Origin of the sequence: Lacticaseibacillus thailandensis DSM 22698 = JCM 13996 (assembly GCF_001436135.1) — a bacterium.
GTDB classification, from domain to species: Bacteria; Bacillota; Bacilli; order Lactobacillales; family Lactobacillaceae; genus Lacticaseibacillus; species Lacticaseibacillus thailandensis.
The window spans coordinates 57,672-173,014 of the sequence record NZ_AYZK01000001.1 but is presented as its reverse complement, the minus strand read 5'-3'; the positions used below and the strand labels follow the sequence as shown (position 1 = coordinate 173,014).

At 50.9% G+C, this 115,343-nt stretch carries 106 protein-coding genes, 1 tRNA gene, 1 other RNA gene and 1 pseudogene (2 of these 109 cut by a window edge); 20 read left to right on the top strand and 89 right to left on the bottom strand.

Annotation, left to right across the window (positions count from 1 at the left end):
• Nucleotides 1–370, bottom strand: partial view of a GGDEF domain-containing protein gene (locus FD19_RS00820; protein ID WP_054749257.1) — the start only. The gene continues 710 nt to the left of window position 1, outside the view; 370 of the gene's 1,080 nt are visible here — the first part of the coding sequence; its start codon is at nt 368–370; its stop codon lies beyond the left edge, outside the window.
• 323 nt (nt 371–693) lie between these two features.
• On the opposite strand from FD19_RS00820, the gene FD19_RS00815 reads away from it, so the two are divergent.
• The gene (locus tag FD19_RS00815) at nt 694–1,635 is read left to right on the top strand and encodes an ADP-ribosylglycohydrolase family protein (protein WP_056968900.1); all 942 of its coding nucleotides are present in this window, start codon (nt 694–696) and stop codon (nt 1,633–1,635) included.
• A 49-nt stretch (nt 1,636–1,684) separates the two neighbouring features.
• Here FD19_RS00815 and FD19_RS00810 read toward each other — a convergent pair whose 3' ends face one another.
• Entirely contained in the window at nt 1,685–2,263 is a 579-nt protein-coding gene (locus FD19_RS00810; RefSeq protein WP_056968899.1) for a TetR/AcrR family transcriptional regulator C-terminal domain-containing protein, read from the bottom strand.
• A 126-nt stretch (nt 2,264–2,389) separates the two neighbouring features.
• Here FD19_RS00810 and FD19_RS00805 point away from each other — a divergent pair, with 126 nt between their 5' ends.
• The 5 genes from FD19_RS00805 (at nt 2,390) to FD19_RS00785 (ending at nt 6,376) form a co-directional block, all read left to right on the top strand.
• Nucleotides 2,390–3,031, top strand: a complete 642-nt coding sequence (locus tag FD19_RS00805) for an SDR family oxidoreductase (protein ID WP_054749253.1) — start codon at nt 2,390–2,392, stop codon at nt 3,029–3,031.
• 177 nt (nt 3,032–3,208) lie between these two features.
• Nucleotides 3,209–4,372, top strand: coding sequence for a DUF998 domain-containing protein (locus FD19_RS00800; RefSeq protein ID WP_056968898.1), 1,164 nt, complete (start codon nt 3,209–3,211; stop codon nt 4,370–4,372).
• Between the two features lie 709 nt (nt 4,373–5,081).
• Entirely contained in the window at nt 5,082–5,393 is a 312-nt protein-coding gene (locus FD19_RS00795) for a hypothetical protein (RefSeq protein WP_156639579.1), read from the top strand.
• Nucleotides 5,394–5,459: 66 nt separating this feature from the next.
• Nucleotides 5,460–5,915 (top strand): hypothetical protein, encoded by a 456-nt coding sequence (locus tag FD19_RS00790; protein WP_156639577.1) that lies wholly within the window; start codon nt 5,460–5,462, stop codon nt 5,913–5,915.
• Between the two features lie 23 nt (nt 5,916–5,938).
• A complete protein-coding gene (locus tag FD19_RS00785) occupies nt 5,939–6,376 on the top strand; it encodes a YueI family protein (protein WP_054749247.1) in 438 nt (145 codons plus the stop codon).
• A gap of 77 nt (nt 6,377–6,453) precedes the next feature.
• Here the strand turns inward: FD19_RS00785 and FD19_RS00780 are convergent, their stop codons facing one another.
• Nucleotides 6,454–8,214 carry a hypothetical protein gene (locus FD19_RS00780; RefSeq protein WP_056968896.1) on the bottom strand — a complete coding sequence of 587 codons (1,761 nt, stop codon included), beginning with the start codon at nt 8,212–8,214 and terminating at the stop codon, nt 6,454–6,456.
• Nucleotides 8,215–8,724: 510 nt separating this feature from the next.
• Here FD19_RS00780 and FD19_RS00775 point away from each other — a divergent pair.
• On the top strand, nt 8,725–8,997 hold the full coding sequence (locus FD19_RS00775) for a hypothetical protein (RefSeq protein WP_156321794.1): 273 nt from the start codon (nt 8,725–8,727) through the stop codon (nt 8,995–8,997).
• Between the two features lie 81 nt (nt 8,998–9,078).
• Complete coding sequence (locus FD19_RS00770; RefSeq protein WP_054749243.1) at nt 9,079–9,576, top strand: universal stress protein; 498 nt, start codon at nt 9,079–9,081, stop codon at nt 9,574–9,576.
• A 143-nt stretch (nt 9,577–9,719) separates the two neighbouring features.
• On the opposite strand, the gene FD19_RS00765 is transcribed toward FD19_RS00770, so the two are convergent.
• The 25 genes from FD19_RS00765 to FD19_RS00650 form a co-directional block, all read right to left on the bottom strand.
• Complete coding sequence (locus FD19_RS00765) at nt 9,720–10,586, bottom strand: helix-turn-helix domain-containing protein (RefSeq protein WP_054749242.1); 867 nt, start codon at nt 10,584–10,586, stop codon at nt 9,720–9,722.
• Between the two features lie 242 nt (nt 10,587–10,828).
• Entirely contained in the window at nt 10,829–11,518 is a 690-nt protein-coding gene (locus tag FD19_RS00760) for a methionine ABC transporter permease (protein WP_056968895.1), read from the bottom strand.
• Nucleotides 11,518–12,582, bottom strand: coding sequence for a methionine ABC transporter ATP-binding protein (locus tag FD19_RS00755; protein WP_054749241.1), 1,065 nt, complete (start codon nt 12,580–12,582; stop codon nt 11,518–11,520). The genes FD19_RS00760 and FD19_RS00755 overlap by 1 nt, the downstream gene beginning before the upstream one ends.
• Before the next feature lie 82 nt (nt 12,583–12,664).
• Entirely contained in the window at nt 12,665–13,489 is an 825-nt protein-coding gene (locus tag FD19_RS00750; protein ID WP_056968894.1) for a MetQ/NlpA family ABC transporter substrate-binding protein, read from the bottom strand.
• 476 nt (nt 13,490–13,965) lie between these two features.
• Nucleotides 13,966–15,201 carry an FtsW/RodA/SpoVE family cell cycle protein gene (locus FD19_RS00745; RefSeq protein ID WP_056968893.1) on the bottom strand — a complete coding sequence of 412 codons (1,236 nt, stop codon included), beginning with the start codon at nt 15,199–15,201 and terminating at the stop codon, nt 13,966–13,968.
• 24 nt (nt 15,202–15,225) lie between these two features.
• The gene (locus FD19_RS00740; RefSeq protein WP_054749240.1) at nt 15,226–15,447 is read right to left on the bottom strand and encodes a DUF2969 family protein; all 222 of its coding nucleotides are present in this window, start codon (nt 15,445–15,447) and stop codon (nt 15,226–15,228) included.
• Entirely contained in the window at nt 15,447–15,716 is a 270-nt protein-coding gene (gene yidD / locus FD19_RS00735) for a membrane protein insertion efficiency factor YidD (protein ID WP_054749654.1), read from the bottom strand. The genes FD19_RS00740 and yidD overlap by 1 nt, the downstream gene beginning before the upstream one ends.
• A gap of 10 nt (nt 15,717–15,726) precedes the next feature.
• The gene (locus tag FD19_RS09520; RefSeq protein WP_420836018.1) at nt 15,727–15,861 is read right to left on the bottom strand and encodes a DNA-directed RNA polymerase subunit beta; all 135 of its coding nucleotides are present in this window, start codon (nt 15,859–15,861) and stop codon (nt 15,727–15,729) included.
• Between the two features lie 54 nt (nt 15,862–15,915).
• Nucleotides 15,916–16,905: a rod shape-determining protein gene (mreB, locus tag FD19_RS00730; protein WP_054749239.1), complete on the bottom strand. Its 990-nt coding sequence runs from the start codon at nt 16,903–16,905 to the stop codon at nt 15,916–15,918.
• Nucleotides 16,906–16,967: 62 nt separating this feature from the next.
• The gene (locus tag FD19_RS00725) at nt 16,968–17,201 is read right to left on the bottom strand and encodes a DUF1146 family protein (RefSeq protein ID WP_056968892.1); all 234 of its coding nucleotides are present in this window, start codon (nt 17,199–17,201) and stop codon (nt 16,968–16,970) included.
• Nucleotides 17,202–17,447: 246 nt separating this feature from the next.
• Complete coding sequence (locus tag FD19_RS00720; protein WP_054749238.1) at nt 17,448–17,888, bottom strand: F0F1 ATP synthase subunit epsilon; 441 nt, start codon at nt 17,886–17,888, stop codon at nt 17,448–17,450.
• A gap of 11 nt (nt 17,889–17,899) precedes the next feature.
• Entirely contained in the window at nt 17,900–19,324 is a 1,425-nt protein-coding gene (atpD, locus tag FD19_RS00715; RefSeq protein ID WP_054749237.1) for a F0F1 ATP synthase subunit beta, read from the bottom strand.
• A gap of 33 nt (nt 19,325–19,357) precedes the next feature.
• Nucleotides 19,358–20,275 carry a F0F1 ATP synthase subunit gamma gene (locus tag FD19_RS00710; RefSeq protein ID WP_056968891.1) on the bottom strand — a complete coding sequence of 306 codons (918 nt, stop codon included), beginning with the start codon at nt 20,273–20,275 and terminating at the stop codon, nt 19,358–19,360.
• 11 nt (nt 20,276–20,286) lie between these two features.
• The gene (gene atpA, locus FD19_RS00705) at nt 20,287–21,819 is read right to left on the bottom strand and encodes a F0F1 ATP synthase subunit alpha (RefSeq protein WP_056968890.1); all 1,533 of its coding nucleotides are present in this window, start codon (nt 21,817–21,819) and stop codon (nt 20,287–20,289) included.
• A 21-nt stretch (nt 21,820–21,840) separates the two neighbouring features.
• The gene (gene atpH / locus FD19_RS00700) at nt 21,841–22,386 is read right to left on the bottom strand and encodes an ATP synthase F1 subunit delta (RefSeq protein WP_054749236.1); all 546 of its coding nucleotides are present in this window, start codon (nt 22,384–22,386) and stop codon (nt 21,841–21,843) included.
• Nucleotides 22,387–22,893: a F0F1 ATP synthase subunit B gene (gene atpF / locus FD19_RS00695; RefSeq protein ID WP_056968889.1), complete on the bottom strand. Its 507-nt coding sequence runs from the start codon at nt 22,891–22,893 to the stop codon at nt 22,387–22,389. It lies immediately after the preceding gene.
• A 36-nt stretch (nt 22,894–22,929) separates the two neighbouring features.
• On the bottom strand, nt 22,930–23,142 hold the full coding sequence (atpE, locus tag FD19_RS00690) for a F0F1 ATP synthase subunit C (protein ID WP_054648787.1): 213 nt from the start codon (nt 23,140–23,142) through the stop codon (nt 22,930–22,932).
• Nucleotides 23,143–23,163: 21 nt separating this feature from the next.
• Nucleotides 23,164–23,883: a F0F1 ATP synthase subunit A gene (gene atpB / locus FD19_RS00685; RefSeq protein WP_054749235.1), complete on the bottom strand. Its 720-nt coding sequence runs from the start codon at nt 23,881–23,883 to the stop codon at nt 23,164–23,166.
• Between the two features lie 396 nt (nt 23,884–24,279).
• Nucleotides 24,280–24,909, bottom strand: coding sequence for a uracil phosphoribosyltransferase (gene upp / locus FD19_RS00680; RefSeq protein WP_054749234.1), 630 nt, complete (start codon nt 24,907–24,909; stop codon nt 24,280–24,282).
• Between the two features lie 90 nt (nt 24,910–24,999).
• Complete coding sequence (locus FD19_RS00675) at nt 25,000–26,016, bottom strand: L-threonylcarbamoyladenylate synthase (protein WP_054749233.1); 1,017 nt, start codon at nt 26,014–26,016, stop codon at nt 25,000–25,002.
• A gap of 27 nt (nt 26,017–26,043) precedes the next feature.
• A complete protein-coding gene (gene prmC / locus FD19_RS00670; RefSeq protein ID WP_056968888.1) occupies nt 26,044–26,874 on the bottom strand; it encodes a peptide chain release factor N(5)-glutamine methyltransferase in 831 nt (276 codons plus the stop codon).
• The gene (gene prfA / locus FD19_RS00665) at nt 26,867–27,946 is read right to left on the bottom strand and encodes a peptide chain release factor 1 (protein WP_054749232.1); all 1,080 of its coding nucleotides are present in this window, start codon (nt 27,944–27,946) and stop codon (nt 26,867–26,869) included. The genes prmC and prfA overlap by 8 nt, the downstream gene beginning before the upstream one ends.
• 2 nt (nt 27,947–27,948) lie before the next feature.
• Nucleotides 27,949–28,536: a thymidine kinase gene (locus FD19_RS00660; protein WP_054749231.1), complete on the bottom strand. Its 588-nt coding sequence runs from the start codon at nt 28,534–28,536 to the stop codon at nt 27,949–27,951.
• A gap of 351 nt (nt 28,537–28,887) precedes the next feature.
• A complete protein-coding gene (locus tag FD19_RS00655) occupies nt 28,888–29,553 on the bottom strand; it encodes an ABC transporter ATP-binding protein (RefSeq protein ID WP_054749230.1) in 666 nt (221 codons plus the stop codon).
• 12 nt (nt 29,554–29,565) lie between these two features.
• A complete protein-coding gene (locus tag FD19_RS00650; protein WP_056968887.1) occupies nt 29,566–31,023 on the bottom strand; it encodes an ABC transporter permease in 1,458 nt (485 codons plus the stop codon).
• A 504-nt stretch (nt 31,024–31,527) separates the two neighbouring features.
• Here FD19_RS00650 and FD19_RS00645 point away from each other — a divergent pair.
• Nucleotides 31,528–32,508, top strand: a complete 981-nt coding sequence (locus FD19_RS00645; RefSeq protein ID WP_054749229.1) for a choloylglycine hydrolase family protein — start codon at nt 31,528–31,530, stop codon at nt 32,506–32,508.
• 78 nt (nt 32,509–32,586) lie between these two features.
• On the opposite strand, the gene FD19_RS00640 is transcribed toward FD19_RS00645, so the two are convergent.
• Together FD19_RS00640 and ssrA are read right to left on the bottom strand one after the other, a co-directional pair.
• Nucleotides 32,587–34,125 (bottom strand): glycosyltransferase family protein, encoded by a 1,539-nt coding sequence (locus FD19_RS00640; protein ID WP_056968886.1) that lies wholly within the window; start codon nt 34,123–34,125, stop codon nt 32,587–32,589.
• Between the two features lie 365 nt (nt 34,126–34,490).
• Nucleotides 34,491–34,856: a transfer-messenger RNA gene (gene ssrA / locus FD19_RS09515) on the bottom strand.
• Nucleotides 34,857–35,051: 195 nt separating this feature from the next.
• Here ssrA and FD19_RS00635 point away from each other — a divergent pair.
• Together FD19_RS00635 and FD19_RS00630 are read left to right on the top strand one after the other, a co-directional pair.
• On the top strand, nt 35,052–35,771 hold the full coding sequence (locus FD19_RS00635; RefSeq protein WP_056968885.1) for a response regulator transcription factor: 720 nt from the start codon (nt 35,052–35,054) through the stop codon (nt 35,769–35,771).
• Complete coding sequence (locus FD19_RS00630; protein WP_054749227.1) at nt 35,768–37,213, top strand: sensor histidine kinase; 1,446 nt, start codon at nt 35,768–35,770, stop codon at nt 37,211–37,213. Before FD19_RS00635 ends, FD19_RS00630 begins: the two co-directional genes overlap by 4 nt.
• Before the next feature lie 88 nt (nt 37,214–37,301).
• On the opposite strand, the gene FD19_RS00625 is transcribed toward FD19_RS00630, so the two are convergent.
• From FD19_RS00625 to FD19_RS00515, 23 genes and pseudogenes are all read right to left on the bottom strand, one after another.
• Nucleotides 37,302–38,033, bottom strand: coding sequence for a GH25 family lysozyme (locus tag FD19_RS00625; RefSeq protein WP_082383735.1), 732 nt, complete (start codon nt 38,031–38,033; stop codon nt 37,302–37,304).
• 12 nt (nt 38,034–38,045) lie between these two features.
• Nucleotides 38,046–38,414 carry an N-acetyltransferase gene (locus tag FD19_RS00620; RefSeq protein ID WP_054749226.1) on the bottom strand — a complete coding sequence of 123 codons (369 nt, stop codon included), beginning with the start codon at nt 38,412–38,414 and terminating at the stop codon, nt 38,046–38,048.
• A gap of 167 nt (nt 38,415–38,581) precedes the next feature.
• Nucleotides 38,582–39,733, bottom strand: coding sequence for a DUF2325 domain-containing protein (locus FD19_RS00615; protein WP_056968884.1), 1,152 nt, complete (start codon nt 39,731–39,733; stop codon nt 38,582–38,584).
• A 116-nt stretch (nt 39,734–39,849) separates the two neighbouring features.
• Nucleotides 39,850–40,740 (bottom strand): PfkB family carbohydrate kinase, encoded by an 891-nt coding sequence (locus FD19_RS00610; protein WP_054749224.1) that lies wholly within the window; start codon nt 40,738–40,740, stop codon nt 39,850–39,852.
• Between the two features lie 201 nt (nt 40,741–40,941).
• On the bottom strand, nt 40,942–41,286 hold the full coding sequence (locus FD19_RS00605; RefSeq protein ID WP_156321789.1) for a DUF1648 domain-containing protein: 345 nt from the start codon (nt 41,284–41,286) through the stop codon (nt 40,942–40,944).
• A 76-nt stretch (nt 41,287–41,362) separates the two neighbouring features.
• The gene (gene rlmD / locus FD19_RS00600) at nt 41,363–42,721 is read right to left on the bottom strand and encodes a 23S rRNA (uracil(1939)-C(5))-methyltransferase RlmD (protein ID WP_056968883.1); all 1,359 of its coding nucleotides are present in this window, start codon (nt 42,719–42,721) and stop codon (nt 41,363–41,365) included.
• Nucleotides 42,722–42,885: 164 nt separating this feature from the next.
• Nucleotides 42,886–43,926, bottom strand: coding sequence for a diacylglycerol kinase (locus FD19_RS00595; protein ID WP_056968882.1), 1,041 nt, complete (start codon nt 43,924–43,926; stop codon nt 42,886–42,888).
• Between the two features lie 61 nt (nt 43,927–43,987).
• On the bottom strand, nt 43,988–45,418 hold the full coding sequence (gene gatB / locus FD19_RS00590; protein ID WP_054749222.1) for an Asp-tRNA(Asn)/Glu-tRNA(Gln) amidotransferase subunit GatB: 1,431 nt from the start codon (nt 45,416–45,418) through the stop codon (nt 43,988–43,990).
• Nucleotides 45,418–46,875 carry an Asp-tRNA(Asn)/Glu-tRNA(Gln) amidotransferase subunit GatA gene (gene gatA, locus FD19_RS00585; protein ID WP_054749221.1) on the bottom strand — a complete coding sequence of 486 codons (1,458 nt, stop codon included), beginning with the start codon at nt 46,873–46,875 and terminating at the stop codon, nt 45,418–45,420. Before gatA ends, gatB begins: the two co-directional genes overlap by 1 nt.
• Nucleotides 46,876–46,878: 3 nt before the next feature.
• Entirely contained in the window at nt 46,879–47,175 is a 297-nt protein-coding gene (gene gatC / locus FD19_RS00580) for an Asp-tRNA(Asn)/Glu-tRNA(Gln) amidotransferase subunit GatC (RefSeq protein ID WP_054749220.1), read from the bottom strand.
• A 349-nt stretch (nt 47,176–47,524) separates the two neighbouring features.
• Nucleotides 47,525–48,679: a CamS family sex pheromone protein gene (locus FD19_RS00575; RefSeq protein WP_056968881.1), complete on the bottom strand. Its 1,155-nt coding sequence runs from the start codon at nt 48,677–48,679 to the stop codon at nt 47,525–47,527.
• Between the two features lie 19 nt (nt 48,680–48,698).
• A complete protein-coding gene (gene ligA, locus FD19_RS00570; RefSeq protein ID WP_056968880.1) occupies nt 48,699–50,729 on the bottom strand; it encodes an NAD-dependent DNA ligase LigA in 2,031 nt (676 codons plus the stop codon).
• Nucleotides 50,730–50,785: 56 nt separating this feature from the next.
• Complete coding sequence (pcrA, locus tag FD19_RS00565; protein WP_056968879.1) at nt 50,786–53,089, bottom strand: DNA helicase PcrA; 2,304 nt, start codon at nt 53,087–53,089, stop codon at nt 50,786–50,788.
• A 242-nt stretch (nt 53,090–53,331) separates the two neighbouring features.
• On the bottom strand, nt 53,332–54,630 hold the full coding sequence (gene purB, locus FD19_RS00560; protein ID WP_054749219.1) for an adenylosuccinate lyase: 1,299 nt from the start codon (nt 54,628–54,630) through the stop codon (nt 53,332–53,334).
• A 132-nt stretch (nt 54,631–54,762) separates the two neighbouring features.
• On the bottom strand, nt 54,763–55,887 hold the full coding sequence (locus tag FD19_RS00555; RefSeq protein ID WP_056968878.1) for an ATP-grasp domain-containing protein: 1,125 nt from the start codon (nt 55,885–55,887) through the stop codon (nt 54,763–54,765).
• An 85-nt stretch (nt 55,888–55,972) separates the two neighbouring features.
• Nucleotides 55,973–57,264 (bottom strand): annotated as a pseudogene (locus FD19_RS00550) (nucleobase:cation symporter-2 family protein).
• A 25-nt stretch (nt 57,265–57,289) separates the two neighbouring features.
• Complete coding sequence (locus FD19_RS00545; RefSeq protein WP_056968877.1) at nt 57,290–57,877, bottom strand: xanthine phosphoribosyltransferase; 588 nt, start codon at nt 57,875–57,877, stop codon at nt 57,290–57,292.
• A 190-nt stretch (nt 57,878–58,067) separates the two neighbouring features.
• Nucleotides 58,068–58,733, bottom strand: coding sequence for a glycoside hydrolase family 73 protein (locus FD19_RS00540; protein ID WP_056968876.1), 666 nt, complete (start codon nt 58,731–58,733; stop codon nt 58,068–58,070).
• A 194-nt stretch (nt 58,734–58,927) separates the two neighbouring features.
• A complete protein-coding gene (locus tag FD19_RS00535; protein WP_056968875.1) occupies nt 58,928–61,684 on the bottom strand; it encodes a YfhO family protein in 2,757 nt (918 codons plus the stop codon).
• Between the two features lie 284 nt (nt 61,685–61,968).
• Nucleotides 61,969–62,169: a cold-shock protein gene (locus FD19_RS00530; RefSeq protein ID WP_054749213.1), complete on the bottom strand. Its 201-nt coding sequence runs from the start codon at nt 62,167–62,169 to the stop codon at nt 61,969–61,971.
• A 175-nt stretch (nt 62,170–62,344) separates the two neighbouring features.
• Nucleotides 62,345–63,325 carry an aromatic acid exporter family protein gene (locus FD19_RS00525; protein WP_054749212.1) on the bottom strand — a complete coding sequence of 327 codons (981 nt, stop codon included), beginning with the start codon at nt 63,323–63,325 and terminating at the stop codon, nt 62,345–62,347.
• 63 nt (nt 63,326–63,388) lie between these two features.
• The gene (locus tag FD19_RS00520; RefSeq protein ID WP_054749211.1) at nt 63,389–63,994 is read right to left on the bottom strand and encodes an ECF transporter S component; all 606 of its coding nucleotides are present in this window, start codon (nt 63,992–63,994) and stop codon (nt 63,389–63,391) included.
• Between the two features lie 236 nt (nt 63,995–64,230).
• Nucleotides 64,231–64,314, bottom strand: a tRNA-Leu gene (locus FD19_RS00515).
• A 135-nt stretch (nt 64,315–64,449) separates the two neighbouring features.
• Here FD19_RS00515 and FD19_RS00510 point away from each other — a divergent pair.
• Nucleotides 64,450–64,917 (top strand): GNAT family N-acetyltransferase, encoded by a 468-nt coding sequence (locus FD19_RS00510; protein WP_054749210.1) that lies wholly within the window; start codon nt 64,450–64,452, stop codon nt 64,915–64,917.
• Here the strand turns inward: FD19_RS00510 and FD19_RS00505 are convergent.
• From FD19_RS00505 to FD19_RS00470, 8 genes are all read right to left on the bottom strand, one after another.
• Entirely contained in the window at nt 64,914–65,369 is a 456-nt protein-coding gene (locus FD19_RS00505; protein WP_054749209.1) for a SprT family protein, read from the bottom strand. The genes FD19_RS00510 and FD19_RS00505 overlap by 4 nt on opposite strands.
• 92 nt (nt 65,370–65,461) lie before the next feature.
• Nucleotides 65,462–66,220: an ABC transporter ATP-binding protein gene (locus FD19_RS00500; RefSeq protein WP_054749208.1), complete on the bottom strand. Its 759-nt coding sequence runs from the start codon at nt 66,218–66,220 to the stop codon at nt 65,462–65,464.
• On the bottom strand, nt 66,213–67,112 hold the full coding sequence (locus FD19_RS00495) for an ABC transporter permease (protein WP_054749207.1): 900 nt from the start codon (nt 67,110–67,112) through the stop codon (nt 66,213–66,215). Before FD19_RS00495 ends, FD19_RS00500 begins: the two co-directional genes overlap by 8 nt.
• Complete coding sequence (gene trpX / locus FD19_RS00490) at nt 67,113–68,129, bottom strand: tryptophan ABC transporter substrate-binding protein (protein WP_056968874.1); 1,017 nt, start codon at nt 68,127–68,129, stop codon at nt 67,113–67,115.
• A 317-nt stretch (nt 68,130–68,446) separates the two neighbouring features.
• Nucleotides 68,447–68,881 (bottom strand): hypothetical protein, encoded by a 435-nt coding sequence (locus FD19_RS00485; protein WP_054749206.1) that lies wholly within the window; start codon nt 68,879–68,881, stop codon nt 68,447–68,449.
• Nucleotides 68,882–68,952: 71 nt separating this feature from the next.
• Entirely contained in the window at nt 68,953–71,610 is a 2,658-nt protein-coding gene (locus FD19_RS00480) for a cation-translocating P-type ATPase (protein ID WP_056968873.1), read from the bottom strand.
• A 216-nt stretch (nt 71,611–71,826) separates the two neighbouring features.
• Nucleotides 71,827–74,496 carry a GW dipeptide domain-containing protein gene (locus FD19_RS00475; RefSeq protein ID WP_082619458.1) on the bottom strand — a complete coding sequence of 890 codons (2,670 nt, stop codon included), beginning with the start codon at nt 74,494–74,496 and terminating at the stop codon, nt 71,827–71,829.
• 96 nt (nt 74,497–74,592) lie between these two features.
• On the bottom strand, nt 74,593–76,872 hold the full coding sequence (locus FD19_RS00470; RefSeq protein ID WP_056968872.1) for a GW dipeptide domain-containing protein: 2,280 nt from the start codon (nt 76,870–76,872) through the stop codon (nt 74,593–74,595).
• Nucleotides 76,873–77,043: 171 nt separating this feature from the next.
• Between FD19_RS00470 and FD19_RS00465 the strand changes: the two genes are divergently transcribed.
• On the top strand, nt 77,044–77,895 hold the full coding sequence (locus tag FD19_RS00465; RefSeq protein WP_056968871.1) for a hypothetical protein: 852 nt from the start codon (nt 77,044–77,046) through the stop codon (nt 77,893–77,895).
• 163 nt (nt 77,896–78,058) lie between these two features.
• Here FD19_RS00465 and FD19_RS00460 read toward each other — a convergent pair whose 3' ends face one another.
• From FD19_RS00460 to FD19_RS00440, 5 genes are all read right to left on the bottom strand, one after another.
• Nucleotides 78,059–79,573, bottom strand: coding sequence for a glycosyltransferase family protein (locus tag FD19_RS00460; RefSeq protein WP_082619457.1), 1,515 nt, complete (start codon nt 79,571–79,573; stop codon nt 78,059–78,061).
• Nucleotides 79,574–79,664: 91 nt separating this feature from the next.
• Complete coding sequence (nadE, locus tag FD19_RS00455) at nt 79,665–80,492, bottom strand: ammonia-dependent NAD(+) synthetase (RefSeq protein WP_056968869.1); 828 nt, start codon at nt 80,490–80,492, stop codon at nt 79,665–79,667.
• A 13-nt stretch (nt 80,493–80,505) separates the two neighbouring features.
• Nucleotides 80,506–81,981, bottom strand: coding sequence for a nicotinate phosphoribosyltransferase (locus tag FD19_RS00450; RefSeq protein ID WP_056968868.1), 1,476 nt, complete (start codon nt 81,979–81,981; stop codon nt 80,506–80,508).
• Nucleotides 81,982–82,124: 143 nt separating this feature from the next.
• Nucleotides 82,125–82,523: a glycerol-3-phosphate cytidylyltransferase gene (gene tagD, locus FD19_RS00445; protein WP_054749198.1), complete on the bottom strand. Its 399-nt coding sequence runs from the start codon at nt 82,521–82,523 to the stop codon at nt 82,125–82,127.
• A gap of 33 nt (nt 82,524–82,556) precedes the next feature.
• A complete protein-coding gene (locus tag FD19_RS00440) occupies nt 82,557–83,219 on the bottom strand; it encodes a sugar transferase (RefSeq protein WP_054749197.1) in 663 nt (220 codons plus the stop codon).
• 321 nt (nt 83,220–83,540) lie between these two features.
• Here FD19_RS00440 and galE point away from each other — a divergent pair, with 321 nt between their 5' ends.
• Nucleotides 83,541–84,533 (top strand): UDP-glucose 4-epimerase GalE, encoded by a 993-nt coding sequence (galE, locus tag FD19_RS00435; RefSeq protein ID WP_054749196.1) that lies wholly within the window; start codon nt 83,541–83,543, stop codon nt 84,531–84,533.
• 98 nt (nt 84,534–84,631) lie between these two features.
• Here galE and FD19_RS00430 read toward each other — a convergent pair whose 3' ends face one another.
• From FD19_RS00430 to FD19_RS00370, 13 genes are all read right to left on the bottom strand, one after another.
• Nucleotides 84,632–85,555: a glycosyltransferase family 2 protein gene (locus FD19_RS00430; protein ID WP_056968867.1), complete on the bottom strand. Its 924-nt coding sequence runs from the start codon at nt 85,553–85,555 to the stop codon at nt 84,632–84,634.
• A 2-nt stretch (nt 85,556–85,557) separates the two neighbouring features.
• Nucleotides 85,558–88,221: a YfhO family protein gene (locus FD19_RS00425; RefSeq protein ID WP_056968866.1), complete on the bottom strand. Its 2,664-nt coding sequence runs from the start codon at nt 88,219–88,221 to the stop codon at nt 85,558–85,560.
• A gap of 235 nt (nt 88,222–88,456) precedes the next feature.
• On the bottom strand, nt 88,457–88,870 hold the full coding sequence (locus FD19_RS00420; protein ID WP_056968865.1) for a GtrA family protein: 414 nt from the start codon (nt 88,868–88,870) through the stop codon (nt 88,457–88,459).
• Between the two features lie 12 nt (nt 88,871–88,882).
• Entirely contained in the window at nt 88,883–90,307 is a 1,425-nt protein-coding gene (locus FD19_RS00415; protein WP_056968864.1) for a flippase, read from the bottom strand.
• Entirely contained in the window at nt 90,308–91,411 is a 1,104-nt protein-coding gene (gene glf, locus FD19_RS00410; RefSeq protein ID WP_056968863.1) for a UDP-galactopyranose mutase, read from the bottom strand.
• 26 nt (nt 91,412–91,437) lie between these two features.
• Nucleotides 91,438–92,520: a glycosyltransferase gene (locus FD19_RS00405; RefSeq protein ID WP_056968862.1), complete on the bottom strand. Its 1,083-nt coding sequence runs from the start codon at nt 92,518–92,520 to the stop codon at nt 91,438–91,440.
• A 23-nt stretch (nt 92,521–92,543) separates the two neighbouring features.
• A complete protein-coding gene (locus FD19_RS00400; protein WP_054749189.1) occupies nt 92,544–93,506 on the bottom strand; it encodes a glycosyltransferase family 2 protein in 963 nt (320 codons plus the stop codon).
• 30 nt (nt 93,507–93,536) lie between these two features.
• Nucleotides 93,537–94,712: a CDP-glycerol glycerophosphotransferase family protein gene (locus FD19_RS00395; RefSeq protein ID WP_056968861.1), complete on the bottom strand. Its 1,176-nt coding sequence runs from the start codon at nt 94,710–94,712 to the stop codon at nt 93,537–93,539.
• Between the two features lie 16 nt (nt 94,713–94,728).
• Complete coding sequence (locus FD19_RS00390; RefSeq protein ID WP_054749187.1) at nt 94,729–95,526, bottom strand: DUF4422 domain-containing protein; 798 nt, start codon at nt 95,524–95,526, stop codon at nt 94,729–94,731.
• A gap of 27 nt (nt 95,527–95,553) precedes the next feature.
• The gene (locus FD19_RS00385) at nt 95,554–96,822 is read right to left on the bottom strand and encodes a hypothetical protein (RefSeq protein ID WP_056968860.1); all 1,269 of its coding nucleotides are present in this window, start codon (nt 96,820–96,822) and stop codon (nt 95,554–95,556) included.
• Between the two features lie 67 nt (nt 96,823–96,889).
• The gene (locus FD19_RS00380) at nt 96,890–97,525 is read right to left on the bottom strand and encodes a YveK family protein (protein WP_056968859.1); all 636 of its coding nucleotides are present in this window, start codon (nt 97,523–97,525) and stop codon (nt 96,890–96,892) included.
• 31 nt (nt 97,526–97,556) lie between these two features.
• Nucleotides 97,557–99,134 carry a peptide chain release factor 3 gene (locus FD19_RS00375; protein WP_056968858.1) on the bottom strand — a complete coding sequence of 526 codons (1,578 nt, stop codon included), beginning with the start codon at nt 99,132–99,134 and terminating at the stop codon, nt 97,557–97,559.
• A 3-nt stretch (nt 99,135–99,137) separates the two neighbouring features.
• Entirely contained in the window at nt 99,138–100,286 is a 1,149-nt protein-coding gene (locus tag FD19_RS00370) for an AI-2E family transporter (RefSeq protein ID WP_056968857.1), read from the bottom strand.
• A 346-nt stretch (nt 100,287–100,632) separates the two neighbouring features.
• On the opposite strand from FD19_RS00370, the gene FD19_RS00365 reads away from it, so the two are divergent.
• Entirely contained in the window at nt 100,633–101,526 is an 894-nt protein-coding gene (locus FD19_RS00365) for an LCP family protein (RefSeq protein ID WP_056968856.1), read from the top strand.
• A 271-nt stretch (nt 101,527–101,797) separates the two neighbouring features.
• Here the strand turns inward: FD19_RS00365 and FD19_RS00360 are convergent, their stop codons facing one another.
• Together FD19_RS00360 and FD19_RS00355 are read right to left on the bottom strand one after the other, a co-directional pair.
• Nucleotides 101,798–102,916: a hypothetical protein gene (locus FD19_RS00360; protein WP_056968855.1), complete on the bottom strand. Its 1,119-nt coding sequence runs from the start codon at nt 102,914–102,916 to the stop codon at nt 101,798–101,800.
• A 296-nt stretch (nt 102,917–103,212) separates the two neighbouring features.
• On the bottom strand, nt 103,213–103,980 hold the full coding sequence (locus FD19_RS00355) for a tyrosine-protein phosphatase (RefSeq protein ID WP_056968854.1): 768 nt from the start codon (nt 103,978–103,980) through the stop codon (nt 103,213–103,215).
• 109 nt (nt 103,981–104,089) lie between these two features.
• Here FD19_RS00355 and FD19_RS00350 point away from each other — a divergent pair, with 109 nt between their 5' ends.
• Nucleotides 104,090–104,527, top strand: coding sequence for a GNAT family N-acetyltransferase (locus FD19_RS00350; RefSeq protein WP_054749180.1), 438 nt, complete (start codon nt 104,090–104,092; stop codon nt 104,525–104,527).
• Nucleotides 104,528–104,650: 123 nt separating this feature from the next.
• On the opposite strand, the gene rfbB is transcribed toward FD19_RS00350, so the two are convergent.
• From rfbB to recX, 4 genes are all read right to left on the bottom strand, one after another.
• On the bottom strand, nt 104,651–105,664 hold the full coding sequence (gene rfbB / locus FD19_RS00345; RefSeq protein WP_056968853.1) for a dTDP-glucose 4,6-dehydratase: 1,014 nt from the start codon (nt 105,662–105,664) through the stop codon (nt 104,651–104,653).
• Between the two features lie 128 nt (nt 105,665–105,792).
• On the bottom strand, nt 105,793–106,311 hold the full coding sequence (locus tag FD19_RS00340) for a GyrI-like domain-containing protein (protein WP_054749179.1): 519 nt from the start codon (nt 106,309–106,311) through the stop codon (nt 105,793–105,795).
• A 91-nt stretch (nt 106,312–106,402) separates the two neighbouring features.
• A complete protein-coding gene (ntdP, locus tag FD19_RS00335) occupies nt 106,403–106,939 on the bottom strand; it encodes a nucleoside tri-diphosphate phosphatase (protein WP_054749178.1) in 537 nt (178 codons plus the stop codon).
• A gap of 112 nt (nt 106,940–107,051) precedes the next feature.
• On the bottom strand, nt 107,052–107,855 hold the full coding sequence (recX, locus tag FD19_RS00330; RefSeq protein ID WP_056968852.1) for a recombination regulator RecX: 804 nt from the start codon (nt 107,853–107,855) through the stop codon (nt 107,052–107,054).
• Nucleotides 107,856–107,933: 78 nt separating this feature from the next.
• Here recX and FD19_RS00325 point away from each other — a divergent pair, with 78 nt between their 5' ends.
• Nucleotides 107,934–108,806 carry a helix-turn-helix domain-containing protein gene (locus FD19_RS00325; protein WP_056968851.1) on the top strand — a complete coding sequence of 291 codons (873 nt, stop codon included), beginning with the start codon at nt 107,934–107,936 and terminating at the stop codon, nt 108,804–108,806.
• Nucleotides 108,707–109,480 (top strand): hypothetical protein, encoded by a 774-nt coding sequence (locus tag FD19_RS00320; RefSeq protein WP_054749173.1) that lies wholly within the window; start codon nt 108,707–108,709, stop codon nt 109,478–109,480. Before FD19_RS00325 ends, FD19_RS00320 begins: the two co-directional genes overlap by 100 nt.
• Nucleotides 109,481–109,539: 59 nt before the next feature.
• Here FD19_RS00320 and FD19_RS00315 read toward each other — a convergent pair whose 3' ends face one another.
• Nucleotides 109,540–109,917 (bottom strand): hypothetical protein, encoded by a 378-nt coding sequence (locus FD19_RS00315; protein WP_054749172.1) that lies wholly within the window; start codon nt 109,915–109,917, stop codon nt 109,540–109,542.
• Between the two features lie 149 nt (nt 109,918–110,066).
• Between FD19_RS00315 and rlmD (FD19_RS00310) the strand changes: the two genes are divergently transcribed.
• Both rlmD (FD19_RS00310) and FD19_RS00305 read left to right on the top strand, forming a co-directional pair.
• The gene (gene rlmD, locus FD19_RS00310) at nt 110,067–111,449 is read left to right on the top strand and encodes a 23S rRNA (uracil(1939)-C(5))-methyltransferase RlmD (protein WP_054749171.1); all 1,383 of its coding nucleotides are present in this window, start codon (nt 110,067–110,069) and stop codon (nt 111,447–111,449) included.
• 58 nt (nt 111,450–111,507) lie between these two features.
• Nucleotides 111,508–111,981, top strand: a complete 474-nt coding sequence (locus FD19_RS00305) for a nucleoside 2-deoxyribosyltransferase (protein WP_054749170.1) — start codon at nt 111,508–111,510, stop codon at nt 111,979–111,981.
• A gap of 86 nt (nt 111,982–112,067) precedes the next feature.
• On the opposite strand, the gene FD19_RS00300 is transcribed toward FD19_RS00305, so the two are convergent.
• From FD19_RS00300 to FD19_RS00290, 3 genes are all read right to left on the bottom strand, one after another.
• Nucleotides 112,068–113,288: an MFS transporter gene (locus FD19_RS00300; RefSeq protein ID WP_056968849.1), complete on the bottom strand. Its 1,221-nt coding sequence runs from the start codon at nt 113,286–113,288 to the stop codon at nt 112,068–112,070.
• Between the two features lie 154 nt (nt 113,289–113,442).
• The gene (locus FD19_RS00295) at nt 113,443–114,612 is read right to left on the bottom strand and encodes a hydroxymethylglutaryl-CoA synthase (protein ID WP_056968848.1); all 1,170 of its coding nucleotides are present in this window, start codon (nt 114,610–114,612) and stop codon (nt 113,443–113,445) included.
• 38 nt (nt 114,613–114,650) lie between these two features.
• Nucleotides 114,651–115,343, bottom strand: the 3' portion of a protein-coding gene (locus tag FD19_RS00290; protein WP_056968847.1) for a hypothetical protein. The gene runs 558 nt beyond the window's last position; only the last 693 of its 1,251 coding nucleotides appear in the window; the start codon falls outside the window, past its right edge; its stop codon occupies nt 114,651–114,653.

Below are 115,343 nucleotides of genomic sequence, written 5' to 3'. Positions count from 1 at the left end.
AGTCCCACGTATGGTCGTTAAACCAGTCGGCGAACGAGTTGACCACCATCAAAATGACCAACGGTACCAAACTCCCCGGATGCGTGCCCCACAGCGTCCAGTTAATGATTCCGGTCAACGTCAGCAAGGCAATATAAAGCGCCCGTTCATGCAAACGGGTGCTCAAGTATAGCAACGTGCCAAACAAAGCCGCATCAGCGATCCACGCGTCAATTGCATCCAGCGGTGCTAACCACCGCAGACACAGCAAAACCAGGATGGTAAACACCGCTTCCGGAATCTCTGGTCGTAGCTCACGGGTGGTGATGTGCGCATAAAACCTGGGAAAGACATCTTCCAACGCGTCCAGGATGCCAATTAGCCCCGCCATATAAAAAACTAAACAAAAACCCACTGTCCCAATCAATGCCATTTTTCAAGTCCCCACACTTGTCGTTAACGCCAATTACACTGTTAGGCATAAGAGTACACTAAATTTGAATGCGACTCAAACATTACAACTGTTTTTATAAAATTATCTGTTTTTTGGGTCAACACCAATGCTCCGGCCGAGAAGGAATAACGGCACGTGTCTTGTTCCCGTCACCGCTACGCGCGATAATGGAAGCGCAAAGATACGTTTTCTTGTTATCCGTTGCCACGATGATATAACATTCGTGGTCACGACGGAGCGACCAATTAAGGAGGGCAACTGTGCGGACAATTACCAGCCAACAAATTCATCGTTTCTTCATTAATGCCATGGTCGCCGACGCGTTGGGGGTCCCGGTCGAGTTCAACGTCCGGGATACCTACCACGTGCACGGTATGACCGGACATGGCACCTATGATCAGCCCGTGGGGTGCTGGTCAGACGACAGTTCACTCACCTTGGTGCTCGCGGAAAATCTGGTCCACCATGGTAATCCCACCACGCTCATGCAACGCTTTGTGGCTTACCTCCAGGAGGGCGACTACACTCCCCTCGGCACCACCTTTGACGTCGGCTCCAGTACCAGCCGCGCGATTATGAACTTTATCAAGGGTAAACCAGCGGAGCAAAGTGGCGATCGCAGTGAGTACGACAACGGCAACGGCGCCCTCATGCGTTTGGCCCCACTAGCATTCGCGCTGGTCAACGAACCGACGTTAACGGCGCGGTTACGCCAAGAGCGGGATTACACTACTACCACCCATGGCCATCAACGGAGCGTGATTGCCAGTACCATCTACGTAGAGCTATTGCGATGCTTATTACGGGGTGTCACCTTATCCGCCGCCCTCGACACGGTTCACCGGTTAATGGCCCAGTGCGACTTTGACCGCGACGAGTACGATTACTTTGACCGCATCTGGGATCCGCACTTTGTGCAAACACCGGTCACCATGATTCGCTCAACGGGCTACGTGGTGGACACCCTGGAAGCAGCTACGTGGTTAAACCTTACCGCCACTAGCCTCCAGGAGCTGATTTTACGAGCTGCCAACCTGGGCGAGGATACCGACACCGTGGCGCAAATCGCCACCTGCCTGTACTCTGCTGGCCACCCCGACGCCCAAGTACCCGGTGAGTGGTCAGACCAACTGATCCACACCGACGAGATGGACCGCATTATTACTGAATTTGCGGACCATTTTGCCACCACCATTGAATAAACAAAAAAAGCGGCTGGACCCTCGAATGACGGGGGCCAGCCGCTTTTGCCTATTTAATTAACGTTACACGTGTTGCCCGTGCGCTGTGCGCCAAACCGTTCAGCCCGTCTTGTAAGTAACGGTATAAACGCGCGTTTTCCACGGCCAACGTCACCGGCTCAGCCGCGCCGATCCACTCCTGCAGGGCAGCCAGTAGCGCCACGCTTTGCACCGATTGGATGAACTGCACGTACGCAGGAGCTAAGTGGATGTGCTCCGTACTTTGCATGTCTGCCAATACATCACCAATGGTGGTGCGCAGGTGCGCCTGAATGACGTTGGCTGGGGCGTTTTGCATGTCCAGCGTCAGCACCCGTTGATAGAAGGCCCGGTTAGCGTCAAAGTAGCGCAACATGCTGCGCAACGTCTGGGGCCAGTATGCATAGTGCCGACAATACGTCGCCGCGGCTGCCACCTCCTCCCGGTAGATGAAGCCCAACACATCGTACTTATCCCGAAAATAGTCGTAAAAGGTTTGCCGACGCAGCCCTGCAGCGGCCATAATCGCTGACACGTTCACTTGGTTAAACGGGTGCGCCACTACTACGAGCTTGGTGGCAGTACAAATTTTTTGTTGTGTGCGGTTCATGGTTCCACCTACCTTCTCTTCCCTATCTTAACACCCGGACACACGGGAGCCCGTGTCCGTTACGCGGATAATTAACCAGTGTTAGGATGAAGGCGTAAGCCAACGGAAAGGGGATAACAAGACACTATGAGTAACGTGTTAATTTTGGGGGCGCACGGGCAAATCGCCCGCCTAGCCCGGACGCAGCTATTACAGGAGACTGACCACCACTTGACCCTGTTTCTACGCAACGCCAAGCGAATCCAGGATGCCAATCCGCAGCGGGAGCAGGTCGTCGATGGGGATGCAACCAATGTTGCCCAACTCACTGCCGCCATGCAGGACATTGATGTTGTGTATGCTAACTTAGGCAACGCGCACATTGAGGACCAGGCCCAAGCCGTGGTCACCGCGATGAATCAGGCCGGCATAAAGCGCCTAATCTGGATTTCCACCTTGGGTATTTACGACGAAGTTCCGGGCGCCTTTGGCAAGTGGAACCACCAGATGTTGGATGGGGGCTACCTGGAGCACTACGCCGCGGCAGCGAAAATCATTGAAGCCTCGGACCTGGATTACACCATCATCCGGCCCGCATGGTTATCGAACCGTGACGTCGTGAACTACGAGACCACAGAAAAGGGTGAACCGTTTAAAGGGACCGAAGTTTCGCGGAAGAGTATCGCCGCTTACGTCGTCAAGTTGATCAACGATCCGACCCAGGAAGTTCGGCATTCGGTTGGCGTCAACCAGCCGCACACTGACGGCAGCAAGCCGTCCTTCTACTAAAGAATCAATAAACTAATCAATTCAACGGGCTGCCGTGTTGACGAACGCGGTGGCCCGTCGTGCTGTTTGGGCACACTTTTCGCGCGTACAATCACCCTGGACGGGACAATTGCCACATACCACCTCCGGCCATTCTCTGATATCATGTGGGTGATTGTTACGAAGAGGAAGGATATCATGTCCAATCACAAAACCAAGTTGACCGTCACCTTACCCGCTGCGGTTGCACAACAACTCGGGGTCACGGATGACACCCCGGTGCGGGTCGCCGTCAAAAATGACCGCCTGATCATCCGGCCACAACCACGTGATCGTGTGGAACGGCTTAACTTGCACTGGCCGCTACTCGTTACCGCCATACTCACCATTGGGGTCTACATCTACTGGCTCACGCAGCACACGACGGCAATCCCGCTCTCCGGAGACTTCTCGCTCGCCAGTATGGTCATTGGTTGCGCGTTGGTCGCGGGGATGGTCCTATTCACCTGCAACCTAATTGTGGCCCGGCGCCACCATGAAGTACCCCGTATTTACTGGCGCAACCTCCCCGTCATCATTGGCTCATTTGCCATTATGCTGGCGCTCGCGCTGGTTGGTGGCTTTTGGTTGCTGGGCCAGTTGTTTCCTGGCGCCAGCTTTGACCTAGTCACGGCAGCCATTATTTTCTTCATTTTGACCGTAAGCAGCAACACCCTGATGGTCCGAGCTGCGCGCCACGTGGACGCGAACACGCTGAGCGCACTCCTGGGGGTGGTGATTATCACCGGGGTGATTATCGCCATGGCTTCCAACAATCAACGGCGCTGGTGGCAGCATAACCTCAGCTTTTTAGGGACCGACATGGCTAATAACGCCTGGCAGTTCAACGCGACGCTCATGCTGGCAGCCCTCCTGATGGTGGCATTGATTGACACGCTCTTCGTCGCCATCAGCCAGCGCTACCCGGGTAATCGTCGTATCAACATCATGCGCGCGCTGCTGACGCTGGTCGCGCTCGACGTAGCGTGCATTGGTATTTTCCCCAACAACGCCGCCTCACACCTACTGCATGACCAGGCGGCCGGTATGCTGATCATTTTGCTGGCGGTGCTTATCGTCGGCATTCGCTGGCTGCTACCCCAGGTCAGCCGCGAATTTCTGTGGGTTTCGTACCTAGTCGCCATCATTCTCCTCACACTCAACTTTGGTTTCCGCCTGTTTGGCTACCCATCCCTGACCTCCTTTGAAATTCAAGCCTTCACCGTGGCGTTTGGCTGGTTACTACTACTATTCAGCCGGCTGCGCGCCTTGGCCATCCAGGACCGCTGGCAGTGGGACGTTCATATCAAAGTCACGCGGTAAGGGCACCGCGGCTTGGCTCTAGTCAGCCAAACTGTCTATACATCAAAACTCCGGTTCATCGTCGCCTAAGCACGCATACAAGGGGTTGCTTAGTGCCCACGATGAACCGGAGTTCTTTGTTTGTAATCTATGCACGCACAGCCGCAACTTGTTGTAGCGCCGTGACTGGTAAGAATAATACCGACCATCGACATTACCTCCCTTTCAAATCACTAAAATTAAGTATTTTAATAAAGACCTTTACTAAACGGCTATAATTAAAGGCCTTAACGGACATTTTGCCAATGGGTTTTATAAACCGTTTTCAGCAATGACTACCAGTCGCACAAGTAAATTTCAAGAATTGCTGATTAAAGTGGTGTTTGCAGACATGTTCAGGGTGACAAAAGTGTGACGACAAAATTACCCCTCATAACGCCGGTTTACCTAAGTTACTTTATCAACTACAATTATTTAGTAATTTAATAATGACTGGTTCAACCAAGTCGCAGATGCACTTCATTATTCGATTCGCGAAAGAAAGGTCGCTCCATGACACCAAAGAAGAACCCCCAACGACAACAAAACCTCAATTTCAATTGCTGGTGCTATCTTTAGCGCGGGCAGTGCCTTTGCCTCTGATTTGGGCAACTCACTACACTTGAGCGTGGTCACCGTCAATTCACTGATCAAGCCGTTAATTAATCAAAATCTCGTGACTGCTAAAAACATGGTGCAACGGGAAGTTGGGCGCCCGGCAACTAAATATTTCTTCAACTATGATGCCGAACGTTACCTACTATGCACCATCCAGGAAGAACTCAATCCCCAACTGGGGCACAACGACCTGGTAATCAAACCACACGTGGTCAACATGGCGGGGACAATTTTGAGCACTGGTGTCACCACCGACTTTAGCGATTATACCCGGTCAACACCGGCTGACGCCCTGCGCCAGGCGTTGCAACTGGACCCCACGGTAGTTGCGGTCGGCCTCGCATTTCCCGGCAAAATTGACCATGGTGTGGTCCAATCCAGTTAGAACGAAAAATTCGACGGCTGGGACTTAAATGATGTTGTCCGTAACGTCACCACGTTGCCGTTCTACATGGAAAATGATGTTCACCTGATGACGGTTGGGTACACGCGCCAAAACGGAATTCCAGACACTGCGCTCACCGTGGGTATTTACTTCCCGCAACGAATCATGCCGGGTATCAGCATTTTCACTAACAACCAACTCATTGAAGGACACCACGCCCTCGCTGGGGAGGCCAAGTACACCCCCGCCCTGCAAGAACATGGGGCTCCCAAAACTGACGCCGAAACCGCCACGGTGCTCACCGACTTGATGGTGAGTTACAACATTGCTTTAGCCCCAGATTACTTTGTCCTGGCTTCAAACGGTGTACCGCAGGCTACCTTCGAGGCCGCAATCAAGGAAAATGCGGCGTTGCACTACCACCCGAACCAATTCAAAACCCAGTACGTCCACGACTTTGAGGGGGCCATGCTGGTGGGTCTAAGGTGGTTGATCCTACGCGCTACCCCTTACACCCTGTAATTATCCTCAAGGAGGTTTCCAAAATGGCTGACGACCAAATGCAAGATCACCTCAATAACGCTATGTACGGCCCCCGCCAAACCAATCCGGATGAGCGCCGGCAATACTTAGGCTCCCTGCGTGAACGCGTACTGCTACGCGTGGACAATGCCACCATGCGTCAAGCGGCAACGTTGCCCGCATTGCGCGAACAACTGCCCGCATTAGTTGGGGGTGACCACCACGCTTTGATCAACGGCAAACTAGACGCCAGCGTGACCGGGCCAGTGATGAAGCTGCTGGGTCAGCTGAACATGTCCCTCACCATGGTGAATGATGCCAGCGCGCAAACTGCCGACTCCGCAACCGGCCTACTGGTGGTCAGCAACCAGGCCGTTAACCAGGAAGACATCACGTTGCATGTCAATGCAGCACACCCAGAAGCACCCAAAAAGAAGGGGCTATTCGGCTTTTTCCACTAAAAAGGAGCAAAATAAAGACGCGGATCAGGCACCCATATGGTATGGGTGCCTGATCCGCATCTTTGCTTGATTACCCTTTACTGGGCCGCCGCCTGCAGGACTTGCCTACTCAAGTCAACGCCCGTCCCAATAGTTGGTCGCAGCCAGCTGACCAAATTCGGTGCGGGGTCGACAGCGACCACCTGCGCCAGTTCTGGTTGGTCGTCAGTATACGGCATGAAGCCGTTGATTACCGCTAAATCCACGCTGCAGTACCGGAGCCCGACCGCTTGGGCCGCGCGGATGGCCACCGCGTCATAACTGCTATCCAAGCTATCGCGGTCGTCCCAATACTCACCGGCAGCAAATGCTGCTGGGTTACGTCCCAGATACACCTGGCTACCCCGTGCCACAACGGTTTCCGGGGTGACGTTTTGGCGGGCCAAAGCAGCCTGCACATCCGCATCTAGGTTCAACGTTGCCTGTCCCGCGGCCGTACGGCGTGCACGTTTAACCGCTAATAATGTTTGCACATCATGCCGACCATCCCCCACAACGTACGCATAATCATGGGCCTGAACGGCCAGCACTTGCCCATCCAGCACGAGGCACCGCTCGATGGTTCCCGGTGCGAGGAGTTGCACCATGATTTCGTGACCGAGCGAGCGCACGACCTCGGCAAACCGCTCCGGGGTCGGTGGTACGGGCATCGCGGTTCCCCGGCCCGTCTGAGTACTGCCCACGAAGATGCTCTTGTGCCCAAAGCTGCGAGCAAAGTCGGACTCAGCCGCCGCCGCACTACGGTAAGTGTTGCCCCGCGGTACTACCAGTCCGTGCACACCCAGGTAGTGTAACAACGCATCGCGGTTACTGGTCAACGTTACGGCCGCATCCGGGTTCAACCCCAACTGATTCCCAGTCAAAAGTACGTGGTGTGGTTCGCGGCCCAACGACCATAAACCATCACCTAACGGCTCAATACTCATCCCCGCCACGAAAGCGGCGCGCAGGAAAAGTTGTTGCTGCGGTGCAGCACCACTGAACCCCCGCAGGATAGTTTTGCTTGCTGGTGGGGCAACGCGTCCAAGACCCTGCAACCGCGCCAGCACGGCTGGCTGCGCGTCTTCACCAGTGAAGAAAGTCGTCGCGGAGGCATTCAAATCGGCATCAGCACCATCTGGCAACCCTAACGTCAACCAACCGAGGTCCCGTAGCGCTGCCAGGTGCGCAGCGTCAGGTAAGCAACTGGCTGGTAGATCCACATCCACCGTCAGGATGCCCCGCTGCGCCAACTGCACCCCCGCCAAGGTCACCGTACCCGCCGTCGCACCAATTGCAGGCTCTGGAGCGGTCCGCTGGTACCGTTTGAGGCTAGCAAAATCGACCTGCCCGGCCGTCACGGGCGGCGCCGCGGGTGACAATAACTGAATCATGGCGGGCAACCGCTGTTGTAACCGTTGCGCCCACCGCAAATACCAACCGTTCCGGTAAGCCACGTACCCGGCCGCCTGCACAGCTTTGCCAGCAGCCGCAAACGCATCGCTCAGTAATGTCTCCGGCAACGCCAACTGAACCCGGACACCGTCATTAACCGCCGTCAACCCATCAACATGCGCAATGGCAGGGGCCGTCGCCGCGACGGCCTGCCAAGTGGACCATGCTTGATCCGTATCCGCCGTTTGGGTACCCATAACGATCGCCGTGGTCGCGCTCACTGGGTAAAGGTACGGACTAGCGTGCCGATCCAGTTGCACCCGACGCTGCCACCGTCCCAGCTGCAAAATACGTACCGGCATTGCAGTGCGCAACAGGGCCATCCCCTGCTGGAGCACCCGCTGCATATCTTCAGTTACTTGCATCACTCGCAACCTCCCATTCCAGTAACTACAATACCACGGCTGCCCGCCACGAGGCGAGTGCTGGAGCCAGCCTAACGGAGTAACCACGTTATTAGTGGCCGTTGGCTTGAAACTACCAGCATTGCTGTAACCGTTGTCAATGCCAACATGACGCGCTTTAAACAAATTTTACCTTGCTGAAACTGTTGTATCTAGTACGTGTTAATGCTATATTATTGATGAAGCCACTAAGGTGTTCGCTCTTCCCTCTAATCAGTTGACCGAACATTCTCATTACATTGGGAATATGGGACTAGCACGACAATTGGGCTATATCACTTAGCCCACAAGAGCGCGCTGCATATATTCCCACCTGCTTTATCGCGGGTTCACAAGAATTGGGAAGCCACAACGGCACCACTAGTCCTTCAAATCAAAAGACAACTTTTGGCTGGCCTCGCGCCAGTTTTTTTGTGGCCAGAACTATTCTGGCTCGGCCCAGACCCCCACCACATCCCGAAGGAGCGTATCGTGTTACTAATATTGATGTTACTTTATGCCGTTATTCTCGTCCTCATTGCGTGGTACTTATTGAGCCACCGCCACAAGCCCTTCTTGGTATTCACCGAACCCAGTACGCAGTTGGCTCAAACAATGGGGCTGGCGGGCTACGGTCTCCTAGTTGCCGCCGTTTTGTCCCTGGTCGCTGCCTTTGTGAATATTGTGAACCTCGCCCTCGTAGCACTCGTATTAGGCGCTGCCGTCATGGGACTGTTTGGTCTGTCCTGCACCCGCTTCTTGTAATTGTAATCGCATTCTCATTGGGATTGAAAAAGCTTTCACAACATTGTATGCTAAAGGTAACCTAATGAAGGAGGTGGGCTTATGTTACAACAATACAAACACATTTTGGTTGCCGTCGACGGGTCATACGAGGCGGAGATTGCGTTCAAAAAGGCCATCGCCGTCGCCCAGCGGAACGATGCCGAACTGTTATTGGTACACATTGTTGACACACGGGCGTTCCAGAACGTTTCTAGCTTTGACTCCGCGATGGTGGAGCAGGTCACCGCGGCTGCTAAGAAGACCATGGCCGACTACGTACAGACCGCCGAAGATGCTGGTCTGAAGAACGTGAGCTACACCATTGAGTACGGCGCACCCAAGACGGTGATTGCCCGCGATATCCCGAAGGAGCGTAACATCGACCTGATCATGATCGGTGCTACCGGTCTGAATGCGGTTGAGCGCCTGCTGATTGGGTCAGTGACCGCGTACGTCACCCGTGAAGCTCCATGCGACGTGCTCGTCGTCCGGACTGATTTGGAAAACAAGCCGGTTCTGGCTACCACCAAGAAACCGTCACCAGATAATGAGCAATAGTGAACAAGCATTGCAAACATGATTGTTAATTAGCTTATCGCTAACAAAAAATAACACCAACCAGGAAACAATTATTGTTGTCTCCGGTTGGTGCTTTTTTTATTCAGTAGCATTTTGTGAAAAATAACATAGCAACTTTTGCTTTAGCTGGCCATTTCTGCTTGCAGGGTCGCGGCCAGAGCATGATTCTGATTGACCCCCGCCAGGGAAATAGCAACCGTAAACGCCTCATTAGTACCCTCAGCCCGGAGTTGGACTAAACACCGCGCCCGCAACGCGTAAAACTCGTCCAGCAGGAACAAACGTTCATTGTGGACGGCTAGTTCGATGGCCGCATCCGCCCGGTGCAATACTTCCTGGTAGTCCCCCAACCGGTACAGGGCGCTGCAAATGTACCAGCGAATCAACAGGTCGCTATCCAGAAAGGCTTCCCCCTGCCGGTGCACATCCTGCAGTAAGGTCAACGCCTCATTGACGTAGAGTCGCGTACGGCCCAAGTTGTCCATGTCGGCGTACGCGAGGGCGAGCCCCAAAATGGCCATCACGGCATACACGTCGGCATCCTCACCCGTGAATAGCTGCAGTACCCGGTTAAAGTAGTACACCGCCTCTTCCGGTTTACGTTCCCCCGTCAATTGGATCATCCCCTGCACGTAGTAAAAGCGCTTCTGATCATCCACGGTGTGTAAATCGTGCTCTTCGTCCAGGGTGGCTAGCGCGGCAGCAGCCGTGTCCGGTTGCCGGTGGCGCATGGCTGCCACCGCCTGATCCAGCGTAATCTGAATCTGGTCCTGGGGCTCCACCACCACGTCCGTCATTTGGACGCCCAGACGGCGCACGATTTGCACCAAAATTTTCATGCTGGGGACTTTATTGCGTTTTTCGACTAGGCTGATCGTAGCCTGGGTACAAATACCGTCGGCGAGCTTGCTTTGCGACAGCCCCCGTAGCTTCCGAAAATAACGCACGCGGTCCCCTAAAATCCGTACTTCATGATCGTTCTTCACCATATACTTACACCCCTTTGGTGGCGATAACAGCCCACCAGTTAATTCGGTACAAATACTGCCATACCAAGCAACAAACAACTGTAGGTTAATTATATCCAGAAAAGGAAAGCCCCTGCACTAAAAGTTTTTTAGTGCGGGGGCTAATAGTAGCATTAAATTACACGTTTAATAAGTGGTGACCTTGCTCAACCATTACACAAAGTAACGGTTAATCTGATTTACCGTCGCCAACACCAGCTAGCTTAGTGGTGAGTCTTGCGGGCCAGCAAGTCGCCGATGAACTGCACGATGAACACCAGAATCAGGATGAAGATTAGGCTGACCCAAATGACGTCGTTTTCGTAACGTAGGTACCCAGTGTTGATGGCCAAGTTACCCAAGCCACCACCACCAATGGCACCAGCCATGGCGGTCAGACCAATGATACTGATAATGGTCAGGACCGATACGCGAATAAGCTCCGACAGCCCCTCGCGCAAGTACACGCGGAAGATAATGCCTAGAGGGGAAATGCCCATGGCCTGGGCCGCTTCTACCACCCCCGCATCGACGGTCAGCAGCGCATTTTGTACCTGTCGCGCATAGAACGGTGCTGAACCAACAATTAATGGCACGAGCGCTGCCGTGGAGCCGATTCCAGTGCCAACGATCAAACGGGTCACGCCGTTCAAGATTGCCAGCAGGATCACGAACGGAATGGACCGGAACACGTTGACTACTTTGTCCAGTACCGAATAAAACGGCCGGTTTTCCAAAATGCCGTGCTCATCAGTCACTAGTAGCAAAATGCCCAGCAACAACCCGATGATCCCAGCCACCAAACTGGTCCAAAACGTCATGTACAGGGTCTGATTAATGGCGTCGAGCACCCCGTCATCGCCGTGCCACAACGGCACTACGTTCGGAAAAAACTTTTCAAAAAACTGCATCATTAGTCAGCACCCCCTACTTGACTCAAATCAACATCGGTGACGGTGACGTCGTTCTGTTTGAGGTAAGTCAACGCGGCATCTACCTGGTCCGGTGCGCCGGTGAGGACCACGATCAGGTTACCAAACGGCGTGTTCTGCAAACTTTGAATATCGCCAAAGAGGATGTTGGCACTCACCCCGTACTCCGCATAGAGTGTCGCCACCAACGGCTGGTCGGTCGTGTCACCCACGTAGGTTAACCGCACCAACCGGTTACCTGGACCCAGATCCTGAACCGCTGGCTGCAGCTTGAGGGCCTCCAGTGTAGCGTCCAGCTGGATAGTCGTATTGATAAAGTCCTTGGTCAGTTGTTGTTGCGGGTGGGCAAAGATGTCCACCAGGGACCCCCGCTCGATAATTTTTCCAGCATCCATGACGGCCACCCGCGTACATACTTGCTTCACGGCCTCCATTTGATGGGTTATCAGAACGATGGTCAAGCCCAGCTTTTGGTTCAAGCTCTTCAGCAGGGACAAAATAGAGGACGTCGTCTTGGGGTCCAACGCACTCGTGGCTTCGTCAGAAATCAAAATTTCTGGATCCGAGGCCAGCGCCCGGGCAATCCCCACGCGCTGCTTTTGCCCCCCGGACAACTCAGCCGGATACGCGCTCGACCGTTCGGCCAAACCAACCAGCTTGAGCAATTGGTCCACCTTGGCCTTGATCTGACTTTTCGGCATCGTCCCCCGTAGCGGGAACGCCACGTTGTCGGCAATGGTGCGACTGGCCATCAGGTTAAAGTGCTGGAAGATCATGCCGATTTTGTGCCGCTTCGCCCGCAATTCCTTAGCAGACAGTTGCGCCATATCATCGCCCAACACGGTGACGGTTCCACTGGTAGGCCGCTGCAGGCGGTTGATCAACCGCACCAGCGTGGACTTACCGGCACCGGAATAACCCACGATACCGTAAATATCGCCGCGGTTAACTTTCAGGTCGACGTGGTCCACCGCATGGACCTCCTGCTTCTTTTCTTTAAATAACACGTCGACATCCTGCAACGTGATGACTGGTGCTTCACTCATCTGTGTTCCTCCTAGCATCCTGCTGAACAAAGATGGTCCTAACACGGCGGCTAGGACCATCCCCAATCGTTACGACTGCTGGTTACTTAAAGGACAAGTCCCATGCAGCCTCGGTAGAACCATTGTACACCTTCTTGATGACCTTCTTGGTTGCCTGAGTCTGGTAGGCCTTCACAACCTTCTTGTATACCTTGTTGTTGCGATTCTTCTTCGTGGACGCAACCACATTCACGAACGGCTTGCTGGCCTTAGTAATCTTTTCCACGTAGATGGCGCTGCTTGGCTTGAGCTTAGCGTTCAAAGCAATATCGTTGTTGACCACGGCGGCATCCACGGAAGTCAGTGAACGGGCGGTCTGGGCAGCATCCACTGGCGTAATCTTGAGGCCTAACTTGTTGCTGGTGATGTCACGCACCGTGGGGAAGGTGACGTTACCCTTGAGCTTGATCAAACCCGCCTGCTGCAAGAGTTCCAGCGCACGCGCCTCGTTGGTTTGGTCGTTGGCAATCGCAACCTTAGCCCCCTTCTTCAGCTGACTAAGCTTCTTCACCTTCTGCGAGTACAGGCGTACCGGGCCGATGTAGGTCTTCCCCACGCTGACGATGTTAGTCTTGTGGGCCTTGTTCCAGTTGTTCAGGAACTGGACCGTCTGGAAGGCGTTCAAATCAATGTCGCCATCTTGCAGTGCCTGGTTAGGCTTGTTGTAGTCGGTGAACTCAACCAGCTTGAGGTTGATGTGCTGCTTCTTCAAACGCTTAGCAACGGGCTTCCACACGTCAGCATCTGAACCAATGACCCCCAACTTGACGGTCGTGGTCTTTGTGCTTGAGCTACTGCTCCCACAGGCAGCCAGAAATACGGGCAACGCAGCAACTAATGCGGTTAACGCAACAAATTTCTTCTTCATGAATGTTTCCTCCAAAAATTCAATAATGGCATATTTATAAATGCTTGAATAATGGTGCGGACCACCAAACGTAAAAAAACCGCCCCTAACTTACGTTAGAAGCGGAATTCCGCGGTGCCATTCTAATTCGCCCACGCTGCAGTCGTGAACCTCACTAACGGGTCAAACAACCCGTGTGCAAGATAATGGATGCCGGCCATTGCCACCTAACTCCCCGGGGAAGCTCGGCGCACCGATCAGTGAGCCATTCTCAGGGCACCGTACCTCCCCGCTCGCACCATCCGGGGTCTCTGTTAGGTCGTATGCACCATCTCTCTCACGTCACTCGTTTACGTTTGATGATTTAAACCTAGGGTACCCGGTCAGCTTGCCGATGTCAACCCCAAAAATGAGTTCATTGTGAATTTTTGGTGTGAAGGCATTACAGGCCTCATGACACAAACGCGCCACGCTAACTCGGCGTGGCGCGGAAGTGCTTATTCATTACGTTTAGGCGTCAACTGCACCTGGCTAAAGTCTTCACGGTCCCGGCTAAACATATAGCTTTGGTAGTGATACCGCATTGACAGCACCATCCCGACGGACAACATGTTGGCCAGCAAGAACGAGCCCCCGGAACTAATGAACGGTAGCGGAATCCCTGTCAGTGGCAGTAGCCCAATGTTCATCCCAATATTTTCAAAGACGTGGAAAATGATCATCATAATCACGCCAGTCGAAATGTAGGCATAAAATTCATTCTTCGTGTCAAAGGTAACGCGAATCATTTGGTAAACGAGCAGGAAGTATAGCAGAATGAGTACACCGGAACCAATAAAGCCAGTAGTCTCCCCAATCACCGAGAAAATCATGTCAGACGTCTGCACTGGCACCGTTACCTGCAGGTTGCCCAGGCCACTACCGGACAGTTGCCCTGAACCAATGGCTTTCATTGCCTGCCACAACTGGTAACTATTCCCTGAGGTCGCACCAGACGGATCTAACCAAGAATCGATTCGAGCAAACTGGTAGGCTTCAAAACCCACTTTTTCAAGAATGGCCCGGCCCCAGGACTGGGTAACCAGTAAAATGGTACCGCCGCCGACAACCACCGCCACGATGGCGACCGGCAGAATGATCTTCCAACTAATGCCCGAGATCAGCACCACCCCGGCGAAAATGGCCAGGAAGACTAAGGTACTCCCAAAGTCGTGTTGCAAAATCATCAAGGCGACGACGGGCAGGGTCCAAATCAACATCTGCCCCAGCAGCCGAAAGTCATTACGTATGGTGTGGCTCATTTCCGCGTTGTGTAGCGTCACTACGCGGGCCAACATCAGAATATAGGCGGGCTTCATCACCTCGCTGGGCTGAAAGGTAATGGGACCAAACTTGAACCATGACTTGGCCCCGTTAGCCAACGCAGTCTGACGGTCATACAGAAACAGTACCGCAATCAGTAAAAATATCCCGATCCAGTACAGTACCGGAGCGATACGCCACAATTGCTCGGTATCGAACCGCATAACGATGGCCACCCCGGCTGAACCGATGCCGTACCAGACTACCTGCATAACTACCGCCTTAATGGCGGCACTAGTACTGCTGGCATTGGCGGTCGCCATGAAGATGGCTACGCACCCAATCAATGCTAGTAGCATAATTGTGAGGATGATACCGTAGTCAATGCGATCACCCTGCTGTTGTTGCTCTTTGTCGTTATCAGTGGCCACGCACTGACCCCCTTTAACTAAATACTAGTGTTGGTGGAGGTGAAACGTTGCAATCAAAAAGTTAACAGCGTCATCTTCATTCCGAAAACGGTCGGTCTCCGCCCCTGCACTCACTACCGCAACGAAGCGGTCACCATCAGGACGGACGTACCCCAATTCCTGTTGGCCCATACTCAGGACCGACACGGACTGACCATCACGTTGCTCATCAGTCATGGTCAGTTTCACCTTTGTTTCTTTACTCATTACTTAACCCCACTTGCCTGATTGTCCATCGTCGCCCGGTTACGCCGCAAGCTAAAGTGCGCTGGGACATAATCAATCCCCCCCGGCACCAGCGGGTTACAGCGCAAGATTCGCGCTGCAGCCATTAACGAACCCCGTAGCGCCCCAAAGCGGCCGATTGCGGTGATGGCATAGTGGCTACAGGTCGGGTAATACCGGCACGACGCCGGCAACAGGGGCGAAATAAACCGCTGGTAGCCCCGAATTAACTTGGTTAGTAACCACCGCAAAACCAACACCTCACTCCAAAAACTTACCAATATGCGTCCAGGTGCTCGGCACAAACACGGCGAACGGGTTACCGCCGCCAATTGCGTAACCAATCATGGATCCTACTATCAGCAAAATAATGCAAATACCGGCCCCAATGAGCAACCGGGCACCGAACCGCTTAATAGCATCTGTTTTCAACAAAGTTTATCACCTAGTTTAATACTGCTTGTGGTGCTGAATGTTGTCTAACAGCACCCCCGTGCCCAAGGCCACCGCATCCAAAGGGTCCTCGGCAGTCAAAACGGGCACGTGTAATTCGGACGCGAACAGTTGCGAAATACCGTTCAGGAGCGCTCCACCACCGGTCAACATCACACCACGGTCAATAATGTCCGCGGACAGCTCTGGGGGCGTCATTTCGAGAACTTCCTTAGCGGCGGCAATGATCGAAGCCATCACGTCACTGAGGGCTTCTTGGAGCTCCACAGACGTCACTTCGACCTCACGGGGTAACCCGGTGGCGATATCACGCCCACGCACCTGCATCGTCTGCTTCTCGTCCGCCTGGTATACGGCACCGATGTTGATCTTCAACTGTTCGGCAGTGTGTTCACCAATCAACAACTTGTGCTTATTCTTCACGTAGCTGACGATGGAAGCATCCATCTTGTCCCCCGCCAAGCGTAGAGACCGGCTGGTGACAATTTCGCCCATGGAGAGAACGGCGACATCTGAGGTCCCACCACCGATATCAATAATCATGTTGCCTTGAGGCTGGAAAATATCCAGGCCAGCACCCACGGCCGCAACTTTGGGTTCAAATTCCAGGTACACCTTACCGCCGCCGGACTTTTCAGCCGCTTCGATAATGGCCTTCTGCTCGATGGACGTGATGTTGGTTGGTGCACAAATCAAAATATTCGGCTTGCTCATAAAGCCCTTGACGTTCAGTTTGTTGATGAAGTACTCCAGCATTGCCTCAGTAATATCAAAGTCGGCAATGACACCGTCCTTCAACGGCCGAATGGACCGAATGTTACCGGGTGTCCGGCCGACCATTTTATAGGCTTCCGTTCCCACCGCAACTACCTTCCCTGATTGCGTGTCGACGGCAACCACGGACGGTTCATTCAGGACGATGCCCTTTCCTTTGACGTTGATCAGGACGTTCGCCGTCCCTAAATCAATCCCAATGTCTCTAGCCATGAAAAATGTTCTCCCCTCAGATGTTTACTCGTCACATTATAACATACGTTGCGTGGCGACTTTTATAGTAAGTAAAACAGGTTACGCGCTGCCTGGACCAGTGACAAAAAGCATGATGACACGAGGTAACCCAAGGCAACAGCGATAAAAAACAACAATAACCGCGACTCATTTACACGGTTGGGTTTGAGGATTTTATCAAAACGCAACACGATCAGCAGTCGCCAAGACATAATGATAAATACCAAGTGTGACATAAAGGTGAAAGCGGCGTTGAGACCTAAAGAAGTATCCATTATAAAATCCTCCGCGTACCATAATACCAAAAACGCACCCAACACTAAAGCGCTGGCGGGCGCGTTTGCATAAATATTCCCTTAAGTTAGGTGCCGGTGGCAGCAAAACTCCCCGTAGCACAAAATAAACCCGGATCAGTGGTCAAAGATGACTACTGGTCCGGGTCGATTAGTGCTTATACTGTCAATACGGTCCGGGACCACACCATGCAGGCGCAGCCTCAGCTAACCGTCGTTGACGTTGTGCTAGTGCTGAGCATCACGCTTAACGTTGATCCGGTTGATTGCCCGCCGCAAAGCCACTTGAGCCCGCGCCAGGTCATCCGTATTGTGCGCCTGCTTGGCGGTTTCAATCTTGTGCTCCGCACGTTCACGGGCAGCCTCAGCACGACTGAGGTCAATGTCCCGCGCACGTTCCGCGGAGTCAGCGACGATGGACGCAACGTTATCAGCTACTTCCATGAAACCACCGTTAACGGCGATTCGGTTTTCATGATTAGGTTCATCGACCCGCTGCACGCGGACCTCCCCAATCTGTAGTGGCGCCACGATTGGTTCGTGGTTCGCCATGATCCCTAAATCACCATCAACAGCACGCACAACCACCAGTTTGGCCCGGTGATCATACACAACGCCATCTGGGGTCACGATGTTAACGGTCAACACATCCTGTTGCTCGTCAGCCATACGAATCCCCCCTAATCCTTGCTATCTGGGTCGTAGCCCATTTCCTTGGCCTTCGCCTTCATGTCGTCAATGTTACCCACCAGACGGAATGCATCTTCTGGGTAATCGTCGTAACGGCCTTCAAGGATTTCCTTGAAGCCCTCGACGGTTTCCTTAACCGGCACGTACTTCCCTGGCAAGCCAGTGAAACGTTCGGCCACGGAGAAGCTTTGGCTCAAGAAGAACTGGATCCGACGTGCACGGGCAACGATCGTCTTTTCTTCGTCGGACAGTTCGTCCATACCCAGAATTGAGATGATGTCCTGCAATTCGTTGTACCGTTGCAGTACCTGCTGTACCTGCATGGCCACATCGTAGTGCTCCTGACCGACAATTTCAGGGGTCAAGGCACTAGAAGTGGAAGCCAGTGGGTCCACGGCTGGGTAGATACCCATTTGCGTCAGGCGCCGTTCCAGGTTGGTGGTAGCGTCCAAGTGAGCAAAAATCGTGGCAGGTGCAGGGTCGGTGTAGTCATCGGCAGGCACGTAAACGGCCTGGATGGAGGTAACGGAGCCCTTCTTAGTGGATGTAATCCGTTCCTGCAACTGACCCATTTCGGTAGCCAGCGTTGGCTGATAACCAACGGCACTAGGCAACCGCCCGAGCAGCGCAGAAACTTCGGACCCGGCTTGGGTAAAGCGGAAGATGTTGTCGATAAATAGCAACACGTCCTGGCCCTTCACGTCACGGAAGTATTCGGCGATGGTCAAACCCGTTAAAGCCACACGCATACGTGCACCAGGGGACTCGTTCATCTGCCCGAAGACCATGGCGGTGTTCTTCAAGACACCAGATTCCTTCATTTCAAAGTAAAGGTCGTTACCTTCACGCGTCCGTTCACCGACACCAGTGAACACGGACAAACCACCGTGCTCTTCGGCAATGTTGTGAATCAGTTCCTGAATCAGAACGGTCTTCCCAACACCGGCACCACCGAACAGACCAACTTTACCACCCCGCAAGTATGGTTCGAGCAGGTCAATAACTTTGATCCCCGTTTCCAGAATTTCAGAACTCGTACTCAAGTCCTCAAAGGCTGGCGCATCCCGGTGGATACTGTTGCGTTCGTGGTCAGGGCCGAACTTCGGTCCATCATCAATTGGTTCGCCGAGCACGTTGAACACGCGGCCCAAAGTATCATCACCAACGGGTACGGAAATCGATGCCCCGGTGTCGCGAACCTCCATGCCTCGCTGCAAACCGTCCGTGCTGGCCATCGCAATGGCCCGCATCACGCCGTCACCTAACTCAACGGCAACTTCGACGACGACCGTCTGCCCCTGGTTGTTAGTGACTTCGAGTGCGTTGTTGATCTTTGGCAAGTCGCCATCGATGGGAAAGGCCACGTCGACGACAGGTCCGATCACTTGCACGATTTTACCTGTAGTATTACTCAATTATGCTGTCCTCCCCGCAATTATTTGTGGTTGTTACTCAATCGCGGCAGTTGCACCGGTAATTTCGGTCAACTCCGTGGTGATGGCTGCTTGTCGTGCACGGTTATACTGCAGCGACAAACCATCAATCAAATCTTTAGCATTATCTGAAGCACTCTTCATCGCCGTCGTCGACGCAGCATGTTCCGCCGTCTTGGCGTCAATAATGGCACCAAAAATTAAGCTTTCCGCATACTGTGGCAACACGACATCAAGGACGGCGTCCACACTCGGCTCAGCGTCATACTGAATCGGGCTGTCCGCCACTTCAGACGGATCAAGATCGCTGATTGGTAACATTTTTTCCACCCGGAAGGCCGAAGTCAAAGAGTTCACATGGTGGTTGTAGCAAACGTACAACTCATCAAAGACCTCGTTATCAAACATTGTTACCGCAGTCTTGACGATTTCGCGCACCTCATTGAAGGTGGGAATATCAGAAACGCCCCGATATTCGTAGGCGACATTCATGCCACGTGCCTTAAAGAAGTCGGCGCCCACACCACCAATCGCCATAATGGCGTAGTGGTCCTTGTCCTTGTGGTCCTGTTCGATCACCTGCATCATGGCCTTGAGGGCGTTACTGTTGTAGCCACCCACCAGGCCACGGTCACTGGTGATAACCAAGTAACCAGTCTTCTTCACTTCACGCCGTTGTAACAGGTCAGCGACGCGCACTTTTTGCCCGTCACCCTTGCCCGCGTCCTGATTGGCCTCCATGCTCAGTAATTGAGCTTGCGCCAAATGGGTCACGGTTGCGCGAATCTTGTTCGCGTAGACCTGGTAAGCAACCGCCTTTTTCTCAATTTTGGATAACTTGGCCCCACTGACCATTTGCATGGCCACGGTGATTTGCCGAGTTTTCTTCGTTGAGGAAATGCGCCGCTTAATATCAATTAAAGATTCAGCCATCTGCTCACCCCCTAGTTAGTGGAAGTTGCAGTTTCAGCCTGCGATGCGGTAAAGCCGGCAGCAAAAGCCTTCATCACCGCATCCATCTTGTCAGTATCCGGTAACTTGCCGGTTTCCTTGATGGACTGTTCCAAATCGGCCGCATTCGTGTCGAAGTAATCGAACAGTTCACTCTGGAACCGACTAATATCATCGACCGGTACGTCGTCCATGAAGCCGTGAGTCAAGGCATACAGTACCAAGACCTGCTTTTCTACGGACAATGGCGCGTGAACAGGCTGCTTCAAGACTTCAACCGTCCGGCGACCACGATTCAACTTGGCCTGCGTCGCCGCATCCAGGTCAGACCCGAACTGACTAAAGGCTTCCAGTTCACGGAAACTAGCCAAGTCCAGACGTAACGTACCGGAAACCTTCTTCATCGCTTTCAACTGGGCGTCACCACCAACACGGGAAACTGAAGTCCCGGCATCAATGGCTGGACGCGTACCAGCGTAGAACAAATCACTCTGTAAGAAGATTTGTCCGTCGGTGATACTGATAACGTTAGTAGGAATGTACGCCGAAACGTCACCAGCCTGGGTTTCGATAATTGGCAAAGCAGTCATTGAACCACCACCCAATTCGTCACTCAGCTTGGCACTACGCTCCAACAGACGGGAGTGCGTGTAGAAAATGTCACCAGGGTAGGCTTCACGTGCTGGTGGCCGACGGAGCAGCAAGGAAATTTCACGGTAGGCGGCGGCCTGCTTAGTCAGGTCATCGTACACGATCAATACTTGCTTCCCGTTGTACATGAACTCTTCACCCATAGCAGTACCGGCATATGGTGCCAAGTACAGCATCGGTGCAGGTTCAGAAGGACCAGCTGTTAGCACGATGGTGTAATCCATCGCACCGTACTTGCGCAGCGTTTCAACCTGGGCACGGACGGTGGAGTCCTTTTGCCCGATCGCAACGTAGATACAAATCATATCCTGGCCCTTTTGGTTGATGATGGTATCGATGGCGATACTGGTTTTACCAGTTTTACGGTCACCGATAATCAATTCACGTTGGCCACGACCAATTGGGACCAAGGCGTCAACGGCCTTGAGCCCAGTTTGCAGTGGTTCCGTAACGGACTGCCGCTGCATAACCCCGGGAGCTTTGACTTCCACCGGCCGGGTCTTGTCGGTCTTGATGTCGCCTTGGCCATCGACTGGCTGACCCAGAGTGTTCACGACACGCCCAATGAGTTGTTCACCCACGGATACTTCCATGATGCGACCAGTCCGCTTGACCGTGTCGCCTTCACGAATACCGTCAAAATCACCCAGGATGATAATCCCGACATCATTTGTTTCAAGGTTCTGCGCCATACCATATGAACCATTCTCAAATTCCAACAGTTCACTGGCCATGGCGTTATCGAGCCCGTGTGCACGGGCGATACCATCACCAACGTAGGTGACAGTCCCGACCTCAGCAACATCGAGGTCGTCTTTGTAGTTTGCTAGCTGCTGTTTGATCAGCGTGCTAATTTCTTCTGCTTTGATAGCCATGACTTCACCTCTTCACTATTTCTAATGGGTGAGCAACGTTGCGCGAATCTGATCGATCCGGTGTTGTACCGTTCCGTCAATCACGTAGTTTGCTGCCTGCACCCGGACACCACCAATTACGTTAGCGTCCACAACATTGTTCAATTCGGCGTGCGCAACCCCTAAACGGTGAGCCACCGCGGCGGCCAAGCGTTCAGTTTGTGCAGCTGACAACGGCACAGCCGTAGTCGCCGTCCCCGTAATCTGACCGGCGTCCGCACTAATGCGTTCGTCAAAGTCAGCCACGATGGCCGGCAATGCGGCAATGCGACCATAGTTAAAGGCCATTTGTACGAGGCGCGCAACCACCGGTAATGCACCAGTGGTGAGTTCCCCCACGATGTCCTGCTTGACGTTCAACTTCAACTCGGGCCCAATCAGGGCATCCATCAGGCCGGGGTTCTCGTTAAAGACCTGGTCTAAGGCGTGCAGCTCAGTCTGCACCTCCTGAGTCGTGCCGTCAGCAGCCGTCAGTTCAAACAATGCTGCCCCATAACGGGGTGCCACAATCGCATTTGTCAGTGCCATCTAATCACCCAGCCCTTTGATGTAATCGTCAATAAGCGTCTGCTGATCTTCAGCCTTCAGCTCCTTGCCGATAATCTTGCTGGCGATAGTGATGGAGAGGTCCGCCACCTGATCACGGGCACCGTTAAGGGCGTCCTGCTTGGACTGCGCAATCTCTGCAGCAGCCTTCGTCTTCAGGTCGGCAGCGTCCTTGTGTGCTGCTTCGACAATGGCCTTGCTTTGCTTCTGACCATTGGCCTTAGCGGTGTTCACGATGCTAACGGCTTCTGCCTGCGTGTTTTGCAGTTCAGATTGACGTTGAGCGAGCAGTTTATCTGCATCACTCTTCGCCTTATCCGCGTAATCCAAATCGCCGGTAATCTTGTCCTGACGCTTAGCCATCATCTTAGTGACGGGGCCCCAGGCAAACTTACCCACGAGAATCATCAGCACAATGAACGTGGCCAGGTCGAACAGCATGTCGCCCACTTCAAGTCCAGCGGCGGCAAAAATCATTCCATGCAACATCTGTGCCACTTCCTTTCGTCTGCGTGCTTAAAAATCCTATTGGAACAGCAGCAGGAAAGAAATAGCGATAGCGATGATCGGCACGGCTTCGATCAGACCAACACCGATAAACATCGTACTACGGAACTGACCGGACAATTCAGGCTGACGTGCCATACTTTCAATAGTCTTGCTAATAACGTGGCCGTTACCATAAGATGCGGCCAAAGCGGCGAGGCCGGCGGCGATTGATGCAGCGATGTAGTTCATGTGAAAATTCCTCCTAAAATCCTATTCTTCAGACAAAACCTTGTTGGAAATGTATACGGATCCGAGCGTAACAAAAATATATGCTTGGATACTACCAATGAATACTGAGAACCCTTGCCAAGCCATTTCGGCCAAGAAGCCAAGTGGGAATGACAAGATTGCAAACTTACCAGATAGCGCCATGTTCCGAATCAGCATGATCAGCACTTCGCCGGCAAAGATATTCCCATACAGACGTAAGGCCAGAGTCATGAAGTTCGTGAACTCTTCTAGTAAGTTGATGGGAGCAAGCATCGGCATCGGGCTAACATAGCCCTTCAGGTAACCCTTAAAGCCGTGGCGAGCAACCCCAAAGTAGTGGGCCAGTACCAACACCATCATGGCCAGCGTCATGGTGATCAGTGGACTGGCAGTTGGGGAATGGAACCAGGTCACGTCATGGACGTTCACATCAATGAAGAGTCCCAACTGGTTAGCCATGAATACAAATAAGAACATGACAAAGATAAACAATTGGAACGTTGAACCCTCTTCACCAGGCATCGCGCTACGCACAATCCCGTTCGTGAAGTCGATGAGCCATTCCAGCACGTTCTGCCGACCCTTTGGACGCAGAGTCGGTTTACGCGACAGGTAGAACACCAACGCAAAAACCACAATGGCAGCAATGAGCACCGGAATGTCGTTCGCGAGGTTGAAGCGCAAACCGCCAATCGATAGGTACGGATACTTATCGTTCACAGAATTCACCTCCTCCTTCTTTATTTAATTAACTGGCACACGTTGTCACAGGGGTACAGCGTATGTATCTACATTGTATTTGACAGCGCACAAGCACTCAAAATACAATGCTTACTCTATCACCTTCAGATGGAAAAGACAAAAGGAATTCCTTATCATGTCGGCTTTCACTCCAATTTGGAATGAAAGCGTCACCGGCCGCATAATGACGGCTTTCATAAAGTTTGCAGACCGTGAAAATCAACAATTGCGGGGCAAGTGGGTATTAAAAAGTTGTTTACGCAACGTTACGTCACCCTCATATGCGGGGGCTTTACGTTCCCTGGCGATGCCCACCTAAAGGCAAAAAGCAAGGTGAGCTCACTGTAGGTCAGCTCACCTTGCTCTGCATGTAAATTATTTGGTACCAAACAACCGGTCACCAGCGTCGCCCAAACCAGGGAAGATGTAGCCAGTATCAGTTAGGTGGTCATCCAACGCAGCTGCGTAGATCTCAACGTCAGGATGCTTTTCCTGAACGGCTTTGACCCCTTCAGGTGCGGCCACCAGTACGACCAACTTCATTGCCTTCGCGCCGCGTTTCTTCAACGCATCAATGGCCATGATGGCCGAACCACCAGTAGCGAGCATTGGGTCCACGATCAAGAGCTCTCGCTGATCAATGTCGGTCGGCATCTTCACGAAGTATTCGTGTGGCTTCAGGGTCTGTTCGTCACGGTACATCCCGATGTGACCGACTTTGGCCGCCGGAATCAGTTCCAGCACCCCGTCGACCATCCCCAGGCCGGCCCGTAAAATCGGCACCACAGCCAACTTCTTGCCGGCCAATTGCTTCTGGGTCGTCTTGCCCATCGGGGTCTCGACCTCAACGTCCTCAAGCGGGAGGTCCCGCGTGATTTCGTAAACCATCAACTCGGCAATCTCGTTAGCAACCTCACGAAATTCCTTGGTGCCAACGTGCTTGTCGCGAATCAACGTTAATTTGTGTTGAATTAGTGGATGATTTAAAACCGTAAACTTGGCCATGGTTATGTTTTCTCCTTTGCTTGTCGTGGCCCCACTCAGGCCATTATTCCGCTCACCAGTATAGCATACAAACCGCTTCTCCCGAAAAAGTTATGGTGCGGTAACCGGGAAGTGTTCCCCACCGGCGGACTTGTTGATGCGGTTCATGTACGCCGCACCCAGACCCTCAGGATCAAAACCCTGCGCCAGAACCAGCGAGATGTCTGGGTGTAAATCAAAGTAACGCAGGCCGGCAAACAGGTCGCGGGTAGCGCTGGCCAGGTCGGTGCCCAACGAATAGGTTTCCACCCCCGCGGGCACCGTCGCCAACACCTGGTCTGTCGCCAGCACCCCAAATGCGCGGGGATCGGCTTGCGCCCACTTAATGGCTGCCGGGAAGTCCACCTGGTGATCCACAATCACCACTTGGGCATCCGGGGCGTAATGCTTGTACTTCATCCCCGGTGCCTTGGGTGTTTCGTTGGCGCCCACGTGGTGCTGGTCGGTGTTGACCGTCTGCAGGTCCGCCGCCAACATGCTCTCATCAACGTAGCCCGGCCGTAAAATGGCCGGCGTGTCACCACTCAGATCCAGGATGGTCGATTCCACCCCGACCCGCGCTGGACCGTCATCCAGAATTCCGGCAATCCGTCCATCCATATCGTGCAGGACATGCTGAGCAGTCGTCGGACTTGGCTTACCGGATAGGTTGGCAGACGGCCCTACGATCGGGTTGCCAGACAACTTGATCAGTTCCCGCGTCGCCGCATTATCCGGACAACGAAATGCCGCGGTCGGCAAGCCACCCGTTACGGCAGCATCCAGTGCCCCCGGGATAATATTCAAAATGATGGTCAGTGGTCCCGGCCAGTACTTACGCATGAGTCGCTCGGCCACCGGCGTGACGTCAGCAAAGCGGCGCACCGTATCAATATCCGCCACGGTCACGATCAACGGGTTGTCACTGGGGCGACCCTTAGCGGCGTAAACCTTCTTGACGGCCGTCACGTTCGTCGCGTCCGCGCCTAGTCCGTAAACCGTCTCGGTCGGAAACGCCACTAACTCACCGTTACGTAATAACTGGGCGGCATCAGCCACCGTTGCGCGCGTAAACATCGTCGTCTTCATTGCCAATTACCTCCATAAAGTACAGCTTTAAAACTGCAATTTAAGCATGCGCGGCAAACCCGCCATGTCGTGCCGAAATTCGGCCGTCGCACTGGGTAGCATCACACTGACCATGCGGGCTAGTGCGGGCTGCTGGTGGTACCCGAATTCTAGGTAAGCCGCCCCACCCCGCCGTACATGGTCGGTGATGGCGCCAAAAAAGTGCTGAAACAGCGCCAACCCGTGGTTGTCCGCAAATAATGCTAGGTGCGGTTCATACGCCAGCGTGCTGGCGTCCATCACCTTTTCCTCATCGTGACTGATATACGGCAAGTTGGCCACCACAAAGTCGAACCGTGCCGGAATATCCGTAAACATATCGCTTTGCACCAGCTGCACATCTGCTCCCAGCGTCCGGGCATTTTCCCGGGAAACTGCTAAAGCATCCACCGACACGTCACTGAGGGTCATCCGCACCCGCGGCAACCGCTTCGCTAACGTGATACCGATGGCCCCACTGCCCGTACCCAGATCCAACCCACTTTGCGCATCCCGCTGGTCACTGAGGACCCACGAGACCAGTTCCTCGGTTTCAAAGCGCGGAATCAACACCGCCGGGGTGACGTGAAACCAGTGATCAAAGAACGGGGCCCGACCCACAACGTACTGTGGCGGCACATTATCTAGCAACTGCGCCAGGTCGCGTTGTAACTGGTCATCCACTGCTTGTGGGATCACGTCGCGTGCATGTAAAATCAACCGACTCCGCGTCCAGTTAAGTCGCGTTGTCAAGACGTACGTTGCACCGTCTGGTTCCACTTGATGACTCGATAAAAGGCGCTCCGCTGCGCGCAACGCCTCTCCGTAACTTCTAGACATCCAACTGCTCCAACTTCTTAGCCTGATCTTGAACGACCAACGCCGCAATGATTTCGTCGAGATCACCGTTCATGATCTTATCCAACTTATTCAGCGTTAAACCGATACGGTGGTCCGTCACCCGGTTTTGCGGGTAATTATACGTCCGAATCCGTTCCGACCGGTCCCCAGAACCAATGGCCGTCCGCCGCTTCGCCGCGTACTCCTCTTCGTTCTGGCTTTCGTAATAATCGTACACCCGACTCGTCAAAATCTGCATGGCTTTGACGCGGTTTTGCTGCTGCGAACGCTGGTCTTGCATGGCCACCACGATCCCGGTAGGAATGTGGGTCATCCGCACCGCAGAACTGGTTTTGTTAATGTGCTGCCCACCAGCACCACTAGAACGGTAAACATCCGTCCGGATATCCTTGGGATCAAGTTTGAAATCGACCTCTTCGTACTCCGGCATTACCGCCACCGTAGCCGTACTGGTGTGCACACGCCCGGCACTTTCAGTGACTGGCACCCGCTGAACACGGTGCGCTCCGTTTTCGTACTTCAACTTGGAGTACACGTTGTTCCCGGTGATCATAATGACCACTTCTTTGTACCCGCCCACTTCAGTTGGGGTAGAATCGATTACTTCGGTATTCCACCCCTGGTTTTCGGCGTAACGCGTGTACATATTTAACAGGTCACCAGCAAAGAGGCTGGCCTCATCCCCACCAGCAGCGCCACGGATTTCCATAATGATGTTCTTATCATCGTTAGGGTCCTTCGGCAACATCATGACCTTGATCTGGTCTTCCAGCTTGGCCTTCTGCTCGCGGTCAGCTGCCAGTTCTTCCTTGGCCATATCCGCTAGCTCCGGATCATCACTGTCACGCATGATCTCATCGTTTTCGTCGATGTCCTTGAGTACCTTTTTGTACTTCTTGTAGGCGGCGACCACGTCACGCATGGAACCCTCCTCCTTGGAGATTTCCATAAAGCGCTTGGTGTCAGCGATGACTTCTGGATCGGCCATCATCTCTTCAATTTCTTCGTAACGGGCTAACACCCCGTCAAGTTGTTCAAAAATCTTATCCATAACTATTCCTCTCCCCGCGCGCTCAACGGCGGGTGAAAATAATGCTTCCGGCAAACAGGGTAGTACGATTCGTTACCACCCATCATGATCTGCTCCCCCTCATATACGGGGTGCCCATCGTTGACCCGCAAGTTCATCGTGGCCTTCTTGGCACAGAACCAGCAAATGGTCTTCATTTCTTCAATTTTATCCGCATAGATCAGCAAGGCTTCACTACCCTCAAACAGGTGGTTTTGAAAGTCGTTCTTCAACCCAAAAGCCATTACGGGAATGTGCAACTCATCCACCACGCGCGCACAGTCATACACCTGCTGTTTGGTCATAAATTGCGCTTCGTCAATCAGCACGCAACTGGCGTCCGCGTCGATGTCCTTGACCATTTGAAACACGTCGCTATCCGGGTAAACCGCGTGGGCGTCACGCTCCAGCCCAATACGACTGGCAATATGGCCAACCCCTGAACGTGTATCAATACTGCTATTCATAAGGATGACCCGCTTACCCTGTTCCTCGTAGTTGTGGGCCACCTTCAAAATCTCAATACTTTTACCGCTGTTCATGGAGCCATAGCGGAAGAAAAGCTGTGCCATCTTGTGGCCTCCCATCAAATTTCACTCCGTCTAGTATACAAAACTATCGGCTACATTTAAATAGGGGGCGTCGTTGCAGGTCGCCGGTGTCTGTGACAACTATGGCTCTGGAGACGGCGGCTTCAATCCCCAACCATCATGCAGCTGTTGCAGAACTATGCCGAGAATGAACAGCAGCAAAACTGGTTGCCTTGCTGGATCAGTTAGTAAGATCAACACCGGTTTGTGAAAATTCCCCAAATTTAACCGCTATGTTGATCGCTACCAGTAATAATTATCACACCAGTACTTCCAGAATGAAGCAACATAAAAAGGACGACATCACATTGATGCCGCCCCATTGCGTATACATTATGCTGGCTGTTCAACCCGGAATGTCCGCTCCGCTAACCGAATGGTGACATCACACCGCGCTGCTACCTCCACTTCGTGCGTGACGATAATGACGCATTTATGCTGTTCGTGAGCGATCTGTTGCAAGAGGTCAATCACCTCAACCGTATTTCGTTCGTCCAAGTTACCGGTTGGTTCATCCGCCACTACCAACGGGGCATCACAACACATGGTTCGCGCTATCGCCACACGCTGTTGCTGCCCCCCGGATAGCTTTTGCACGTTCTTCACCATCTGCTCGTCTGTCAGTCCTAACTTTGCCAACACCTGCCGCGCAAATTCCTTATCACCCTTGTGCTGGGCCCCCGTGATGGCCATCGCTACCATCAGGTTTTCCAATGCGGACATGTAGTTAAATAAGTTGTATGACTGGAAGACAATTGCAACGTCATGCCGCCGGTATTTTGTTAGCCCCACTGTGCTAATGTCCTGGCCATTGAATTCAACCACGCCAGCCTTGGGTATATCCAATCCAGAAATCAGCGCCAGGAACGTCGTCTTCCCCGAACCCGACTGGCCAACAATCGCATATGACATGCCAGCATCAAAGCTGAGGGTGACATTCTTAAAGAGTGCGTCGTCCTCATGACCATACCAATAACCTAACTTCTTGGTTTCTAGCATTCCATCACCTTCCTACTCAATCAAAACCTTCTTCGGCTGTAGTCGTAAGATACCACCGGCCGCTAGCAGAATGGCCACCAGGATAATCATCAACCCCATACCGAAAAGCTGTAACAAGCTCCAAACGGAAACCTGCGTCGAAATTTTGGCCTGTTGCCGCTTGGCTGTTGACATCATGTTGCCTGAACGCCCCGGCATCTGCCCGCCGCTGTGACTCGGGCCACCGCTACCCATTTGGCCGCCTTGACCACCAGACTGGGCAGTGATTGCCATGGTGCTCGTACTTTGCGACTCCTGGCTAATCAGTTGCTGGCCAAGTTTATCACCGACAAATTTACCACCAACGGCAGCAAGCCCGACCGCCACAATCAGCACGGCGACCATTTCAGTGAAGAACTGAGCAATAACCTTCCAGCGGCGTTCACCGAGTGATAGCAGCACACCAATTTCGTACCGCCGCTCCCGAATCATCAAGATCACAATCAACGCGAGGATGAGGGTACCGGCGATGGCAACCAACCAGACAATCTTGTTGGCAAAGCTGGTGACGCTACTCATTGACGCCTTCACCTGCTGGTAACTACTGTCATCGATGCTCAAGCTAAACTTGCTGGTATTAATCAGCTTCTTGCCCGCCGACTTCACCGCACTCACTTTGGCCGGTTTGCCGACCGTGAAGACTACAGAATCAGCGGTACCTGCATACTTAGTCCCCTTAATCTTGTTGGCAAGCTGGTAGCTCGTAAAGATGGTATTCGCCGGATCAGATTGTCCAGGACTAGCGCTGGCTGTCGAACTGCTCTTGGCCCTGTAAATACCGACGACCTTCAGTGTGTATGTCTGCTTGGCACCAGTTGTCGCCTTCACCTTGATTGTCGAACCAACTTTGAGGTTATTCTCACTAGCCAGCTCGCTTTCAATCACGACGTTGTTTGAACCCACGTCTTTGCTCGTCAGGCCACGGCCAGACTTAATCTTATACGTGCCGTCGCTAAAGCTACTGTTACTGCTGGTACTCGAAACCCCACTCACGGTGACGCTATTCTGACTGTTGGAGCTATTCATCCCCGGACCACCGGAACCGCTAGCGGTCTGGATGGTATCAAATCCAGAAGCCTTCGCGGTTGTGGACACGCTAACAGCATAGCTCTCGACGTTGTTCAGCCGAGCAATTTTTTTGGCCACCTTTAGTGACACTGGCGTCGTTGTAATGGTCGGTCTGCCTGAAGGCTTGCCACTGTTACTACTCATACTCCGCCGCATCTTTTTAAAGGCCGCCGACCGGTTAGCGGTCAGTGTCACCGTCGCCCCGACGCTATCCTTGGCGTTCTCTGTGGCGGCGTTGGCGGCGTTGCGAATCAGTAACCCCGCCATGACGAACAACATAATGGCTGTAGTCACGAGAATTAATAATAATGTTCGGCCCTTCCTCGCAATGAGGTTGAGCCACGCTCGTTTAACGAAGTTCATTATTGCATCTCCTTGCTCTACATTTGGACAACGGCTGCACGCCCTTGTGCCATAGCTAAGAAGATACTGAACAAAGTTGACCAAAATATGAACGATGTCAGACTAAACACTGCAGTTTTTACGCCCGTTTAGCGTTGGCCACATACAAAGATGGTTCACAACCCTTCAGGCCCGACACATTTTCCTTTGGAGGATCAGGCTACTCGGGTCACAATTACCAATCCCGGGTGTCCTCAGAATTATATTGGCCGTACCTGCCACTAACAGCGGTAACGTTACTGCCCAAACTTCGTGCTATGCCATTAGTCGACGCTATTCATCATCAAAAATGGGCAACGTTCACTGAAATGCTGTATCACGAACACCACCACTAAACCTTATGTTCCTAACCGCATGACACGCACGCATTTACGGCCTAGCTGGTACCCAACGGCCAAGCATAACGTGTTAGAATGTGGTCAATGACGCCTTTGTTAGCGCCATCAACCAAAGGAGGAACCCAACATGTGTACTAGTATGACTTACCCAACCAGTGACGGACAATACTGGCTGGCACGCACCATGGACTTTGGCTTTGAACTGGGTGGTAACCCCGTCGTCGTTCCCCGGGATTACCCCTTCCACAGCGTGACCGGTGCCACCTTTACCACGCGGCTTGGTTTTGTCGGTGCGGGCGCCAAAATGAACGACTACATTCTCGTTGACGGGGTCAATGAAGCTGGCCTGAGCGCCGCCACCCTCTATTTTAGTGATGAAGCGCACTACGCCGATACACCAAGTGACGACCGCCTCAATTTGGCCTCCTTTGAGTTGGTAAACTGGATTTTGGGCACAAACCGGACCACTGCAGAAGTGCAGGCGCACCTGGATCAGGTGCAGATCGTCAACTTTGCCCTGCCCCAAATGGACGGTAACATTCCACTGCACTGGATCATCGCGGACCGGGACGGCCACTGCAAAGTCCTCGAAATCCAGGCGGACGGCGTGCACTGGTACGACGACCAAGTGGGGGTGATGACTAACAGCCCTGACTTTGCCTGGCACCGCCAAAACCTGGGCAACTACGTACAACTTAGCAATGGTAGTGCCCCCGACCGGCAGTTCAGCGACTACACCGCCCGCGAAATTGGCCCCGGTTCCGGTGCCCTCGGCCTCCCCGGTGACTACACCTCCACGTCGCGTTTTGTCCGTGCCGCCTTCATGCGTGCAAACGCACCCCGGGTGCCCGACGCCGACGCGGCCAACACCGTTAACCACTTGCTCGAGCCCTTCGATATTCCGCGCAACATCAAGGGCCAGGCCAACGGTGAGTTTGACTACACGCAATACCGTGGTTACATGCAGATGAGCAACGGTACGTACTACTTCCAGCCGTACCAAAATAGCAACCTGAGTGCGGTACGCTTGACCGAGGCGTTGCTTAACAAAGACGCCGTTACTACGTTCCCGGTCGCACGGAAGCAAGACGTAACGGTATTGAATTAGGACAAGCACTCAACGAAAAAGCCGACACACTTGAAAATTGTGCGTCGACTTTTTGATATCATCTCTTAAAATAGGATTCTATAAATGAAAAGTACCGTTCATTCGAACCAATCGAAAGCGTCTAGAAAAAGCTAAAATTATTGCTAGTAACACCCAACTTGCTATTGAAACAAGCAATGTGCAGTAGTCTAAAATCCCGTTTCGACGTCGCACTATAATTGATCTGACCGACTTGGTGGCTCGCGTCTGAACTGTTCCCCTGTCACTCTTCGTAATCTTGAAACCATCAGAAATTTTAAAACCATCTCCGTAATTTAAAAATGGTAGGTCAATAACGTCACCCTTGCGTAGTGCAACTTTATACCGAATCCCATCGGTAATGGATCTCGGCTCCATTCTTTGTTTATGACCATTAATTTTTCCAATATGGTCAACAATGTCATTGCTAAACTTCATGCTTTGCTTTGGCCAATAGTCATATTCACCAGCCATTGCAAACTTTTCGTTAAAAATATATTTTGCCGCATGCGCATCAAACTTATTCCACGAAGTAGCTAGTACGTTCTGAGATGGGGTCCTTAACTGATTCTTTGTGTTTAGATAATTAGCAAGTTCGGTCGACGATGATGTTACCATCATCAACACAACAAAACCAAATCCTACAATGATAATTGCACGGTGGATACCACCAACCTTAACTAAATAAGAATTAATATAGTCCGCAGCCACAAAGGCAAAACCAACCATTGCTAAGCTTAATAGACGAACTGGATACTGAATCACTCCACCCAAGTATTTTTGAACGTGTATCCAAGGAAAGAGGCTACTAGACAAAAAGGCGCAAATCAAGGCACCATAGAGAACATAATTATCTAATTTTGCCAGTCCCCCTTTGCTAGCCAATAGGCATAAACCAACAATGAGTATAATCAAACCAACATTACTAGTAATGGAGGTATTATTGAGCGAATCTATGACCACATTGCTTGGCTTTAAGGCATAAAGAGAAGAATCCAGTTTGACCACACCATTGATATTATTACTGAAATAAACTTGCACGAACTTAACCCAAAAGAAAGCCGTGCACCCCATACCTAAAATGCCACTAATTAATAATTTACGAAAATGGGGCCAAAAAGTCCTTTGAAACATACTAATGATTAGTACAGCAAACACAAACGACAACATAACAAGCAAAAAGCTGATTATGTGACTCAACAGCAAGGCAACTATTCCGAGGGTAAAATCTACTCCTGAGGAATGATCGTAATAAAAAATCTGGATAAACCCAGAATAGACGAGTGGAATTAGTATAAATGCCCACAGCCATCCCATATCAAACCAAACGAAGCAAACTTGCATAAACATTGTCGAGCCAATGTACAGGCTCCCAAACAATAACGCATTTAAATTGCTCCGATGAAGCCGTCTAATTGAATAGTGGCTGATCAACAAGCCTAAAAACACAGTTAATGCTGTCGCCAGATATGTACTTACGACTAAATGACCATTAAACAACTGAAAAAATGCCAAAACGGCGACGCTTAGACTAGGATAAAACACACCAATTGCTTGACCAACTTTGTTAAATCCGTTAATGGCGTATCCATACGTCAAGTGTCCCTACTTCAACGCGGACGCAAGCTCATGGGCTCTGGACAAATGGAAAACTTGGTCATAGCCATCAAATAGCAATCCCGTCCTGTACAACGGATAAACAATTGCCACGGCGAGTGCAAGATAATAAATCAAGATGATTGGTAATTTAAACCTTCTCTTCATCCAACAAGTACCCTCCCCAAAAATAGTCAACGCGTACTGCTACGCGGACAATTGTATAATACCGTAATTCAAACTAACACATGCAAAATAACTGTCACTGAAAAGAAAAAAATTATTCACAATTTACTGTCATCATCAACATAACAGCAATCACGTAAAAAATAAAAAAGGAGCCGACGACGTTGCCAGCTCCTAACACGCTATGGAGGTGAGGAGAATCGAACTCCTGTCCATCAACCCCGCCAACACATGGCTCTACACTCATAGTCGACCTATTTAAATCTCGCGCACGTGGCGCGCCGGCCAACCTGGCTAACCCACGAACGCATGCTCACTATCTCTTGCGACAAGCTCGAGTCGCACCGGTCGCCGTAACCCAATGATTTTGAGACCCGTATCTAGCCCTTGGGTGAGACTGGGCGGATCACGCTTAAGCTACTTTAGGCAGCGAGAGCGTAAGAATTTTCGTTTTTAGCAGTTATATTAACTGTGCCGTTGATGACGGAGCCGAGCCCTCCGGAGTGCACCACATGCGCGAATGCCAATGTCGAGACCATTACACCCCCGTTAATGCCCTATTATTCTAGCATCTCCGGGGGTCAAAATCAAAGTCACGTCCACTGGCCCGCAAACGTATTCAGCCCCACTACACACAACTGCGCGTCTGACTACGGTTCCTTAACAAGTGTATACTATGAGATAGTTATGCCATTACAATCGTAAAATGATGTTTGTGCCTAATTGAGAAAGGTTTACCGCTCATGAAAATTTTGATGATTGAAGATAACCAGTCAGTGTCCGAAATGATGGACATGTTTTTCCAGAAGGAGGGCTGGGAGTACGTTAACGCTTACGATGGTGAGGACGGCCTCGACCAGTTTAAGAACGCTCCTGACGACTTTGACCTCATTACTCTGGACCTCAACCTACCCAAACTGGACGGCATGGCTGTGGCCAAAGAGATTCGCAAAATCAGTACCACTGTACCGTTAATTATGCTCACCGCCCGTGACACCGAAAGCGACCAGGTCTTGGGCTTAGACATTGGCGCTGACGACTACGTTACCAAACCATTTTCCCCCATCACGTTGATTGCCCGCATTAAGGCCCTGCACCGGCGTGCCGAAATGGGCGGCGAGACCGATACCAATAACGATAATGGTGATTTCGACGTCACCACCAATCACTTTAAGCTCAGCACCAAAACCCGTGAAGCCTACCTGGACAACGTTGCCATCGAGGGCCTCACACCCAAAGAGTTTGACCTCCTGCGCACCCTGGCCAGCAACCCTAAACAGGTCTTCTCCCGTGACCAGTTGCTACAGCTCGTGTGGGAGTACGAATACTTTGGGGACGAACGGACCGTCGACGCCCACATCAAGAAGTTACGGCAAAAAATTGAAAAGGTCGGCCCCCAGGTCATCCAAACTGTTTGGGGAGTGGGCTATAAGTTTGATGACTCGGGTCTGGATAATCAATGAAATTAATCTACCAACAAATGATTGGCATGTTGACGACCATCATCGTTTCCTTACTGGTAGTGGCCGCCCTGTTTATCCACGCGACCACGGCGGCCGCCTGGGAAAACAACTTTCGTCAGTTGTCGAACTATACCAGTAACCTGGAGCAAAACGCGCTGCTCAATAAATCCACCATCAACGGCGATTTTATCCAAACCAGTGAGCGCGTGCTGAGCGGACAACACGTCAACTTTGTCATTTATAACGCTAACAACCAGATGCGTTACCCCGCAGTTGCCGGCGGCCGCATTCAAAGTAAATACTGGCGCCAACTTAAGCGCGGTGACAGCGTGGCCGTCAAAGCCGCCACCACCAACCCCCGGAACGGACGCACCCAAAGCATCACCATCTTTTACCGTCCGGTTTTCTACTCCGGCAAATTACTGTACGTCATTGCGGCGTACGAGCCGGTGGAAGCCATTCAGTCGACCATCAGTAAAACCAAACGTAGTGTCCTCATTGGCTTTATCATTTCCGCCGCCGTCGCCCTCATCCTTAGTTACATCATTGCGCGCTACACCAACCGCCGCATTGACCGGCTACGGACTGCGACCCACGAAGTCGCCCAGGGGAACTACGACGTCAAACTAGAAACGACGGGACGCGATGAAATCAGCGAACTGGCCAGCGACTTTAGTAACATGACCGACTCACTCAAGGCCAGTGAAAAGGAGATCCAGCGTCAGGAAGATCGGCGCCGTCAGTTCATGGCTGACGCCGCGCACGAGATGCGGACGCCGCTGACCACCATCAACGGGCTGCTCGAAGGCTTGGCGTACGACGCCATTCCGGAAGAATCCAAAGCCAAGAGTATCGAGTTAATGCAGAACGAGACCAAACGCCTCATTCGCATCGTCAACGAGAACCTCGACTACGAGAAGATCCGCACTAACCAGATCATCCTGCAACGGCAAACGTTCAATGCTAAGCACGATATTGATAACGTTGCCCTGCAACTTCACCAAAAGGCGGTGGACGCTGGCGATGAAATCAGCGTCGACGTACCCGATGACCTCATGGTCTACGCGGACCACGACCGGTTTGTCCAGATTATCTTTAACATCATGCAAAACGCCATTCAGTTTACCCAGAACGGACACATCCGGGTAACGGGACAACATGGTTACCAACAAGCTGAATTTAGCATCAGCGACGATGGTATCGGTATGAGTCCTGACCAGGTACAAAATATCTGGGAACGTTATTACAAGGCCGATCCATCCCGGAAAAACACTAAATATGGCGAATCCGGCCTGGGTCTAGCCATTGTCCATCAGCTCGTGGCCCAGCACGGTGGTACCATCGACGTGCAGTCAGAGTTGGGAGCCGGGACTACCTTCCACATTACCTTCCCGGATGAACAGACACCCGATGACGACCAGTCTCACGACCAGACCGCGTAACCCAGTGATTCATCATTAAGAATACAATAACGGCCGGTTGCCCAAGTTTGCGGGCAACCGGCCGTTTTAATTTGCACTGATTTTACGCTTATTGTAGTAGCTTCTGGTACTGAGCCCGGGACCCGTTGTAGACGATGGCCACGTACTTGGTCGCGCTACCCCCGGGCAAAGGTGCACCAGTGGTGTACTCCCAGAATGCCCGGCTACCCACATCACGATGTCGGGTGCTGATCACCATCCGCGGCGCGGTCGGCGTCACCTTGGCCAACTCCCGCAACACGGTCGGCGTCCCTATCAAGACTACCTGCCGCCCCGCGTAATGCGTTGTCAATAACGTCACAAAGCGTTGCACGTGGCGAACCAACGTAGCACGTGCGGGTAGTTGGGTGTAGGCCGTTACGTAGACACCAATGGGCAACGTCCCGGTATTACTACCAACATGCTTAATAAAGGCCGCCGCTTGGGCGTCGGGGGTGCTGTCAAAGCTAAAGTAGTGGTACACACCTACGTCAACACTCGACGCACTTGCCGCATCATAGTTGGTGTTGAAGTCATCATCAAAGTAACTGCTCCCCTGCGTGGCCTTCAGGTAGGCAAAGGTCACCCCCAACTGATGCAGGTGCCCAAAATTTTGCACGCCATCACTCTGGGTCAGTTGCACGCCTAGCACGGGATAACGCCGCGTACTCGGCCGCGGGTTACGTAGAGCAAAATAGCTGAATATCGCCACTACAGCAATGACAACCGCCACGATGGTACCTGTGACCGCCCAACGCCGCCGTTTAGCAAACGTATCCGCATAAATTGGTCGTCGTCGCATACCCTCACCTCGTCATGATTGAATCAGCGGATCATAAAATGCATGGTACTCCCGCGCCCCAATGTCCGCACCACTCAGCATCACCACGAATGGTACGCCGTACGCACGGTACTCAATGTCTGTCAGCCGGTAACCATTACGCTGGTAAAAATTGCGCCGGCGTAACCGTTGGGCGTAGTTTGCAGCAGCTAGATCCAACACTTCGATTTCGAGTGCCAACCGCTGCTGGGGTAAGCGTTGCCGCATAAGTTGAAGCGCCACACTGCCAAAACCATGGCCCCGCAATGCGGCCACCATGGCAAAGTAACCAATCAGGGTAATATCCCCCGCGTAATAGTCGTCATAAAACCGCAAAATTGGCCGTTGTGCGTAAACGCCCACAGGCCATCAGTGTACCCCGGTAGTGGGTGCTGCAGTAAACGTGGAAACGGCACCCGCTCTGCCGGTGGAAACGCCGCGTGGTAGAGTGCCGCGATTTTCTCGACAACCGGATCACCCGGAGTAACCCCGGCTACTTGGACTATTGCCGTCATGGCGAACCTCCCCCGTTATTCGGCCACCGTCGGGTAATCAAACGCGCCCGCAGTGGGTTCATACGCCGGCATGCCCGTGACCGCACGGTACAGTGCCCGCTCAATACTAAAGGGCGCGTCGCTACTGGACACGGCGTACGGAACCTTTTGGCTCTTGGCGATCTTCACGCTGGTATTAGTGGTAACGTGGTGCACCTCGTCGGTAATCAGCACCATCACGTCACTGTGGGTCACTTTGGTCTTCAACTGGCTTCCCTTCGTGGCGTCGGTCGCCGTCACTTGACCACCATTATGGGCCGCCACGACCAGCGCCATTTCGTTACTGTGCGCGGCGTTGCCCACGAACAGGACCCGCTTACCGGCCAAATCAAAGGGAATCTTAACCGTGTAGCCCTTGGGCGTCGAGTCATCACCAGCACCGGATTGCTTGGCTCCGCGTTTTTGCGCCACCTCCGCCAGCTTCTGGTCATCATCACCGTGCACCCAAGACACGACGGCCCGCTGGGGGCCTTCGCTGTTGTACCAGGCCAAGTCGACAATGTCACCAGGCCGTAATTGGAGCCGCTCCACATCAGCGGGCCGAATCAAAAACTTGAACGGTACGTCATCGTCCGTCGTCAACAACGGGTGCTGGCTGACGTTGTTGGTGGCACTAAGCGTGTAGTCAGCGGGTAAACTCTTGTCCCGAACCAAGACTGCGTACTGCACGCCATTGATCTGCGGGGTCGCCGTGGACTTATTTTTAGCGACCAAGCGAATAGTTGGCGCCTGTCCTGGTACGGCATCAGCGCGTACTAACTGCACGGTATCACCATCTTCGAGACCAAGTTCCCGAATCTGCTTCTCGGACACGTACTGGTCACCCACTTCGGCACCAATCAAGCGGCGCTCGACCCGGAAAATATCGGTAGGTGCGGCGGGCACTTCTTCATCATCTTTGTCATTAACAAAGTCGTAGCTGGTCCCCGTGGTACTAGGCGCCACGGCCCGCGTCACGCCTGAGGGCACATCCTGGGCCGGGGCCGCCTGTGCTGGCTGCGCAGACGTGCGCATCCCGGCATACTTACTAACCAACTCAATGGCCTTCATCACGACCGGCTGGTTATCCGGCGTCATCAGGGCCAATAAAGCCTGGACATCCTGTTGATACTCTTGTGTTAACGTCATTATTAACTTCCTTATCTACATCAAATGATGGCGACACGTAGCCGCCCAATACTATTCATACCAAAGTTGCCACTAAATATTCCGCTGCAGGTATAAGGGCAACTTTGACCGTTAGCTTAACCCACTACTGGCAGCATATTAGTCTGCATACCGCAAACCTTGGCGGCCAAGCGGTTACCCAGACTCACCGCGTCACGTACGGACAACCCCTGGGCCAAGCCAGCCAGCATGCCGCCGCAATGGCTGTCACCAGCACCGACCGTGTTGACCACGTTCACGTGTTCGCCGGGCACCACGCCCTTATCCGTGTCGCTGACGTAGTAATACGTGCCCCGGGCACCCAACGTCACGATTACGGGCTGCTGCGTCAACGCGTGCAGGTATGCAACTTGTTCATCAAACGTATCGCCAACTGCTACTTGCGGCAGTTCCACCTCGTTACAGTGGACGATGACCCCACCGGAACGTAGCAGGTTCATCAGCAAGTCGTGATCCACACTTTGAATGCGCGCCGCCACATCAAAGAGCACCGTTGCGTCTGAACGCCGCTGACTGTACACAGCCGCTACATCCTGGGCAACCTGCGGGTTAGTCAGCTGAAAGCCGCTCAGGTACAAATAGTCGTACCGCGGCATATCTAGTTGTTTAAGCCAGTCAACCCGCATCAGTTGCTCCATACCCGGTAAGACGATAAAGGTCCGCTCCCCGTTGGGTTCGATCATAGCGACCGTCCAGCCGTTATCACCGGTACCAGGAATTACGCGGGGCGCCTCCCCAATTTGGCGAATGTGGGCACTAATATGGTCGGCATTGGGGCCGTGGCCAACCGGGACGAACAGGTCGGCTTGCGCACCCGCGTACCGCAATGCACAGAAAGCGTTGATGGCACAGCCACCCACTTGGTACTCGGTAAAATTACCCAACACGTTGCCCCCGCTAACGGGTACCCGTGGAATATCCATGAGTGCGTCTACCAACGCGGTGCCAAAAATCAAAGTCGAAGTCATATGGGATCATTATCCTTCCGTTTGTGTGTCCGCCACTAGTCCGCCGAGGTCGCGGGGGCTGGCCAACTTATTCCTTGATAATTCTAACATACGCCGGCACGGTACGTGTGTGTCGACGGTGCGCGGGGCTGGTGTGGCACCACCAAGCAAAAGGCCCTCCCACGATTGGAAGGACCTAATACATATTCGTTGTCACCACGGTTAGAAAAAGTGTAACCCTGCCTGCATCGGCATGAACACTAACCCCAGTACCAGAAGCACGAGGGCGCCGACGACATACCGCCACTCATTGACCAGCACCAGCGGAATCTGGTCAGTGCCGTCATGCCGGCGAACACGCCGCGCGTACCACAAACTAATTTCGTTGTAGACGATCAACACCATGGGAATCAATAGCAGCATCCACTTGGACCCCGTCGCATCGACGTTGCCCAAACCATTCCAATGCGTGACCACTGGACCGGTGGCAATAATCATCAATATCACTGCCACCACAACTAGCAAAGCATCAATGCCCCGCAAAATCCACGCTAACCGCTTCATCATGGCACCCCCAGAACGTAACCACTACAACGCTTTCAACACCGTCATAATACCGCGGGCTTGTGCAAAAGACAACATACTAGTTGCGCGTCAGCACCGTCACGCTTTCCACATGCGTCGTCTGCGGGAACATGTCCACCGGCTGCGTTTCCTCAGCGTGGTAGCCAAAGTCCTGAAGGCGAGCAATGTCACGCGCCAACGTTGCTGGGTTACAGGACACGTACACGACCTTCGCCGGCAACATTACCCCCACGGCGTCAATGAATTCGCTGGCTAGGCCTTTGCGCGGTGGATCGACCATCAATACGTCGGCGTCCAGGCCGTGCTCACGCCAGGTCTGCATCACGTCTTCGGCTTTGCCTAGCTCAAAGGTGACGTTATCAATACCGTTAATTTGCGCGTTGACACGGGCATCCGCAACCGCGGCCGGAACCACTTCGACACCGTACACGTGCTTGGCGTGACGCGCCATCGTCAAACTGATCGTCCCGATTCCGGAATATGCGTCAATAACGGTTTCTTTGCCCGTCAGGCCGGCTGCATCGACCGCCAACCGGTACAGGTTTTCCGTCTGCCGCGGGTTGACCTGGTAAAAACTCGTCGCGGAAATCCGGAACGTACTTCCCAGCAACTCATCTTCCAGATAATCGTTGCCGTACAGTGTCCGGGAGCGCCGCCCCAAAATCACGTTGGTCGCGTCCGGGTTGACGTTCAGCACGATGCTGGACACTTCGGGCAATGCCGCACGAATACCCGCCACAATCTCATCAGCGTGGGGCAAGTCCCGCGTCCGCGTAATCAAAACGACCATTGTCTGGTGGGTGTAGTAACCCCGCCGAACCATGACGTGGCGGATCACACCGGTATTATGCGCTTCATCGTAGGCCGGCACGTGATACTGCCGCAACAAGTCCCGCACCACCAACACCGTATGATCGATGGCGGGATCTTGAATATAATAATCTTCGATGGGAATCAACGTGTGACTGCGCCGCCGATAAAAACCGGTTTCTAGCTGACCATTGATTTCACGCACAGGAATCTGGGCCTTATTGCGGTAGCCGGTCTGTAACGGTGCGGCCAAAGTGGGCAACACCTTGATGTCTAAGTGCGACTTTTTGAATAATTGCTCAATTTGGTTGTGCTTAAACTTCAACTGCGCCGGGTAGGCCAGGTGCTGTAGCGGAGCGATGCCCGTCTGCGCATACACGCGGTTGGACACCGCCACACGGTCAGGCGATTCCTGGAAAAACTGCTTCACAAAGGCAAAGCCATAGTTCTTATTGGCCTTGGTAACGTGGATGAGGACTTCCTCCCCCGGTAACGCGTTGTCCACGAACAATGGGTAGCCGTCAACTTTGGCGACCCCCATGCCTTCATAAGACAAATCACTCACGGTGACCCGGACTTCTTGATTCTTCTTAACGGGCGTTTGCATTCTTTTACCTCTTTCTACGGGTACTTACGTCTACTCCCCACTTGGGAGCAAACCACAATGACTAAAGGGCCGCGACACAACGTCACGACCCTTTAGTTGGTAGCAACTTGCCACCAGTTTACGCTGATTGCCAGTACAAGTCTAACTGACTGGCCGCCAAAACGCTAATCTGCATCTTTGTGATCATGATCACCGATCTGACCGTCACCATTCAGGTCCTGTTCGGAAATCCTTTCAACTTCGTTCATCAAGTCTTCCTGAGACAGCTGGTTCTGCGGAGCAATGTTGGCATCCGGGATATCATCCACGTTGGCGAACATTTCAATGTGCCGACTCAGATTGACAAACGTCATCGGTGTATCACCACCGTACTCACCGTCCAGGTTGATCTTGAGCGGCTCCCCATCCGTACGCGTGGCCTCAATCCGGGAAGTCTTCGCGTAAATGATGTTGTCATCATCAACGTGCTTACCCCCGTTAAAGACCATGGCAATCAGCTTGAGGATTTCGCCCAGGTTGGCCGTCTTCACCACGATCATGGTGAACAAGCCATCACCCAGTTCAGCGTCCGGCACGATCTGCTCAAACCCGCCAATGGAGTTGGTCAGACCAATTAAAAACATGGAAGCCTGCCCATCATACTCACCATCGTCGTACTTAATGTGCATGGGCACGTTCTTCATCGCCGGCAACATCTTGGCCCCCTTGATGAGGTACGCGAGGTAGCCAAAGATGGACTTGAACTCACTCGGCACGCCGTAGGTCAGCTCGGTCAGCGAACCCCCACCAGCGATGTTCATGAAGTACTTATCGTTGGCCTTACCAATATCCATGCGCAGTGTCTGACCGGCGGCAATGACTTTGGCCGCCGCGACCGGGTCTTCACGCGGGATGTGCAGTGCACGGGCATAGTCGTTGGTGGTGCCGGCGGGAATGATGCCCATCCGCGGGCGGTGCTTGCATGGGGCGATCCCGTTAACCACTTCGTTAATGGTGCCATCGCCACCAGCCGCGACAATGAGGTCAAAGTGTGCCTTGCTGACACGTGCGGCTTCATCACGGGCTGACATTGGTGCGGGCGTGGTGCGAAACGCGGACGCTTCGTACCCCGCGCCTTCCAGTACGTTCAAAATATCGGCAACGTACTTGCCCATGCCCTCACTGCCACTGGTGGGGTTATAAATTAATCGTGCACGCGGCTGCATGACCACTCCTCCTCAACAAACACTCTTAGTACTGCACCACATTAATGACGCGCACCATACATTAACGTTGCTTAATTTCTTGCATCAAAATCTGGTTGACCACTTTCGGGTTGGCCTTACCACGAGTCTGCTTCATGATCTGACCGATCAGGTAGCCAATGGCCCGGTCCTTCCCGTTCTTGAAGTCCTCAATACTCTGTTCATTAGCGTCCAGAATATCCGTAATGATTGGCGTGAGGACTGCGGGGTCGGATTCTTGCACCATACCTTTGGCCTTGACCCAGGCCTCGGGATCAGTGTCGTTCTTGATGATCTCCGCAATGACCTTCTTGGCAATCTTGCTCGAGATGGTCCCATCGCTGATCAACTTGATCATGGCCGCAAGGTGTTCTGGTGTCAATGCAATGTCCTGCAGTTCCACCTGCTGGTCATTCAGGTAAGCCGACACATCGCCCATCAGGTAGTTGGACGCCTGCTTCGGGTCAGCACCCAAAGCCACGACCTGGTCAAAGTAGTCGGACATTTCCTTTGTGTTAGTCAGGACGCCCGCATCGTACTCAGGCAAGCCCAGTTCATGCACGTACCGTTGCCGGCGTGCAGTAGGTGCTTCGGGTAATTTAGCAGCCACTTCGTCGACCCATTCCTGTGACACAACGACTGGTGGTAGGTCGGGTTCAGGGAAGTAGCGGTAATCATCCGCTCCTTCTTTGACCCGCATCAGGATGGTCGACTTGGTTGGTTCATCCCAGCGGCGGGTTTCCGGCCGAATCGTTTTACCAGCCATCAGCAGGCCAATCTGCCGCTTTTGCTCAAAGGCCAGGGCACTGCGTACGTAATTGAAACTGTTAACGTTCTTAATTTCGGTCTTGGTCCCGTATTCCTTTTGTCCAATCGGCCGTACGGACAAGTTGGAGTCCGCCCGCATAGACCCTTCTTCCATTTTCACGTCCGAAGCCCCGGTAAACTGCACAATTTGGCGTAACGTTTCCAGGTACTGGTAGGCCTCTTCCGGCGACTTGATGTCTGGCTTGGACACAATTTCAATCAGTGGTGTCCCCTGCCGGTTCAAATCGACGTAGGAATAACCGTCGCCGGCGTGGGTGTTTTTCCCCGCGTCTTCTTCGACGTGCAACTCTTCAATCCCAATTTTCTTGGTGTGACCATCGACTTCAATCTCAACGTAACCGTTGGTCGCCAGTGGTGTTTCGGATTGAGTGATTTGGTATGCTTTGGGGTTATCGGCGTAGAAGTAGTTCTTCCGGTCAAAGTGGGTAAAGCGGGTAATGTCAGCATGGAGCGCTAACGCCACCATGATGCCCAGTGAGTATGCCCCGCGGTTCGCGGATGGCAAGACCCCGGGGTAGCCCCAGTCGATCACGTTAGTGGCCGTGTTTGGTTCGGCACCGTACGTTACCGGTGCTGGTGAGTACATCTTGCTCTTAGTCTTCAGTTCAATGTGGACCTCGAGCCCAATGGTGGTTTCAAAGTTCATTAGTTCTGCCCCCCTGGTGTCTGGTCCTTGTAATCATTCGCGTCTTCAAAGGCAGCGGCAGCCTGGTAAATCGTCGCTTCATCAAAGGCCTTACCAATCAACTGCAAGCCCACCGGCATACCGTCAACAAAGCCGGCGTTGACGGACGCAGCTGGTAGCCCCGCCAAGTTAACGGGAATGGTCAGAATGTCGTTCATGTACATCGTCAACGGATCCGTGACCTTGGCCCCAATACCAAAGGCAGTCGTCGGCGTCGTTGGACCCATGACCAGATCGTATTCCTTAAAGACATTTTCAAAGTCGCGACTGATCAGCGTCCGTACCTGCGCGGCCTTCTTGAAGTATGCGTCATAGAATCCGGCACTCAAACTGAAGGTACCCAGCATGATCCGCCGCTTAACTTCGTCGCCAAACCCTTCAGAGCGTGAACGTACGTACACGGAGTCGAGGGACTGTACGTCTTTGGCCCGGAAACCGTAGCGGATGCCATCAAAGCGCTGCAAGTTGGAACTAGCTTCAGAACTAGCGATGATGTAGTACGTCGGTACGGCGTACTGCGTGTGCGGCAGGCTGACCGTCTCCACGGTCGCACCCATCGCGCGGAACTGGTCGGCAGCGGCCTCAATTTGCGCGCGCACACCAGCATCGACCCCTTTGCCCAAGTATTCCTTTGGCAAAGCAATCTTCATGCCCTGAACGGACTGGCCGATCTTGGCACCCAAGTCCTCTTGCGGCCGTGGGACCGTCGTCGTGTCGTGCTCGTCAGCGCCGATAATGGCGTTCATCACGTGCGCAGAATCGCGGACGTTACGGGTCAACGTCCCAATGGCATCCAAACTGGACCCAAAGGCAATCAAACCCCAACGCGAAACACGACCATATGTCGGCTTAAACCCCACGACCCCATTAAAGGCCGCTGGCTGCCGAATCGAGCCACCGGTATCGGAACCCAAAGCCACCAGCACTTCGCCGGCCGCGACAGCCGCCGCGGAACCACCAGATGAACCACCTGGCACCTTGGTGTGATCCCAGGCGTTCTTAGTGATCTTCATGGCCGAGTTTTCGGTGGAAGAACCCATGGCAAATTCGTCCATGTTGGTCTTACCCACCACGATCATGCCAGCTTGCTGGAGCCGCTCAATCACAGTTGCGTCATAAATTGGCACAAAGTTAGCCAGCATTTTTGACGCCGCGGTAGTGGTGAGATCCTTAGTTACAATGTTGTCCTTAATGGCTACCGGAATTCCTGCCAGCGTAGCGTCGGCGTCGATCCCCTGGTCATCCTGGTTAGCGGCACTAGCCGTCGCTGCCTCTTGGTTCAACGCCAAGAAGGCCTGTACCTCACCATCTTTGGCCGCAATGGCCTTGAAGGTGTCGGCGGTCAGGTCAGCACTAGTGATTTTGCCGGCGACCAAGTCAGCGTGTAACTGGTCGATATTGGTTTTGTAGTAATCCACGGACTAGTCCTCCTCCTTGTCGATGATGGCGGGCACTTGAATTAGTCCGTCCTTCTCCGTTGGTACGTTGCGCATTAATTCATCGCGTGGGGTCACCATCGTAGCTTCATCGGCCCGCAACACGTTTTCCAGTACCACGTTTTGCGTCGTGACCGGCACACCCTCAGTATCAACTTCGCTGAGCTGGTCAACCATGTTCAAAATTTCGTCCAGTTGGCCGGTAAAGTGTTGCAGTTCCTCATCCGTGAACTGTAATTTGGCCAGCTCGGCTACGTGGGCTACAGATTCCTTAGTAATCATGCACCTATTACCTACTTCCCAATTAATATCGTTACTTACTTCATATTACTAACTAGCTAATTCTACCACAGCGCACGGGTTGCTGCCGACCGCTCAGCTTTGTGTGCCGAGTGACGTCATCCACGGTGCGTGGGCTTGGTGTGGCTCCGGTAACTGGGGCGTGGCCCATGGTCGAAACTACGAGCCTCACGCTCCAGCCCGTACCGGGCTGCCTGCGCAGTCAACTACACCCGGAACGATAACCGCTACCCGGGCGAAGGTCCACCCGGGCAACGGTCATCGTGGCGCGGTTTACAAAGTGGTGGTGATTCAGCACATTGACCACCAACTAGAGGCTACATTTGCACACTTAGTAGCTGCTGAAGACGTGGGTATAGAAGGATTTGGAACCCGACTTGCGTTCCGCGAAGGCTTCCATCTGCTGAACCGACTTGATGTTGATTTGAATTTCCGCATCGGACGGCAGGTACTTGCTGGCCGCCGTAACCACGTACTGGGTGAAGCTGTTGATTTCTGTCTGCCCATAGAACTGGGTCGTTACGTCAATGTTCAGTCCTTGCAACTGCCCATTTTCGTAATGTGCTTGAGCCGTGACCCCCGCGAGCTTCGGGAAGAATGACTTGATCTTGCTTTCAAAGGTATTGAAGTCGCTCGATACCGTCGAGTTAATTGGCGTCTTGTTGTTGACCACCGGTAACGTCTCGTTCTTCTCGTTGACCGAATTCCAACTGGCAATGGAGTTACCCGACTTGCTGACCGCGTAGGCCACAAAGGTGCCGCCGACCAACGCATCCTGGGTGTTGCCCTTATAAATGGCAATCAGGATGGGGGTATCATTACCCACTTTACTCTTCGCACGCAACCGGGCCACTACCTTAGAAGCCATCGCTTTACCCTTAGCCGTCAAAGTTGGTGTCGAAATAGTCGTCGAATACTGTGAACCATAACTTTCCTTGGTGTAGTAATCCACCGAGTTCATCCCCAAAGCAATTGAGACCCCGCCCAGCTTCAGCTTACTGCCACTTTGCAACATGTAATCCTGTTCCAGAATGGTTTGCAGATACATCGGATTCCGGTCATTCTCACCCGTCTTACCATTATCAACCGGGTTCAAACCCAGCTTATTCTTTTTACTGTAACGACCCAGCCAGTTTTCCAACGTACTAGTACTGAGCAACTGACCCTCTTCAAAGAGGTACTTGGTCGTGGAAAACTGCTTTTTGGACAGGTCCACCAACCCGTTTTCCATGCTCCGTACATTGTAGGTGTTGTCATTCTGCGTGTTTTCGGTCAACTGTAAGCCGCGGGACTTGGATACCTTGTATTTTCCGCCCTCAATGACACTCTGGTACGTGTCATCGCTAGCAGTACCCGTAGTGGTGTAACTCGCCGTCTTGGTGGAACCCGTCGAACTACTACCGCTGCTATCAAAGTTCAAGTTACCACAAGCCGCGAGCATTAACGCTGCCACCGCGGCACCGACTACCGTTACTAACTTTTTCATCGTTACCTCAATTCTCATTTCAGTTTTCATCTAGGGACTGCATTAGTTCTGCTTCATCCATCACCCGTACGCCCAGGTTCTGGGCCTTGGTGAGCTTACTACCGGCATCAGTACCCGCGACCAGCAGGTCCGTTTTGCCGGATACCGAACCAGTCACCTTGGCACCTAGCCCCTGGAGTCGCTTAGTCAGCTCCGGACGCGAAAACGCCGCAAACTTCCCGGTGATTACCACCGTCTGGCCGCTCACAAAGCTATCCGCCGCCGGTTCTGGTGCCGCCGTCGTGTACTGCAAGTTAACACCCGCAGCTGCTAGCTTAGCGAATAACGCCGCCGATTCCGGCCGCGCACAGTACTGCACCACCGCATCCGCAATGATGGGACCGACCCCCGGCACGGCGGCAATGGTCTCAGCATCAGCGGCCATGATGGCATCAACGTCGCCAAACGCCGCCGCAATCAAACTCGCCGCTTTGCCGCCCACATGCCGAATACCCAAGCCGGTCAGTAAGCGCTCAACTGAATTATGCCGGCTATTATCAATGGCCTGCAAGAGGTTCGCAATTGATTTTTCCTTAAACTTATCCAGTTGGCCCAAGTCATCAGCCGTCAGCGTGTACAAGTCCGCCACGTCGTGAACCAACCCACGCTCGAGTAACTGCGCGATGATCTTGGGCCCCAACCCGTCGATATTCATCGCACCCCGGCTGGCAAAGTGAGTCAAGCGGGCCTGCATCTGGGCCGGGCACGCTGGGTTGATACACCGCAACGCGACCTCATCCTCAATGTGCACCAGTTCAGCTCCGCAAGAGGGGCACTGGGTGGGTACCACGTACGGGTGACTGTCAGCTGGCCGCCGCTGTAGATCCACGCGCGACACCTCGGGAATGATGTCACCGGCTTTATGCAGGTACACCGTGTCGCCCACGCGAATATCCTTGGCCGCAATAAAATCAGGGTTGTGCAACGTGGCGCGTCCCACCTGGGTACCCGCCAGCGGCACGGTGTCCATCACCGCCGTCGGGGTCACCACTCCGGTACGGCCCACGGTCCACTCAATATCCCGCACAATGGTGGCTGCTTCTTCAGGCGGAAACTTATACGCAATTTCCCAACGCGGCACCTTCACGGTGTTCCCCAACTCTTGTTGCAGTGCCAGGTCGTTAACTTTGAGCACAATTCCATCGATGCCATAACTAAGGCTATCGCGTTGTGCCGTGTACCGATCAATGTAATCGGCCAGGGTGCTAACGTCGTGATGCACTTCCGAACTAGGGTTGGTCGCAAAGCCGAGGTCCGCCATAAACTGAATGGCCTCGTTCTGCCGCGCGACTCCGAACTGGTCGGCGTCCATCAACGTGTACATAAACGTCGCGAGTTGCCGCCGCTGAGTAACTCGCGGATCCAGCTGCCGCAACGAACCAGCCGCAGCGTTCCGGGGATTAGCAAAGCCGTCCAGGCCCTGCGCCTCCCGGTCCGCATTGAGTTGAGCAAACGCTGCTTTGGGCATGTAGCACTCCCCACGCACCTCAAGGCTCAGTGGCCGCGGCAACTCCTGCGGAATATCCGCGATTTGCCGGGCGTTGGCAGTCACGTCCTCGCCAATGCGCCCATTTCCGCGCGTCGATGCCTGGGTGAGGTGCCCATCAGTATACACCAGTGAGAGCGACAGACCGTCGATCTTCAATTCCACGTTGTAATCAAAATCAGTGGTTGTGGTTTTACGCAACCGCGCGTCAAAGTCGGCCAACTCGTCTAGCGAAAAGACGTCGCCCATTGACAACATGGGAACTGGGTGTGGCACCTTGGTAAAATCTGGTGACACCACATCCCCCACCTGCTGGGTCGGCGAATCCGGCACCACCAACGCAGGGAAACGCCCCTCGATGGCCAACAGACGCTGGTACTGCTGGTCGTATTCGGCGTCGGTTACACTAGGCGCGTCCTCCGTGTAGTATTCTCGCCGCCACTGGTTGAGTTGGGTGCGTAATGCCGCCGCCTCCGTCGTTGCTGCAGCTAACGTTAACGAACTGACCTCAGGTTTCGTTGCCATATCGGGGTCCTCCTTACGTACTATGTAGTGATGGCCCTACGACCACCAGTTAATTGTTACTTCACAACCTTTTTAATGGGAGCAAAGGCGGCTAGGAGTCGCTTCACACCCTGATCAGGAAAGGCGATGTCGAGCTCCTGATCTTCACCCGTGCCTTCAACCTTCACCACGGTGCCCTCACCCCACTTACGGTGGGTCACCTTATCGCCGGCGGCCCAGCTGACGGTGCCAGCACCGGTAGTAGGCGCCCCCGCGACCACTTTGGCGTGATCACTGTGCTGGTGAGAACCATAGGCGGTACTTTGAGCCCGCGCGTTACGTTCCCGTGCCCAGGGTTGGTTGCTACTAGTGCTACCGGTACGACCATAATCCCGCCGATCGATAAACGGAATGTCGCTGGTCGGTGCCGCCGCATTGGCCACGTCCAACAAATCACCATCGATCTCGTCAATGAACCGACTGGCTGGATTGTTTTGGTGCTGGCCGTGGAACATCCGCGAATAGGCGTTGGTCAAAAACAGCTTCTTCTTGGCGCGGGTAATCCCCACGTACGCCAGACGACGCTCTTCTTCAAGCTCACTTTCGTCAGCTGCAGCCCGGGATAACGGGAATAACCCCTCTTCCATACCGATGAGGAAGACCACGGGGAATTCCAACCCCTTTGCGGCGTGCAGGGTCATCAGCGTGACCTCTTGCGCCTCTTCCTCAACGTCGTCCTGATCTGACACCAAGGCTAATTCGGCTAGGAAGTCGACAAAGATATCACTGTCCTCATCCTCGGGCTCATAATGGGCATCAAAATTCTGGGTCACAGTCAACAGTTCCTGCAAGTTGTCGATCCGTGCATCCGCCTCGATGCTGTGCTCATTACGCAAGGCATCCAGGTAGCCAGAGTCTTCCAGAACGGCTTCCATTAAATCACTAATGGTGCCATCCGCCCGCTTTTTGCTGAGCTTACTAATCATGTCGGCAAACTCAGCAAACTGCTTCCGCGGCCGTGTCGGAATGGGCGATAACTCGACGTTTTGTGCAGCTTCCAGCAACGACCACCCGTGTTCATTGGCAAAGGCTGTCAATTTAGCAATGCTACCCGGACCAATACCCCGCTTCGGGGAGTTTACGACCCGTTCAAAGCTGAGGTTGTCGTCACCATTAACCACCAAACTAAAGTAGCCGAGCGCATCCCGAATTTCCTTACGGTCATAGAACTTGTGCCCGCCAACAATTTTGTACGGAATGGAGCTTTTAAGGAAAGCCTCTTCGACGGAACGCGACTGAGCGTTAGTCCGATACAAAATGGCAAAGTCGCCATACTTGTAGTGACCATCACGCACCAACTTTTCAATCTGGCGGATGATGAAGTACGCCTCATCCCGTTCACTTTGAGCCCGGTAATAGGTGATTTTGTCGCCGGTCCCGTTTTCAGTCCACAGGTGCTTGACTTGCCGGTTCGCGTTGTTGGCAATCACCGAGTTGGCTGCGTCCAGGATGTTTTGCGTGCTCCGGTAATTTTGTTCCAATAGAATCACTTGGGCGGTCGGGTAATCCTTCTTGAAGTCCAAAATGTTCTGCATGTTGGCCCCACGCCAGCCATAGATACTTTGGTCAGCATCACCAACCACGCACAGGTTGTGATAACCGTCCGCCAGTAGCCGCACTAATTGGTACTGGGCTTCGTTAGTATCTTGATATTCGTCCACGTGCACGTAGTGAAACTTGCGTTGGTAGAAGGCCAGCGTGTCGGCGTCCTGCCGGAAGAGGAGAATGGTCTGCATGATCAAGTCATCAAAGTCGAGGGCGGAATCACCCCGTAACCGGTGTTGGTACTCCTTGTACACGTCGGCCGTGATCTTCTCAAACGGGCTGGCTGCCTGATCGGCATAATCCTTCGGCGTCAACAGTTCGTTCTTCGCACTGCTGATCGCACCAAGAACCGCTTTGGGATCAAACTGCTTGGTATCGATGTTCTGGTCACGCATCACGTGCTTGATCAGTGTCAACTGTTCGGATGAATCGGCAATTGTAAAGGCGCGGTTGTAGCCCAACTTTTCAATGTCACGCCGTAAAATCCGCACGCACAGGGCGTGAAAGGTGGAGACCCACACATCGCGGGCCAACTCCGGATCCAGCAACTTACCGACCCGTTCGCGCATTTCCCGCGCGGCTTTGTTGGTAAAGGTAATGGCGAGAATGTTCCACGGGTTAACGTTTTGTTCCTCAATGAGGTAGGCAATGCGGTGCGTCAATACCCGCGTCTTACCGGAACCGGCGCCGGCCATGATGAGCACGGGGCCCTCAGTGGTCAGTACGGCCTCACTTTGTTTATCGTTCATACCTTTGAGAATCGTCTGTGTTGCCATTAATGAAGTGCCCCCGTGTTCTATTTGCGTCTACAATCAGTTACTAATTCTACCAAAAAACCGGTGCCGACAAAAGGCGGGCTGGACGCTGTCAGTGATGGTAGCAACTTGGTGCGATTCGACCCGATTTACATTCGCGATGCGGCTTCAGAAGATGACGACCCTCCAGCCCTGTTCGGCGGGAAACAAACAGCACCAGCGATGCTCGTAACGGAGCATCGCTGGTGCTGATAATGAGCTGTTTATTGCAAACCTAACCGCTCAAAGATCGTGTCGACGTACTTGAGGTGATAGTGGTAATCAAAGGCATCCGCAATCTGCGCTGGGGTCAACGTTTTACTGATGACGGGGTCGGCTTCCACCAAACTGCGGAAATCACGCCCCTCGTCCCACGCCTGGGCGGTCAGTGGCTGCACGCGGTCGTACGCTGCTTCACGACTCAAGCCACCCACATCAATTAGTTGTAGCAACAACCGCTGACTGTATATCAGCCCGTGGGTCGCGTTCATGTTCTTGAGCATCCGGTCTGGGAACACGTCCAGTTGGTCAATAATACCCGTAAAGCGGTGCAGGATGTAGTCCAACAGCCCCGTGGCGTCCGGCAACATGATGCGTTCCGCCGAACTGTGACTGATATCCCGCTCATGCCACAAGTTGACGTCTTCCAGTGCCGGCGTGGCATATCCACGAATAATGCGCGCCAATCCCGACACGTTTTCGGAACCAATCGGGTTGCGTTTGTGCGGCATCGCCGAACTACCTTTTTGGCCGGGCCGGAAGTGTTCTTCCACTTCGTGCACCTCGCTACGCTGCAAGTGCCGCACCTCGGTCGCAAACCGCTCGATCGACGTCGCAATCAACCCCAACGTCTGAATGTAGTGGGCGTGTAAGTCACGCGGCAACACCTGCGTCGCGATATCCTGCGCCCGAATGCCCAGGTGGTCCGTAACGTACTTTTCCACGGACGGCGGCGTGTTGGCAAAGGTACCGACGGCCCCGCTAATCTTACCCGCCTCCACGTCTTGGGCCGCATCCTCAAAGCGTTGCTGGTCACGTCGCAACTCCGCGTACCAGTTAGCGAGCACCAAGCCAAACGTTGTCGGCTCTGCGTGGACACCGTGCGTCCGGCCCATCATGACCGTGTCCTTGAACTCTAGGGCCCGACGCTTGACCACTGCCACCAGGTCCGCAAGATCTTGGCGCAAAATAGCATCAGCCTGCTTGAATAAGTAGCCCTGCGCCGTGTCGACGACATCCGTACTCGTCAAGCCGTAATGCACCCACTTTTTCTCGTCACCGAGTGTCTCGGACACCGCCCGCGTGAACGCCACCACGTCGTGCCGCGTTTCAACCTCCAGACGCGCGACCTCATCCGCGTCCACACTGGCATGAGCGCGCACCGCGGCTGCATCAGCTGTGGGAACCACCCCAATCTGCGCGTGGGCTTCTACCGCCAGAATTTCGACCTCCAGCCAGGCAGCGTACTTGTTCTGCTCGGACCAAACCTGTGCCATGGCGTTGCGACTGTAGCGATCAATCATACGTTCCGTACCTCCTCGTATTAACCCCAAAGTAAACGACCGAACTACTAATGCTTGGTGCCAATCATCAAATTGATATTTGGACTAACCCTGACCGCCATAGTGCAGATAAAGCAGCCGCCACGGCCACCGTTAATCCGCGTTCAAGTCCAGTGCCAGATCCCCGGTCGCGTTGAGTTGCTCAATGACTTTGGTGGGTGCGCCCAACACGGTCAGTTCACCAAATACGGGACTGCCCTCCGGAAAGAAGCGCCAGTGCCAGTCCGGCTTGATTTGAATCTGGACGCTCACTGCGCCCAATTGCTCCGGCCGCAACGGCTTCATCACCGCACCGTCCATCACCCGCACTTCCGCTACGGGCCAACCACAAACAGCACGCATGTGGAGCGTGTACTGCGACGACGTGGTCGCGGAGGTGTATACATCTGCACTTTGATGGGGCCCCGGGGACAGACGTTTAACGTACAGCGTACCTTCACTGGTCAAGAAAAATTCGACCGTGAACAACCCGACCTGTGTAATTTGCTCCCCGACTTTGCGCGTAATGCGCTCCATCTCCTCGGCCACAGCACTGTCTACCTGGGCCGGCAAAATGGTGTACTGCAGCTCATGGTGGGCCACCTTGTTTTCAACCGCGGGGAGTACCTGCATACCATCGGCGGTGCGAATTGCGGTAATGGCAAATTCACGCGGATGGTCTAGCCAAGCTTCCACAATGTACGGACGCTTTTCCAGCAGACCCTTAGCACGCCAAATGTCGGCATCGTTAGTCAGGGCGAGCTGCTGGTCCTGCCCGATGCCTTTTTGAATCGGCTTCAGGATGCTCGGGAACCCGACCGCGTTGACGGCCTTGTCGATGTCATCCGCCGTAACCACCTGTGCGTACGGCAGCACGTTCATGTTCAAGTCCTCCAGAAAGACTTTTTCCAGATAACGATCCTGCGCCATGGCCAGAAAGTCGGTACCGCCGGGAATTTTCTCAGCGGGTACCAAGTCATCGAGCGTGGTCGCATCCGCCACGGACTCGTCAATGTATGTAATCACCGCCGACAGGTCACGTAACTGTTCCAACGCGTCGACGTCCGTGCTACGCCCTACCAGTGGGAATTCGGCCTCCGTTAACGCCACGTCACCATTCGTGCGCGCCAGGACCGCTGCATGCATACCCAAATCGTGGGCTGCCCGTACCAACTGCAAAGCCGCTGCACCACCGCCGATGATACCAACGGTTGCGCCCGGTTCGATAAAATTACTCATGACCAACACTCCTATCCGTCTACAACCGGCTACCAACGCACACTGGCGTCAACTAACCGCCGATTACCCTTGTTATTGTAGCAGACTAGGCGTGGCGATGACCCAGACCGAACAGCCAATTTAGTAAAACTGCAGAAACGCTGGCCATCAAAATCCCGGATGACGCAAACATCTGCACCGTCTTGGGCAGCCACTGCACAATACCTGGCTGCACGGTCACGCCCAGCCCCAGGCCAATGGATATAGCGGCCACGAGTAAGTTGTGATCATCATGGAAGTCGACTGTACCGAGCATCCGGATGCCCTGTACGGCCACCATACCAAACATCACAACCATGGCCCCGCCTAAAACGGCTGACGGAATGATTGTAGCCAGCGCCCCCACTTTTGGCAGTAAGCCAAGCAGCACGAGGAAAAAGGCCGAATAAATCACCGGTTTGCGACTCTTAATACCTGATAATTGCACCAACCCCACGTTTTGGCTAAACGTGGTGTACGGGAACGTGTTAAACACACCCCCGAGCATGACTGCCAACCCCTCGGCGCGGTAGCCGCGCTTTAAGTCATCACTTTTGATCTCACGTCCCACAATGTCCCCCAGGGCAAAGAAAACACCGGTACTTTCCACCATTGATACCATCGAAATCAGGATCATGGTCACGATGGACGACCACTCAAAGTGGGGCACGCCAAAGTAAAACGGTGTGGGCACGTGAAACCAGCTGGCCGCAGCTACTGGTGCCAGGCTGACCATCCCCAAGGCGCCGGCCAACAGGGTGCCGGCTACTAAACCAATCAGAATGGCGATCGAGCGGATAAAACCTTTGCCCCACGCGTTGATCACGAGGATTACCACCAGGGTGAAACCTCCAACCAGTAGATTTTGCAAGTCACCATAACTCTTGCCGTAGTCGTCCCACCACCCAAGTTTTGAAAGGCCACGGGGATCAGCGACAACCCGATTACCGTGATTACGGTACCCGTGACTAACGGTGGAAACAGGCGCCTGATTTTGGCGAAGAAGCCCGCAATCAGGAACACAAACAACCCGGCAACAATGATGGCCCCGTACATCGTCTGAAAATCAAACTTTTGACCAATCAAAATTAACGGCGCCACCGCCTGCACGGCACACCCGAGGATGACGGGTAGCCCAATCCCAAAGAACCGGTTGGCAAAAATTTGGAGTGCTGTCGCCACCCCACACATAAAAATGTCAATCGAAACTAGATAAGTCATCTGTGCGGAGGAAAAGTGCAGCGACGCGCCAATCAAAATAGGCACTAGAATCGAGCCGGAATACATTGCCAAGAGGTGCTGGATGCCCAGCACAGCAGCTTCGGGTTCCGTCAAATGTTGCGTAGAGCTTTGTGCCATGATAACCTCCTCGATTTACTCGTGACTATTCAGCGTCCTGCTCGTCCGCAAAGACAACTTGACCGTCCGCAAACGCCGCAATCCGCGCAAGCGAAACCACGCGTACCCCTTGCTCATCAAGCATCTGCCGTCCCTTTTGGAATGTCTTTTCGATAACAATGCCGGCACCCACCAACGTGGCTCCGGCATCCGCAATAATCTCAGTCAGGCCCTTGACCGCCTGCCCGTTGGCGAGAAAGTCATCAATGATCAACACCCGGTCGTCGGCACTGAGAAACTTGTGGGCAATGGCGATGGTATTACTAGTCTGCTTGGTGAACGAAAAAACGTTCGCGGTATACAGATCATCCTTCAACGTCAACGACTTGTGCTTACGGGCAAAGACCATCGGTACGTGAAATTCCATCGCGGTCGCCAGGGCTGGCGCAATCCCCGAACTTTCCACCGTCAAAATTTTAGTAATATTGGCATCGTGAAATTGACGATAAAACTCCGCACCCATCGCTTGCATTAAATCGGGATCCACCTGGTGGTTCAAAAAGTTATCCACCTTCAACACGTCGGTCCCAATCACCGTCCCATCGCGACGGATACGATCCTCAAGTAATTTCACCGTTTAATTCCTCCCATTAATGACAAAGTGCTTCAAGATGATGATAACTTTAACACAAAAGCAGTTCCTACACAACCGAATAAAATAATGCTACATGAATAAATCATTCGGGTTTAGCTCGTTTAGCTCGAGGCCACAGCACTAGCATCAGCATGATACAACAAAGCGGCCGCCCTGACCGGGCCGCCGCTTACCGACTGCTGCTAGACGTATTTTGCTGATCGTAACGGTAGAGCCGGTACTGTTGAATTATCTTGATTAATTTACGGGCATAGGTGGGATCCGTCGCGTAACCACTGCTCTGCAATGCCCGGGCAGCGTCTTGGTACGTAGCCGCGTGAATCACGCCCTGATACTGCTGGGCATTCCAGCTCGTGCCGTTTTGCAGTAGCTCAGCGTGCTCCCGCATCGACGCGTAGTCGCTACTGTAGGTGCGAAACTTCGCGGTCACCGTGACCCACTGCCCGTGACGATATTCCTGCGTCGACAATTCCTTGCCAACTTGTTGCGCGTCAGCTTTGACCCCGAAAAGATTGTGGTACTGGCTGGCGAGCTTACTCGTCCCCCAGTCACTTTCCAACACCGCCTGCCCTAACGTAATACTGGCCCGGACACCATAGTTGATTTGTAGCGTTTGGGCGTAACCTGCAAGGTGATTGATAAACTGCTGGTGCTGGCGGTTGGTTGTAGCTACCCGCGCGGCATTATTACCCGCTTGTTGAAATGCCCGTACTCCAATCACCGTCACTCCCACTACGATAATTGCCAACGTGGAGATCAGCCCTGTCGGGAGTGGGTGGCGCCGCCACCAGCGCGACCAGCGGCGCCGCAGTTTGGATTTACGTTTTCTCGCCATGCAGACACCCCCAGTAAGTCAGTGTAGTGTAATTAATAGGCTGAATTGAAATTTATATAGTCAAATGCTCATAACCAACGAATACTAAACCACCAAGGTAAAAATCTGCAGCAGAGTATAAATTTTCCAGCGTCAACATAGTTGGTATTTGCAACTCTATCCCACCCAACTTCACATTAACCAACAAACACCTACTATTTTTTCTTCTGTCTGCCCTTATAGCCAAATGCTTCAATAGCAAAAGCCACCAATCCTAAAAGTGTGACTAGCATACCTGTTCTTAATCCCGGAGTATCGTAATAAAGGATGATCTTGCCTTCCTTATTAGGGATACCAATAAAGCCATAATTTACTCGAGGCAATATCTTATCACTACCCTTTAAATGCCAACCAGTGCTATATGGAATAGTACTAGACAAAACGGCCGTTTTTTTGACACTGTCTGGGGAAGTAAACGAAATTTTATCTGGGGAAATCTTCATACTCTTTGCGGCATCATCCTGAGAAATTGCCAAATCAGTCTGTTTAATCGAGGGTGTTACCCACACAGTTAACTTAAAACTGATATAGCCAGTAGGAGGCAGTGTTAAAGTCAGGGTTGAATTATTCCGTTGTACTTCACCAAGATTAATTGTTGTTGCAGATTCCGGGTTAAAGAACGATAAATCGTACCTCCCTGACTGGTTAAAGTAGTTTTTGTAACCACCATAATTGAAATTGATGCTATAAAGTCCTCCGTTACTATTACTTAATAAATTATTTTTAAGCCAATTCATCTTGAATAGTCGCGTATTTCTACGATTACCCATGGCACCATTGGCGTTATATTGGTTTACAGCATTTGAATAACGTTGCCTGAAGGAATATGGAACATACACTATGTTTTGTAATGAAACATGTAGCTCTCTGCCCTGCATTGACTTTTCCAAACATAAATTGATACTTTTCGCACCATTGTTCAAATTTTGTGCTCGATGAACCGTGATGCTTTGATGCACAACGCTTCCTCTCTTGATTGGCACGATTTGGCTTGCAAAATCAGCACTGGCTTCTTGCCTAACTTTTATCGCACCATTTACCACTTGAGTGCCAATAATGGCTCCTTCCTTACTAGATGGGCTCAGCCTAGAAAATTTTCTTGCTGAACACCGTTCTTTCTGGGCAAATACCAGTGGAAGCACATTGCTGGTTGAATAATCAATTTGTCCATTAACTAATCGTCCAGTTGCTTTATACCCCAGTGGGGCACCTGATCCAGGACGAACATAAACATGCTTGACGCCAAGATATTTTAGTAGAATTGATCGGTTATCCAAATTGGAAATTGCAATATTAGGATTAGCCGCTTTATTTTGTAAAGCCTTGCTGAATTTAAACAAGTCATTATTTTGAAGCGACCAATAACTTTCAATATTATGTTTTCCACCAATAGAGGGTAAATTCCCATACCTAGCAACGCCTTTGAATGCCCCCAATTCATCGTTTCCAACCAAGATACGCCCATGCGTATAATAATTATTCTGCTCACTCACAATTTTCCGCAGAGCGCTATAACTAATAAGTTCTGATTTTTCACTATCCCATTGATTAGTATGTGTTCCTCGCATAATGACTGCTGCATTAATAAGGGTCATGAAAATCATAAACAGTGGCACAATCAGCGTATTACCATAACTTCCCATTTTTTTTAAAGGTACACTCAAAAATACCAATTCAGCAAAAAAAGTAAACACAACAAACGCAGCACTAAAACCAACATTAAATCCTGAGATTGCAAACAGACTAAAAGCCGATAAAATACCAACCACAAACATGATCAGAATATCTTTATTGGAAAGGGAAACACAATTTGTAACCATCCTCGCAGCAGATAAGGCAATGGGAAAAAGGAGCATGAACACCCAACGATTGCTGGGTGAGCTACCGCCATTAATAAATGCCGCTACTACCGGAAACATCACAGCTAAAACTGCAAGTAAAAATATTACATTGGTGGTTTTAAACTGCTTCCACCGTCTTAGCGACCATACACATCCCATAACACCAAAACCAATAACTCCACCAACGACCCAGAATTCCATATTAAAGTTGCTAATGAGTGTTCCCGGCAAGCTAACATAATAGCTTAAAGGATACACACTTAGCCCGTTGGCTAATTGATGGCCAGTTCTAGCGGAACCCATCACTTGTATTAGCGATGGCAGCAGTATTACTGCGCTGATCATGGCTCCAGTAATCACTGACAATATTACGGATAATATTGATTTTACGCGAACTAATTCGCGGTGTGTAGCCAATAGGGAAATCCAAAAAACAAAAGTTCCTATACCGAGAAGCTCACCAAAATAAAAGTTATTCACTAACGCCCACGCCACAACTAACGTTAAACCAATTCTATTACGTTTATTAGCAGACGTACTGACTTTATAAACGTTTAAAACTAGTAGTGGCAATATAATTAGCGCCGTACTGAAAAAGGGATGAGTATACAAAACCCTGGAGGTATATCCAGAAAATGTGTACACTAAAGCCCCAATTAATAATCCTATTTGAGAAAGCTTTGAAATACGTTTGGCTGCAAAAATAAACGATATACCTATTAGATAAACACGAAATATCGCGGCTACGGTGTAATAATAGCCCAGTAATGAGGCTGGAAAAATCAACGATGGATAAAAGAAAATATCACCAATTACGTAATAAGACAAAACACCGATTGTGTCCTGACCCAGGCCAAAATGCCAATCAAATTTCGGAATGTAAGAATGATGCAATAATAAATTTATAACTTCATTGTGCCAATAAATTAGCGCTGGAAAATGTTGACCTATTCCATCATTGTTTTCAACAAGGCTAACACCACCCACAAACAGAAATCCCATGGTAACCAGCGTGACGATGAGAAACATCACGCTATACCAAAAATATGTACTCTTAAAAGTCCTCTTCAAGAATATTCCCTCCACGCAACATTTACCATTTGCATACGATTCACCGATACAAAGGACAAGTATATATTCTGGGCGGGTAACTGTTCAAGTGAAGCCACAGTATGCACGCCTGAAATGCTATTACACAATAGTTCATAATATATACGTGAAAAATCAGCTGTATCGATTATTTGGCAAACACAACTACTAATTAGTATCCTAGTGAAAAACTAGTTTGACTAATTCGGCGAATTTGGGGCACAAAAAAAGCCGCCCGGCGAACCGGACGACTTTTTAACAATGAACTAGTCCTTGTTGACGTTAACCGCCTGAGGACCACGATCGCTGTTTTCAACTTCGAAAGTTACGGCTTGGCCTTCTTCAAGGGTTTTGTAGCCGTCGCCCTGGATAGCGGAAAAGTGAACGAATACGTCACTGCCGTCCTGACGAGTAATAAAACCGTAACCTTTTTCAGCGTTGAACCACTTTACAGTACCATTTTCCATTAGAAAAATCCTCCTTGCACCTAACTAGTGCGTTTTAAAATAATGTGTGCATTTCTTGTTTGGTGCAAAAGGAGATATTCTAACGAACAATCGAACCCTTGACCATTCAAAAAGTACATTGTTATAGTAACACGGCCTCGACCCACTTGCAAGCTTTTGAAATCCTTTTCTTGGTTTATTTCTGGGCGTTGACGACCAATGCGAACTGCCGCTTTGTATTCAGTAATTCACCCAAGCTCCGGGTAAACAACAGCGTCTCGTTGCGAATCAGCAACGCATTTTTATCTTTGGTCAACGAATTCTGTAACAAATTACGCTTAATCTTTTTAACCGCAGTCATTAATGTGGCTGACGGTGACTCTTCACCAAGCAACTTGGCTGCAGCTGCCACGACTCCACGTAACGCGTCCCGTTCCTCCAGCTGGCCGCCACCCTCATCCAAACATTTCTGCATGGTGCGAAGCTGTTCGTATTGATGATTGCGCATCTCAAAGTAGGCCCGGTAGTAGTCGTTCTCTGCCAAGATCTGGTTGTCGTAATGTTGAAACGTCCAGCGGCGTCCGTGATCAATGGCTTCTTTAACCTGCGCCAACTGCAACCACACCCGGTCAGCCGCTGCTTGGTTATCAGCCTGGTTATTACCGGTCAGCTCCTCAGCCATGCTTTGCAACGTCGTCGTCATCATGCTGGTGACCGCCGTTTGGTGCGTCTGAATTTTGTCATCGACGTTGGGCATGAATAAATTGAGAAAGATGCCCACCGCCGAACTGATCACCACAATAACGAACAGGCCCAATAGCTGATTGCGGTTCACCACCCCGTTGGTCAACATGACGGTGACGATAATGGCGCCCTCAACGATACCCTCAGTCATGCGTAAACCCACCATGACGGGAAAGAAACACAGTAAGGTTAGTCCGTATGCCCACGCGTTAAAGCCCACTAGTAAAAAGAAAACGGCACCCAGCGCGCCGGCAATCACCGCGGCGATACCACGGTGCAACGCCAACCGTACGCTTGCCCGTGTCGTCCCGCGAACGGCTAACACCGTCAATAAACCGGCTACCCACCAGTTGGCAATGCCCAGCATTTCCACAATCATCATCGCTACCACGGCACCAACAGCTGTTTTCACGGTGCGTAACCCAATGCGCATGAATGATCGTACTCCTTTCCCAGTAAATTCATACCACCATGTTCAGACGGATACTGCACGCCGTTAACGCCGGCGAAACCGTATTAACGCCTGACCCAGGATGGGCGTGATCACTCCAGCCATGATCACCTCAGCAATTGCGTTCACTCCCAGTAGGGCCAACATCACCCAGCCAAAGTTACTGGTATTAGCCCCATGTCCAATAAGCGCGGCGGCCTTGCTGGCGTAAAATACCCACGTCAACGCCACCACCAATAGCGTGTTGGTTAATGCCGCGCCAATACCGGCTATGGCCATCTTAATACTGCCACCAACACCCGTGCGTACACGGGGCAGTAACTGGTTAAACAGTACCCCCGCCACCAAACCGGCCAAAATCCGCGGCAAGAAGGCAATGATGGGATTCCGGAACAGCAAAATCGTGAGCACATCGGACGGCCGCACAAAGGCCATGATCCAACTAGACAGGCCCCACACGGCCCCAAGTGCGGTCCCGTAACTGGTACCCAGCACAACGGCCCCAACGATAACGGTTAGGTGCAGTGTGGTGATGGAAATACCCCCCAGGGAAATGTAGCCCACCATGGGTAATGCTGACTGCAGAATAATTAGTGCTACTAATAGGGACATAATACTGATACGGTAAGCCGAACTACGACGTCGACGCATGGTTACGTCCTCCTTAGAAATTGATACGCCTATTTTACACTAAACTAGCACTGAAAACTTTGCCGACAGCGTAATATGCTACTGACAATGGTGCTAACGTTACTAGTGTCCCCAAGGTCGTGACGTACCCAGTGCCGTGATAGTAGCCGACCCGGAAACGCTACTTCGCTGTGGGGCAAACTGGTCCACTTGATGATACAAAAAAAGAGCACCGACAACGCGATACTCTTCATGAGTGCGGGCGAGAAGACTCGAACTTCCATGGCCCAAGGGCCACAAGATCCTTAATCTTGCGCGTCTACCAATTCCGCCACGCCCGCATATCTGCTATGCTGTGCTCATAAGCACAAGAACTATTATGCCGTGAACCGTAGTTGATGTCAACGCCAATTTAGAATTACGCTGGCGGTTTTGCATGATTACGGACCACATTAACAGCAAAGGAGAACCGATTTATGGCCATTCGTACCGCTCAACTAACCGACGCGCCGACCATCGCGCGTCTGCACCAACAACTAATCAGTGAGCTTGCCCAGCTGAATCCCACCATGTTCAAACCACTCGGTGAGCCTGACTTACAAGCCGTCGCCAAATACATCGTAGGCGATAGTGCCACCGCTTTTGTCCATGACGTGCAGCCCGTAGACGCCTTTGCCACCGTCACCACCGCCACGACTGGTGCAGGCCCCGGCATCATCCCCCACCGCTTTGCGTACCTAGTTGACATCTACGTGGCCCCGACCGCTCGCCGTCACGGCGTTGCCAGCGCGTTATTAGCGGCCGTGCAAACTTGGGCAACCGCAGCGCACCTCGACTTTGTCCAGCTTAACGTTGCGGCCACTAACGAGGCCGCCCGCGCCCTGTACCAGCATTTGGGGTACACGCCACAATATACTACGCTCCAACTGCCACTCAACCACTAACCAGGTTTGTTGACCAAGACCAGGCGACCATGGCACCGACTGCAAACGTACCGCTTGGTGTTAATGTGTCGCCGCCGCGGATACTCCGCGCCGCAGCGGGTACAACGATACAATAATGTCGATTGTGGGCGGCCGCTGGTCAGTGCGGGAGCGTAGCGTAAACCATCCACCTGCTGTAATAACCGTCGAAAATCCCGGTCACGGTGCTTGTAGCCGCGATGGGCTCGGTATAAGTGGTAGTGGGTCAGCTCATGACGAATAATGCCCACCTGGGTGGCGTGATCTACTACCGCAAACATGCGGGTATTGAACTCCAGGTGCATATCCCCCGGGAAGAAGCGCCCACCCGTGGTGCGCAACCGACCATTGAACACTGCCTGGTCAGTGAATGGGCGACCAAAGTCTTGGGCGCTGACACGTTCAACTAAGTCCTGTAACTCCTTCGCGTTCATACCGACACCTCCCCGAGTTAGATTGGCACCTATTGTACTACAAAAAGGCGGCGTACACTCCCAACTGGGCCTGTACGCCGCCGATTTTAGCTCTACGCAAAGTACTGCAGTAAGTCTGCCCGGGAAAGCTGCTGCTTCTCGTCACCACTGTAATCCGCCACGATGTGACCCGCATCAACCACAATGAGTCGGTTACCGTAGTTGAGGGCGTCGTCCATCTGGTGGGTCACCATCAAGCACGTTAAGTGATTCTCGGCGACGATCCGCTGAGTCAATTCCATGACGGCTTGGCTCGTATGCGGATCCAGGGCGGCGGTGTGTTCGTCCAGCATCAACAATTCTGGATTGCGCATAGTGGCCATTAGCAGTGACAAGGCCTGCCGTTGGCCCCCAGATAATTCTTCGGTTGGCTTATTCAGCGCCTCGTCCAAGCCGTTGGGCGCTAACGCCGTAATTGCCTTAAACCGCGCCATCTGTGCCCGCAGTGCGCGCGATTTCAGACCAAGCCGCTCGCCGCGGTGCGAGGCCAGCGCGAGGTTTTCGGCCACCGTCATCCGTGGTGCGGTCCCCATCTTGGGATCCTGGAAGACGCGCGCAATCAGACGCGCGCGTTTTTCCGGTGACTCGCGGTCTACCCGCTGGCCAGCAATATGAATCGTACCGTGGGTGATTTCGAGATCCCCAGCAATGGCGTTAAACATGGTCGACTTGCCCGCGCCGTTGGTACCAATGACCGTGGCAAAGTCGCCCTGGTCAAGCTTGAGGTTAATGTTGGACAGTAACGTTTTGACCTCATGACCAGCCACCACGTTGACCGCAACGTCTTTGAGTTCTAGCTGTGTGTTAGTCATCGCTACTTACCCCTTTCCGTAGCGTGCGCTTCAAACGGAACCGGTCGTTCAATTGCGGCAAAATGATGGACAACGCCAGGACCACGGCCGAGACCAACTTGAGGTCGTCCGCAGAGAAGCCCAAGTCCAGCACGATTACAATGACAAACCGGTACACGATGCTGCCTAAGACTACGGCAATCAACCGCTGGCTCAGGGTCAATTCACCAAAGAGCACTTCGCCAATGATAATGGCGGCGAGGCCAATGACGATGACCCCCACCCCCATCGAGACGTCGGCATAACCATCACTTTGGGCAACCAGCCCGCCAGATAAACCGATCAGGCCGTTACCCACTACCAAGCCCAGCACCTGCATGTGGTCAGGATTAATCCCTAGAGAGCGCGCCATGTTGCGGTTATCACCGGCAGCAATGAAGCCTTGGCCCAAACGCGTGTTGAGAAACACCATCAGTAGTGCCACCACGATGGTGACCACAATGAAACCAAAGATGACGCTACCGATATAGGGCGGCATGCTATTCATCCACTTACCGGTAAAGAGGTTTTTCATCCCCAGTAACGACAAGTTTGACTGCCCCATAATCCGCAGGTTCACCGAGTACAGCGCCGTCATCACCAGAATGCCGGCTAGTAGTAGCGGCATGTGGCCCTTGGTGGCCAATAAACCCGTGATCAATCCGGCCACCATGCCCGCCAACGCAGCGAGAATCGTCGCAATGATGGGGCTGACCCCATGTGCAATGGCCGTGACGGCTACCGCCGCGCCAAACGGGAACGTCCCTTCAACGGTCATATCGGGAAAATCGAGGATCCGGAAAGTCAGGAACAAACCAATGCCCATGATACCGAACAGTAAACCTTGACTAATTGCTGAAATCCATACACCCATTTATTTCACAACCTTTCCGGAAGCTTTTGCCTCCCGCATTAACTGCGCGGGAATCTTGATACCTAGCTGATTGGCAACTTTTTGGTTGATTACCAAATCACCCTTGGTCATAAACTCAACGGGGGTGGTGGCAGGATCTTGACCCTTGAGGATGCGTGCCACCATCTTGCCGGTCTTTACGCCCAAGTCGTACTGGTTCAACCCCACCGTGGCCAAGCCACCGTCTTCAACCATCGTGTCAACAGTTGGGAAAATTGCCTTTTTGGCGCCATTCGCCACACTCGCCAACGTTGGCATGGCACTAGCAATGGTGTTATCAGTTGGAACAAAAATCGCGTCAACCTGCGTCACCATCTGTTGGGCTACCTGCTGGAGATCATTGGTCGAGTTGATAGAAAATGTCTTGATGGTAAAGCCGTACTTAGGTGCCTTTTGTTCGACCAACTTCACTTGTGCTTGCGACGAATCGTCTGAACTGGTGTAGATTACGCCTAACGTTTTAGCGTGTGGTAAAATCTTGCGAATCAATTGGAGTTGTGCGTCTATGGGCGCCTGGTCGGACACACCAGTCACGTTGCCGCCGGGCTTCTTCACACTGTCAACCAGCTTGGCTGACACGGGGTCGGTAATGGCTCCCATGACCACCGGAATCTTGCTGGTCGCGTTCGCCAGCGCCTGCGCCGATGGGGTCGCAATGCCCACCGTGGCGTCCTCCTTTTCGTTTACGAACCGCGTCGCCATCGACTTCAGGTTGCTCTGGTCATTTTGCGCGTTCTGAAAATCGATTTTGAGGTTCTTCCCCGCGGTATAACCTTCATCTTTGAGTCCGGCCACAATTCCTTTGTGAATTGCGTTCAGCGCCGGATGTGACATCAACTGTAAGATCCCGACCTTCTTCACTACTTGATGTTGACGCGGCTTGCTGGTACTGGCGGTATGCTGCGGCATCACGTCAGCAATGTAGCAACCGGCAACGAAGAGCACCAAGGCGGTAATAAATGCAATCATTCGTTTCATAGCGTTTCTCCTTCTCCCTCGTGACAACTACAAACGCAGGCAAAGAAAAAGACTCCCACAAAGTTAATTGCGGAAGTCTATTGTGTGCTCCCGCATAGGACTGATCCTTCATGGATGCCTATGCGGTCACGGTGAAACAAACCAACATAGACACAACCTGCGTCTTGGCAGATTGCGTCTACGCAACCCACCCCATGTTAGCTTTGCCACCAACCATTGAGTTTAGTACTGGGGTTAAACATGTTGGTTTCCTTCTTTCCCGATTGATTAATATATGATGAGTGTACCGTGTGGCGGCGGGTGGTGTCAATGGCAAATTACACCAATAGCGAAATCTTCTGAATGTACTTCGTAATCTTGTCGGTTTCCGCGTCTTGCGCCTGTTCAGCGGCATTAAACTTCGCTACGTCGATGGTCCCCCCATCCTGCAGACTGTCGGTCATATCCTGGCATCCCTGCACAAAGCGGTTGAAGGCACCGACCAGTAGCTTGTGGTTACCCAGCAACCGTGCCGGCGCGGCTGCGGCATCCAGCTTGGCTGCCAGTTCACGATACTCAGCGGTACCGTCGGCAAAGCTGCTTTGAATGTCCGTAAACTCTTGACCATCCACTGCAGCTAGCCGATCATCATCGATTGCCGTGCGTAACGTCTGAAACTGCGGGCTCATCCGGTCCTGCAATTTTTCTACGTCCGCCATGACGTCGTTAATTAAACGGCCGTACTGGTACATCTTCTGTTGGTTCTTATTCATGGATAGTTCCTCCGCGTTAAATTAACATAGCAAAACGGCGCCCACATGAGCGCCGTTTGTTGTCTCACAGATTATATTTTAACCTTTAACACCCGCCGTTGGAAGAACTTCACGATTTCCACAACCAAAATCATCAAAATACCAGCACCAGCGACCATGCCCCACTGTAGAGCGTTCAACGTCGTCACGTGGAACAAGCTGTTAAAACCAGGCACCACAACCGTTACCGCCAAGGCCAAAGCAGCCACGCCAATTGCCCAGTTAAACGCCCGGTTGTTCCACACGTGCATAGTAAACAAGGAACCGTGGAGCGATTTCACGTTAAAGGCGTGAAACAATTGGATTAACCCCAACGTCACGTATGCCATGGTCAACGCATCCGCATGCATTGCTGCGTAACCAGTATGCACCGGGAAGGTGATGGCTAACCAGTACACTCCTAGGGTCAATGCACCTTCAAGAAGTCCCTGCCAAATGATGGCTGAACCCACCCCACCGGACAAGAAACTAGAATTGCGGCCTCGTGGTTGCTGCTGCATAATGCCAGGTTCGGTGTGTTCTACGCCCAACGCAATGGCTGGTAACGTGTCGGTTACCAGATTGATCCACAAAATATGCACCGGCGCCAGAATATCCCAACCAATCATGGTCATCATGAACAACGTCAGGACTTCCCCTAAATTGGCGGACAGAAGGTACTGGATAGATTTAGTAATGTTGGCAAATACTTTGCGACCAGCCCGGACTGCATCCACGATGGTGCTAAAGTTGTCGTCTGCCAAAATCATATCAGATGCGCCCTTAGCAACTTCCGTCCCGGTTACCCCCATCGCGATCCCAATATCCGCCGCTTTGAGGGCCGGTGCGTCGTTCACACCATCACCGGTCATCGCCACCACTTTGCCTTGTCCTTGCCATGCATTCACGATACGAACCTTATGCTCTGGGGCTACCCGGGCGTAAACCGAGTAGTCCTGCACGGTGTGAGCAAAGTCTTCATCACTAATCTGGTCGAGCTCTCGGCCAGTAATAACGGCGTGATCATCGCCCGGGGTAATGATACCCAGTCGCTCCGAAATAGCTTGCGCGGTGTCGCGATGGTCACCCGTAATCATCAGTGGCCGGATACCCGCGCGCTTGGCTTCCGCCACGGACTGGCGCACCTCTGGCCGCTCGGGGTCGATCATCGCTACTAGCCCGGCAAAGATGAGTTGATGCTCAATCAATGTAGCGTTCACGTCGTCAGGAATTCGGTCCATAATTCGGTACGCCATCCCCAGCACCCGCAAGGCCTGCGTCGCTAATTGGTGGTTGATACCCAGAATGTCGTCGCGGTCACTCGCTGTTAGGTCGCGTACCCGCCCGTCACGGTCAATCGCAGACGACACCCGCAACAGTTCGTCCGGTGCGCCCTTGGTGGCCACCAAGTACTGGCCGTTACCTAAATCATGGATTGTCGACATCAATTTCCGTTCGGAATCAAACGGCACTTCGGCAACACGTGGCGTCTTGCTTAACTCATCTTGGTAATCAAAGTCGTGCTGCTGAGCAAAAGCCACCAACGCGGTTTCTGTAGGGTCACCCAACAACGTACCGTCATCCTGCCGGTTAGTATCATTAGCAAAGCTCATTACTCGCAGTAACTGACTGTCGGAGTCTACTCCGGCTTTAGCCGGGTGTAATTCACCATCATAATAGGTCTGTTCGACGGTCATTTTATTTTGGGTCAACGTGCCCGTCTTGTCGGAGGCAATGATTTCCGTGCTACCCAAAGTCTCAACTGCAGGTAGCCGGCGCACCAAGGCGTTCTGCTTGGCCATTTTTTGCGTACCTAACGCCAGAATGATTGTCACAATGGCTGGCAGCCCTTCCGGAATTGCGGCCACCGCGAGCGAAATCGCCGTGAGAAACATGTTGGCCGGAGATTCAGAGCCTTTCGCCAGACCGACCACGAAGACAATGGCAGCAATCACCAAAATCAGGACCGTCAACGCGCGGCCCAGCTTGGCTAAATTAGCTTGTAGCGGCGTCTGCATTTCCTTCTGGTTGTCCAGCATGGACGCAATGTGCCCCACTTCAGTGGCCATACCGGTCCCAGTAACCACACCGACACCGCGCCCATAAGTCACGTTGGTACTCATGAACGCCATATTGGTTTGGTCACCCACACCGACTTTATCCGTGATCAGTGCAGTTTGCTTGTTGACGGGTACACTTTCACCCGTCAGTGCGGATTCCTCAATTTGAAGGTTAGCGGACTCAATCAGGCGCAAATCGGCGGGGACGACATCCCCCGCTTCCAGCAGGACAATATCGCCAGGTACCACCTCTGCACTGCGCACAACGACCACTTTGCCATCACGCCGCACGTTGGCGTTGGGACTCGTCATCGCCTGCAACGACTCAATGGCCTGCTCGGCTTTACTTTCCTGAAATACCCCAAAGACGGCATTCAGCAAAACCACCGCCAGGATGATACCGGCGTCTGCCCACTCATGCACGACGACCCCGGCCACCAGTGCCGCCACTAATAGCACGATGATCATAAAATCCTTAAACTGATTCAAAAAGCGTCCAGCCAATGTTTGCTTCTTTTTTGCCGCTAGTGCATTGGGGCCAATTTGCTCTAACCGGCGTTGCGCCTCCTGGGCGGATAAACCATCGGGGGTAGTATGCTGGTCCATTAACACATCTGCGGTATCGCGTTGATAACTGGGTTTGTTTGCCATGTTGCTGCCTCCTCAAATTTTGACCTAGGAATAAAAAAGGCTTATGCACTTCAAGCCAAAATTGGCTCAAGTCCATAAGTCTCACCGGTTTAAGGTAGCACCAGGATTTATCCTTGGTGGCACTACCGCCGACAAGTGGTCGGCTGGTTACTCCCTTATCTTTACTGTTAGTATACACGAATAACTGAATGCGGAGCAAGCACTATTTTCGCCATGTTAGACAACACCACGTGCATCTATCCACCAGCGCGAACCATCGACAAACTGCACGTAAACCCACTTTGTACGAATGGTATCAGCCGTCTTCAAGACGGTCGCAGTTTGCTCGTCATACTGTTTGGCTGTCTTCACGGCCGGAATTTTAGTTGCAACGCTGGTAAAGTACGGTGCCGTTTGGTATAAACCATCGTTACGGTCGTGTTGCTGAACAGTCACCTGATAACTTTGCGGTTGTTCATTAGTAACAGTATCAAATGCCAGAACACCGCATTTATCCATCCACCAAGTTGTCCCATTATTGAGCTTGATTTGCACCCAGGTAGCACGCTTAGTGACTGCCTCGGCAATCACTTGAACTTGCTGGCCATTATATTGCTTAGCAGTCTTAGCTGCGGTCAGGTAGGTGGACTCACTGGTCATATACGGACCTGTTTGGTATAAACCATCGTTGCGACTGTCTTGTACAATTTGTGCGGTATAACTAACTGATTTTAGTGACAATATTGGGTCGTATGGATAAGACACCGCACCCCGCTGATCCATCCACCAAGTTGAGCCATCATTCATCCGTACGTGAATCCAGGTAGCTCGCTTAGTGACCGCTTCACCCAGCAACCGTGCACCTTGACCGTTATACAAACGGGCAGTTTTCCAAGCCGTCGTATAGGTAGCCGTACTCGTCATATAAGGACCCGTGGCGTATAATCCGTCATTTCGCACATCCTGGACAATTTTGACAAAACCACTATCTGATTTTTGAGAAATGATAGAATCAAGAAAACCAACTCCGCGGGAATCCATCCACCAAGTAGCACCATCATTAAAGCGTACCTTCACCCAAGTACCTAAAACGGTTGTTGCCTCCGCAATGGCAGTCGCTCCCTGATCATTATACTGTTTGGCCGTTTTAGTCGCCGGAATGATAGTTTGGGCACTCGTGTGGTAGGGGCCGGTAGCATAAAGCCCATCATTACGATGATTTTGGTCAACAAACACATTTGCATTGAGAACATGTCCATTGGTAATTTGGTCATACGTAGCGATAGCCCGTTTATCAACCCACCATGTCGCGCCCGACGCCAAACGTATCTGTACCCAGTTGGCCTTACTAGTGGTTGCTTCCGCAATGACTGTCACAGCCTGGTTATTAATACTATCAGCGTGCTTAGTTGCGTACAAGAAAGTTGAAGTACTAGTCGTGTACGGACCACTAGCGTACAAACCATCATACCTACCACCTTCGTGAATATAAGCACCGTAATTGACCGACTGTTTATTTGTCACGGCATCAAACATTTTGGTATCTGAAACCTGCTGAACGGCTCTTCGATCAACCCACCAGGTCTCACCCGAGTTAAGCTGAATTTCCACCCACCAAGCGCGTGCTGTTTGGGCCCGACGCAAGACACGTACATATTTCCCGTTCAACGTACGCGCTGAAACCGTAGCGGTAGCTTGGGTTGAGGAACTGGTATAGTAGGGACCGGATTTGTACAGGCCATCATTGCGACTACCCTCCACAATTTGGCCGCCATAGTTAACCGCCACGTTAGACTTGACCGCATCGTAGTGAATGTTTGAAGCCACCGCGTGACCACTAATTGTGTCACCACCGAAAGCAATGTTGTCCAAAATGGTCAAGTGATATTCATCAATTAACTGTATCAGCTTACCAGCATAGGTCGGATCCGTAGCATAGCCGTCGCTATGCAAATCATTGGCCACGGAGCGGTAATCCTTGTTACCAATAATGTTAGCATACCGAGAGTTACCGCTGATAAACGCACCGTGGTCTTCAAAGCTAGCAGTGATTGAGGAATATGCTCGAAATTTGGCGTTCACGGTAACCGTGCGCCCGTTAATCACTTCATTCGTGGCAATGGCGTACGTTGCCCCATGCCAACTAGAGTCGGCCTTAATACCGAACATGTTATGGGCGCGCTCAGAAAGCGTTGATCCACCCCAACCACTTTCCAGAATTGACTGGGCAACAGTAATGGAAGGCAGCACTTTGTGTTCATACCATCCTGCTAATGCCCCTTCTTCCACACTCACAATGTAGTTTTGTTGTTTGGCAGACGAACTAAACGTTGGTTGTGGAATCGTACTTGATACCGCCACAATCTTTTGTGGGGTCTTTGTTGCAATATATTCTTGCATCGCCGCGCTTTGAGCAGCGGAGACACTACTTGCATCCCCATTCACCGTAACAACATGGATGGCAGCCGAAGAGGGCTGGGAAATGTTACTACCAACGCCTGCAGAAGAAGCCGTACTGCTTGCTGGTGCAACAGTTGCAGTGGTAGCAGCAGAACTGACTGCGTTTAATTTTTGGGTGCTTGCGGCATTACCAGCACTACTTGCTTCCTGGGTATTAGCATCAACACTCCTTCGTTGTGCGTCACTACTGGTCGCACTACTTGTTGCTGTAGTCTGAGCATTACTAGCCGCACTGGTTGAGCTTGCTCCAGTTGCGGAGGTCGTATTCTGGCTGGCAGCACTACCCGTCTGACTTTGTTCAGTGGTTGAGACTGTGCTGGCATGAGTTGTACTAATGTTGCCACCAGCAATCACACCCAAAACAACCGCAGAAACAAGCACCACAACAGATTGCGAATAGTGCGAATGTTTATAAAACCTGATTAATTGTTTATTGCTTTTATCCATACCAAAGTTCCTTTACTGATTTCAGTGTTTGCCACATCTATATGTACAGTAAAAGCAAGGTAAGCATATGGCCACCTTGCCTTACTAAAGTAACTATTACTGTTGCGGTGTAACACCACGTTTATCCATCCACCAACTAGACCCATTGGCAAACTTGACAAGTACCCAAGTTGCGCGAGGCGTAGTGGCTTCAACAGTGACAGTAGCTTCTTGACCGTTGAACTGTTTAGCAGTCTTAACCGCCGCCAGCTTAGTTGCCAAACTGGTATAGTATGGTCCCGTGGCGTACAGGCCATCAGTCCGACTCGACTGATTAATCAGCACCTTGTAATTTACGTTCACGCGGTTAGAGATAGGATCAAACGCCAAAATACCGCGTTTGTCCATCCACCAAGTGGAACCATTTTGCAATTTAACCTGAACCCATGTGGCCTTAACCGTAGTCTCTTCCTTAAGGACAGTGGCGGCCTGGCCATTGTATGGCTTAGCGGTCTTGGACGCCGTTGCGTAGGTGGTTTCACCAGTCATGTACGGTCCGTCGTGGTACAAACCGTCATTGCGCGAGTTCTGAATAATCTGTGCATTGTAGCTTACATTACTGGTGGATAATACTTTGTCGAAGCTAAATGGTGCAACGCCACGTTTATCCATCCACCAAGTGGAGCCGTCGGCAAACTTAATGTGGACCCACGTAGCACGCTTCGTGGTTTCCTCACCTAAAACCGTTGCACGCTGTCCGTTGTATTTCTTGGCAGTCTTCCAGGCAGGCACAAAGGTAGAATTATTTGTCATGTAAGGCCCACTAGCATACAGCCCATCATTGCGATTATCTTGACGAACAATAACAGTTGACGTGTTATCGTTTTTAGACAAAATTGAATCAAAAAAGGTAATACCGCGCTCATCAAACCACCAAGTTGAACCATCTTCTAACTTAATCTGAACCCATGTAGCTAATGGTGTCTTTTCTTCCCTAATGGCTGTTGCAGTTTGCCCGTTGTACTTCTTTAAAGTCTTAGCAGCTGGCAAGATTGTTTGTGCACTAGTGTGATAAGGGCCACTAGCATATAAGCCATCATTTCTTTTATCTTGCGTAACGCGCACTGTGACATTACCCAGGGACTTCTCGCCACTAATTGAATCATAAGTTTTAATACCAGCCTTATCCATCCACCAGGTATCACCATTGCTCAAACGGATTTTAACCCATGTTCCGCGACTAGTAGTCTCTTCAGCAAGCACACTAACAGGCTGTTTATCATATTGAGAGGCATGCTTGGCTGCAAATTCAAATGTTGAAGGTCCAGTCATGTATGGTCCATCTTTGTAGAGCCCATCATTGCGATAAGATTGATCCAGATAAGCAGAGTAACTAACAGTTCTGCTGGACAATACCTTGTCGTAATCGACGGTGATACCGCGCTTATCCATCCACCAGACAGCACCTGAAGAAGTTTGAATTTGCACCCAGGTAGCTCGCTTAGTCACTGCCTGGCGCAAAACCTTAACGCTTTGTCCATTCAACGTTTTGGCGCTAACAGTGGCGGGCACACGTGTTTGATCGCTTGTGTAGTATGGACCTGTAGCATACAAACCATCATTACGGTTATTCTCAGAAATAGTTGCATTGTATGTCTTAGCAACATTTGAGGTGATAGTGTCGTAAAAACCACCGTAATCAAAGTACGCTTTAGCCAAATCCAGAAATTGAGAAGTGTTGTACCCCCAACTGTTCAAATAAGCAATTGGGTCTGTGTGGTCAGTACCACCCAAGTAATGAGTAACATCATAATGGGTCCATAACGTCCCAGACCCATTATGTTGCGAGGCCAAAGTTAGGTTCCAACCGTACTCGTGAGCTAAATACGCCACGTACCAAGCCGCGTTACTAATTGAATGTGCAAAATCATTACGGCTCCGCGCAGTGACTAGTTCAAACTGCACGAACCGCTTGTTCCCCTGTGGACCTGATCCCCAACACCCATAGTTGGTATCGTGAATGTTAAGAATAGTTCCAGCATCAATAAATGTGTGTACAAACGCATTCTTCCATCCGCCATTAATTTCATAATTAGCCTCATTACGGGCGCTATAATTAGACGCATTATCCGTATAATGAAAAACCACACCAACCGGCTTATTACCACTAGTGTTGTACTTAAACATCTGAAAGGTATGCAATTCTTTCGTGATGCCCACGGGCTGAATTTTATTGTTCGCAATATAACTATTGATAGATGAGCCTGTATGTAACTCGCTCTGCGTGATCACCGCCGCATTAACTTTTGGGGAACCCACACCCGTATAACCTGCCAACACCGCCGCGGAGATTAATCCCACCACACTGGCGGTAGCCACTTTAACAATTTTATTCATATCAATTCTCCCGTAGTAACCCACTAACTTCACTTTGCTATTATACAAGAAAATCTTAAGAATTATATTACACTTTTATTGCGAATTCGGCTGTTAGCACTTGCCTTTTGAAGCCGATTTATCCATCATAAGTGGTGTCATGATGGATTGGAAAAGAATGGAGTAGATAAAATGACAACAAAGGGTTTATTCGTTACTGTTACCACACTAGCTACTTTAGCAATTTTGGGAGCCGCATGTAGTACTGATAATAGCAAAACGGCCAAAGGCGCCATTACTTCTGGCAATGAAAGCATGAAAAGCAGCAACTACTCGGCCGCTGAAGCTTACTACAAAGTAGCCCAGCAAAATGACACAGAGAATAAAAAAGCTGCTAGTTATGCTAAGGCAGCAAAAAGTCTTGCGTCAGCGGACAAGCAAATGAACAACTATCACCTAGCTACCGCGCTAAAGCAGGCTAAGTCAACCCACAATGGCACTTCAGCCATCAATGCTGCCAAGAAACGGCTCGTCAAAAAAATCACTGTGCGCCAGCAAACCATTAAGGCATTCAACCACGAAATTGCGTTAGCGAAAACGGCCGCGAGCAATGGTAATTCCGCGTCAGATCTGGGCACCATTAATGACTTGTTAGGCGACCACGATATCCAAGCGAAACAATACTATCAGATTCAGATTAAAGCACTCAAACTCAAGGTCAGCCTGCTCAAGGGCGCAACCGCCAATACCGATGCTAATGAAAGTACCACCGGCAGTGCTACGACGAATAGTAACAATTCATCATCAGACAATAACCCCTCTTCGAGCATTTCCTCGTCAACATCATCATCTGACCATGACGGGAGTGACGCAGTTTCTAGCGTCACTAGCGCCGAAATTGAACAAGCACGTAAAGATTTACAGTCCGAGGGTGTGGATCCATCAGCTTGGAGCGACGCCGACATTGCTCAAGCCATTCTTAACGCCAAGAAAGATGGCCGAACCAAAGTAAAAGAATCTGACATGGAAAACTATCAGAATTAAGTGATCATTCATTTCATCCAACGCAACAATGGCATTAAAACGAATAAGGCTCCGTCAAGCAAGTTTAGACCCACTAAATACTTACTTGACGGAGCTTTGTTTACTTATTTGAATTTTGTATTTTCGCTTAATGTCAGAAAATGATTTATCTTCCCAGCGGCTCTCAAGCAGCCTGTTCTTTAAACCACTTAATAATTAAAGCTAATCCTTGCACGGACAAGACTATAATAAAAGGTAAAAACTGGATTACGTATCTACTCCTCCCTCCCTCAAAAATGAGCAAAAATAAACAAAACCCAACCACCGTATATTTCATCAACTGAACTGATAATCGTGCTGAAAATGCGCTGATTAAAGCAAGCAAGATTATTAAAACCCATAGTATTTGTGCGACAAACCCATAACCGTTCTGCTGTCGAACAGCAACACCGTCGCGCATATATAATTTACGTATCGAATTTTCATTAGCATTTCCCTTCTCAAAGGCATCAATAAATGTACCATCTCCGCCCCATGCAAAGGTCCCGTCATTAGTGTTATTCATTTGTTTCTGCACTAAAAACTTTTCATAATTAGTTTTCGAACCAAACGCACTTAATCGCTGTTTCCACAGCTTCCAGTCACTCGCAGAACGCTGCCGGGGGCTTTTAATTCGGTAATCCTTGAAAACATCAGCACGGTTATAACCGCCAGATCCGTGAATTCCCATCGCAGCAAAATGCATCATGGGCAAAGCTTTATTATTGTCGATTTTAACCACCTCGTTGTGATTGCGATAAGCAACAATTGCAGTAGCAGTGACTCCACCACCAACTAACGATATTACTAAGGCCAAAATCATTAAACCACTTACAAAAACCCGTCGTGAAAAAAGGGCAACCAAACTTACAATAACAATAGCAATATAAAAGATTACAAGCGATGGCTTCATAAAATAGCTCACAGCAACAATAACGCCAAGCACTAATGCAAGTGCTATAGTAAAAGTTTTTCTTTTTGAATTCAGTAATTTAACAAAAGTCAATAAACCAATAGAGCTAAGAAAAAAAGCCCAATTGTCGGAATATGGCAGGGATACCCATGGCGTGATACCGAAAACCAGCGTACCCATAATTAAGGAAATCCAAAAGCCCCAGGTACTCCAAAGCAAGTTTTTAACAGCCAGGGCAAGAAAAACAATTCCACCGTCGATAAGCACAATATTGACATAATTAAGCATTACAACAAATGTATGCATGTTTGGCTGTCCAAAAATCAGCCAAAACCAGTGTTCAACCGCTAGTAACATGAAAGTATTAGGGTTACAAGAAAAGTAGTCCGTTACCCAACTCTTCCGCCCCATTGCAGTCCGAACGATAATGCCTGGATCCCAGATACTGTCACCAGATAAAAGATTGACCAGATAACATTGCCAACTTATCAATGCAATTGTAAAGATAGCAAAAATAAGCCAGCGATACTTTACAACTGCGGGTTTAATAGTGTTTATGACGGCGCTAACCCTTTTTCGAAAAACAACTAACAGGGCGGCCATTATGTACGTCAAATCTAACGTCCGCATCCCCGATGAAGACATTCCCTGAATATTAGGTAGAATCAGTCCGACACCACTAGCAAGCGTTATTAGCAATAATGGCACGTAAAAAAGGTTGACAATAGTTTGACTTAAACGTCGCAATTAAGTACACCATCCCACATCAAGAAAAAGTAAATTCTATTTGTATCAGCGTGAAAAAGGGACCGGTCTCCCGTTCCCTAATAGCACCATCTTACCGCCAATACTTATCAAACAACGTTGCCGGCAAATGCCGCTTGTGTTCCGTCTTACGGTACCAAGCTTCAATCTTCTCGGCCACATCATCGGGCACGTCCTTGCCCTCAAGGTAATCATCAATGTTGCGGTAGGTCACACCCAGTGCCGTTTCGTCGGCCAAAGCCGGACGGTTATCTTCCAAGTCCGCGGTTGGAGCCTTCTCGTATAGATGTGCTGGTGCGCCCATAGCTTTGAGCATCGATGCCCCCTGGCTCTTGTTCAGTCCAGTTAGCGGGGTCAGATCAGCACCACCATCACCAAACTTGGTATAAAAGCCAGTCACCGCTTCTGCGGCATGATCAGTGCCAATTACCACCCCATGCGTTTGCCCCGCGATGGCGTACTGCGCAATCATCCGCGCACGGGCCTTAATATTGCCCTTGTTAAAGTCGGAAACCTGTAAGCCATTGGCCTCAACCGCCTGCTCCATCGCGTCTACGCTCGCCTTGATGTTGACGCGCATGGTCTCATCACCTTGCATAAACGCAATTGACTGCATGGCGTCAGCTTCATCAGCCTGCTCACCATAAGGTAAGCGTACAGCGATGAACTTGTAACTGTCATCCCCCGTTTCTTTCCGCATTTCAGACACGGCGCGTTCAGCAAGGGCACCAGCCAAACTAGAGTCCTGACCGCCGGAAATACCCAAAACGTAGGTCTTCAAAAAGGGATTAGCCTTCAAGTAGTCCTTCAAAAAATCGACCCGTTTCCGAATTTCCCTTTCTGGATCAATGCTGGGTACTGCGTGTAACGTTTCAATAATCTGCTTTTGTAATGCTCGCATGTTCAATCTCCCACTAATTTAACTCATTAATCGACTTAGCTACAGCAGCACGAACCTGCTTAATGTAATCCATTTTGTGGTCATATAACTTTTGTGACAGATCCACCGGGTATTCCTGTGGGTTTAAATCACGTTTATATTCATCCCAAAGGGAATCCATGTTGCTTGCTGCATAGGCCCGGATATCGTGTAGATTAGGCAAATCGTAAACCAACTCACCATGATCAAAAATCTCCTGCAGCACCGGACGCGCCGTAAAGTTGTGCAACGTCTTGTTAATGTACGTGTAATTAGGATGGAACATGTACAGCTCGGACTGAGCCGCCGGATCCTCATCACTGACCGCGATGTAATCCCCTTCTGACTTACCATCCTTCGTATCGGTAATACGCCAAACCTGTTTCTTACCGGGCGTTGAAACCTTCTCGGCGTTGCTCGATAGCTTGATGGTGTCGACCATCTGGCCATCGCCGTTTTCAATTGAGACCAGCTTGTAGACTGCCCCTAATGCTGGTTGGTCGTACGCAGTAATTACGCGCGTGCCTACACCCCAAACATCAATTTTGGCTCCCTGCATTTTTAGGTTCTGGATGGTTTTTTCATCCAGGTCGTTGGACGCATAAATTTTCGCTTGATCAAAGCCAGCCTCGTCGAGCTGCTGACGCACCCGTTTACTGATGTAGGCCATATCACCGCTATCAATCCGAACACCCTGAAAGTTAATCTTGTCACCCATTTCTGTGGCCACACGAATTGCGCTTGGCACCCCACTGCGTAACGTGTCATACGTGTCGACTAGGAACACACAGTCGTGGTGCGTTTTGGCATAAGCCATCATGCCCTTGTAATCACTACGATAGGTTTGAATAAGTGAGTGTGCATGGGTACCACTGGCCGGAATATCAAAGATTTTGGCTGCCCGCACATTGCTAGTAGCATCAAACCCGCCGATGTAGGCCGCCCGGGTGCCCCACAGTGCCGCATCCATCTCTTGCGCTCGCCGGGAACCAAATTCCAACAGCGGATCGTTCCCCGCCGCGGACCGAATTCGCGCCGCCTTGGTTGCAATCAAAATCTGATAGTTAATGATGTTCAGAATGGCGGTTTCCACCAACTGGCCTTGCGCCAACGGACCTTCAATCTGCATAACGGGTTCATTGTTGAAGACTAAGTCACCCTCCAGAGCTGAACGGATACTTAAGCCCAAACGCATGTCCTTAAGGTATTGAAGAAAGTCCTCTTCATAATCCTGGGTCTCACGTAGGTACGCAATATCCGTGTCACTAAAACGCAGACCTTGCAGATATTGCACCACCCGTTCGAGCCCGGCAAAAACGGCATACCCATTGCCATAGGGAATCGTGCGGAAATACGATTCAAACACTGCGTTGCGTTCCGCGATGCCCTCACGCCAGTAGGTATACATCATGTTAATTTCATACAAATCCGTATGCAGCGCTAGGCTGTCATCGGGAAATGTGGTTGTCATTATATTTCTCCTTCACGGTTATGCGGTGGTCAAACCCCATCGCCTTATTTACAGAAAAAAGCCGTCACGGGTATTTTACCCCGTTGACGGCTTCAACACCAGTTGTTCAGCCCATATACTGGCAAAACAATCAGCATAAACAGCTACTTCATGTTCAAATCTTGTTTAATTTTCGAGGTGGAAATTTCTGGGGTCCGTGGCAAGTATATCACCTGCGCACCAGTATCCTTTTCAACAAAATCAAACTTACCAGCCCAATCATCGCCCATCACGAAGGTATCAATGTGATATTCCGCAATATCTGAATCCTTCTGATCCCAGGACTTTTCGGGAATCACTAAATCAACATAGCGAATTGCTTCGAGCAGGGCCTTCCGCTTCTCGTAGGGAAAATAGGCCTTCTTGCGCTTACTGTCCCAATTAAACTCATCAGTGGACAGGCCAACAACGAGGTAGTCACCCAACGCCTTTGCTCGCCGTAGTAATTCAATGTGTCCATAATGCAATAGATCAAACGTACCATACGTGATAACGCGTTTCATAAAGGGTCCTCTCAGTAAATAATTTTCTTATAATTAGTACGCACCAGAGTCTTTAGGATCAAACATCTGCAGGAACGTCTTAAAAATAATCCGAATGTCGAACCAAATTGACCGGTGATTGATGTACGTTAAGTCCAAATCCACCATTTGTGCAAACGTCAATTTGCTCCGGCCACTAACCTGCCACAAACCAGTTAAGCCTGGAATCACTTGCAGACGTTCCATATCCCGTTCATCATACTCAGCCACCTCGCGCGGCAACGCTGGACGTGGCCCTACGAGGCTCATATCACCTTTGAGAATGTTCACGAACTGCGGCACTTCATCTAGTGAATGATGCCGGATGAATTTACCGACTTTGGTGATACGCGGATCATCCTTAATCTTAAACATTGGCCCATCTTCAATTTCGTTTTGATCGGCCAACTGTCCCTTAATCTTATCAGCACCTTGCACCATGGAACGGAACTTCCACAGCTCAAACTCCTGACCGTTCTTGCCTACACGCGTTTGCTTGTACAAAACAGGGCCGTGATCTTCTAGTTTAATAGCAATTACAATATACAAAATAACGGGTGAAAAGATGACCAATGCAACACAGCTACCAACAATGTCCATCAGGCGCTTGGTCACTTTGTATACAACTGTGCTGGCACGCATAAGTTCAACTCCAGTAGTACTAGTACTTGCTTTCATGATTTATTCTCTCCTAAAATATCGTCCCCAGAACAAAAATTTCACCAGTAATGCTTGTCCCGGTTCGAACATTTGGCGTAAATCCGTTATCGCTGAATTTACCACAAACCCTAACTTACGTCCATATTACCACGCTGAACTCCGTGTTCAGTGCAGTTCATAGACGTAAAGAGCAATTATTAAGTAATCCTTATACAAATAAGTGCACAGTCCCCCGACTTGCAACACACGAGTAGAATCATACCATGAAAGCACGTACAGTATGCTACACTGTGCGTATACTGTAACAAGAATTTCACAATTGAACTTGGAGGAAATAGTATGACAGTACTTGTTTTGGGGGGAGCCGGTTATATTGGTTCACACATGGTTGACCGTTTGGTTGATCAGGGCAGCGACGTCGCGGTCGTTGACAACTTAGTTAAAGGACATCGGGCTGCAGTGCGGCCAGAGGCACGTTTTTACAAGGGTGACGTCCGCGATAAGGACTTTATGCGTTCCGTATTCCGTCAAGAGGACATTGAGGCAGTTGTCCACTTTGCTGCCTTTTCCATTGTTCCAGAAAGCATGCAGCAACCGCTGGACTACTTTGATAACAACACTGCGGGACTTATCAGTGTTCTGGAAGTAATGAACGAGTTCAACGTGAAGCGCATCGTCTTTAGTTCCACCGCCGCAACTTATGGCACTCCCGAGCGTGTGCCCATCAAAGAAACTGACAAGCAGGAGCCCATCAACCCTTATGGCGAAAGTAAGTTGATGATGGAGAAAATCATGCATTGGTCCGACTTGGCTTATGGCATCAAGTTTGTCGCCCTACGTTACTTCAACGTTGCTGGTGCCAAGGCGGACGGCTCCATCGGTGAAGACCACGGCCCCGAAACTCACCTAGTACCAATTGTTCTGCAAGTGGCCAACGGTCAACGTGACAAACTCAAGATTTTCGGTAGTGATTATGACACTCCGGATGGCACCAACGTGCGGGATTATGTCCATGTGGTTGATTTAGCTGATGCACATATTCTAGCCCTCAAGTACCTGGCTGCAGGCAACGACAGTAACGCCTTCAATCTCGGTTCCGCCACTGGTTTCTCCAACCGTCAAATTCTGGAAGCGGCTCGTAAAGCAACCGGCAAGGAAATTCCTGCTGAAGATGCGCCACGGCGTCCCGGTGATCCTGATACCTTGATTGCTGATTCTTCCAAGGCCCGTAAGGTTCTCGGCTGGAAGCCGCAGTACGATGATATTGAAAAGATCATTGCTACTGCTTGGAAATGGCATTCAACTCACCCTAACGGTTACAACGACAAGTAAAATGACATTCACTAAACATTAAAAAAGCGTCAGTTGTGTTTACTGTGCGGACCCGGAACATTCCGAGTTAGAGCAACAACACAATTGATGCTTTTTAACTACTTAATTTTTTTGGCAATGTAGATTGGACGTTTCTTCACTTCAAGAAAAATCCGGCCGATGTACCGCCCAACGATGCCAATGGCTAGTAATTGTAGCCCACCAATCATTAACATAATTGAAACCATCGACGGCCACCCCGCCGTCGGATCGCCATAAATAGCTGCGCGTACGACGATAAAAATTAACGCAAGTGCAGCCCCAACAAAACTAATCAAACCCAGACCTGAGACCAGCGTTAACGGGGCATCGGAATAATCGACTAGCCCATCAATCGAATAATTGAGCAAGCTCATAAAATTCCAACTAGTCTCACCATGTTTACGCTCAACATTTTTATACGGCAAATACTTGGTTTTGAACCCAACCCAACTAAACAACCCTTTGCTAAAGCGCTGGCTTTCGGATAACGATAGGACTGCTTCGACAACCTGTCTAGTCATAACACGAAAGTCACGAGCACCCGGAATAATTGGCGTTGAACTAACCGCGTTAATGATTTTATAGAACAAGTTCGCAAAAAATGATCGTACTGGTGGTTCCCCCGCTCTATTAGTCCGCGCAGCACCAACAACGTCGTAACCATTACTTATGCCATCAAGCATATCTGGAATCATTGATGGCGGGTCTTGCAAATCAGCATCCAAAATACAATAAAAATCCGCTTTAGCATTAGACAAGCCAGCATACATCCCCGCTTCCTTGCCGAATGCTCGAGACATATCAATGTAATGCACATCAGGATTACTAGACTGAAGCATTTGGATAGCCATTAGCGTTTTATCAGTCGAACCATCATTAACGAACCAAGTAATCAGATGATAGTCTGATAACTGGCTAAATGTTTTTTCTAATTCAGCGTAAATCAAGGGAACATTTTCTTCTTCATTATGGCATGGGATAATTGCCGCAAATGTTTGCATCCTTAATCCTCCCGTAAACTATTTTCAACTCGAACATGTGATAGCCATGAACTGGTACAAATAAAAACCGTCAAAATCAGTATGCCAGTGAGTGATAAAATTAATCCAAGCCTTAACCCAGGGACCTCATATTTAAGTACAACCTTGTGCCTGCCACTTGGGACATCAATACCCATAAACTCCCCAGCGACTCTACGTAATTTTTCTTGTCGTCCATCTACAAAGCCTTTCCACCCAGAATCGAAGGGAATTGTAGTGACAACAGTTCCATGCGAAAATTCTGACCCAGTTAAAAATTTAAGGCAGGCACCCTTCAAAGAAATCCCATCTATCGATTGATCAACCAATTTCTGGCGTGCCAATTTGAATGACTGCTCATTTTCCACCGCAATAAAAGGAGCTTGGTAAGTAACAAGAGATTCCTTGACCATTTTGTCAAGTGTAACTGTTATTTTCTGATTGCGTTCAAACTTGCCAAGATAAACTATGCCGTTCTCAGCATCACTCTGATTTAAATCTGATACTATTTTACCATTAACCTTAACTTTGACTGCAGCTGGTGTTTCCTTTTCAGCGGTAGGAAAAAAAGCATACACGTTGCCTGAATGGTTAAGAACACTTTCAAAACTATTAATTTTCTTTGTCATTCTAGTGGCTTGATTAATCATCATGTTCTGCGACCCAGCCAATCGCTTCCAAACCTCGTTTTGCACCAAAAACGGATTATGCGTTGGACTATATTCAACTTGTAGAGCTTTGTTGACAGTATCACCATTTGCCCTAAATACCAATGGGAACGCATTTACATCTCTCGTACCAAACCAATGACCTTTGGTGATTTTACTTACCCCAGATGCGACCGGCATCGTTAGAAAAGTATTATCACCGCTCATGCCATTGGCATTGGCATCCTCTACAATTTTTGAAAAATTTTTCGAGTTATTACCATATGTGTACTTAATTCCCAACAGCCTATCAAATGAAAGCGTAGAACCATTATTGAAATTTGACCATCTGGTCCAAGGCTGGTGCTTTTGATAATACCCCACAGCCGAGAGGAAATCAGTCAATTGTGTCGATTGTTGAGAAACATAATTGGAAACGCCGTTGTAACCTAATGTAATAGGATCATTGTCATTAGCTTGGTACCTATTGCCGATTCTGTAATTAGATTTATCGTTTCTAGTTACAAAACTTATCTCATCCCAACTTTGCAAAATAAATTTTTTATATGCCCCTACTTTCATGCTTTCATTAGCAGAAAGCCTTTCAACTTTAAAGTCAACGTAAAACAACGATACTAAAGCAAGCACAAATGAAATTGCAAAATACCTAAGACGTCGATACGCAACAAACAAGTACAAAAATACGCAAATAGCTAAAGTTACAATCAGGACGACTAACATATATTCGAGTGACATATGCACCGTGCCAATAAATGCTAGTGTTAAAATTAGGGTGAAGGACGCAAATAATTGCTTAGCAAACTTACTTGAACTGTCATCAAATGCCCGAAGCAAAGCCACATAACCAAGGACGCAAAAGATGAAGGGAATCACGAAAGATTCACGTTGAGGGTAACCATTTGGCCAGGCCATTGCATGCCATATCAAGTAAAAAAAATCAATCCACGTTGTGAAAACAACGAAAATCAGCATTGCCCCTGCCAAAGCCCTATCGATAAACCTGACGCCTGATTGCATGAAAAAAATAAAAAATACAACTAAAACAAGTAATCCCACATAGATAATCGGGACATGTAAATTTGTATTAAAAACCTGGCTTTCGCTGAAAAGCTGACTAATTAAATTTGGAAAACTATACACTGGCCAAAAGTGGAAGATTGCGCTCTTTCGAACCTGAGATGAGCCAAGAAACCCTGGCAAAGTTACAACAGCTGAAATCAGGAGGACAAGTACACTGGAAAAAGCAAAACAAATTACCGTAATCGCAATGCTCTTCATCTTGCAAAGCAAAGCACGAATAATCCAAAAAACAAAAACAATACCAGAAAATAAAAGAACTATGTAACCAAAGTAAAAATTTGTAATTATTGCGCCAGATGCCGAAACAATGAAAAGTAGCGGACGTCGGCCATAAATTATCCTGTCCATCCCTAACAATACAAGAGGCAATAATACGAGTGCATCAAGCCACATTATGCATTCCTTGTACGCAAATACAAAACTACACAATGGGAAGAAGCTCGAAAACATCAACGAAGTATAGTTCTTGAACCTTAGTTGGGAACCACACAATAATTCCTCATTAACAAACTTCGACTTCTGTAAAAACAAAAAAGTTGTGAAACCAATTAATGAGATTTTCACCACTGTAATTAACGTTCCAAAGTAAGGCAACTCAGTAACATGGAAGAAGAGCAATATCACGTTTAGCGGACTTAACAGGTAATATGTAATGACGCCGAAAACATTTCCACCCAAGCCAAACTCACTCGAGTAGGCCCAAGATGCATTGCCCGCTAGAGCTCTCTTCAAATAAGCGAACAACGCCATATATTGATTGCTAAAATCTACGCTCGCCACCGTGTTATGACCGAACGGTGCTACATGCGTGATAAAAAAAACTAATATCGTAAAAATACTAGGAACCAATAAAGAACTCACGTAAAAAGCCAGATTAGCAGGCCTAATTGTTTTTCTCATAAGAGACTCCCCCATTTCAAAAAATGCACACTAAATTAATTATCCCACCCCTATCATTTACCCGCAGTTGACTGTAGGCTTAACTGCAAGAATTTTTCTAGAACAGTCCTTTTTGAGGGTGACAACTCACTTATCAAGCCAACATGATACCAATTCTGCCCAACGGACATGACAACTTAAAAAGGTTATTCAAGCGAATACAATGGTGATCAGACTCGTCTACTATTAGTTTGACTCACACATCCTTACTTTTCCGAAACACAAACAACTTGCTCAAAACATAATTGGCAATCACAACAATCACGTTGTCCAGAATCTTAACAACCAACGCGTCCCAGTGCAGTAATGAGATTCCAATCCATGTAATCAGCATATCCATCGCCAACGTGACTAAGCGCGCCCCAAAAAATGACACCAGCTCCCGTAACGTATCGCTGAAACTACCATAGTGGCTATTAAACACCCATACTTTATTACTGAAAAAAGCTACCAGGACCGATAGAAACCACGCCAGTACAGTACCGACCTGGTAATTACCGCCCAGTTGAAACCAAATCATGAATACGCCGATGTTAACGATGGTAGTGATTACGCCCCAAAAAAGGTAGGCAATGATACTTTTATACTTGACAAACAGTTCCCTAACCATAATGCATGTCCCTCATCGCTTAATTTTTGAACGGATGATGCCAAAATAATGTACAGGGGCGGGCCGTGTCAGTAGAATCATTACCGTATACACAACCATACCCACAACAATTTGCAGAACAAATTCTTTAAAGCCGGCATTCATTTTTGCATTCATCGTATAAACCACAGCATACATAATCAGCCCAGACAATAAATACTTCCACAAGCCAGAAAAAAGTCGGCGATAATCAACCCGGTTACGTACAAATAACACCTGAATCAACGTAACGACCACTTCGGATAAAACCGTCGAAATAATAGCCCCATAAACGCCTAGCCAAAGAATTAAGGGCACATTCAAAATCAAGTTCGCAATCGCTCCGCCTGTAACTGATATGGTGTATTCCTTGTTCTTACCGATAGGCAGCAAATACTGGGTGCCGATTGCGTTGCTCCAAGCAATCATCACAATGATGATCGATTCAATGGGAATTAATTTACCAGTGACCGTAAATTGTGATCCCATAAACCACGGTGCAAACTTTGGCGATACGGCTGCCGTCCCAAACGCCATGGCAACCGACAACAACGTCACAAAGTCAAATGAACGATACAAGTACTCATTCAACTTCTTGAAATCCTTTTTAGCAAAAGTATTGGCCATTCGTGGCAACATGACCGTGCCAGTAGCAGTAACCACTGCAAGCACTAATTTCACAATACGATCAGAATACTCGTAGTACCCAGAACTGTTAACGCCATCCATAGCACCCAGCATGGTTTTGTTGAGTACCAGATAAATTTGGGTCGCAATCTGCGGTACAAATAATGCCAGCGACGGCCGCAAGTGCTGCCATATATGCAGATTGTGCCAATCAGGCTTGCGCACGTACTTGCGCATATACGGCCACAACGTCAAATTACCAAACAACGTTGATAACGTCAGAATCAGGATATAAAGGTTAACATCGCTTGAATTCTTGATGAAGGTAAAAATCATGATAACCGAAATAATTTTTACCGCAAAATTACGTAAGACGGTCTTCCCAAAATCCTCTAATCCCATAAAGAACCAGGATATATCCAGTGCCGCCGCCAAAATCTGCCATGACTGCGCAAAGTAAAATTCATGATATCTGTCCGTTATCATAAAGAAAATACCGAACGCCACATATGCACCAATAATGGTGATAAAGCGCATAAACGTGATTTCCCAAAATGATTGGCTGCGCTTTTTAAAATCATCACGTTGATACGCAATCGTCCGGTTACCATAAAGAGTGACCCCAATGCTACCAAAGAGCACAAAGTAGGTCACCACGGAATTAGTATAAGCATTGACCCCAACACCGTAACTGCCCAACACACGACTAATATAAGGCGTGGTCAGCAGCGGCACTATCAAAATAAAGACTTGATAGCCCACGTTGTAGAGGTAATTTTTGACAATCTTCATTTAACTCAACTCTTTTTTCGCCGCGTACAGTGCCGCCCCAATGACTTGATCCATGTTGAAGTATTTGTACATACCCAAGCGACCACCAAACAGCACGCGATCCTTATCTTGGCGGGCTAATTCGTAGTACTTACGGTACAAGGCACTGTTCTTATCATCATTGACCGGGTAATATGGTTCATCACCCTTGTGCCAGGTCTTCGGGTATTCGTGGGTAATGATGGTCTTGTCAGTATCCGTACCCTCAAAGTGCTTGTGTTCAATGATACGGGTGAAGGCGTGATCCTTATCCGTGTAATTAACTACCGCGTTACCCTGGTAGTTGGGTGTATCCAATTCTTCAGTTTCAAAGCGTAACGAACGGTACTCAAGCTCGCCATACTTATAACCGTAGAATTGGTCAATCATGCCCGTATACACAATTTTGTCAGCCATTGCATCGTACTTGTCACGGTCGGCGAAGTAGTCGGCGTTCAACTCAACTTCGATGTTAGGATGGTCAAGCAACTTTTCAACAATCTGCGTATAACCACCAACAGGAATACCTTGATACTTATCGTTGAAGTAGTTGTTATCGTAAGTAAAGCGTACCGGCAAACGCTTAATGATAAACGCTGGAAGTTCAGTGGTTGGCCGGCCCCACTGCTTCTCGGTATACTCCTTGACCAGCTTATTGTAGATATCGGTACCAACCAGGGAAATAGCCTGCTCTTCCAGATTTTCGGGTTCCTTTCCCCCGAGCACCTGACGTTGCTCTTCAATCTTAGCCTTGGCCTCAGCAGGAGTGACCACACCCCACAGCTTGTTAAAGGTGTTCATGTTGAAAGGCATGTTGTAGATTTCGCCATGGTAGTTAGCAATTGGCTGGTTCGTGTACCGATTAAACGTCGCCAGCTGGTTCACATAGTTCCAAATACGGTCTTCGGAAGTGTGGAAAATGTGCGCACCATACATATGTACCTGAATACCATCAATTTCTTTAGTGTAAATATTTCCCGCCACGTGATCACGCTTCTCAATCACCTTAACGGTCTTCCCGGCTTTCGCCGCTTCATTGGCAAATACGGCTCCATACAAACCAGAACCGACAACTAAATAATCCATAACAATGTTTCCTCCTGAATTAACTCTCAAACACCAACGGCGCTAAATGCTTCCTTAACAGCAGCTTCAGTAAATTGCCCCTTAACAAGTTTATTTCTAAAATCCATGACGTTGCGTTCCATCTGTGCAAACTCTTCTAACTTTAGTTCAGCAATTTGTTGTTCTGCATCAGCCAAAGAATCAACTAAGATACCGATATTGGACTTTTGCACAATTTCAGCCAAAGCTGATTCGCGCCAAACAATCAGAGGAATTCCTGCAGCCAAGTAAGATGACGCTTTATAAGGATTGTTATAGCGCAAGTATTCCCCCCAGCCGCCCTTAACGGTATTAGCACTAACACCGTCCCAGACTAGACCAAAACCATTCTTTAAAAACTTAGGCAACTGGTCGGGAGCCTTAGCACCCCGGTAACAGATTGCATCTGGCAATTTGTAACCCTTAGGTTCTTGCCCAAAAACTACAAAGTTCACACCGACACCACTGGAACGGTAGTGTTGCAAGAATGTTGACTTATCCAAATTACCTGCAAAAAATAAGCGCCTAAAATTAGTTCCTGCAGATAAATTACCACTTCGATCACTGGAATCATCCTGATTAACCAGATAGTCGTAAAATTTTAAGGTATTGGCCGGTACACGGACCCCACGCCGCTCCATTGCTTTCTGCATTGAAGCATTTGGATAAATAATATGACTAAAAAGGTTTAAGCATTTTACCGCGTAAGACATTCTGGTGCTGGGGCGTAAAATGGTATCCTTCAAGGTTCGCTCAGTGAAACGCAGTGGATTGATATCATGAATGAAGGCAATAGTTTTGACTCCCTGTTTACGTAGATAGCTCATGATTTGCGCCGCAGCTGGATAATTAACATAAAGTGGGTATTGTACCACTAGGCAATCACCGGCCTGTAAATTACCAAAGGCGTGTGTCAAGTTACTTTTCGAGACCAGGCGGCCCCCAAAACGATCCGGGACCGACGCAATTGAGCCCATGTCATGAACTCCTAATGGCGCCATGATTTTAATCACATCTGCAATTGGCTTACTAACAGCAGAGTACTGATTGCCCGTACTACCAAGATAAGCGCCAACATTATAAATGCTCATTCTAATCTCCTAATTTGTTTGCCTCATGCACCTAAATGCCGATTTGAAAATAGCACTACCGGTTTTAAAATTCCCAGTTGCCAAAGCAACTTTTTTAACCGCATCTTCTTATTGCGTGGCCGATAAGGCTTCATCGTCTTAATGTGATGATTTACCTTAGCCAATAAGGCGCTATTATCATCACCATCATACCCAACAACACACATTGTGTACGCCTTAAAGTAACGCTTAATTAAATATTCCTGGCTAGTAGACGCAATCTTCCCTCCATGCTGCCGAGCAAATACTTCAACTTCGTTCAACATTACTAACAAGTCCTTAATGCTTCTCTGTGAGTAGACATGTACGTACGAATCTCGCCGTTGAAAGTAATAGTAATTTTTAAGGTCACAGATTTTTACAGACTCAGCAACAAATAACAGCCTGTAATACAACGAATTATCTTCAAAAATACGCCCAGCCGGAAACTTCAAATCATTTCCAAGATAAATCTGTCGACGAACGCAAAAAGCCCAGGAGAAGTTTGGAACTAAATTGAGAAAAAGGAACTGCGTGGCTACCAAACCGGTAAGTTCAGCGTTTCTCAGTCTGAAGTAACTGTCCTTAGCATCTGCAACGTTGCCTGAGAAAGTCCGGTAATCAGAAATTAAGACGTCCACTCCTCGTTGCACACGCACATTAATATCTGCCAAGAAATTACTGCTAACCACATCATCAGCGTCAACAAACTGAATATATTCGCCCCTTGCATGATTAATACCATTGTTACGTGCAGTGGCAACACCTTGATTTGATTGCAGTATTATCTTCACACGATTATCATTATTGGCCAAGCTTTTAGCCACAGTAACTGTGTTATCGGTCGACCCATCATCCACCACGAGTAATTCAAAATCAGTAAATGTTTGTGACAGTACCGATTTGACCGCACGCTGAAGATAATTCTCGACGTTATACGCTGTAATAATCACAGAGAATTTAACCATGAAGAAACCTCATTTCAAAAGAAAGTACGCTCATTGAAAATTAAGTACTTTCTTCATTATGACCCGCGACGCGTAACCTAAATCTGTGATGGGATTAAACCGCTGGACAAAGGCCTCCACCTTTGCGCTCTCACTGGTAAGGTCCACATTCTGAAGCAAGTCAACCAACTCTTGAACACTCATTGCAAAACTTAAACCTAGTTCACGTGGATCAATATACAATCCCCGCTTGGCGGAATATTCATCCAAATCCTCTATTAAAAGCATCACTGGCTTGTGCAATAGGGAAAAATCAAACATGATGCTAGAGTAGTCCGTGACCAGAAGATCGCTGATTTCCATCAACTGATTCAGATTACTGAATTTAGACACATCAACAAACGGGTTATTTTGCGTCTGTCCGACAAAATAATGACCACGGTAAAGAACATTAAATTTATTCAACAATCGTTCGGCTTGTTGGTGTGAAAAATCTAGTGTTAATTTGGTTTCGCCAGTACTATCATCCTGCTGATATTCTCGAAAAGTTGGTGCCAATAAGAGAGTGGGTTTGCCGTAATCCAAACCCAAGGAATGACGCAATTTTACTAGTTTACCGCTGTTTACATCTTTACCGAGTCCTTCATTTCTGGGTAAACCCGTAATTTGCGTTGACCGAGAACTCGGAAAAATGTGCTTAAATATTTTTTGATCATATTTTCCTGACGCAGTGAGTAAGTCAAATTTTGCATGTTTATACCAGTAACGCGTCAAAAAGTTCAGTTCTGGCTCGTCAGGGCCCAAGTGTTTGAGAGGAATACCGTGCCAGGTTTGCAGGTACAGGTGCTGACGCCCCGACACATGAATTAAACGCTCAACGCTGGTGTTACCAATCCACACGCCAGACTGGGCCAGTATCCGATAGTACCCTAATGAATTGATATTGACACAAACAGTCCGTTTATTGGGTGGCACCATATGGTCGTTGCGCACCCCCCAGACAAAATGATAATCCCCAAACCGAGAATCAGTGAGCATCTTTTCATACACTGCACGTGGGCTATCACTGTACTGACGACCCGAAAAACTCACGAAAAGTATTTGTTTCTTGTCCGTCTTAGTAAAAAAATCAATTAACTTAAAATACGTGCTAAAAAAAGATATGTACAGCCAGCCCAAAAAACTTGAGCCTTTAATTTTGCTAGCAATCTGCTGAAGTTTAACCATTTAAACTACCCTTAACTCACTCAATATGAGCATCCTTTTTACTGCCGCCTAACAATTTACGCATCCCAAAATACCAGATTTTCTTGGCCCAGTGCTGATTTTCCATAAACATGACTGGTACCTCAGTAAACAGCGGCTGCTGCACATCCAACCAAACATCTAACAGAAGTTCACTAATATACCCAAACACGCGAGCTTCTTGCACACTATATTGGGCAATATCGATATGATTGCGTAAATCGAAAAGAATACCAAACAACCAAGTTGAATAGGCATCAAAATAATCGGTCCGCATAACAAACATGTTAAACATATGGGCACTTTTACGCTGCATAACTTTGTCAAAACTGGTTAAATAATCAGGTAAGTTGCGCTGAATGATACCACGAGTTACATCAAGCGGTTCAATATCGTGCGAATGTTGGTAGTGCGAGTAAAGTGTTTCCACATAATAATGCCGCTTAGTCGGCAGTACTACCGGGTATTTAGCCAACAGCTGATGCCACTGCTGAGCAGTCATCACTTGAGAAAATTTACCTACACTGAACGGATTAAGTGGCTTGTTAATAGTAAAATACCGGCGATAATGAACTAACCCCTTGTAATCTGCCGCACAATTTTTCCACAACCAGTACGTAGCTGTTAATTCGCTGAAGTTAGGGTTAAGTGCTGAGATGTTGTCGCCATCATCGTCGCGTTGATATCCGGATAAAGTTGGTTTATCTAAAGCCCCAACCTGGATGGGATGATAAACGCTATCTGAGGGCATTTGGTACTGCTTATGTGCCGCAACCCCAATAAACAAACTGTCCATGTTTCTATTGGCCTCCGAGTGTGTTAACTAACAAATTGCCTGCAATAAACCGTTAGGCTGAAGCTGATCTAAATCGTCGTATTCTGGGCGCTCATGGAAGGCCGTATCAAACCCATAGTTAAGGTTAGCAAACGCTAAAAACAAAATGCAGTCATACCCCGGGTTAAACAAAAACTGAGCTACAAAAGCGTGCAATAGTACCAAGCCTAAGCCAATCTGTAACGCGAGATAATGCTTTCTGCCGGTCCTGAAAATTATTACATAAACTATGATTGATGTAATAATTGCCATCACTATTCCATACATAATGACTAACTGCGCCATGGAACTATCAATCATAAAATACCCATATATCGTCCGATCCATGTTTTTACCGGCGACTCCGCCATAACCAGACATTGAAACGTACTGTCCAAACCAATTAATGGTATACCGTGTTAATGCCTCAGCCACTAGTGATATCCTACTCGACAACAAATGATTAATTTTGTCTGCAAACTGTGAACCATTTTGCCAGGCAATAGACAAATAAAACGTGCCTATTAAAAGAATTGGATACCCGATACTTAAAGCCACTGTCGCTAAATTAGAAACATTTTTCCGAAGCCATTTGGAATGAAAAGTAAAAGCATTAAGCATAAACAACACAACTGACAGTGCAATAACAATGCTATCTAGCCGGGCATTACATACGTAGTAGGCAAACACCGCCATGCACATAATTGCAAGACCATCACGCACACGGTAGTGATCATTTTTATAAACGCCAAAGAGAATGGCCAAAAATGTCAGGTGAGCCGCAAAGTCCGTTGGGTAAATAAAGCCCAGGGATTGGCGTACCAGGCCCTCACGACGATAGCGCAAGTTATCAATATCGCCCATCGCACAGATCATAACTGTAATTAAAACAAGTAAGATCGTTTCCAAAAGCGCTGTACCCACAATTTTGCGTCCACGCACACCATAAGCGCAAAATACTAAGGCGAGAAAGTAGAACATATTATAACTAGAAAAATACCGGATCACATAAGCAAAGTAAAATGCCATCGCCATCATGGCTAATATTGGCAGTGAAACCCGTTTAGTGAAAAAAACCGAGATTAAAACTATGCCCAACCCGGCAACACGGCCCCACTTGATAATCCAGCCAATCAACGGTGTCCACTGTAATATCAACGTGGACTTAAGAAAAAAAGCCAAAAAGATCAAGGCAAAGCCTACCAAGTAAACCGTTTCACGTGCCGTCAGTGGGGCATTTTCCAAGCTAGTACGCCTTAAATAGTTACCTATTTGCATCGACAATTAACCTCACTAATACAAGCAAACCAACCAATTGCATTGGTTGGCCTTCAGTGCCTCAATGTTAACGAACTCGTTCTCGTACAAATTCCCAGGCAAAACCTACAAACGCACCAAAAACAACTCCCGTAACAACCATTACGCTCGTGTGCTTCGAAACTGGCTTAGATTTCGTAACTGCCTTAGCCGCGATGGTCAAATCATTATTGTGCATTAGGTGCCGTACCCGCGCAATAAAGGCTTGTGCAACTGCGTTGGCATAGTCCCGCGACTGCTTTGAAGACTTAGTGTTTGCACTGATGTAAATCATCTGGGAATTAGTCAGACTGCTAACCGAAATTTTTTTACCTAGCTTTTCATAGTTCAACTTTTTCCTTGAATATTTCTTAGCAAAATCATGATTGTGATTGCTTGTTAGATTCCTTACCGCTGCTTTAGCCACTGGGTTACTTCTAGCTATTTCCTTGTAGGTAGTAATCACTTGAATATCGGCCTGCTGCTCGCGAAAGCGACCAGTGCCACTCTTCTTGCCATTGTTATTGTTAACCAAAATTGCTGCTTGCGAAGAATATGTCGAGCTCTTCATAAAGTGTGTGTAGACAAAAGCTAATCCACCAAAAATTATCGCTAACGCCACCATCTTTAATAGGCTCTTTTTGAGGATGATAAACAGTTCTTTGACTTCAATTTCGTTTTTCATGAATCTACATAACCCCGTTTTATTATCTTGGCTACAACTTACTCGTCAACTTCACGTCCGGATACTTATCGTGGAACCAGCGCTCCGCAAAGGCGTTCTCAAACAAAAGCAGCGGGTCGCCGTGTACATCCTTCACCAGCAGGTTCCGTGACGAACTCATCTTCTCGTCCAACTGGTCCGGATCGATCCAACGGGCCGTCCGGTTACCCATCGGTGTCATTTCCACTTCCGAATTGTATTCGTTTTGCATCCGGAACTTGAACACCTCAAACTGCAGCTGGCCGACAGCACCAAGAATGTACTCGTTGGTTGAATACGTCCGGTACAGCTGCACGGCACCTTCTTGCACCAGCTGTTGCATCCCCTTGTGGAAGCTCTTCTGTTTCATCACGTTTTTCGGCGTGACCTTCATGAAGATTTCCGGGGTGAACTGCGGCAGTGGCTCAAATGCCACCCCGTGCTTCCCGGCATAAATGGTGTCACCAATTTGGAAATTACCGGTATCGTACAGCCCCACGATGTCGCCCGCGACCGCCTCAGTGACAGTTTCGCGTTCAGCTGCCATAAACTCGGTTGAGTTATTCAGCCGGATCGTTTTGCCAGTCCGTTGCAAGGTCACGTCCATGCCCTTGGTGAACTCACCGGAGACAATCCGCACAAAGGCGATGCGATCCCGGTGGTTGGGATTCATGTTGGCCTGGATCTTGAAAACGAAGCCGCTGAACTGGTTGTTGGTTGGCTCCACCTCCGTGCCATCCACGGTCTTCTTGGCCGTTGGCGCCGGGGCGTATTGCACAAAGCTGTTCAGGAACGTCTCTACGCCAAAGTTGGTTAGGGCACTGCCGAAGAATACGGGTGTCTGGTCACCGCGTGCAATCTTGTCAACATCAAACTGGTTGCCCGCATCATCCAGTAGCTCAATCTCATCCAGCGTGGACCGGTACGTTGCTTCTTGCGCGATTGGATCATCCGCGGGCAACCGTCCCGCGTCATCTAGCGCCACAAAGCGCTCCGCCGGTGAGGCCGGACGGTAGCGCTCGACGCGGTGATTAACGCGGTCGTATAGGCCTAACAGGGTCTTGCCGGACCCCATCGGCCAGTTCATCGCGTAACCCTCGATGCCCAGCAAATCTTCCAACTCAGCAATGAGGTCCAGCGGTTCCCGGCCATCCCGGTCCAACTTGTTCATAAAGGTAAAAATGGGGATACCCCGATCCTTCACCACTTTGAATAGCTTCTTGGTCTGGGCTTCGATCCCCTTGGCGCTATCGATAACCATGACGGCAGCGTCCACCGCCATCAGGGTACGGTATGTATCTTCGGAGAAATCTTCATGCCCGGGGGTGTCCAAAATATTAATGCGCTTGCCTTGATAGTCAAACTGCATCACGGAACTCGTCACGGAGATCCCCCGCTGCTTTTCAATCGCCATCCAGTCCGACTTAGCAAAGTGGCTCGACTTCCGTCCCTTCACCGTGCCGGCTTCACGAATCACCCCACCAAAAAGGAGGAGTTGCTCCGTAATCGTCGTCTTCCCAGCATCGGGGTGGGAGATAATGGCAAAGGTCCGGCGCTTAGCCACCGCCTGTTCCAGTTCTGATTGTTTCATTACTTATTTATGTTCCTTTTCTTCTTTGCTTACACTCAAACTGTCCGCTTCGGGAGTGCCCTGCACGATGCGTTCCCGCCGGCGCAACTGCAACAGCTGCCACAGGTAAACCACCACGTTCTTGGCCACCGCGTACAATGGGATTGACAGGATGGTGCCCAATAACCCGTAAAGGTGGCTGGCCAGCAACAACACAATGATGATAGTCACGGGATGAATATCCAGCGACCGGCCAATGATGTTGGGATAGATAAAATTACCATCGATCACGTGCACTACGATGACGACCAACACGATAGCCAATATATGGCCCCAACCCATGTTCACGGCCACGAGCAGTGCGGGAATGATGCCAATGTATGGGCCCAAGTACGGTACCATCGTCACCACTCCAGCCACGATGGCCAACAGCAAGGTGTACGGCTGACCAATCAGCCAGTAACCTAAACCCGTCATCACGCCCACAAAGATGCACTCGAGCGCCTGACCAGCAATGTAATGCGACAGCGTACTGTTTAACCGCTTGAAAACTTCCCCCACCTCGTCACTGACCCTGTTAGGGAAAAGCCGCTGCACTGCTGGTACGAACTTATGACCATCCTTCAACATGTAGAAGAAGATGATCGGTACAGTGATGACCGAAAAAATGGTTCCCACGGCTGAACCCAGAAAATCAGGCAGGCCCGCCGTGGTGGCCTTCAAAATGCCGGTGGTGATCTTAGTGGCATTGATGTGACCCATGGCATCGTCTAGGTGCAGGTCCTGATACCAAGTAAAGTGCGACGCCTTAGCCAGTAACTGCTGTAAGTCCTGAACCATCGTTGGTAGTGCCAATACTAAGCGGGCCAACTGCCGCAACATCGCTGGCACCGCCCAAACTACGATCAAGTACAGCAGTCCAGCAAGCACCACCATGAGGATGGTGAGGGCCACGCCGTGTGGAACCTTCATCCGTTCCATCATTTTAACAAACGGATGGAACATGTAGTACAAAAACAGCGCGGAGACCAGCGGAATTAACCAAATGGACAAAAAGGTCGCAACCGGTTGAAAGATAAACGAAACCGAGCTGAGCCCCACCACAATCAGCACAATGATCAATGCCTCAACGGACCAGAACATCAACTTCGACCGCCGTAAACGTTCAAACACGGGCGTTTCCTCCCCTCCAGCTGGCTAACTGCAAAGCAGTTTCCAGAAATACCAAGGTTAATCATACCAGAAAGCGGCGTGAGCACCAATAGGACGCGCTTTACGAACAGATTACGACGACACAACCAAGCGTTCCCCCAGTTTTGCCGCTATAGGCTCAATAAAGCCCCACCTTGCGGCTCTTCCCCACTCACTGGCGACTAAAATGCCCGCGGCGACAACTAATTAAGTTTAAGGAAATTTAGCTTTTTACCCGACCTTGACCAACTTTGGTCACACTAAGGTATAATGTCAATTGATTAACAATGGATACATATTATATTGAGGGTAGAGGTTACTATTTAGTATGAAGAAAATCATTCTCTGGATTTGCGGCATTATTGTTGCCGCCGCGGTGTGTGTAGGTGGTTACGGTTACTACAAAATTCACCATACAACGAGTTCGGTGTACTCATACAACCGGAAGACTAGCGTCACGTCAGACAACAAGACGCGGGCATCCAAATCGGTTGCGTACTTGATGCTAGGCACCGATACCGGGGCACTGGGCCGTTCTTATAAAGGGCGGACCGATACCATTATGGTAATGGTGGTGAACCCGAAGACCGAAAAAACCACGATGGTCTCCATTGCCCGCGACACCAAAATTCAGTTTGAAGGGGCCACCATTAAGTTGAACGCCGCGTATGCCTATGGTAGTTCTGACACCGCCATTGCGGCCGTGGAAAAATTACTAAACATCAAGCTGGACGGTTACCTATTGGTCAATATGGGTGGCCTGAAGAAACTGGTCAACGCGGTTGGTGGTGTGACCGTTACCTCACCAATCAGTTTCTCTGAAGGTGGTTATACGTACACCAAAGGTCAGACCTACAATATGGACGGTGCCCGGGCGCTCGAATTCTCCCGGATGCGGCACGAAGATCCTCGCGGTGACTACGGGCGGCAATTACGCCAGCAACTGATCGTCAAAGCCATTCTGCAGAAGGCCAAGAATAAGCCAACGAGCCTGTTGAATACCAGCTTCCTTGACGCCGTTTCGGACAACGTCCGTACCAACATCTCCCTGTCCTCACTAAAAAACCTGGCCACCAAGTACAAGGGTGCCATTGGTAACATTAGTTCCGACCAGATGCAGGGCAGCAGCGCGATGATCAATGGTCAATCCTTTGAAGTCATGAGTAACAGCGAAATCAACCGCGTTCACAACGAGATTGAAGACGCCTTGAATGCTAAGTAAATATTGCCTCCACGTTGAGGACCCGCCAAATTTGGTGGGCCCTCTTTTTGTACGACCACAAGTCTAGCAAACGGTATGCTTAACTAAATCCGGGCGAAGGTATTGGCCCACCAGTATTCCTCAACCATGGTCTGGCACCTACCTCTGAATACCGGCACCAACCCAACCGTCGGCTTATGCTCTGCCTACAACCGGACCCGGCCGGCATGCGTCCCACGTAGACAAACAAAAGCGCCCGGCACTTTGCCGGACGCTATCATTATCCCTTTGCCTAAATGCCGCCACTCCAGTTACCAGTGTACTGGGTATCGTCGCTGGACGAACTACTGCTGTCGCTAGCACCAGAGGTATTGCCCCCTTCATCGTGGCCACTACCGTTATCACTGCTACCACCGTTGCTACTGGTGGAGCCGCCCTGTTCACTTTCGCTACCGGTAGCACCGCCGCTTGCACCGCCATTACTACCACTGTTACCAGAGCCATAGTAGTAACCATAACCGGAACCGTACCCTGAGTTATAACCCGAACTATAGCCGGAATTGCTGCTACCGCCACTGGTATTGGTATCGGACGAGCTGTTCGCATTGGTATTACCGTTATCATCAGTATCCGCGCTGCTACTTTCAGCATCCGGCGTGCTCGAAGCACTGGCACTACTACTGTCAGCTGCTGCGCTACTGCTCGACGCCGCTTGCGCATCAAGCACAGCCTGTGCTGCGTCGACGTACTTCATATAATGCGTGCGGAAGGCAGACACCTGCACTGCCGCCACGGCTTTTTTGGCTGCCGTGACAGCCGCTGCCGTCACGTTGGTCTTCACGGAGTAGTTTTTCATCTCCGTACCGTTCTTATTGGTCACGTCCCCGACGGTACCGTCATACAGTTTCTGCACGAGTTTGACCGCCGCCACCTCTTGTTTAACTAATTTGACTTGTTCACCGTACTTAGCCACAAAGACGCTGTAGGTGGACACATCATTCCAAGCTGCTAGCAAGTCCGTCTCGTTATAATCGGGGACGATGACCTTGCTAGCACCAAGCGCCTCGTGCAGCCCACTTGTAACCGCGTAAAATTGCTTAGCCTTGCTAATGTTCCGGTCGGCTTTATTCACCAAGCGCACGTCCGTGTTGGTCAGCTTGCCGCCACGCGCCACGGCCTGGTTGTACAACTTACGCGCGGCCTTGATCTGCTGGCCGCTTAACTTTGCTGCCGGTAGATTATGTTGATCGTTGCTAAAGAGTCCATCAACCGCCCGATCCAACCTGAGCACCGTCGCGTCGACCCGTTTAGCTGTCGGCTGTGTTGACCGCGAGTGACCACAGCCACCCAGAACCGTGGCCACCGCCAACGCGGCGATACCCCCCATGATGTATTGCACCCATTTGCGCATGAACCTTTACCCCCGCTCGCACGAACGTCACTAAAACCAACCCGTGATACACTCGCACACTTTATAATTGAATTTTACACCCTGTTATTCCCGAGGTATACCACCTTAACAGAAAATTCCGGCTCAATCAGGGGTTAAAAGAAAACGGTTCCAGGCTTTGTCCTTGTTGCCAATAACGCAACGCGGGCCAGTGGCTACCCTGAAACGGGGTGGCACCACTGGCCCACACTAGTTGCTGCATTGATATTGATGGCTTAGCACCCTTAATCAACGGCAAAACTGCTGGTAGTCACTAACTAGTACGCCGCAAAAAACCGCTTTTTCTTAATTGGCGTTTCCGCCACCCGGTGCACCGGATCACCATTAACGATGGCTTTGGCATTATCATCGAACTGCTTGGCAGCGTCATTACCATAGGTGGCAATTAACTTCTTGAAGGCCGCACTCATCTCGTAATCGCGATTCTTAATGTGGTGCGCGTCCGACGCCAACATGTGCGCTAAGCCGTGATCAATAATGTCCTCAGCAAATCGCTGTACTTTTTTGCCAAAGGTACCTACGTAGGAACTGGCCGTCACCTGCGCGTAGGCCCCCTTTTGGATCAGGGCAAATAATTTGTCGGGGTGCGCCATCATGTCCTCATTCCGTTCAGGGTGAACAAAGACGGGCGTCACGCCGCGCTGCTCCAGCTGAAAGACCACGTCGTCGGTAAAAGCCGGTACCGCGTCGTGCGGGAATTCCAGCAGCATGTAGTGCCCACCCTCATCGGTAGTCATGAGGTCGTGATTATCCCAAGCGGCCAACAAATCGCCGTTAATCCGCACCTCCTGGCAAGGAAAGACCGTCAGCGGGATGCCGTGCTGATCCAACTCCGCCTGAAACTCGTCGGTCAAGCGAATCACGTCAGCCGGATGGTTAGTAAAACGGCCGTTCATGTGGTGGGGTGTCATCAGCGCATGGGTAATGCCGTCACGGACGGCGTCCTGCGCCAGCGACAGCGAAACTGCCATGCTCTCGGAGCCATCATCAATTCCTGGTAGCAAGTGACTATGTACATCGATCATTGTGCAACCTCACATTCTCATTAATCCATTTACATCAAGCATCAACCTTGCTTTTACCGGCATTGGTTGCTAGAGTATCCGTAACACCGTTTTTGCAGGAGGTATCACCATGACTAACATTAAGTATACCGCGGACTTGAACAGTAACATACACCGCGACTCGGTTAAAATTCGTCAGGAAGTTTTCGTGCAGGAACAGCACGTACCGTCCGACCTGGAAGTCGACGCCGATGAGGGCCGGTGCCTCTACATCGTGGCTTATGATGATCAGGACCAGCCCGTTGCAACCCTGCGCCTCTTACCCGCCGACTACGGACTCCACGTGCAGCGGGTGGCTGTGCGCAAAGCCGCGCGGGGCACGGGCCTCGGCCGCGTGATTATGAACGCCGCCCGGGATTACGCGCAGGCCAACGGCATCAAACAACTGCGCCTTGACGCGCAAGTCCACGCGACCGGTTTCTACAGCGCCCTAGGTTACAGTTTCGCCGACCGGCCGGAATTTCTGGACGCCGGAATTCGCCACCGCGAAATGTACCTCGACCTGTAAGCTGCTGGCAAATAACCCCAACCAGTAGTGTGCACACCTACTCATCATGGACCAGCAACCATCCCCATACGGAGTGGTTGCTGGTCCATGTTTGTATATTCGGCACTGCTAGTTGCACGTCACTTAGTGCTGGCCATACGCCGCTTCCACTGCGGCTTTGCCCGCCTGCCACCAGGAGGTATGCGTTCGGTACCAGTCAATTGTCGCTGCTAACCCCTGATCAAAGTTGCGGTGCTGGGGCTGCCATCCGAGGTCGCGTACCAGGGCGGAGTTGTCCAGCGCGTAACGCCGGTCGTGACCCGGCCGGTCCTTCACCGTCACAAAGTCATCCGCCGGCCGCCCCATGGCGCGCAAAATTGCTGCTAACACGGAACGGTTCGAACGTTCACAATGAGCCCCCACGAGGTAAGTTTGGCCCACCTCGCCCCGTTGCAGGATCAGCCATAACGCCGCGACGTGGTCGGCAACGTGGATCCAGTCGCGAACGTTGCGGCCATCACCATACAAGACGGGCCGTCGCCCGGTCAAAATATTCGTGATGGCACGGGGAATAAACTTCTCCACGTGCTGGTACGGCCCGTAATTATTGGAACAATTGGAGATGGTAGCACGAATACCAAAGGAGTGCACCCACGCCCGCACCAGAAGGTCCGCTGCGGCTTTGCTAGCGGAATAGGGGCTCGACGGCTGGTACCGCGATTGCGCCGTAAACACCGCATCGTGTGCAGACTGGTCCGTGTCCGTGCGCAACGGTAAATCGCCGTACACCTCATCGGTCGATACCTGGTGAAAACGTACGTCGTACCGGCGCACTGCTTCCAGAAGGGTGTAAGTGCCCACAATGTTGGTATCAATGAACGGCTGCGGGTCCACCAGTGAGCGGTCATTGTGGCTCTCCGCTGCCAGGTGCATCACGGCATCACTGGCCCGCACGAGGCGGTCAACCAACGCGGCGTCCGCCACATCGCCAACCACTAGGCGTACGCGGTCCGCCGGTAAACCCGCCAGGTTCGCCCGGTTACCGGCATACGTCAGCTTGTCCAGTACGGTGATCTGCACGTCCGGTGCGTGTTGCACCACGTAACGGACAAAGTTACTGCCAATAAAACCGGCGCCACCCGTGACTAATAACCGCATACGACCATCCCCTTTTGCACAAACCGTCAATCAATTTATAAACGCCTCAGCAACACCCCTGAGTGCACAAAAACCGGCGTCCTGCTTGGACCCACCGGTTTTTGTACACTTATCGTCGCTACCACTCATTACTCAATATCGTCAAACCCGCCAAGCTGGTCAGCCCGAGCGTACACCGTGTACTCAACTTGTTTGGCCACACCGTCTTGGTTCAGGTTGTAGCGTTCCATGTAATACGGCGTGTCGGTCTGCCCAATGTGTGCGGGTAGCTGGAATCCAGCCTGTTGCAACGCCGCCAATCCCTGATTGTAGGCAATGCCTAAAGGCAAGTCGGTCATCATGCTTCGTACCTGCTTGTCCACTACGGCACCAGTGGCCGCCGGCAAGTTCAACACTTGAAAACCGTTGGGTACGTTCACCGCCACGGGTAAGATGCTACCAAGCCAATACTGCAACGACCCGTACGGCGAAAAGACAATCACACTGGTACGGTTAGGCACGTCGGCTAGCGGGTCGAGGGCCTTAAAGTGCCCTGCCTCAGTAAATTCATCCCAGGCAGACGCAAAACTACCATTTTCATCGGCAGAGGACTCGGTAAACACCCGTCCTACCAGCCGTTGCGCTGGGATCGTTAAAAATTCTTTCATCAATGTGCCCCCACATACTCTTTACTTCGCACTGCTAGTGTAGCACACCATTGATGCCGGTGCGCACACGTAAGCGTGCGTCCCACCAGCACTAAACGCGATGTGATAGTTGCTGGTACCGCTCGTACCACAAATCGATGTATGCCTGGGAAAAGGGACCCTTACCGTGGTCAATCCAGTCCACCAACGTGTTCACGTTGGCCTTCAAGATCCGGTCGGTGGTCTGCGGATAGTGCCACTGTTTGCTGTGCGCCTCGTACTCGTCCACATCCAGCAGCCGCTTATCACCATCTGGGAACACCTTCACGTCTAGGTCATAATCAATGTACTTCAGGGCTTCCTGGTCGATCGTCATCGGTGACGCCAGGTTGCAGTAATAGCTCACCCCGTTATCGCGAATCATCGCAATCACGTTGAACCAAAAGTGCCGATGGAAAAACAACACGGCGGGTTCGCGCGTTACCCAGCGCCGGCCATCACTCTCCGTCACCAGAGTATGATCATTACACCCAATGATGGCATCATCACTGGTTTTCAGTACCATCGTGTCACGCCACGTCCGGTGTAAACTACCATCATGTTTGTAGCTCTTGATGGCTACGTAGTCACCCTCCTTGGGAATCTGCATTGGGTTAACCTACTTTCTATCTAATTAAGCCACTCTACCCGGGTGGCCTACGTGCAATTACGTCAAGGTAAATTGTACCAAATTTCGCGCGCTGTGGGTAATTAGCCGGGAACTACTCGTCGTCATCCGTCTCCAGGTCATCCAAGACGGCATCAATCGCGTCATACTGGAAGCCCTTGCGTACCAACGCCTGCTTGACCTTCATCCGCCGCTCCCGACCCGCATAACGGTGCTTTTGCCGCCAGGCTTTCCGTGCCGCAACCACCAACAAATCAGTTTCCTGTTCTTCGTCGACCGCCGGTACCGCGGCGGCAACAATTTGGTCAATATCATCGCTGTCAAAGCCTTTTTGCATCAAAGTTGTTTTCAGGCTCCGCACGAGCGCCACGTGGGACTTCCGCGTTCCGTGCCGCACCACCCGCTGGGCTACACGGGTACCCACGGCCAGTCGCTGCTCCGGTGTATAATCAGCCACCACGCGCTCAACCACCGCGGCACTAATGCCCTTTTGGCGTAGCCGGTGGGCTAGTTGACGGGGACCACGGTCACCCATCGTGACGTTATCGTCAGCAAAATACTGGGCATACTTAGCATCATCAATGTAGCCCCGGTCCTGCAGACGCGTCAGCACCGTCGCGATCGCATCTTCCGGGATATCCTCGTCGGCCAGGCGGTCGTGCACCTCGCGCGCAGTGCGGGCCTGATGGTTCAAATACGTAAATGCCACCGCCATAGCCCGGGACAACGCGTTCTCGGACTGCACGTGTGCCATTTGGTCGGCATCCAGCTCCGCGCCTTTGACTAACCGGAACCGCACCAGGGTGTCTTCACTGACACCCAACGCGAAGTGACCATCCACAAAAATGTTATAGTACCCGCGCCGCTTTTGCGGTGTAACCGCCGTAATAACTGCCATTTTTATCCACCAACCTTTTTACTGATAACAATGCCAATGTTACAATAACTGTGAATACTGATACAGGAGGGATGCCCCATGTTTAGAGATTATTTTTTTAATAAACAGAGTGAGCAAAGCTTCCGCCTGTTCAAAATCATTAAGTCTTTTAATGCGGCTAACTTCACCGTCAACAAACTTAGTCGCATCGTTGGCATGGGTTATGCCCAGACGTACAAGGCCTTCCGTTCCGTCCTGAATGACCTCATGACGCTAACCGGGATGCACCCTGCAAGCGACAAGGAACCTGAATTTGCCATTATGGCGGCCGACGTGGACGTTGAACAGTACCAAGCATTCCTCCTGACCAAATCGACGAGTTTTCAGTACTTTAGCACTTTATTCATCCATGATGGGATTGATAGCACGGCATTCTGCGCGCAGCATGGGATCACTATTCGTACCCTGCGCCGACTGATCACGCCATTTCGGAAGTACTTACAGACTTACAACATCGATATCGACCCGGTTGATGGCACCATGGCGGGTGACGAATTGCGGATTCTATTTATGCTCCACGAGTTTTTTAGTCAGGGGTACCGTGGCGGCACGTGGCCGTTCACCAATCCTTCTGCGGATGAGACCATGGCCATGTATACCGCCATCAATTCCGATACCCCTGGTGCTGGTTTACCGGCGCATACCGTGCCCACCCGTCGCGCCCTCATCGACATCGCGGTGGTGGCCTTGCGGATTCGCCAGGGCCACGTGAACCGCATCAATCCGCGGTTGATCAGCATCTTTAGCCGGCGGGAACCCCTGCCCACCATGAACATTACCACACAATTTTCCCGGGGCTGTCGGAAGATGAGGTGCGGCGGGCGCGGCTCACGGTCTACTTTTTCTGGATCAACCTACCGACGCTGTCCACAGACAACCGTGCCATCAACCATGAGTTCTGCCAATACCTAGACAGCTTTCCCAACCCCGTAGCCAGCATGGTCCACCGCCTACGTCAGTGTATTGCAGACCTGCTGAACGCGCGTGACCAGAACATCTTTTTGGCCAACCAGGTAGTCGCGACCAACATGTTCAAAGTCATGCTGAACTACTACGTGCTCGGTCGTACCTTCGTCAAGGCGGCAGACTTCGGTGACACCCAGGAACAGATGCAGCATTACCAGCCGCTGATGACGGCCATTCATCAATGCATCACGACCATCCCAAAAGATGCACCCGAGCACATCTTTACACGGCTGGTGGACGACATCGAGCTGGCGCTGTTTACGACGCTCACCCCCGTGCTACCACTGTTTAAGACCATCGAGCCGCTGAATATTCGGCTGGAGCTGGAGGGTGAATCCTTTCTCAACAAAGACATCGTTGGCTTCCTCAACAGCTTTGCCGTCATCAACGTCTTACCTCAGGATAGCTCGGTGGCACCCGACGTCATCCTCTGCTCAATTGACAACTATGACAAGGTCTACAACCTGCTCCATCTGGGCGCGGGTAAGTTGGACCCGGAACCCACGATTATCCACTGGAGCAACCAGTCTGAGGACACCACACTCCTCAACCTATTGGGCCGCATCAACGAATTAGCCAACGCCAAGGCCGCGCGCTTAGCGCACCGCACTGACGAATGAGAATAAAGAAGCCATCATCGCGCACGTCGCGCCGGTGATGGCATTTTTAATATCTGTAACTAATGCACCGGCCGCGCACGGAAGCCACGAAAGAACACAATGCCTTCATAAGCCACCACCATGACAATCAACCCGGCCAAGGCAACGAAGTAATTATCCAGCCAGTGTAGTATATACGCCAGCATGATCACCGCAAAGATGATGCCAAAGAAAATCATCTGGAACTTCCGGTCTGCCTCAATGACAAACTTAGCGTCCGTTGACTGAAAGTGGATCGGGGTCCGCCGGGTCATCCGACCAACGCGATACTCGACCTTATCCCCTCGCTGTACGTTTAGATCCAGACTATCGTTATCGTGTAGCGTGTGGGCCGTCCCGTTGTGCCAAACGGTGGCAATTACCCGTGGTGCCGACTGGTTTGTGTACGTGATTTTCATGACAATTCCCCTTCTGCGTCCGACGTCCGGGCCCCCGTCCGTCGCGAATCTGCTTTCATTATACCAACCACGGGCCTAAATACCCACCCCCGGACAGATTTTCCGGGCCGAATTTGCTATAATGACGGAGAATATCAACGGAGGAAATTATGGAACAAATACCTGCGGGGACGCGCTTTCCCCTCACGATTAAGCGCCTCGACATCAACGGTGCCGGAATTGGTTACTACAAACGTAAAATCACCTTTGTGCCCGGGGCGCTACCAGGCGAAGTGGTTGTGGCGGAAGTTACCCAGGATCACGACCGTTACATCGACGCCCGGGTTCACCGCATCCGCAAACAGTCTCCCGACCGCATCACGCCGGTTGACCCGCTATACGGTCGCGTGGGTGGTATCGAACTGGGCGCGCTAGCCTACCCCGCACAACTACGGTTTAAGACCGACGTGATTCACCAGGCCCTGGAGCGCTACCGCCCGAGGAGGTACGAACACTACGATGTGCGGCCCACGATTGCTGCGCCACAGCCGCTCCATTACCGTAACAAGGCCCAGTTTCAGGTACGGGTCATCGACGGTCACGTGCGTGCCGGACTGTACGCCCCTGGCAGCCACGACCTGGTGCCCCTGAGCGACTTTGCGACCCAGATGCCCATAGTGTCGGCAACTATCAACCAACTGTGCCAAATTATGGAAGACCTGGGTACGCCAATCTACGATGAAGAGCACAACAGTGGCATCGTTAAAACGCTGGCTGTCCGGGCCTCCGTGGCAACCGGTGAGGTACAGGTCACGTTCATTACTAACTCGCACAAGCTTCCCGGCAAGAACCAGATTCTGGCGCGCATCGCCCAGGATCTACCCGCCGTCGTGAGCGTCAACCAGAACTTCAATCCCGGTCGCACCACGCTGGTGTGGGGACCAGAGACCACCCTTTTAGCGGGTGAGCCCTACATTACCGAGCAGCTCAACGGAATGGACTTCCTCCTGTCGCCACAAGCCTTCTTGCAGTTGAACCCCGCCCAGACCACGCGGCTCTACCAGGAAGCCTTAACGGCCCTCAACTTGGCGCCACACGAAACGTTGGTCGACGCCTACTGTGGGGCTGGTACACTTGGCCTTGGCATGGCCCAAACGGCCGCTAGTGTGCGCGGCATGGATACGATTCCGGCCGCCATTGACGACGCCCGGACCAACGCCGACCGCAACGGTATCACCAACGTCGATTATGAAGTCGGCAAAGCGGAGGACTTATTTCCCAAGTGGTTAGCGGACGGGTTCCGGCCGGACGCCGTCATTGTGGACCCACCGCGTACCGGTTTGGAAGGCAACTTTATTCCGGCGCTTCTAAAGGCACGACCGCGCAAGTTTGTGTACATCAGCTGTAACCCGTCGACGTTGGCACGAGACCTGACCAAGCTCACACGCACTTATGAGGTGGAATACATCCAGTCCATCGATATGTTCCCGCAGACAGCCCGGTGTGAGGCGATTACGGGGTTTAAGTTAAAACAACGCGGAACAACCCGGTAAGAAAGTAGAATTTAAGGGACTTGGGCCGCAAGAACCATCACCATCAAGGAGGATTGCCATGAAGATTTACTTTGCCAATGGTCTGTTTAGCCAGGCTGATTTTGATTTCAACGCGAAGATTGTCGCCCGCCTACGTGCTGACGTCCCGGGCGTGGACGTGTACCTGCCCCAGGAAAACGACAGCATTAACGACAAGGAGGCTTACGCCAACTCCAAGATGATTGCGCACGCTGATACCGACGAGCTAGTCGCCAGCGACCTGATGATTGCCGTCCTTGACGGCATCACCATTGACGCTGGCGTGGCGTCTGAAATTGGTGTGGCCTACGCCAAGGGCATCCCCATCATTGGCCTCTACACGGACAGCCGCCGCCTCGGCGCCACCAACCAGCAAAAGTTGGACGCCCTGCAGGAAGTCGCCGAAAACCAGTTCCACTACATGAACCTCTACACCACGGGTCTCATCAAGCTCAACGGTGAAATTGTCACGTCGGTGGACGCCCTCGTGGAAGCTGTCGCCGCCCGTAATTAGCTGTATAGGATAACGAAAAATCAGTGCCGGCTCGTACAGCCAGGCACTGATTTTTTTATGGTTTCGTTCAACTGATTGCCACCAAATCACCCCGCTGACTTGGCTTTGCGTAAACTCGGTTCCGTAAACCACAGCATGACAAAGTTGATCAGCAACAGCAACGCGGTCGAAATGAAGACGGCGTTATAGCCAAAGTAGCCGGCCACCGCGCCACCCCAGAGCGCACCGAACATGCTCCCGAGGGCCTGGAAGGATTGGTTCCAGGCGAACACATCAGAAAGGGCTTCGTGCGGGGAGTTCTTGGTCAGCAACGTCTGAATCGTTGGAAACAGTGCGGCGTCGGAAATGCCGACCAGAAAACGCAGGATGCCCAGAATCCACAAGCTGGCGAAGAAGCCTTGCGGTAGGTACACCAGCACCGCGAACAGGTACCCCATAATGAGCAACCGGCCGGAACCGTGGCGGTCACCATACTGACCTAACCGCGGCGCCGCCATGATGTTGGAGATCCCGGGCAACGCCGAGATGACGCCGGCGATAATGGTGATGGCTCCGTGCCCGTGCATCAATTGCTTCACGTACAGACTGATAATAGGAAAGATGGACGAGTTGCCTAACTGGACGATCAACGTTGACACTAGCAACACCATGATCAGCCGCGGGTTCTGGAACTGCTTCAAAAAGCCACCCCGACCCGGGTTACCCGCCGCTCTAGTTTTATCTGGATGCACTGATTCACGTACAAGGGTAACGGACAGTACCGCTACCAGCAGCAACAGCCCACCCGTAATAAAGAAGGTCTGGCGACTAGAAAAAATGTGGGCCAGCAAACCACCCAGCACTGGTCCCACCAGGACACCAGAGGTTGAACCCGTCATCAACGTGCCGAGAATGCGACCGCTACTTTCACGCGGCACTTGCGCCGCCACGAGGGCTTGGGCGTTCGGAATGTAACCGGAAAACGCCCCAATCCCCGCCCGGGCGAAAAATAGCAACCAGACACTGTGGACAAAGCCGGTGAGGATGTACACGACGGCCATCCCCCCAGCGGTAAAGAACAGGATGATGCGGTGCCCGCGCCGGCCGGCCAGTTTACCCCACGCTGGGGCCATAAACGCAGTGACCAAAAATGAGACGGCATAAATGATCCCGCTATAAAAATTTAGTTGCTGATGGCTAAATTCACCCAATTGACTAATAAAAAGCGATAAAAATGGTCCCACTTCACTAAAGGCGATGCCAGCTACAAACGTGCAGCCCCACAAAACGAATAGGTTACGCCGCCAAACTGCCTGATGCTCTTCCACGGTGCATCCCTCCCACCAACAATTTTCCACTCCCCAGGATAACGCGACCCTGTATGTATATACCATTCCCATACCAACAAAAAGAGCAGATACGTTTATATTAACGACAATGGGGCGCAACATCAAATTCAAATGTTGCGCCCCATTAACTGAATTATTTGTTTTCTTGGTACTGCCGTTCTTGTGCCTGCACTCCGGTCAGGATGAAGCGCCCGCTGAAGTACCGCGGGTCACTTTGATAATCATCAGCGGCGTACGGCACCTTGTTGTTAAACACCTGCTCGTACTCGGCGACCGATAACCGCTGGCGGTCATCCAGGTACTGACGGTGGGTATTAGCCTGTAGGAACCGCTCAAAGCCTTCCTGCAACACGCCACTGAAGAATTCACCCACGGCGCCAGAGCCATACGAGAACATCCCCAACCGGTCGCCCGCCTGTACGTCCGCGTCATTTTCCAGCAAGCTCAATAAGCCTAAGTACAGGGAGCCAGTGTAGATATTGCCGATACGCCGGCTGTAAATGGTCGACTGCTGGTAAGCAGCCAACAGTGCCTGCTGTTTCGCTGCACTGACCTCGGGTAGCGCCGTCCGCAATGCCTTGAGTCCCATCTTGGTGTACGGTAGGTGGAAGTTGACGGCCTTAAAGTCGTCAAGTGTGGCCCCAGTCTGCTCACGGTACCGTGCCCAAACATCCGCAAAGAACTGGATATACTGTTCGGTTGAATACTTGCCTTTGGCCAACGCCAAGTCGGTGTACACTGGCCGCCAGAAGTCCATGATGTCACGACTCATCACCACGGAGTCATCGTTGATGGTCATGATGGCCGGGTCCGTGCTGATCAGCATGGCCACAGCGCCCGCACCCTGGGTCACTTCACCACCACTATTGAGCCCGTAGCGCGCAATGTCAGCAGCAATGACCAAAGCGGTCCTATCAGGGTGTGCCGCCACGTAGTCACGTGCCATCATCAATCCAGCCGTGCCCCCGTAGCACGCCTGCTTAATTTCGTAGGTCCGCAGCCAAGCTGGCAGACCCAAGAGCCGCTGAATAATCACGGCTCCAGACTTGCTGGCATCAATACCGGTCTCAGTCCCCAACACCACCAAACCGATTTTGCTGATATCGACATCGTCAATGAACTCGCTCGCCGCATTAGCACCCATCGTCACCACATCTTCACTGCTAGGCGCCACGGCCTGTTCGCTTTGACCAATCCCGATGATGAACTTGTTCGGGTCCACCCCGCGGGCTTCCGCCAGTTCCTTGAGGTCAACGTAGTAGTGCGGGCTGTACAAGCCCAAACGGTCAATTCCAATCTTCATGGTATGCACTCCTCTTCTTTGCTTCTTACTACCCTACTTTAGTGCCGCTCCTGTCGCATCAGCGCCAACAAGTGTTGGGCCCGCGCCAGCGTCTTGTCACCCGCCTGTAATTGCTGCGTCAAGCGCGCTACCTCGTCCCCGGTGGCGCCCGCCGCTACGGCCAGGGCACCAGCCTGCAAGTGCATGTGGCCAGCCTGAATACCCGGACCCACCAGTGCACGAACGGCAGCGAGATTTTGTACCAACCCTAAAGCAGCAAGCAATGCCTGGGCGTCGGCGACCGTCTTGATTCCCGCCAAGCGCTGAGCCAAACCGGCCCGGTGTAACGCGCCGACGGCACCGCCAACCACGCCTAACTGTAACGGCACCGCGATTTTGCCGTGCAGCGTATCATCTGCAACCCGCCACTGCGTCAACGGCAGGTAGCGGCCTGAACGTGCGGCGTAGGCGTGCGCACCGGCTTCAACCGCGCGATAATCGTTACCCAGCGCAATGGTCGCCGCCGCAATACCGTTCATAACACCCTTATTATTGGTGGTCGCCCGGTCGATATCGATCATGGCAAAGTCGCTGGTGCGGGCAATCAGCCGCGCGACCGTAGCGCCGTCAGCGTGCCGCGTCGCCACCGCGTTGACCGGAATGGCCACCGTGGCAATCACAGCATCATCGCTGTAGTTGCTCAAAATACTGATCAGCGGGGGCTGGTGTAACCAACTGCCGAGTAACCTACC

What these genes read in the sequence shown, in the direction of transcription:
- glf (WP_056968863.1), bottom strand. Translation starts at nt 91,411, where the DNA reads ATGGATTATTTAGTTGTCGGTTCTGGTTTGTATGGAGCCGTATTTGCC.
- FD19_RS00390 (WP_054749187.1), bottom strand. Translation starts at nt 95,526, where the DNA reads ATGGACAGTTTGTTTATTGGGGTTGCGGCACATAAGCAGTACCAAATG.
- FD19_RS00610 (WP_054749224.1), bottom strand. Translation starts at nt 40,740, where the DNA reads ATGACTTCGACTTTGATTTTTGGCACCGCGTTGGTAGACGCACTCATG.
- FD19_RS00450 (WP_056968868.1), bottom strand. Translation starts at nt 81,981, where the DNA reads ATGACAACCACATTTCCCGATGACAGCCTAGCGCTGCATACGGATTTG.
- FD19_RS00430 (WP_056968867.1), bottom strand. Translation starts at nt 85,555, where the DNA reads ATGCAAACATTTGCGGCAATTATCCCATGCCATAATGAAGAAGAAAAT.
- FD19_RS00380 (WP_056968859.1), bottom strand. Translation starts at nt 97,525, where the DNA reads ATGAAAAACGAAATTGAAGTCAAAGAACTGTTTATCATCCTCAAAAAG.
- FD19_RS00510 (WP_054749210.1), top strand. Translation starts at nt 64,450, where the DNA reads ATGGCCATTCGTACCGCTCAACTAACCGACGCGCCGACCATCGCGCGT.
- atpE (WP_054648787.1), bottom strand. Translation starts at nt 23,142, where the DNA reads ATGAACTACATCGCTGCATCAATCGCCGCCGGCCTCGCCGCTTTGGCC.
- FD19_RS00555 (WP_056968878.1), bottom strand. Translation starts at nt 55,887, where the DNA reads ATGAGTAATTTTATCGAACCGGGCGCAACCGTTGGTATCATCGGCGGT.
- FD19_RS00575 (WP_056968881.1), bottom strand. Translation starts at nt 48,679, where the DNA reads ATGAAAAAGTTAGTAACGGTAGTCGGTGCCGCGGTGGCAGCGTTAATG.
- pcrA (WP_056968879.1), bottom strand. Translation starts at nt 53,089, where the DNA reads ATGGCAACACAGACGATTCTCAAAGGTATGAACGATAAACAAAGTGAG.
- FD19_RS00750 (WP_056968894.1), bottom strand. Translation starts at nt 13,489, where the DNA reads ATGAAGAAGAAATTTGTTGCGTTAACCGCATTAGTTGCTGCGTTGCCC.
- FD19_RS00295 (WP_056968848.1), bottom strand. Translation starts at nt 114,612, where the DNA reads ATGAAGATTGGAATTGACCGTTTGGGCTTGTACAGCCCGCACTACTAC.
- FD19_RS00605 (WP_156321789.1), bottom strand. Translation starts at nt 41,286, where the DNA reads ATGATGAAGCGGTTAGCGTGGATTTTGCGGGGCATTGATGCTTTGCTA.
- nadE (WP_056968869.1), bottom strand. Translation starts at nt 80,492, where the DNA reads ATGCGAGCATTACAAAAGCAGATTATTGAAACGTTACACGCAGTACCC.
- FD19_RS00480 (WP_056968873.1), bottom strand. Translation starts at nt 71,610, where the DNA reads ATGGCAAACAAACCCAGTTATCAACGCGATACCGCAGATGTGTTAATG.
- rlmD (WP_054749171.1), top strand. Translation starts at nt 110,067, where the DNA reads ATGGAACAAATACCTGCGGGGACGCGCTTTCCCCTCACGATTAAGCGC.
- ligA (WP_056968880.1), bottom strand. Translation starts at nt 50,729, where the DNA reads ATGGCAACGAAACCTGAGGTCAGTTCGTTAACGTTAGCTGCAGCAACG.
- FD19_RS00780 (WP_056968896.1), bottom strand. Translation starts at nt 8,214, where the DNA reads ATGCAAGTAACTGAAGATATGCAGCGGGTGCTCCAGCAGGGGATGGCC.
- FD19_RS00655 (WP_054749230.1), bottom strand. Translation starts at nt 29,553, where the DNA reads ATGCTAGAAACCAAGAAGTTAGGTTATTGGTATGGTCATGAGGACGAC.
- FD19_RS00805 (WP_054749253.1), top strand. Translation starts at nt 2,390, where the DNA reads ATGAGTAACGTGTTAATTTTGGGGGCGCACGGGCAAATCGCCCGCCTA.
- atpH (WP_054749236.1), bottom strand. Translation starts at nt 22,386, where the DNA reads ATGGCACTGACAAATGCGATTGTGGCACCCCGTTATGGGGCAGCATTG.
- FD19_RS00740 (WP_054749240.1), bottom strand. Translation starts at nt 15,447, where the DNA reads ATGAGTAAAGAAACAAAGGTGAAACTGACCATGACTGATGAGCAACGT.
- recX (WP_056968852.1), bottom strand. Translation starts at nt 107,855, where the DNA reads ATGGCAGTTATTACGGCGGTTACACCGCAAAAGCGGCGCGGGTACTAT.
- FD19_RS00595 (WP_056968882.1), bottom strand. Translation starts at nt 43,926, where the DNA reads ATGCAGCCGCGTGCACGATTAATTTATAACCCCACCAGTGGCAGTGAG.
- FD19_RS00440 (WP_054749197.1), bottom strand. Translation starts at nt 83,219, where the DNA reads ATGAAAGCAAGTACTAGTACTACTGGAGTTGAACTTATGCGTGCCAGC.
- FD19_RS00755 (WP_054749241.1), bottom strand. Translation starts at nt 12,582, where the DNA reads ATGAGTGAAGCACCAGTCATCACGTTGCAGGATGTCGACGTGTTATTT.
- FD19_RS00400 (WP_054749189.1), bottom strand. Translation starts at nt 93,506, where the DNA reads ATGGTTAAATTCTCTGTGATTATTACAGCGTATAACGTCGAGAATTAT.
- FD19_RS00770 (WP_054749243.1), top strand. Translation starts at nt 9,079, where the DNA reads ATGTTACAACAATACAAACACATTTTGGTTGCCGTCGACGGGTCATAC.
- FD19_RS00495 (WP_054749207.1), bottom strand. Translation starts at nt 67,112, where the DNA reads ATGGGTGTATGGATTTCAGCAATTAGTCAAGGTTTACTGTTCGGTATC.
- purB (WP_054749219.1), bottom strand. Translation starts at nt 54,630, where the DNA reads ATGATTGATCGCTACAGTCGCAACGCCATGGCACAGGTTTGGTCCGAG.
- FD19_RS00635 (WP_056968885.1), top strand. Translation starts at nt 35,052, where the DNA reads ATGAAAATTTTGATGATTGAAGATAACCAGTCAGTGTCCGAAATGATG.
- FD19_RS00505 (WP_054749209.1), bottom strand. Translation starts at nt 65,369, where the DNA reads ATGAACGCGAAGGAGTTACAGGACTTAGTTGAACGTGTCAGCGCCCAA.
- FD19_RS00470 (WP_056968872.1), bottom strand. Translation starts at nt 76,872, where the DNA reads ATGAATAAAATTGTTAAAGTGGCTACCGCCAGTGTGGTGGGATTAATC.
- FD19_RS00395 (WP_056968861.1), bottom strand. Translation starts at nt 94,712, where the DNA reads ATGGTTAAACTTCAGCAGATTGCTAGCAAAATTAAAGGCTCAAGTTTT.
- atpF (WP_056968889.1), bottom strand. Translation starts at nt 22,893, where the DNA reads ATGTTGCATGGAATGATTTTTGCCGCCGCTGGACTTGAAGTGGGCGAC.
- FD19_RS00765 (WP_054749242.1), bottom strand. Translation starts at nt 10,586, where the DNA reads ATGGTGAAGAACGATCATGAAGTACGGATTTTAGGGGACCGCGTGCGT.
- FD19_RS00615 (WP_056968884.1), bottom strand. Translation starts at nt 39,733, where the DNA reads ATGACGTTAACACAAGAGTATCAACAGGATGTCCAGGCTTTATTGGCC.
- FD19_RS00625 (WP_082383735.1), bottom strand. Translation starts at nt 38,033, where the DNA reads ATGCGACGACGACCAATTTATGCGGATACGTTTGCTAAACGGCGGCGT.
- atpA (WP_056968890.1), bottom strand. Translation starts at nt 21,819, where the DNA reads ATGGCTATCAAAGCAGAAGAAATTAGCACGCTGATCAAACAGCAGCTA.
- rfbB (WP_056968853.1), bottom strand. Translation starts at nt 105,664, where the DNA reads ATGCGGTTATTAGTCACGGGTGGCGCCGGTTTTATTGGCAGTAACTTT.
- FD19_RS00710 (WP_056968891.1), bottom strand. Translation starts at nt 20,275, where the DNA reads ATGGCTGAATCTTTAATTGATATTAAGCGGCGCATTTCCTCAACGAAG.
- FD19_RS00725 (WP_056968892.1), bottom strand. Translation starts at nt 17,201, where the DNA reads ATGGATACTTCTTTAGGTCTCAACGCCGCTTTCACCTTTATGTCACAC.
- FD19_RS00315 (WP_054749172.1), bottom strand. Translation starts at nt 109,917, where the DNA reads ATGAAAATCACGTACACAAACCAGTCGGCACCACGGGTAATTGCCACC.
- FD19_RS00420 (WP_056968865.1), bottom strand. Translation starts at nt 88,870, where the DNA reads ATGGTTAGGGAACTGTTTGTCAAGTATAAAAGTATCATTGCCTACCTT.
- FD19_RS00305 (WP_054749170.1), top strand. Translation starts at nt 111,508, where the DNA reads ATGAAGATTTACTTTGCCAATGGTCTGTTTAGCCAGGCTGATTTTGAT.
- FD19_RS00415 (WP_056968864.1), bottom strand. Translation starts at nt 90,307, where the DNA reads ATGAAGATTGTCAAAAATTACCTCTACAACGTGGGCTATCAAGTCTTT.
- FD19_RS00475 (WP_082619458.1), bottom strand. Translation starts at nt 74,496, where the DNA reads ATGGATAAAAGCAATAAACAATTAATCAGGTTTTATAAACATTCGCAC.
- galE (WP_054749196.1), top strand. Translation starts at nt 83,541, where the DNA reads ATGACAGTACTTGTTTTGGGGGGAGCCGGTTATATTGGTTCACACATG.
- upp (WP_054749234.1), bottom strand. Translation starts at nt 24,909, where the DNA reads ATGGCCAAGTTTACGGTTTTAAATCATCCACTAATTCAACACAAATTA.
- prmC (WP_056968888.1), bottom strand. Translation starts at nt 26,874, where the DNA reads ATGTCTAGAAGTTACGGAGAGGCGTTGCGCGCAGCGGAGCGCCTTTTA.
- FD19_RS00785 (WP_054749247.1), top strand. Translation starts at nt 5,939, where the DNA reads ATGGCTGACGACCAAATGCAAGATCACCTCAATAACGCTATGTACGGC.
- FD19_RS00650 (WP_056968887.1), bottom strand. Translation starts at nt 31,023, where the DNA reads ATGAACTTCGTTAAACGAGCGTGGCTCAACCTCATTGCGAGGAAGGGC.
- FD19_RS00350 (WP_054749180.1), top strand. Translation starts at nt 104,090, where the DNA reads ATGACTAACATTAAGTATACCGCGGACTTGAACAGTAACATACACCGC.
- FD19_RS00375 (WP_056968858.1), bottom strand. Translation starts at nt 99,134, where the DNA reads ATGAAACAATCAGAACTGGAACAGGCGGTGGCTAAGCGCCGGACCTTT.
- FD19_RS00795 (WP_156639579.1), top strand. Translation starts at nt 5,082, where the DNA reads ATGGTGCAACGGGAAGTTGGGCGCCCGGCAACTAAATATTTCTTCAAC.
- FD19_RS00720 (WP_054749238.1), bottom strand. Translation starts at nt 17,888, where the DNA reads ATGGCTGACGAGCAACAGGATGTGTTGACCGTTAACATCGTGACCCCA.
- FD19_RS00405 (WP_056968862.1), bottom strand. Translation starts at nt 92,520, where the DNA reads ATGAGCATTTATAATGTTGGCGCTTATCTTGGTAGTACGGGCAATCAG.
- FD19_RS00645 (WP_054749229.1), top strand. Translation starts at nt 31,528, where the DNA reads ATGTGTACTAGTATGACTTACCCAACCAGTGACGGACAATACTGGCTG.
- FD19_RS00425 (WP_056968866.1), bottom strand. Translation starts at nt 88,221, where the DNA reads ATGAGAAAAACAATTAGGCCTGCTAATCTGGCTTTTTACGTGAGTTCT.
- FD19_RS00630 (WP_054749227.1), top strand. Translation starts at nt 35,768, where the DNA reads ATGAAATTAATCTACCAACAAATGATTGGCATGTTGACGACCATCATC.
- FD19_RS00365 (WP_056968856.1), top strand. Translation starts at nt 100,633, where the DNA reads ATGAAGAAAATCATTCTCTGGATTTGCGGCATTATTGTTGCCGCCGCG.
- FD19_RS00790 (WP_156639577.1), top strand. Translation starts at nt 5,460, where the DNA reads ATGGAAAATGATGTTCACCTGATGACGGTTGGGTACACGCGCCAAAAC.
- FD19_RS00525 (WP_054749212.1), bottom strand. Translation starts at nt 63,325, where the DNA reads ATGCGCATTGGGTTACGCACCGTGAAAACAGCTGTTGGTGCCGTGGTA.
- FD19_RS00660 (WP_054749231.1), bottom strand. Translation starts at nt 28,536, where the DNA reads ATGGCACAGCTTTTCTTCCGCTATGGCTCCATGAACAGCGGTAAAAGT.
- FD19_RS00810 (WP_056968899.1), bottom strand. Translation starts at nt 2,263, where the DNA reads ATGAACCGCACACAACAAAAAATTTGTACTGCCACCAAGCTCGTAGTA.
- rlmD (WP_056968883.1), bottom strand. Translation starts at nt 42,721, where the DNA reads ATGCAAACGCCCGTTAAGAAGAATCAAGAAGTCCGGGTCACCGTGAGT.
- trpX (WP_056968874.1), bottom strand. Translation starts at nt 68,129, where the DNA reads ATGAAACGAATGATTGCATTTATTACCGCCTTGGTGCTCTTCGTTGCC.
- FD19_RS00465 (WP_056968871.1), top strand. Translation starts at nt 77,044, where the DNA reads ATGACAACAAAGGGTTTATTCGTTACTGTTACCACACTAGCTACTTTA.
- tagD (WP_054749198.1), bottom strand. Translation starts at nt 82,523, where the DNA reads ATGAAACGCGTTATCACGTATGGTACGTTTGATCTATTGCATTATGGA.
- FD19_RS00385 (WP_056968860.1), bottom strand. Translation starts at nt 96,822, where the DNA reads ATGCAAATAGGTAACTATTTAAGGCGTACTAGCTTGGAAAATGCCCCA.
- gatB (WP_054749222.1), bottom strand. Translation starts at nt 45,418, where the DNA reads ATGAACTTTGAAACCACCATTGGGCTCGAGGTCCACATTGAACTGAAG.
- ntdP (WP_054749178.1), bottom strand. Translation starts at nt 106,939, where the DNA reads ATGCAGATTCCCAAGGAGGGTGACTACGTAGCCATCAAGAGCTACAAA.
- gatC (WP_054749220.1), bottom strand. Translation starts at nt 47,175, where the DNA reads ATGATTACTAAGGAATCTGTAGCCCACGTAGCCGAGCTGGCCAAATTA.
- mreB (WP_054749239.1), bottom strand. Translation starts at nt 16,905, where the DNA reads ATGGCTAGAGACATTGGGATTGATTTAGGGACGGCGAACGTCCTGATC.
- FD19_RS00325 (WP_056968851.1), top strand. Translation starts at nt 107,934, where the DNA reads ATGTTTAGAGATTATTTTTTTAATAAACAGAGTGAGCAAAGCTTCCGC.
- FD19_RS00340 (WP_054749179.1), bottom strand. Translation starts at nt 106,311, where the DNA reads ATGAAAGAATTTTTAACGATCCCAGCGCAACGGCTGGTAGGACGGGTG.
- FD19_RS00800 (WP_056968898.1), top strand. Translation starts at nt 3,209, where the DNA reads ATGTCCAATCACAAAACCAAGTTGACCGTCACCTTACCCGCTGCGGTT.
- FD19_RS00530 (WP_054749213.1), bottom strand. Translation starts at nt 62,169, where the DNA reads ATGGAAAATGGTACTGTAAAGTGGTTCAACGCTGAAAAAGGTTACGGT.
- FD19_RS00760 (WP_056968895.1), bottom strand. Translation starts at nt 11,518, where the DNA reads ATGATGCAGTTTTTTGAAAAGTTTTTTCCGAACGTAGTGCCGTTGTGG.
- FD19_RS00540 (WP_056968876.1), bottom strand. Translation starts at nt 58,733, where the DNA reads ATGGCGAGAAAACGTAAATCCAAACTGCGGCGCCGCTGGTCGCGCTGG.
- FD19_RS00485 (WP_054749206.1), bottom strand. Translation starts at nt 68,881, where the DNA reads ATGAATAAGAACCAACAGAAGATGTACCAGTACGGCCGTTTAATTAAC.
- prfA (WP_054749232.1), bottom strand. Translation starts at nt 27,946, where the DNA reads ATGGATAAGATTTTTGAACAACTTGACGGGGTGTTAGCCCGTTACGAA.
- FD19_RS00500 (WP_054749208.1), bottom strand. Translation starts at nt 66,220, where the DNA reads ATGACTAACACACAGCTAGAACTCAAAGACGTTGCGGTCAACGTGGTG.
- FD19_RS00355 (WP_056968854.1), bottom strand. Translation starts at nt 103,980, where the DNA reads ATGATCGATGTACATAGTCACTTGCTACCAGGAATTGATGATGGCTCC.
- FD19_RS00675 (WP_054749233.1), bottom strand. Translation starts at nt 26,016, where the DNA reads ATGAAGACGACGATGTTTACGCGCGCAACGGTGGCTGATGCCGCCCAG.
- FD19_RS00520 (WP_054749211.1), bottom strand. Translation starts at nt 63,994, where the DNA reads ATGCGTCGACGTCGTAGTTCGGCTTACCGTATCAGTATTATGTCCCTA.
- FD19_RS00360 (WP_056968855.1), bottom strand. Translation starts at nt 102,916, where the DNA reads ATGCGCAAATGGGTGCAATACATCATGGGGGGTATCGCCGCGTTGGCG.